The sequence below is a fragment of the Bifidobacterium aemilianum genome (assembly GCF_003315635.1).
Classification (GTDB): domain Bacteria; phylum Actinomycetota; class Actinomycetes; order Actinomycetales; family Bifidobacteriaceae; genus Bifidobacterium; species Bifidobacterium aemilianum.
Genome location: NZ_PDCG01000003.1, coordinates 173,015 through 288,357, shown reverse-complemented (window position 1 = coordinate 288,357; position 115,343 = coordinate 173,015). Strand labels below are relative to the sequence as shown.

General features: G+C 60.6%; 90 protein-coding genes, 3 tRNA genes and 4 pseudogenes. 40 read left to right on the top strand and 57 right to left on the bottom strand.

All coding sequences use genetic code 11. The features are described from left to right. Window positions 1–339: 339 nt before the first annotated feature. Window positions 340–1,155, bottom strand: a pseudogene (locus CRD60_RS04970) (glutamate--tRNA ligase family protein); the annotation flags it as partial. A gap of 104 nt (window positions 1,156–1,259) precedes the next feature. Then, entirely contained in the window at window positions 1,260–1,829 is a 570-nt protein-coding gene (locus tag CRD60_RS04965; protein WP_330848979.1) for a DUF3152 domain-containing protein, read from the bottom strand. A gap of 801 nt (window positions 1,830–2,630) precedes the next feature. On the opposite strand from CRD60_RS04965, the gene CRD60_RS04960 reads away from it, so the two are divergent. Then, a tRNA-Lys gene (locus CRD60_RS04960) sits at window positions 2,631–2,704 on the top strand. 447 nt (window positions 2,705–3,151) lie between these two features. Here the strand turns inward: CRD60_RS04960 and CRD60_RS04955 are convergent. The 21 genes and pseudogenes from CRD60_RS04955 to CRD60_RS04855 form a co-directional block, all read right to left on the bottom strand. After that, a complete protein-coding gene (locus tag CRD60_RS04955) occupies window positions 3,152–4,411 on the bottom strand; it encodes an SLC5/6 family protein (RefSeq protein WP_113860181.1) in 1,260 nt (419 codons plus the stop codon). A gap of 229 nt (window positions 4,412–4,640) precedes the next feature. Next, entirely contained in the window at window positions 4,641–5,087 is a 447-nt protein-coding gene (gene rplI / locus CRD60_RS04950) for a 50S ribosomal protein L9 (RefSeq protein ID WP_113860180.1), read from the bottom strand. Window positions 5,088–5,103: 16 nt separating this feature from the next. Continuing rightward, window positions 5,104–5,352, bottom strand: a complete 249-nt coding sequence (rpsR, locus tag CRD60_RS04945) for a 30S ribosomal protein S18 (protein WP_113860179.1) — start codon at window positions 5,350–5,352, stop codon at window positions 5,104–5,106. 79 nt (window positions 5,353–5,431) lie between these two features. After that, a complete protein-coding gene (locus CRD60_RS04940) occupies window positions 5,432–6,058 on the bottom strand; it encodes a single-stranded DNA-binding protein (RefSeq protein WP_113860178.1) in 627 nt (208 codons plus the stop codon). Window positions 6,059–6,188: 130 nt separating this feature from the next. Further along, window positions 6,189–6,485, bottom strand: a complete 297-nt coding sequence (rpsF, locus tag CRD60_RS04935; protein ID WP_113860177.1) for a 30S ribosomal protein S6 — start codon at window positions 6,483–6,485, stop codon at window positions 6,189–6,191. 188 nt (window positions 6,486–6,673) lie between these two features. Then, window positions 6,674–7,687, bottom strand: a complete 1,014-nt coding sequence (locus CRD60_RS04930) for a ribose-phosphate diphosphokinase (RefSeq protein WP_113860176.1) — start codon at window positions 7,685–7,687, stop codon at window positions 6,674–6,676. Window positions 7,688–8,440: 753 nt separating this feature from the next. Then, window positions 8,441–9,415, bottom strand: a complete 975-nt coding sequence (locus CRD60_RS04925; RefSeq protein WP_113860230.1) for a ribokinase — start codon at window positions 9,413–9,415, stop codon at window positions 8,441–8,443. A gap of 371 nt (window positions 9,416–9,786) precedes the next feature. Next, window positions 9,787–10,182, bottom strand: coding sequence for a D-ribose pyranase (rbsD, locus tag CRD60_RS04920; protein WP_113860175.1), 396 nt, complete (start codon window positions 10,180–10,182; stop codon window positions 9,787–9,789). Window positions 10,183–10,394: 212 nt separating this feature from the next. Further along, window positions 10,395–11,345: a substrate-binding domain-containing protein gene (locus CRD60_RS04915; protein ID WP_113860229.1), complete on the bottom strand. Its 951-nt coding sequence runs from the start codon at window positions 11,343–11,345 to the stop codon at window positions 10,395–10,397. Between the two features lie 149 nt (window positions 11,346–11,494). Beyond that, window positions 11,495–12,454, bottom strand: a complete 960-nt coding sequence (locus tag CRD60_RS04910; protein WP_236630852.1) for an ABC transporter permease — start codon at window positions 12,452–12,454, stop codon at window positions 11,495–11,497. A gap of 31 nt (window positions 12,455–12,485) precedes the next feature. Continuing rightward, on the bottom strand, window positions 12,486–14,000 hold the full coding sequence (locus CRD60_RS04905; RefSeq protein WP_113860173.1) for a sugar ABC transporter ATP-binding protein: 1,515 nt from the start codon (window positions 13,998–14,000) through the stop codon (window positions 12,486–12,488). Between the two features lie 176 nt (window positions 14,001–14,176). Further along, window positions 14,177–15,178 (bottom strand): LacI family DNA-binding transcriptional regulator, encoded by a 1,002-nt coding sequence (locus CRD60_RS04900; protein ID WP_113860172.1) that lies wholly within the window; start codon window positions 15,176–15,178, stop codon window positions 14,177–14,179. A 717-nt stretch (window positions 15,179–15,895) separates the two neighbouring features. Further along, window positions 15,896–17,308, bottom strand: coding sequence for an MFS transporter (locus CRD60_RS04895; RefSeq protein ID WP_113860171.1), 1,413 nt, complete (start codon window positions 17,306–17,308; stop codon window positions 15,896–15,898). A 127-nt stretch (window positions 17,309–17,435) separates the two neighbouring features. Next, complete coding sequence (locus CRD60_RS04890; RefSeq protein WP_113860170.1) at window positions 17,436–18,392, bottom strand: nucleoside hydrolase; 957 nt, start codon at window positions 18,390–18,392, stop codon at window positions 17,436–17,438. A gap of 193 nt (window positions 18,393–18,585) precedes the next feature. Next, window positions 18,586–20,034, bottom strand: a complete 1,449-nt coding sequence (locus CRD60_RS04885; RefSeq protein ID WP_113860169.1) for an MFS transporter — start codon at window positions 20,032–20,034, stop codon at window positions 18,586–18,588. Window positions 20,035–20,068: 34 nt separating this feature from the next. After that, window positions 20,069–20,992, bottom strand: a complete 924-nt coding sequence (locus CRD60_RS04880) for a nucleoside hydrolase (protein ID WP_113860168.1) — start codon at window positions 20,990–20,992, stop codon at window positions 20,069–20,071. 8 nt (window positions 20,993–21,000) lie between these two features. Then, the gene (locus CRD60_RS04875; RefSeq protein ID WP_113860167.1) at window positions 21,001–21,951 is read right to left on the bottom strand and encodes a ribokinase; all 951 of its coding nucleotides are present in this window, start codon (window positions 21,949–21,951) and stop codon (window positions 21,001–21,003) included. A gap of 125 nt (window positions 21,952–22,076) precedes the next feature. Further along, on the bottom strand, window positions 22,077–22,886 hold the full coding sequence (locus CRD60_RS04870) for an energy-coupling factor ABC transporter ATP-binding protein (protein WP_113860166.1): 810 nt from the start codon (window positions 22,884–22,886) through the stop codon (window positions 22,077–22,079). Further along, window positions 22,883–23,731, bottom strand: coding sequence for an energy-coupling factor ABC transporter ATP-binding protein (locus CRD60_RS04865; RefSeq protein ID WP_113860165.1), 849 nt, complete (start codon window positions 23,729–23,731; stop codon window positions 22,883–22,885). The genes CRD60_RS04870 and CRD60_RS04865 overlap by 4 nt, the downstream gene beginning before the upstream one ends. Further along, a complete protein-coding gene (locus CRD60_RS04860; RefSeq protein WP_113860164.1) occupies window positions 23,728–24,546 on the bottom strand; it encodes an energy-coupling factor transporter transmembrane component T in 819 nt (272 codons plus the stop codon). Before CRD60_RS04860 ends, CRD60_RS04865 begins: the two co-directional genes overlap by 4 nt. Before the next feature lie 120 nt (window positions 24,547–24,666). Beyond that, window positions 24,667–25,311: pseudogene (locus CRD60_RS04855) on the bottom strand (ECF transporter S component); the annotation flags it as partial. A 202-nt stretch (window positions 25,312–25,513) separates the two neighbouring features. Between CRD60_RS04855 and CRD60_RS04850 the strand changes: the two are divergent. Beyond that, window positions 25,514–27,403, top strand: coding sequence for a PfkB family carbohydrate kinase (locus CRD60_RS04850; protein WP_113860162.1), 1,890 nt, complete (start codon window positions 25,514–25,516; stop codon window positions 27,401–27,403). Window positions 27,404–28,391: 988 nt separating this feature from the next. After that, entirely contained in the window at window positions 28,392–28,601 is a 210-nt protein-coding gene (locus tag CRD60_RS08645; protein ID WP_127975644.1) for a hypothetical protein, read from the top strand. Window positions 28,602–28,678: 77 nt separating this feature from the next. Here the strand turns inward: CRD60_RS08645 and CRD60_RS04845 are convergent, their stop codons facing one another. From CRD60_RS04845 to mvk, 4 genes are all read right to left on the bottom strand, one after another. After that, window positions 28,679–29,266 carry a DNA-3-methyladenine glycosylase gene (locus CRD60_RS04845; RefSeq protein ID WP_113860161.1) on the bottom strand — a complete coding sequence of 196 codons (588 nt, stop codon included), beginning with the start codon at window positions 29,264–29,266 and terminating at the stop codon, window positions 28,679–28,681. Window positions 29,267–29,840: 574 nt separating this feature from the next. Then, window positions 29,841–32,321, bottom strand: a complete 2,481-nt coding sequence (fni, locus tag CRD60_RS04840) for a type 2 isopentenyl-diphosphate Delta-isomerase (RefSeq protein ID WP_113860160.1) — start codon at window positions 32,319–32,321, stop codon at window positions 29,841–29,843. An 86-nt stretch (window positions 32,322–32,407) separates the two neighbouring features. Next, window positions 32,408–33,589, bottom strand: a complete 1,182-nt coding sequence (gene mvaD, locus CRD60_RS04835) for a diphosphomevalonate decarboxylase (RefSeq protein WP_113860159.1) — start codon at window positions 33,587–33,589, stop codon at window positions 32,408–32,410. Window positions 33,590–33,733: 144 nt separating this feature from the next. Then, the gene (gene mvk, locus CRD60_RS04830; RefSeq protein ID WP_201737207.1) at window positions 33,734–34,744 is read right to left on the bottom strand and encodes a mevalonate kinase; all 1,011 of its coding nucleotides are present in this window, start codon (window positions 34,742–34,744) and stop codon (window positions 33,734–33,736) included. Window positions 34,745–35,189: 445 nt separating this feature from the next. Between mvk and CRD60_RS04825 the strand changes: the two genes are divergently transcribed. Further along, window positions 35,190–36,230 carry a glycosyltransferase family 2 protein gene (locus CRD60_RS04825; RefSeq protein WP_113860158.1) on the top strand — a complete coding sequence of 347 codons (1,041 nt, stop codon included), beginning with the start codon at window positions 35,190–35,192 and terminating at the stop codon, window positions 36,228–36,230. Between the two features lie 129 nt (window positions 36,231–36,359). Here CRD60_RS04825 and CRD60_RS04820 read toward each other — a convergent pair whose 3' ends face one another. From CRD60_RS04820 to CRD60_RS04775, 10 genes are all read right to left on the bottom strand, one after another. Further along, window positions 36,360–40,508 carry a glycosyltransferase gene (locus CRD60_RS04820; RefSeq protein WP_113860157.1) on the bottom strand — a complete coding sequence of 1,383 codons (4,149 nt, stop codon included), beginning with the start codon at window positions 40,506–40,508 and terminating at the stop codon, window positions 36,360–36,362. 89 nt (window positions 40,509–40,597) lie between these two features. Continuing rightward, entirely contained in the window at window positions 40,598–41,824 is a 1,227-nt protein-coding gene (locus CRD60_RS04815) for an ABC transporter ATP-binding protein (RefSeq protein ID WP_113860227.1), read from the bottom strand. A gap of 3 nt (window positions 41,825–41,827) precedes the next feature. Next, complete coding sequence (locus tag CRD60_RS04810; protein ID WP_113860156.1) at window positions 41,828–42,655, bottom strand: ABC transporter permease; 828 nt, start codon at window positions 42,653–42,655, stop codon at window positions 41,828–41,830. A 58-nt stretch (window positions 42,656–42,713) separates the two neighbouring features. Beyond that, entirely contained in the window at window positions 42,714–43,613 is a 900-nt protein-coding gene (gene rfbA / locus CRD60_RS04805; protein WP_113860155.1) for a glucose-1-phosphate thymidylyltransferase RfbA, read from the bottom strand. A 234-nt stretch (window positions 43,614–43,847) separates the two neighbouring features. Next, a complete protein-coding gene (locus tag CRD60_RS04800; protein ID WP_113860154.1) occupies window positions 43,848–45,308 on the bottom strand; it encodes a sugar nucleotide-binding protein in 1,461 nt (486 codons plus the stop codon). Between the two features lie 153 nt (window positions 45,309–45,461). Further along, on the bottom strand, window positions 45,462–46,481 hold the full coding sequence (gene rfbB, locus CRD60_RS04795) for a dTDP-glucose 4,6-dehydratase (RefSeq protein ID WP_113860226.1): 1,020 nt from the start codon (window positions 46,479–46,481) through the stop codon (window positions 45,462–45,464). Window positions 46,482–46,596: 115 nt separating this feature from the next. Further along, window positions 46,597–48,108, bottom strand: coding sequence for a DUF2142 domain-containing protein (locus CRD60_RS04790; protein WP_161522192.1), 1,512 nt, complete (start codon window positions 48,106–48,108; stop codon window positions 46,597–46,599). A gap of 150 nt (window positions 48,109–48,258) precedes the next feature. Next, window positions 48,259–49,950, bottom strand: a complete 1,692-nt coding sequence (locus CRD60_RS04785; RefSeq protein ID WP_113860152.1) for a glycoside hydrolase family 25 protein — start codon at window positions 49,948–49,950, stop codon at window positions 48,259–48,261. A 342-nt stretch (window positions 49,951–50,292) separates the two neighbouring features. Continuing rightward, window positions 50,293–51,633 carry an ATP-binding cassette domain-containing protein gene (locus tag CRD60_RS04780; RefSeq protein ID WP_113860151.1) on the bottom strand — a complete coding sequence of 447 codons (1,341 nt, stop codon included), beginning with the start codon at window positions 51,631–51,633 and terminating at the stop codon, window positions 50,293–50,295. Next, a complete protein-coding gene (locus CRD60_RS04775) occupies window positions 51,630–52,991 on the bottom strand; it encodes an FtsX-like permease family protein (RefSeq protein WP_113860150.1) in 1,362 nt (453 codons plus the stop codon). The genes CRD60_RS04780 and CRD60_RS04775 overlap by 4 nt, the downstream gene beginning before the upstream one ends. Window positions 52,992–53,361: 370 nt before the next feature. Between CRD60_RS04775 and CRD60_RS04770 the strand changes: the two genes are divergently transcribed. Both CRD60_RS04770 and CRD60_RS04765 read left to right on the top strand, forming a co-directional pair. Beyond that, window positions 53,362–55,353, top strand: coding sequence for a DUF6541 family protein (locus CRD60_RS04770; RefSeq protein ID WP_113860149.1), 1,992 nt, complete (start codon window positions 53,362–53,364; stop codon window positions 55,351–55,353). A 108-nt stretch (window positions 55,354–55,461) separates the two neighbouring features. Beyond that, complete coding sequence (locus tag CRD60_RS04765) at window positions 55,462–56,907, top strand: polysaccharide deacetylase family protein (RefSeq protein ID WP_113860148.1); 1,446 nt, start codon at window positions 55,462–55,464, stop codon at window positions 56,905–56,907. A gap of 250 nt (window positions 56,908–57,157) precedes the next feature. Here the strand turns inward: CRD60_RS04765 and CRD60_RS04760 are convergent, their stop codons facing one another. The 7 genes from CRD60_RS04760 to dnaB all read right to left on the bottom strand — a co-directional run bounded on the left by CRD60_RS04760 (window position 57,158) and on the right by dnaB (window position 65,229). Next, window positions 57,158–58,600 carry a catalase gene (locus CRD60_RS04760; protein ID WP_113860147.1) on the bottom strand — a complete coding sequence of 481 codons (1,443 nt, stop codon included), beginning with the start codon at window positions 58,598–58,600 and terminating at the stop codon, window positions 57,158–57,160. A gap of 276 nt (window positions 58,601–58,876) precedes the next feature. Further along, the gene (locus CRD60_RS04755; protein WP_161522191.1) at window positions 58,877–59,902 is read right to left on the bottom strand and encodes a DUF4190 domain-containing protein; all 1,026 of its coding nucleotides are present in this window, start codon (window positions 59,900–59,902) and stop codon (window positions 58,877–58,879) included. A 169-nt stretch (window positions 59,903–60,071) separates the two neighbouring features. Further along, window positions 60,072–60,156, bottom strand: a tRNA-Ser gene (locus CRD60_RS04750). A gap of 159 nt (window positions 60,157–60,315) precedes the next feature. After that, window positions 60,316–60,732 (bottom strand): glycerophosphodiester phosphodiesterase, encoded by a 417-nt coding sequence (locus tag CRD60_RS04745; protein ID WP_113860145.1) that lies wholly within the window; start codon window positions 60,730–60,732, stop codon window positions 60,316–60,318. Between the two features lie 366 nt (window positions 60,733–61,098). Continuing rightward, complete coding sequence (locus CRD60_RS04740; protein ID WP_113860144.1) at window positions 61,099–61,902, bottom strand: type 1 glutamine amidotransferase; 804 nt, start codon at window positions 61,900–61,902, stop codon at window positions 61,099–61,101. A 345-nt stretch (window positions 61,903–62,247) separates the two neighbouring features. Beyond that, window positions 62,248–63,582 carry a Mur ligase family protein gene (locus tag CRD60_RS04730; RefSeq protein WP_236630851.1) on the bottom strand — a complete coding sequence of 445 codons (1,335 nt, stop codon included), beginning with the start codon at window positions 63,580–63,582 and terminating at the stop codon, window positions 62,248–62,250. 195 nt (window positions 63,583–63,777) lie between these two features. Further along, window positions 63,778–65,229 (bottom strand): replicative DNA helicase, encoded by a 1,452-nt coding sequence (gene dnaB / locus CRD60_RS04725; RefSeq protein WP_113860225.1) that lies wholly within the window; start codon window positions 65,227–65,229, stop codon window positions 63,778–63,780. 554 nt (window positions 65,230–65,783) lie between these two features. Here dnaB and CRD60_RS04720 point away from each other — a divergent pair. Continuing rightward, window positions 65,784–67,217, top strand: coding sequence for an MATE family efflux transporter (locus CRD60_RS04720; RefSeq protein WP_113860141.1), 1,434 nt, complete (start codon window positions 65,784–65,786; stop codon window positions 67,215–67,217). A gap of 96 nt (window positions 67,218–67,313) precedes the next feature. Here CRD60_RS04720 and CRD60_RS04715 read toward each other — a convergent pair whose 3' ends face one another. From CRD60_RS04715 to ftsY, 3 genes and pseudogenes are all read right to left on the bottom strand, one after another. Then, window positions 67,314–67,652 (bottom strand): P-II family nitrogen regulator, encoded by a 339-nt coding sequence (locus tag CRD60_RS04715; protein ID WP_113860140.1) that lies wholly within the window; start codon window positions 67,650–67,652, stop codon window positions 67,314–67,316. Window positions 67,653–67,888: 236 nt separating this feature from the next. After that, window positions 67,889–69,154, bottom strand: a pseudogene (locus CRD60_RS04710) (ammonium transporter); the annotation flags it as partial. A 462-nt stretch (window positions 69,155–69,616) separates the two neighbouring features. Beyond that, window positions 69,617–70,807: a signal recognition particle-docking protein FtsY gene (gene ftsY, locus CRD60_RS04700; protein WP_113860137.1), complete on the bottom strand. Its 1,191-nt coding sequence runs from the start codon at window positions 70,805–70,807 to the stop codon at window positions 69,617–69,619. Window positions 70,808–70,929: 122 nt separating this feature from the next. On the opposite strand from ftsY, the gene CRD60_RS04695 reads away from it, so the two are divergent. The 4 genes from CRD60_RS04695 to CRD60_RS04680 all read left to right on the top strand — a co-directional run bounded on the left by CRD60_RS04695 (window position 70,930) and on the right by CRD60_RS04680 (window position 73,588). Further along, the gene (locus CRD60_RS04695) at window positions 70,930–71,676 is read left to right on the top strand and encodes a TetR/AcrR family transcriptional regulator (RefSeq protein ID WP_113860136.1); all 747 of its coding nucleotides are present in this window, start codon (window positions 70,930–70,932) and stop codon (window positions 71,674–71,676) included. Between the two features lie 217 nt (window positions 71,677–71,893). After that, the gene (locus CRD60_RS04690) at window positions 71,894–72,931 is read left to right on the top strand and encodes a glycosyltransferase family 2 protein (protein WP_113860135.1); all 1,038 of its coding nucleotides are present in this window, start codon (window positions 71,894–71,896) and stop codon (window positions 72,929–72,931) included. A 206-nt stretch (window positions 72,932–73,137) separates the two neighbouring features. Continuing rightward, window positions 73,138–73,410, top strand: a complete 273-nt coding sequence (locus CRD60_RS04685) for a mycoredoxin (protein ID WP_113860134.1) — start codon at window positions 73,138–73,140, stop codon at window positions 73,408–73,410. Between the two features lie 105 nt (window positions 73,411–73,515). Next, window positions 73,516–73,588 (top strand) — tRNA-Lys (locus tag CRD60_RS04680). Between the two features lie 104 nt (window positions 73,589–73,692). Here CRD60_RS04680 and CRD60_RS09440 read toward each other — a convergent pair. Further along, a pseudogene (locus CRD60_RS09440) lies at window positions 73,693–73,929 on the bottom strand (helix-turn-helix transcriptional regulator); the annotation flags it as partial. A 126-nt stretch (window positions 73,930–74,055) separates the two neighbouring features. Here CRD60_RS09440 and CRD60_RS04670 point away from each other — a divergent pair. The 24 genes from CRD60_RS04670 to CRD60_RS04555 all read left to right on the top strand — a co-directional run bounded on the left by CRD60_RS04670 (window position 74,056) and on the right by CRD60_RS04555 (window position 99,519). Further along, window positions 74,056–74,268, top strand: coding sequence for a helix-turn-helix domain-containing protein (locus CRD60_RS04670; RefSeq protein WP_113860133.1), 213 nt, complete (start codon window positions 74,056–74,058; stop codon window positions 74,266–74,268). Window positions 74,269–74,386: 118 nt separating this feature from the next. Next, entirely contained in the window at window positions 74,387–74,809 is a 423-nt protein-coding gene (locus CRD60_RS04665) for a hypothetical protein (protein ID WP_113860132.1), read from the top strand. Continuing rightward, the gene (locus tag CRD60_RS08805; protein WP_113860131.1) at window positions 74,806–75,135 is read left to right on the top strand and encodes a hypothetical protein; all 330 of its coding nucleotides are present in this window, start codon (window positions 74,806–74,808) and stop codon (window positions 75,133–75,135) included. Before CRD60_RS04665 ends, CRD60_RS08805 begins: the two co-directional genes overlap by 4 nt. After that, the gene (locus CRD60_RS04655) at window positions 75,125–75,871 is read left to right on the top strand and encodes a DUF2786 domain-containing protein (RefSeq protein ID WP_113860130.1); all 747 of its coding nucleotides are present in this window, start codon (window positions 75,125–75,127) and stop codon (window positions 75,869–75,871) included. Before CRD60_RS08805 ends, CRD60_RS04655 begins: the two co-directional genes overlap by 11 nt. Then, window positions 75,868–76,182 carry a hypothetical protein gene (locus tag CRD60_RS04650; protein ID WP_113860129.1) on the top strand — a complete coding sequence of 105 codons (315 nt, stop codon included), beginning with the start codon at window positions 75,868–75,870 and terminating at the stop codon, window positions 76,180–76,182. The genes CRD60_RS04655 and CRD60_RS04650 overlap by 4 nt, the downstream gene beginning before the upstream one ends. Further along, window positions 76,175–76,345, top strand: a complete 171-nt coding sequence (locus CRD60_RS08640) for a hypothetical protein (RefSeq protein ID WP_161522190.1) — start codon at window positions 76,175–76,177, stop codon at window positions 76,343–76,345. The genes CRD60_RS04650 and CRD60_RS08640 overlap by 8 nt, the downstream gene beginning before the upstream one ends. Beyond that, the gene (locus CRD60_RS04645) at window positions 76,338–77,774 is read left to right on the top strand and encodes a helix-turn-helix domain-containing protein (RefSeq protein WP_113860128.1); all 1,437 of its coding nucleotides are present in this window, start codon (window positions 76,338–76,340) and stop codon (window positions 77,772–77,774) included. Before CRD60_RS08640 ends, CRD60_RS04645 begins: the two co-directional genes overlap by 8 nt. Next, window positions 77,771–78,229, top strand: a complete 459-nt coding sequence (locus tag CRD60_RS04640; RefSeq protein WP_113860127.1) for a WhiB family transcriptional regulator — start codon at window positions 77,771–77,773, stop codon at window positions 78,227–78,229. Before CRD60_RS04645 ends, CRD60_RS04640 begins: the two co-directional genes overlap by 4 nt. Before the next feature lie 237 nt (window positions 78,230–78,466). Continuing rightward, window positions 78,467–79,072 (top strand): ParA family protein, encoded by a 606-nt coding sequence (locus CRD60_RS04635; RefSeq protein ID WP_113860126.1) that lies wholly within the window; start codon window positions 78,467–78,469, stop codon window positions 79,070–79,072. After that, entirely contained in the window at window positions 79,069–79,326 is a 258-nt protein-coding gene (locus CRD60_RS04630) for a hypothetical protein (RefSeq protein ID WP_127975642.1), read from the top strand. The genes CRD60_RS04635 and CRD60_RS04630 overlap by 4 nt, the downstream gene beginning before the upstream one ends. 203 nt (window positions 79,327–79,529) lie before the next feature. Then, window positions 79,530–80,501, top strand: coding sequence for a hypothetical protein (locus tag CRD60_RS04625; protein WP_113860124.1), 972 nt, complete (start codon window positions 79,530–79,532; stop codon window positions 80,499–80,501). 111 nt (window positions 80,502–80,612) lie between these two features. Next, window positions 80,613–84,857, top strand: coding sequence for an LPXTG cell wall anchor domain-containing protein (locus CRD60_RS04620; RefSeq protein ID WP_113860123.1), 4,245 nt, complete (start codon window positions 80,613–80,615; stop codon window positions 84,855–84,857). 519 nt (window positions 84,858–85,376) lie between these two features. Beyond that, window positions 85,377–85,982 carry a hypothetical protein gene (locus CRD60_RS04615; RefSeq protein WP_127975641.1) on the top strand — a complete coding sequence of 202 codons (606 nt, stop codon included), beginning with the start codon at window positions 85,377–85,379 and terminating at the stop codon, window positions 85,980–85,982. Window positions 85,983–87,362: 1,380 nt separating this feature from the next. Next, entirely contained in the window at window positions 87,363–87,659 is a 297-nt protein-coding gene (locus CRD60_RS09115; RefSeq protein ID WP_236630843.1) for a hypothetical protein, read from the top strand. 92 nt (window positions 87,660–87,751) lie between these two features. Then, a complete protein-coding gene (locus CRD60_RS04600) occupies window positions 87,752–88,111 on the top strand; it encodes a hypothetical protein (RefSeq protein ID WP_236630842.1) in 360 nt (119 codons plus the stop codon). A gap of 45 nt (window positions 88,112–88,156) precedes the next feature. After that, on the top strand, window positions 88,157–90,112 hold the full coding sequence (locus CRD60_RS04595) for a hypothetical protein (RefSeq protein ID WP_236630841.1): 1,956 nt from the start codon (window positions 88,157–88,159) through the stop codon (window positions 90,110–90,112). Between the two features lies 1 nt (window position 90,113). Next, entirely contained in the window at window positions 90,114–91,598 is a 1,485-nt protein-coding gene (locus CRD60_RS04590; RefSeq protein ID WP_113860119.1) for an SCO6880 family protein, read from the top strand. Between the two features lie 14 nt (window positions 91,599–91,612). Beyond that, a complete protein-coding gene (locus CRD60_RS04585) occupies window positions 91,613–93,190 on the top strand; it encodes an ATPase (RefSeq protein WP_236630840.1) in 1,578 nt (525 codons plus the stop codon). Window positions 93,191–93,348: 158 nt separating this feature from the next. Beyond that, a complete protein-coding gene (locus CRD60_RS04580; protein WP_113860118.1) occupies window positions 93,349–93,852 on the top strand; it encodes a hypothetical protein in 504 nt (167 codons plus the stop codon). Window positions 93,853–93,952: 100 nt separating this feature from the next. Continuing rightward, window positions 93,953–94,489 (top strand): single-stranded DNA-binding protein, encoded by a 537-nt coding sequence (locus CRD60_RS04575; protein WP_113860117.1) that lies wholly within the window; start codon window positions 93,953–93,955, stop codon window positions 94,487–94,489. Window positions 94,490–94,677: 188 nt separating this feature from the next. After that, window positions 94,678–96,453, top strand: a complete 1,776-nt coding sequence (locus CRD60_RS04570) for a type IV secretory system conjugative DNA transfer family protein (protein WP_113860116.1) — start codon at window positions 94,678–94,680, stop codon at window positions 96,451–96,453. 74 nt (window positions 96,454–96,527) lie between these two features. Beyond that, complete coding sequence (locus CRD60_RS04565) at window positions 96,528–97,229, top strand: DUF4913 domain-containing protein (RefSeq protein ID WP_161522189.1); 702 nt, start codon at window positions 96,528–96,530, stop codon at window positions 97,227–97,229. Further along, complete coding sequence (locus tag CRD60_RS04560) at window positions 97,226–98,293, top strand: hypothetical protein (RefSeq protein ID WP_127975640.1); 1,068 nt, start codon at window positions 97,226–97,228, stop codon at window positions 98,291–98,293. The genes CRD60_RS04565 and CRD60_RS04560 overlap by 4 nt, the downstream gene beginning before the upstream one ends. 209 nt (window positions 98,294–98,502) lie before the next feature. Beyond that, window positions 98,503–99,519, top strand: a complete 1,017-nt coding sequence (locus tag CRD60_RS04555) for an Abi family protein (RefSeq protein WP_161522188.1) — start codon at window positions 98,503–98,505, stop codon at window positions 99,517–99,519. 103 nt (window positions 99,520–99,622) lie between these two features. Here CRD60_RS04555 and CRD60_RS04550 read toward each other — a convergent pair whose 3' ends face one another. From CRD60_RS04550 to CRD60_RS04530, 5 genes are all read right to left on the bottom strand, one after another. Next, window positions 99,623–100,933, bottom strand: coding sequence for a relaxase/mobilization nuclease domain-containing protein (locus tag CRD60_RS04550; protein ID WP_236630839.1), 1,311 nt, complete (start codon window positions 100,931–100,933; stop codon window positions 99,623–99,625). After that, window positions 100,930–101,208 carry a plasmid mobilization relaxosome protein MobC gene (gene mobC, locus CRD60_RS08800; protein ID WP_161522187.1) on the bottom strand — a complete coding sequence of 93 codons (279 nt, stop codon included), beginning with the start codon at window positions 101,206–101,208 and terminating at the stop codon, window positions 100,930–100,932. Before mobC ends, CRD60_RS04550 begins: the two co-directional genes overlap by 4 nt. Before the next feature lie 339 nt (window positions 101,209–101,547). Continuing rightward, window positions 101,548–101,994, bottom strand: a complete 447-nt coding sequence (locus CRD60_RS08635; RefSeq protein WP_127975639.1) for a hypothetical protein — start codon at window positions 101,992–101,994, stop codon at window positions 101,548–101,550. A 9-nt stretch (window positions 101,995–102,003) separates the two neighbouring features. Beyond that, window positions 102,004–104,172: a type IA DNA topoisomerase gene (locus tag CRD60_RS04535; protein WP_113860110.1), complete on the bottom strand. Its 2,169-nt coding sequence runs from the start codon at window positions 104,170–104,172 to the stop codon at window positions 102,004–102,006. A 66-nt stretch (window positions 104,173–104,238) separates the two neighbouring features. Further along, window positions 104,239–104,508 carry a hypothetical protein gene (locus CRD60_RS04530; protein ID WP_113860109.1) on the bottom strand — a complete coding sequence of 90 codons (270 nt, stop codon included), beginning with the start codon at window positions 104,506–104,508 and terminating at the stop codon, window positions 104,239–104,241. 178 nt (window positions 104,509–104,686) lie between these two features. Here CRD60_RS04530 and CRD60_RS04525 point away from each other — a divergent pair, with 178 nt between their 5' ends. The 3 genes from CRD60_RS04525 to CRD60_RS04515 all read left to right on the top strand — a co-directional run bounded on the left by CRD60_RS04525 (window position 104,687) and on the right by CRD60_RS04515 (window position 106,861). Continuing rightward, window positions 104,687–105,031, top strand: coding sequence for a hypothetical protein (locus CRD60_RS04525; RefSeq protein WP_113860108.1), 345 nt, complete (start codon window positions 104,687–104,689; stop codon window positions 105,029–105,031). Between the two features lie 250 nt (window positions 105,032–105,281). Next, window positions 105,282–105,833 (top strand): hypothetical protein, encoded by a 552-nt coding sequence (locus CRD60_RS04520; protein ID WP_127975638.1) that lies wholly within the window; start codon window positions 105,282–105,284, stop codon window positions 105,831–105,833. After that, window positions 105,830–106,861, top strand: a complete 1,032-nt coding sequence (locus CRD60_RS04515) for an aggregation-promoting factor C-terminal-like domain-containing protein (RefSeq protein ID WP_113860106.1) — start codon at window positions 105,830–105,832, stop codon at window positions 106,859–106,861. The genes CRD60_RS04520 and CRD60_RS04515 overlap by 4 nt, the downstream gene beginning before the upstream one ends. 594 nt (window positions 106,862–107,455) lie before the next feature. On the opposite strand, the gene CRD60_RS04510 is transcribed toward CRD60_RS04515, so the two are convergent. Next, a complete protein-coding gene (locus CRD60_RS04510) occupies window positions 107,456–108,031 on the bottom strand; it encodes a hypothetical protein (RefSeq protein ID WP_113860105.1) in 576 nt (191 codons plus the stop codon). A 464-nt stretch (window positions 108,032–108,495) separates the two neighbouring features. Then, window positions 108,496–109,887 carry a ParB/RepB/Spo0J family partition protein gene (locus CRD60_RS04505; RefSeq protein WP_113860104.1) on the bottom strand — a complete coding sequence of 464 codons (1,392 nt, stop codon included), beginning with the start codon at window positions 109,885–109,887 and terminating at the stop codon, window positions 108,496–108,498. 384 nt (window positions 109,888–110,271) lie between these two features. Here CRD60_RS04505 and CRD60_RS04500 point away from each other — a divergent pair, with 384 nt between their 5' ends. Beyond that, complete coding sequence (locus CRD60_RS04500) at window positions 110,272–110,532, top strand: hypothetical protein (protein WP_113860103.1); 261 nt, start codon at window positions 110,272–110,274, stop codon at window positions 110,530–110,532. Window positions 110,533–110,598: 66 nt separating this feature from the next. On the opposite strand, the gene CRD60_RS04495 is transcribed toward CRD60_RS04500, so the two are convergent. Together CRD60_RS04495 and CRD60_RS04485 are read right to left on the bottom strand one after the other, a co-directional pair. Continuing rightward, window positions 110,599–110,937 carry a hypothetical protein gene (locus CRD60_RS04495; RefSeq protein ID WP_113860102.1) on the bottom strand — a complete coding sequence of 113 codons (339 nt, stop codon included), beginning with the start codon at window positions 110,935–110,937 and terminating at the stop codon, window positions 110,599–110,601. 679 nt (window positions 110,938–111,616) lie between these two features. After that, complete coding sequence (locus tag CRD60_RS04485) at window positions 111,617–112,600, bottom strand: tyrosine-type recombinase/integrase (RefSeq protein ID WP_236630837.1); 984 nt, start codon at window positions 112,598–112,600, stop codon at window positions 111,617–111,619. A 1,073-nt stretch (window positions 112,601–113,673) separates the two neighbouring features. Between CRD60_RS04485 and CRD60_RS04480 the strand changes: the two genes are divergently transcribed. After that, window positions 113,674–114,525, top strand: a complete 852-nt coding sequence (locus CRD60_RS04480) for a hypothetical protein (protein ID WP_113860099.1) — start codon at window positions 113,674–113,676, stop codon at window positions 114,523–114,525. Window positions 114,526–115,343 lie beyond the last annotated feature (818 nt).

Genomic DNA, 115,343 nt, shown 5'->3' with positions numbered 1-115,343 from the left:
GGAGGAAACGCCGCAGATAGCCGGACAAGCATCAGCGTTGCCACTGGAGCCAAGGTTGCCTTTGTTGTAGCAAATTTCACCAGCATTCCGGGGACCAGGGGTAGCTTTGGCAACGTTTGCATCGCTAGAATGGCTGACACCGCTGCCATCGCCGAAAGACCCATACGTCGCATCGACACCGTCAGGCATGGTCACCCCGTTAGACTTGACCTCACGAATAGGCACGGCCGCACCAGCAGACATGATTACATCGGCAACACCGGGCATGGTGGCAGCACCTGGCATGGTCTCACCAGCAGGCATGGCATCGCCATCGGGCGAAAGACCATATCCCGCCGCAAAGCCTGCATCAAGGAGGCACCGACGAATCCAGATCTGCAGGGCGGTCGACCGCAATAGGTCTCGACCACGGACAACGTCATCGACCCCCATGAGCAGGTCGTCAACCACAACGGCCAGTTGGTAGGACATTACCCCATCGGCCCGCCTGACCACGGAATCACCAATATCAGCAGCCAGGTTGAAGTTCTTCCGGCCGTAGATACGGTCGACGAAGACTGGGTCTGACAAGAACGAGTCCCCATCCGGGTTCGCCTCCGGCATGGCCAGGCGCAGGGAATGCTGGTCGCCAGCGGCGATGCGTGAGTTCATTAACTGCGGATTGGCCCGCCATAGTCGCCGGCAGGTACCCGGATAGACAACAAAACCGTCTCCCTCCTGCGGGGCCGCGGCCGCCCGGATGTCCGAACGGGAGCAGAAGCAGGGATACACGAGTCGCTCCCGGGCGCTCCCCACCCCGACATAACCGCTCTGGCCATCAGTCTGGCCCACGCCCTCACTCAGGCCTCCTGGCCCCAGCCGGTAGTGTCGCAGCAGTTCCAGGGCACGCTCGTATAGCTCACCCCGCTGAGATTGGTAAACGGGTTCGCCATCCCAATCCATACCCAGCCAGGCGATGTCATCCATGAACCAGCGGTCTGCATCCGGAACGACTCGGGGTCGGTCGATGTCTTCGATACGTAGGAGCAGGCGCCCCGCCCCAGTCTTCCCAACACCGGAGTCTTCGGACCGGGCGGACAGCCAAGCCGCCAGCATGGCGTAGACATTGCCTATGTGAATCCGCCCGGATGGGGTCGGCGCCAATCGTCCAGTCATAGCACCCTTATAGCAGGTGAACAGCCCAAGATGCAGCCGCGGCCGGGCCTCACCCCATCTCAAGCTCAAGCCGCCCGCCACAAGCCCAGCGGGGCCGGTGGCCGTCATTGGATCCATAGTTCCGAATCCAACGGCCATTCGTTGACCACGCAACCCCGCAGCCCTATGGATTGCTGCTGCATAAGGGGCGCCAGCTGGCCGGCCCCGGGGCACACGGGCTCGTTGTCGATATGCCCCAGGCGGTGGCCGACCTCGTGGTTGATGACCATGGTCCGGTAGCGTTGCATATCACCGCCAGTGTCCAGCCACTCCTGGGTCGCCTGATTCCAGCGGTCCTGGTTGATGATGACTTGGTTGCCCACCCGGCAGCTGTATTCGTTGGAGCAGCCTTGGAAGAAGCTGGTCATGTACTGGGCCTCGGAGAGGATGAGCGTCATGTCGCAGTCCCCGTTGGCCCCTTGGGTGAACGTTGCTCCGGCCCTGGGCCAGCCCCGGGCATCATTCAAGGCCCGGTAGACCAAGTTCTCAAATTCGTCGGTTTGCCCGACCTGCCCCTTGGTGGACACGCAGTAGGAGTAGTGCCGTTGCTCGTGGCCGGAAGCGGCTGCCGTCGCTTGGGCCTTAGCCAATATTCTGGACCGGTCCTCCTGGGACAAGGGATTGAATCCTGCCATCGGGGCAGGAGGCGCGGAATGCTTCACAAGCGCGGAATCATAGGATTTCTTGGAAGCGTCCGACCGCTTGGAGCCAGCCGGGCTTCCCGTAGTGGGCTGTTGCCCTGAAGAGTGCCCCGCCAGCGAATGCATCGTAGCGGCGAAGCCTGTCAATAGGGCTATCGCCAGCAGGACCAGCACGCCGAACACCACCAGCCGCCGGGTAAGGAAGATGCGTGAGGACGTGGGGCCAACGGCGCTATACGCAGCCCGGGGACACAGATCCGCAAGCATCTGATGCCAGGCCTGGCTGACCCAACGTCCCGGGGCCACCAACAGCAGCGTGACGAAACGCCAGAAGGACTGCACCGTCCGCATGAGTCGCCCGATCCACAGTGAGCCGGAAGACGTGTTATGACCAGCTTGCGAGCGCCGGCTGGAATTGGCGTCAGCGTGATTGCCGCTAGGGGGCCGGCTTGAAGGATTGCCGGCAGCATGCGACCTGGCATCGCGCCCTTTGGGGTCACGGCCAGGCTCGTGGACAGGATGTACCACGGCCCCTCCTCAAGGTTGTCGGATTGCCACAGCACCCAATATACCCACCGCCCCTACCGCGGGCATGGGTAGGGCCCAGTTGGACCGGTGTAGCTTGGTGACAGTCGGTAGGGCGAGGTTGGGGGATGAGTCGACCACCAATCCCACCACAGCCGCTTGCGGACCTGGCGAGCCGGCACGCCTCCACAGACCTCAGATTGACGACACTCCGACTTGAATCATTGGTCGATGAGAGTATAGTAGTCATCTGGCTCAAGAAGTGCCGACGCCCCTGTAGCTCAGTTGGCTAGAGCAGCTGACTCTTAATCAGCGTGTCCGGGGTTCGAGCCCCCGCGGGGGCACTTCCAGCTAGAACCGCAGTAACCACCAGGTTGCTGCGGTTTTTCCGTATACTGCCGGAACCCGGGCTATGGGATTAGGGGTTATAGGCCTATAACCCCTAAACGTGGTGTTTCTGTTGTGGATTTGAGCTTGTGGCAGTAGGCGTGTCTGGGGTTTATTAATAGGTCGGGCCATTAATGGGGGTTGCCTGGGCTGTGGTGTCCAGTTCGAGGCCTATAGGAACTGAGCACGTTTTTAAGCCAAACTGTGCCTTTAGGAACTGAACGTGGTGTTTAAGAATCAGTTTTGGAATGTGTTGTATTGCACGCGATCAGTCTGTCTCGTCTACGTATCTGAGGGATCCTTGGAATTCGCTCCGGAGATGGCGGCACCGTAGTTGCTGGGCCCTCCCGGCCCATGGGATCCCAAGCCAGTGCTTTGATTTGGGCTTTCAGTTGGCCCCTGAGTTAGAGGAAGGCCAGGAATGGCGAGATCACCAGGAGCAGGCCAACGAAGATTATCAACCATAGCCCAGGCCCCTTGTACTTATGCAAGCTGGGAACCTTGTAGACCAGGTAGGCCGGAATAAGGCAGCCAATCAGCCCGAAAATAGGTGAGCAAATGGAGGTGAAACTCAGCACCGGCGCGTTCAGCAGAATGGCACCCCAGGCCACCAGCACCGAAAAGACCAGAATCGATCCCTTCATGATCCTGGTGTTGATGCGCTCCTCCGGCATGAAGCGCTTGAGGATGTTGGTCGCAATGCCCTCGCAGGCCTCCCGAAAACCAAGGAAGACCCCAAAGAAGGCCGTCATCACGGCGAAGATGTTCAGGATGAGGCTGAGGATCTTGACCAGGCTCCCATCCATGTTCTGGGCGGCGATGGCCAGGGTGGAGATGTTCTTATTGTAGGCCTCCACCGCCTCGTCGTGCCCCAGGGCCAGATTGAAGGAAACGGCATAGAAGAAGACGACCACGAAGAGGGTCACGAAGGCTATGTTCATGGCCCGCAGGGATTTGTACCTAGCCACCTCGATGTTCTTGTTGTGGGCCCGGAAGGATATCACCATGGGCGAGAGCGACTGGAGAAAGAGGATGGAGGTCAGGGTGAAGGGCAGCAGCACTATGGTCTGCTTGACCAGGTAGCCCAGGTCGGGGAAGGAACCCACATTATGCAGGTCCCAGAGTCCAATCATGGACACCCCGAGTATGAAGACCACCACCAGTTTGGTCAGGACCATGAAGCTGGATATGTTGAAGAGGACCTTCTCGGCCCTGGAGGCGATGGCGACCAGGAGGCAGATGACCACCAGCCCATAGAAGGGGTTTGAGGACCAGACGGTTTTGGTCAGGTGGAAGGAGTGTAGGAAGGAGGCGCTGTCGTTGGTGATGGCCGTCGAGTAGACGAATATCCAGATCAGCAGCATCAGGAAATAGAGGATACCCAAGAGGAATCCCCAATTCTTGCCCAAATATCCGCTGATGACGCTGGGATAGTCCCCGCCCTCCTTGGATTCGGCCAGGGTGTTGATGAAGAGGCGTTGGAAGAGGTACATGGCCGGGTAGGCGATGATGGCTGAGACCAGAAAGACCCACAGTCCAACCAGGCCCACCTTGACTGGAAGAAAGACTATGCCGGCACCGATGGCCATGCCGATAGACATGATGACCCACCCCCAGTCGGTACTGTCGAACTTGGTCTCCCTGCGCCATTCCTCCAGACTCATGCCGGCCTGATCAGCATGACGTTGGGCGGCGGCCGAGGCTCTGCTCCCGGTCAGCGGTGTAGGTATCCGATCTGCTGGTGACTGTGCCAATGTCTTACTCTTTTCCTGTTCTCCCACCAATATAGTTGTCTGGACAGAGGCAGGTATGGGCAGCGCGCATAGCGAAAACCGGCCCCGCCCGATAAGAGCGGAACCGGTTTCAGCGGTATTCGCCTATTGACTGACGACCTTACTCAGCCATGACCTTGACGGTGAAGGAGGCGGAGATCTCGGGGTGCAGTTCCACGGTTGCGGGGAACTCGCCGGTGGTCTTGATGGGGTCGACGGTGATCAGCTTGGGGTTGACCGATGCCTTGTCGGACAGGGCGACGGCGATCTTGTCGGCGGTCACGCCACCGAAGAGCTTGCCGGACTCGGACACCTTGGCGGCGATCTCGACGGTGGCTCCCTCGATGGCGGCCTTGGCGGCGACGGCATCCTCGCGGGTGGCGACGGCCTTGGCCAGGCGGGCCCGCTTCATGGCCTCGATCTGGGAGGCGGCGTTCTTGGTCCAGGCGAAGCCCAGGCCCTGCGGAATCAGGTAGTTACGGGCGTAACCGGCCTTGACCTCGACCACATCTCCGGGCTGGCCCACATTGCTGACGGCCTTGGTGAGAATAACTTTCATGGTAGCCATTTGTCTCTCCTCCTAATCAGCGGCCGTTGGTGGAGTAAGGCAGCAGGGCCATCTCGCGGGCGTTCTTGACGGCCTGGGCGATCTTGCGCTGCTCCTGGACACTCACGCCGGTGATGCGGCGGGAACGAATCTTGCCGCGGTCGGACACGAACTTGCGCAGCAGGGCGACGTCCTTGTAATCAATCTCGGTGATCTTTGCAGCCTTGAGCGGATCGGCCTTCTTTTTGAAGGGCTTGACCGGCGGCTGTGGCCTCTTTCTTGACATCTGATGTTCTCCTTATGACAGTACTACTACTTGCTGGTGCCTTGACAGGCTGACCCTAAGGTCTTGATCGTCTTGGAATTTAGAATTCCGGCTCGTCTGAATCCCCACCGAATTCGGAGTTGCCTCCGAAGGAGGAGAATCCATCACTGGAGCCAGCCGAGGACCCCCAAGGATCCGCGGCGGGAGCCTGGGCGGCCGGAGCGGCATTGTTGTTGTAGGCAGCTCCACCGGAGTAACCGGCCCCACCCTGGTAACCACCAGAGGCATTGCCGGCATTACCGCCGTTCCCACCGTTGCCGTTGAACCCACCACGGGAGCCACCGGCGAACCCGGAGGAACCGGAGGACTGGCGGGTCACCTGGGCGGTCGCGTAGCGCAGGGAGGGACCGATCTCGTCGATGGTCATCTCGACCACGGTGCGGTTGGAACCGTCCTGGGCCTGGTAGGAACGCTGGGAGAGACGACCCTGGGCGATGACACGCATGCCCTTGGTCAGGCTCGAGGCCACATGGTCCGCCAACTCACGCCAGGCCGAGCACCGCATGAACAGCGCCTGACCATCCTCCCACTGGTTGGAGTTCCGGTTGAAGGTACGCGGTGTCGAAGCGATGGTGAAGCTGGCCACGGACGCCCCGCTGCCAACGGTGCGTAGCTCGGGGTCAGCGGTCAGATTACCCACGATAGTGATGGTCGTTTCACCAGCCATGACGATTCCTTACTTGCTTGATTCCTATTGATTCCCAAGGTCTTCTCTTCCCCCAAGCCGACGCACCGCCGGCGGGAGACAAGCTGTCAAGGTCCTAGGGATTCTTTATCTGCTCAAGGCAGACGAAAACCTACTTGGCGTCCTTACGCAGGATCTTGGTGCGGATTACGGACTCGTTCAGATTGAGGATACGGTCGAGCTCGGCGCTGACAGCAGGCTCGGCGCTGTAGTTGACCACAACGTAGTTGCCCTCGGTCTTGCCGTCAATCTCGTAGGCCAGCTTGCGACGGCCCCAGAAATCAGGTTCCTCGACGGCACCGCCTTCCTTGGTGACGGTTTCGAGATACTGTTCGGTCAGCTTCTTCAGAGCGCGCTCATCCAGGTCAGGATCAGCAATGAACATCAGTTCGTACTTATGTGCAGACATCACCCACCTCCTTCGGACTTATGGTCATGGCCTTTCCATGACAGGAGTGTGTATGCATGCCTGCGGCAATACACCGCAGACAATACATTGATGTTACTCGTCACCCGCGACCGAGGGAGGAAATCCTGCAGGGGAGGTTGCCCGGCCAGCGAGGTGCTCCAGCTCGCCAGTCCGCGAAGTACCCCTACTCAGGCGTAGATGCTTCTGGGCTTCATATCCTCTGGCAACCCGTTCATCAATCCGCTGACCGAGCCCGATTCAAAGACGGATCTAATGCCGGAGGCAAGGAGGGGGGCGATGGACAAGACGGTCATATTGGGCAGACGCTTCGACTTGGGCACGGGAACGGTATCCATGAGAATAATCTCCCGCACGACACAAGCCTGGAGCCGCTCAATTGCCGGCCCCGACAGGATTCCATGGGTGGCAACCAAAGTCACCGACTTGGCCCCCGCACCCTTCAAGGTATTGACCGCTTCACAGATAGTGCCTGCGGTGTCGATCATATCGTCAACCACGATGCAATCGCGGCCCTCGACCTGACCGATGATGCCGTGGGCCTCGGCGTGGTTGGGCCTCGTTACGTCTCGTGTCTTATGGATGAAGGCCAGGGGTAGACCACCCAACTTCGCCGCCCACTGCTCTGAAACCTTGATACGCCCAGCGTCCGGAGACACGATGGTGGCGTCGTCCAAGGGCATGGTTGAACGTACATAATTGAGCAGCACCGGCATGGCGGTCAGGTGATCGACCGGGGCATCAAAGAAACCCTGCTCCTGGGCCGCGTGCAGGTCAACCGTCATGATGCGGTCCGCACCGGCCGTGCGAAAAAGGTCAAAAATCAGGCGGGCGGTAATGGGCTCGCGCCCCAGGTGCTTCTTGTCCTGGCGCGAATACCCCAGGAAGGGCGCCACCACCGTGATGGAACGCGCCGAGGCACGCTTGAGTGCATCAATCATGATGAGCTGTTCCATGATGGCTGTATTGATGGGCTGGGTATGCGCCTGGAGCACAAAGACGTCAGCCCCGCGCACGGGCTGGGAGAAGCGTACATACATCTCGCTATTGGCAAAGTCATAGGCATCGGTCTTCAGGGGTTCAATTCCCAGACAGACCGCGGTTTCAATAGCTTGCTCGGGGTAGGACCGACCTGCCACCAAGGCCATCTTCTTATCAGATTTGCCTTCTAAAATCGCCGACATTGTCCGCCCTCTCCTGTGGAGTCTCACTGCTGCTATCTAATCATGCGAACAAGACCCATCGCAGGACTTGCCCACGACGAGCCCAAGCTGATTCGGGCCACGTCCAATATACAGTTCCCTGAAGAAATCCCGACTAGCGGATTGTCGCCCGGCACGCTTCCTCGCCTCCCTAACAGCCAAACCCACTCACTCCAATCAATCCCCAGAGCGTGTCTTTTCAAAGGCGTTTCTCCAATCAAGAATCGCCCTTATACCACCATGACTCACCCCTATCAGGCAAGACTCACCGCTATCGGAACAAAGATCTGGCATCGGAGACTCACCCTATGTCCAAGTATGGGGAAAGTTCAGCGCAACTGCTTGATGCCTTCCTCCGTATCCGCCTGTGGGGTGAGCCGGCTTGGCGATGGTGCGTCAAACCCTGCTGCAGTGAGCAACCAGTCCCTGTGGAGGGAGGATGTGGAGCGAAGACGCGGAAACACGGGGAACAAGACGGATTGCTCATTGATGAATACCAGGACCCGAAGCCTCCACTCACCCTAAGGACAGATAGGAGGAACGAAATGACGAAGTGGTGGAGAGGGTGGACACCTAACCCACCTTGGGGTGAGTCGGGGGCAAAAACGCCGGCTGCGAAAGGACGGCGGCAGCTGGTTGCCAAGGAGTTGACGGCAAACAGCAGGCAGGAAAACGGTCAAAAACGGCGGAAGCCGGGGGAATCTTGCTTCCCCCGGCTTCCGACTTGATGGAGCTTTACTCGTTGAAGAAGGCCTCGATCTGTTGAGTGCTGCCGTAGGAGGCCTGGGCACCCAGGCCAGTGGCCGCATAGGCTGAGACATAGGAGGCCACCTGGGCGCTCTCGGATAGGGAAAGGCCGGAGGCCAAACCCGCCAAGACGGTGCCCATGAAGGAATCACCGCAGCCAGTCGTATCCAAGGCCTTAACCCTGACCGGAGCGATCCTCTCCACCTGTCCATGATCAAGGACGACCGACCCTTCTCCGCCTAGGGTCACGATGGCCTGGTCAAAGCCAAATTCGCGCATGGCACCCGCGGTGGCTGACCAATCCAGGCCGTCCCACTCGCCATTCTCGGGCTCCTGAATGCCAAGCAGTTGGGCCATCTCATGCTCATTGACCAGGAGGATGTCGGAAGCGGCGATGAGTTCAGCAGACAATTGGGGGACGAATGGTGAGTCGTTAAGCAGGACCTTGAGCCCTGCGGCATGGCAGATCTGGGCGGCATGGGTCACGGTCTCCATGGGGCTCTCCAGACTCAGCCCAAGGACTCGGGATTGTGTGAGGGCCGAAGCGGACTCATCAATGTACTCGGTGGTGACGCTGGCATTGGAGCCGGCGGAATAGACGATGGTATTCTCCCCCTGACCATCCACGGTGATGACTGTGGTGCCGCTGGGACCAGGCACATGCCGTACCTGGGAGACATCCACGCCAGCCTGGCCCAGGTGATCAAGTAGAAAATCGGCGTTGGCGTCCTGCCCCAGGGCCCCGAATAACTGAACCTGGGCACCGATCCGTGCGGCGGCGGCGGCCTGGTTGGCCGATTTGCCGCCCGGCAGCAACTGGAGAGGGCCGCCATTGATGGTTTCCCCTGGTTCAGGCAAACGGTCGGCCACGACCGTGTAGTCCACATTCATGGAACCGACCACGGCCACCTTCGCCTCGCTTGAACTGATTCGACCAAGCCTGTCGAGTGCTTCCTTGTTCATATTCATCCCGTTCATTGAAGGCGCTAGGGCCTTGTTCCCATAGTGTTTCAATTATTCTCGTAGTACAGCGGACCGCAAACCCCGGACCAGTGCTGCTGGGCACCCATTCCCTGGTCTCCAATCCGCCTTTCAGTTGCACCGGCAGGTACCCAAGTCCTGCCCACAGAGCAGGACGGACATGGGTACAAGAGGGCATATACCACAGCCAGCTTATCCATAGATCTCAACGGGCACCAGCCACGCGGGCCCTCGTCGAGCAGGCAGACCCTCCATAGGCCAGCGCCCAAGCCTGCTGGTGGACACCCTCAGCTGGCAGGGGCGACCCCAGACACGCCGCAAATTATGCCACCAGCAAGCCAGCATGAGACACCTCAGAAGGGCACACCACAGCGAAAGATGACATTGGCGAAAGAAGTGGTTTCACCAGAGCGAATCACGAATTTCACATCCTTGACCCGGTCCTTGAACCCATCCGGCCCATCGTGGGGCGTGTAGTCCATGGGCAGATCAAATCTGTCACTCACCCACTGCTCGGCCAGGGTCCCCTTGGCCTCCTGGGCCATGGTGGCTGTTTCAAGAACCAGATTGCCCTTAAGGGCATCAAGCACGTCCTCAAAGCGGGGCAGGCCAAAAACCAGAGCCAAATCGATGACCTCCACACCCTCCGGAACCGGCAAACCGCAATCTGAGACCACGAAGAGATCCTTGTGCCGCAGACCGGCCATAGCAGCCGCCAATTGGGCATTGAGAATTCCATGTGTTAGCATTTTTCACCTTTTCGGCAAGGAGCGCCCTCCCCACAGACCAGGCAGGGCACTTCCATTGACATAGTCGGCCTTCCACAAGCGTCGTATCGGGCCATTCGATTCCAGCAACATCCTAATATAGGCGTCCGCCGGATTGGTGGTCCGATCGGGCCAGATGCCTGAGCGAACCACCAATCCAACCGCCTAGTGGGCATTACGCCCGTTTCGGCATGTCACTGGAAGGAGGAGATGTTCTCCTTGTTGACGGTTTTGACGGGGATGGACTCCGTCTTGGAGACCTTCTCGCCCTTGATGGCCTTGGCCGCCGCCTGGACAGCCTTCTGGCCAAGGACCTTGGGTTGCTGGGCGATGGTACCGACCATGGCGCCACTCTTGACGGACTTGATGCCATCAGCCGTGCCGTCGAAGCCGAAGATCTTCACGTCCTTGCCGGCGCGGTCACCGAGCGCCTGCACGGCACCCAGAGCCATCTCGTCATTCTCGGCATACACGCCGACCACCTTGCCGTTGGACTGCATGAGGTTGGTGGTCACGTCCAAGGCGTTGGCGCGGTCGAAGTTGGCGGTCTGCTCGGCCACGACCTTGATGCCTGAGTACTTCTTGATCTGGTCCTTGAAGCCCTTGCCGCGGTCACGGGTCGAAGCGGCGCCGGGAGTGCCCTGGAGGATGATGATGTCGCCCTTCTCGTCCAAGGACTTGGCCAGCTCATCGGCCGCCTGGGCGCCACCCGCGACATTGTTGGAGGCGATGTGGGAGGTGACGCTAGCGCCAGTGACGGCACGATCCACCGAGATGACCGGCAGGTTGGAGGAGACGAGCGGTGCCACTGCCGAGCCGGCGGCGTCGGAATCAACCGGGTTGATGATGACGGCCTTGGCTCCTTGTGACTGGGCATTCTGAGCCTGGTTCTGCTGGGTTGCGGAGTCGTTCTGGGCGTCCGAGACCTGCAGGTCGATGCCCAGCTTCTTGGCTTCGGCCTGAGCGCCATCACGCAGATCGACGAAGAAGGGGTTGTTGAGGGTGGAGACCAGCAGGGCGACCTTCTCATTGCCCGAACCGGAGGAAGATCCGCCGCCGCAGGCACTGAAGCCGACCATCATGGCTCCGGCGCAGACCAGGGCCAGGCCCGCCTTCACGCCCTTCTTTACTGATATGTTCATCATGGTATTCCTCATTTCTTTCTATTCTTCATTACTCTCGGTGGTGTCAGAGCCAATCTGTGGAAGCTTCATCCGGGGATCGGCCCCTGCTTGGTGCGTGGATGATTGCATCCATCCGGTCGGACTGAAAGCCCGCCGGGACCGGATGGGGATCAGTGGGCGTCTTCCTGGCGGCGCAGGGTATCGAAGCTCACGGCGAAGGCAATGACCAGGCCGATGACGACCTGCTGCCAGAAGGAGGAGACGTTGAGAATGTTCAGACCGTTACGGATGACGGCCAGGAGGATGGCTCCAACGAAGGTGCCGGAAATTCTGCCCTTGCCGCCCGACAGGGAGGCACCGCCGATGACCACGGAGGCGATGGCGTCCATCTCATAGCCGGTGGCGGCCTGGGGCTGGGCGGAGTGGAGACGGCCGGCGATGACCAGGCCGGCCACAGCAGCGAAGACACCGGAAAGGACGAAGACCATGATCTGGGTCTTGTGGACCGAGATGCCGGAGAGGCGGGAGGCCTCCATGTTGCCGCCAACGGCGTACATGGAACGGCCGGCACTGGTCAGGTTGAGGATGACGGCGGCGATAATGCCCATGATGACCATCATCATGATGGGGACAGGAATGCCGGCAAGGTTGGAGCCGAAGAAGTTGACCAGACCGGACGTGGTGATGGGCCGGCCGTCGGAGATGACAAGGGTCAGGCCTCGGGCCACGGACATCATAGCCAGCGTGGCTATGAAGGAGGGCAGCTTCAGATAGGCGTTGGCCAAGCCGGAAAGTCCGCCGAAGACGGCACCAGCCAGGATGCCGACGATGATGGTCATCCAGGCGGGCAATCCCATGGAGGCGCCGGTATAGGCCACGATCATGCTGGAGACCGCGGCCACCGAACCCACCGACAGGTCGATGCCAGCGGCAACGATGACGAAGGTCTGGCCGAATGCCAGAATGGCCACTGTCGCGGCCTGGATGCCAACGTTCAGAATGTTATTGGCCGTCAGGAAGGCCGGGGTGGCGAAGGCCAGGACCAAGCAGAGGATGACCAGTCCAATCAGGGCGCCGTTACGGCTGGCGAATTTCTTAACCTTGTCAAGAGCGCTGGACGGGGATTCCATCTGCGTTGCTTTCACTTGAGTTGACGACATCTTACTTCTCTCCTTCATTGTTTGCGCTGCCATCCGCATCCATGTGGGACACAGCCAAAGACATGACTTTCTCCTGCGTGGCCTCGCTGGCCGGCATCTCACCGCTCAGGGACCCATTGCTCATGACCAGGACCCGGTCGGACATACCGAGCACCTCAGGCAGGTCCGATGAGGCCATCAGCACCGCTCCACCATTGGCGGTGATTGAGTTGATCAGTTCATAGATCTCGACACGAGCGCCGACATCGACGCCACGGGTTGGCTCATCAAGCAGGAGGACCTTGACATTGGCCATTGACCACTTGCCGAAGACTATCTTCTGCTGGTTGCCGCCGGACAGGGATCCGGCAGACTGATCAATGCCGGCCATGCGGATACGGAGCTTCTGCGCGGTCTCCTCCTCATGGTCCTTCTGGCCCTTGCGATCCACTAAGCCGAACTTGGAGGTCGGAATCATGGTCGCCAGACCCAGGTTGTCGGCTACTGAGGCCTCCAGAATCAGCCCCTGGTCACGCCTGTCTTCGGGAACCAGGCCAAGACCCGCGGCAATGGAACTGGCGATGGACTGCTTGCCCAGAGTCTGCCCGTCCACCACGATGGTTCCAGAATCGTAACTGTCCGCGCCAAAGATGGCCCGGAGGACTTCGGTGCGGCCAGCGCCCACCAGTCCGGCGAGACCGACCACTTCTCCGGCCTTGACGCAGAAGGAGACATCGTTGATCCTCCCCTCGCTCTTCAGATTCCTGACCTCCAGCAAGGTCTTGCCCAGGACGGAGGCCTTGCGGGGGTACTGGTCCTCGATGTTCCTGCCGACCATCAGCTTGACCAGCTCCGATTCGGGTGAGGAGGCCGGCAGGGTGTCGATATACTTGCCGTCACGCAGGACGGAGACCACGTCACCGACACGGGCGATCTCGTCCAGATGGTGGGAGATGAAGACCATGCCCACACCCTTGCTCTTGAGCCTGTCCATAATCTGGAAGAGCTGCCGGCATTCCTTGCCGGTCAGGGCGGCTGTGGGCTCATCGAGAATCAGCAGGGACGCATCCTGCATCAGGGCCTTGGCAATCTCCACCATCTGTTGGCGGGCCACGCCCAGGTCACTCATGGGAGTGGACACGTCCTCGTCGAGCCCAATCAGCTTGAGCGCCGCCTCAGCCTTCCGACGCATGGTCTTGCGGTCCAGGAAGCCCCCCTTGGTGGGCAGGTGCCCCAGGAAGAGGTTCTCCATGATGGACAGCTGGGAGACCATGTTCAGTTCCTGATGGATGACCGCTATCCCAAACTTTCGGGCCGCATCCACGTTGGGAATCTTGACTTCCTTGCCATCAATCTCGATATGGCCCTTGTCTGGTTGGTAGATGCCACTCATCATCTTGATGATGGTCGATTTGCCGGCGCCATTCTCACCGAGCAGCACGTGCACCTTCCCCGGCTCGACGGTTAGGGAGACATTGTCGACCACTGTGGAGTTGCCGAATATCTTCGAGACCCCGATTAGCGATAACTGAGTCATTCCATTTCACTTCCTTTATGAAACCGGCATCACCGACGGTTTCTGCTTCTATATGTCAAAGCTTCAAGCAACAGCATGAAGCGGCGAGGAACCCCACTGTTCCCACAGGACGGCAGGATGGACGAACCGCTCACCTACCCGCCAGCTCCTCCCCTAAGAGAGGAATCGGCTTGTCCCTATCTGGCCTGACCGACCGAGGCACGCGGAATATAGATGGTCTCCACGCGCTGGGACTGAGACTGCCGCTTTCCATCCACCATGTCGAGGAAGAGCTCCGCCCCCCTCCGGCCGATCTCCTGCACCTGTTGGGATATGACGGAAATCTGCGGGCTGATCAGCCTGAAGATCTCCAGGTCGTCGAAGGACACAATCGACACGTCCTTGCCCACCTGCTCACCCGCATAGGTCAGCAAGGAGATGGCCCTGATGGCATCCGGTGAATAGCCGAAGATCAAGGCGTCGACCCCGGATTGCCTCATTCGCTTGAGCACCGATGCGCATGAGGCCTGGTTGAAGCTCGTCGATTCGACGAAGACATGCTCCTCGCCGAAAATCCTGGCCGCCAGGTCGCGGAAGGCATATTCGCGGCCCTGGAGGGAAGGGGAATCCAGAATGGGACCTGACACATACCCCACCTTGGCAAAGCCATGGTCCTTGATATCATTCAGGGCTTCCCTGATACCCGGCATGGGGTCGGAGTCCACCAGAGGGACCCCTTCCACACCCTGGGCGGTGCGGTCGACGAAGACAACCGGCAGTTTCCTGGTATTCAACAGGTGCAGGGCATCGGAATACTCACCCTGCGGCACGATGATGGCCCCATCTATGTGTTGGGACAGGATGCTGGTGATAAAGGAATCCTGTAGCGAAACACTTTCCGATGAGGTTCCGATAAAGGTGCAGTATCCAGCTTTGAATAAGGTGTCTTGAATGGCATAGGCGAGATCAGCGAAATATCCGTTGCGGATGTCCGGAACCAGAAGACCGACGGTCTTCGTCTTCGACGAGCGCATGGCCTGGGCCCGCGAATCGGGGATATAGTTCAGTTCCTCGACCGCACGCTCGACACTCTTTTTGGTCTCGGGCGAGATCCGCCCCCTGCCATTGAGGGCACGGGAGACCGTGGAGACCGATATGCCAGCCCTTTGGGCCACATCGCGAATGGTGACATATGCCATTGTTCACACCTCCCCTCATTGCTGAAACTTATCATCTGGAACAGATAGGGTCTTGACCCCTTGCTCGGATTCGGCGCTATGACCGACTTCTGGTTTCTATGTCTCTTCTGCTGGCATGGTTTGGAATCTCCCTTGTTTCCACTTGATGCAGCGGCCTGACGACCACCGCCTTCAGCTTCCTTGTTGGCGATGTGAACATGCGCGCTCATATTCACATCTTGGTATGTCATAACGTTCTCACAAATAGGGAATAATGAATGCTGCCCCATTGCGGTAACGTTTCCGCAATCTTATACCCTCATCTTCATATTCCGCAAATCCGACATGCTTTAATCCTGCGGGGAAACCGCAGCAAGCCTATAGCCACAGCCGGAAGGTAGGCCTTGCCTGAATGGCGTTGGGAGCAAGACAATGAGGGCTTCCTGGCCACAGGCGCACACCCGCAGCAACATGCCCAAACCGCAACAATGGCTCGTCATTGAGCCAGTAGCCATGCAGGCAATATGGGCAAAACCCGAACCAGTTCTCGTCGGTAGACCCGACCTCCCCACGCCGGACCCGACTGATGGACCCTCACACCAATGAGCAGGGTCTGGAGCTGGTCACCCGCGACCAACTACAGCGAATGGCTCTACAACCCAGGCCGGCCGCCACAAACAAATGTGGCTGGCAGGGGAAGCTCACCCTTGCCAGCCACATAGGTCAGTGTGGTATCGACTAATTCTCCGCGTAGATCCTCTTGCGGAAGGCCAAGTAGATGACCAGGCCAAGCAGGGCAATGGCCGCAGCGATCAGCAGCAGGTTGCTGTACACCGCCTGGTGACCGGTCACGCCCACCAGGCTGCCCCCGGCCAGGGCGTCGCTGGACATGAGACCACCGAAGATGGCGATGCCGATGGAACCGGTCACGTTCATGACCAGGTCGTTCATGCCCACGCCACGGCCGGACTGCTCCTTGGGGAGGGTGTCCAGCACGGTGGAGACCACCGGGGAGTACATGAGACCGACACCGGCGTAGAAGACGCAGGCCATGAGGGTCAGCGCAATGATGCCGGTGGAGATCACGAAGGCGGAACCGGCGAATCCGACGATCATGAGGCAGGCTGCGATGATAAGTGTGGTCTGCCGACCGATCTTGTCGACGATGGCGCCGGAGGTGGTGCCGAAGAAGGCGGCAACCAGGAAGGCCCAGACGATATGCATGGAGACCGTGGCCGAGTTGGTGATGCCGAAGACGTCACGGCAGATGGCGTTGAAGATGGGCGACATGCAGTAGTTGTTGAAGTAGAAGACCAGAATCAGGCAGATAGCCATGATCCAGCGGATGTTCTTAAAGAAGGCTGGAGTGACGAAGGGGTTCTGGGCCTTGTTGATGTACACGGCGAAACCGGCGAAGAGCACCACCGCAACCAGCAGCAGCCACCACTTGGAATAGGAGAAGAAAAGGGTCAGGAAGGCGGTGGCCAGACCGAAGATGGTGAAGCCCAGCCAATCCACCTTCTCGCCGTTGCCGCTCTTGGAGGGCAGGCAGCGCAGGAGGACCGGCATGAAGAAGATGGTCACCGCGGGAATCAGGAAGAGGTACTGCCAGGCTATGGAGCTTAGGAGGCCGGCAGCGAAGACGCCGATGGCCGCGGAAAGTTGGTAGCCGGCGGTGAACAGGCCGAAGAAGACCACCTTGAGGGAGGGCTTGAGGTACTTGGTCGTGATGACCAGGTAAACCGAGCCGGCCACCTGCTCGCCCGCCGTCTGCAGGATACGGGCGATGATGACGGTCCAGAGGTTGGCGTCGAAGAAGAAGTTGGCTACGAACCCGAAGATGGAGCCGACGAAGAGGACGGCCAGACCGCCGACCACCAGCTTCTTCAAGGAGACGAAGTCTCCCAGCGACCCGTAGATGAAGCAGACGATGCCCAAGACGATGCTCGGCAAGGCCGTGATCAGTGAGGCCTGCTGGACGGCACCCACATCCTTGCCGACCTGCTGGAAGACCAGGTTGAAGCCCTGGAGGCACAAGGTGCCAAGAATAAAGGTGATCAGCAGGAAAATCAGGGCCCTGACGGCCATCTTGTTGCTGGTCTCCGGGTCGTCGAAGGGATCGACGGCCGCTGTGGTTATGGACTCAGTCATGTTCTCTCTTGTCCTTTGCTGTGACGCTTAGGGAAACTACTCCATCTCGTTGCCCGCAGGCCCGGCATGCTGCTGACCGCCCTGCGGTTATGTCTGGGGCTCAAGGCGTGCCTCTGCCCCGGCTGCCCTACTTGGCCTGGGCAGCCAGTCCACCGATACGGTCCATGAACTCCTTGAGGAAGCGCGGCACATCCACCTGCACGGCGACCTCCATGGTCTTGACCGGGTCGTTGAGGCGGGTGTTGTCACCGATGGTGCGGCCACGGGTGGCACCCTCCACGTCGACCTGCATGTTGATGGGCAGGGTGGTGACCAGGCTGGGGTCAACAGCCACACCGACGGCCAGCGGATCGTGCAGACCGCAGCCGCCCAGGTGGGGCGAGGTGGTCTCGTAGGCTTTGATGTAGAAGTCGGTCATGTCGGCGAGAAACTTGGCCGCCGGAGTGCCCAGATCGCGCCAGCGCTGGGTTTCCTTGTAGGTCAGCAGGGTCTGCAGGGTGACGTCCAGGCCAATCATGGTGGTCGGGGCCCCTGAGCGGAAGAGCTCGTTGGCGGCGTCTGGATCCTGGGAGATATTGGCTTCTGCCCAGGGAGACACATTGCCGCAGACGGTCAGGGCACCGCCCATCAGCACGATCTTGCCGATCTGGTCCTTGATCTCCGGGGCCGTCCTAAGGGCGGCCGCGATGTTGGTCATGGGGCCGGTGGGCACGTAGATCAGGTCCTTGCCATAGGTCTTGGCCGCGTCGATGATGAAGTCGATGGCCGACTCGGTCTCCGGCTCACGGTTGGAATCAGGAATCCGCACATCGCCGATGCCGTTCTTGCCGTGGATGAACTCCGAGATGGGAAGCACCTGGAAGGAATCGCTGGTGCTGGCATGGGGCAGCCCCTTGTAGACCTTGACCTCAGGGTGACCCAGAAGGTCGGTGATGGCCAGATCGTTGCGGATCCCCTGCTCCAGGAGGACATTGCCGTAGGTGCCCGTAATACCGATGAGCTCGACTTCGGGACTGCCCAGGGCATATGAAATGGCCAGCGTGTCATCGACGCCAGTGTCTAGATCCAGGATTAGTTTTCTCATTGTCTCACCTCAGTTTCTTGTAGGTGTCCAGAGACCCAACCAGAACCAATGGCCTCCATGCATCACTCTATCTTTAGGTCTACCGAAGAGCCACGCCCGGCCAAGGCGGAGGGCATTCTGCTGGCGGAAGACAGCGGAGGGGCCCCTGACCATAGCGTCAGGGGCCCCTCCGGACTCAGCCTATGAGGACTGTTTACTGCTCTTCCTCCGCCACGCGGGAATGACCGTAGATCATCTTCATGGAGCAGATGAAGATGACCATGGCCACCAGGATGATGACGCCACCGATCATGAAGACGTTGGCATAGGTGGAGGCCAGGCCGGTGGAGGTACCCGCCAGGCTGCCGCCGCCCATGGAACCCTTGGCCATGAGCTGGCCGAAGAGGGCCACACCAATGGAACCGGTGATGGCCTGAATCAGATCATTGAAGCCCAGGGCACGACCGGATTCCTCCGCCTCCACGGTCAGGGTGGCCGTGTCGACGATTGGCTGGTAGAAGAAGGAGGTGCCGAAGTAGTAGATGCAGGGTGCCACTGCCAGAGCCCAGAACTTGCCGGCGGGAATCAGGAAGGCGATGACAATCAGGCCGCCGCCCATGCAGGCCAGGGCCAGGATGACCGAGGCCTTGCGGCCGATCTTCTGGATGATGGGACCAGCGGCGAAGCCCATGATGCCCGCCAGGATGATGGACCAGACCAGTAGGTTGGAGACCTTGGAGGAGTCGATGCCATAGACATTCAGACCAATGGCGTTGACACCGGCATTCAGGGTGTAGCTGAAGAAGTAGCCGATGAAAATGACGGTCATGGTCATGGCGAAGGCCGGGTTGGTCAGCATCTTGGGTGTGATGAAGGGGGCCTTCGCCTTGTTGATGTAGACGATGAAGGCGACCAGGGTCACGATGCAGGCGATGCCCCAGCCCCAGTTCATATCGGTGAAGAACATGGTGACCGCTGCGGCGAAGAGGCCGATCAGGGTAAAGCCGATGCCGTCGATGTGGGCACCCTTGGCGTGCTGGTCGGGCAGGTTCTTGGCCAGGACGGGGATGAAGAAGACCGCAATGACACCGATGCCGAAGAGCCAGCGCCAATCAAGCAGGGTCATGTAGCCGGCCAGGAAAACGCCCAGGGCAGCGGAGAAACGGAAGACAGCCACGAAGACGCCGTACCAGATCACGCGCTTCTTCTTCTCGACATACTTGGAGACCAGGACCAGGAAGATGGACCCGGAGACCTGCCAACCGGCCGACTGCAGGACGCGGGCGGCGATGACGATCCAGATGTTGAAGGTGCCGAAGCAGCCGAGAATGGAGCCAAGCACGAAGACTATGGTGCCAAGGATCATCATCTTCTTCAGGGAGACGAAGTCACCCAGGGAACCGTAGATTACACAGACGATACCCAGAACAATGCCGGGCAGGGAGGTGATCAGGGGGGCCAGGCCACTTTGGCCAAGCTGCTTGCCGATGTTGACGTAGATCATGCCGAAGGCCTGCTGTTGCAGCACACCCAGGGTGAAAATGATCAGAACAATGGGGATGGCCACCCGCGTCATCTTGTTCATCTCGGCGAATTCGGGCGTCCCCTCCTCGGGGACGGGAATCCCGTTGCTCGCCTCCACGGTTGCGGCGGTGTCAGTCATTACCTTTTTTCCTTTCCAATGGTATGTATTGGTCTTACTTGCGCCGTACGGCGCAAACACGGTCCACGAAGGTCTTACGGAACCGGTCCACGTTCACATCGACGCAAACATCTGTGTTCTTGGCATCGTTGATGATGCCGTCATAATCGACCACGGTCGCCCCCATGGTCAGCGGGCTGGAGATCTCCACGTCCACGAAGGCCGGCCTGAGCTCGAAGAGGTCGGGCTCGACCAGGGCCAGGGCGGCGGAGGGGTCGTACATCTTGATGCCCTCCTCGATGTGGCCGCCGTCATAGGAGCGGAAGAGGGCGCCGATCATGCCGCCGACCTCGCCGGAGGCCTCCAGGGCGTCAAGGTCCTCAACGACCAGGTGGGCCTTGCGGCCAATATCCAAGCCGACCATGGTGATGGGCAGACCCGAACGAAAGACCATCTTGGCCGCCTCTGGGTCCACGGAGATGTTGAACTCCCCATAGACGCCGATGTTGCCGCGCCCGGTGGAGCCGCCCATCATAACGATCCGGTCGATGTGCTCCTTGACCTCCGGGAAGGTGGCCAGCAACAGGGCAATGTTGGTCAGAGGACCCAGGGTCAGGATGCTGACCGGCTCCTCGCTGTCCATCAGGACCCGACGTTCCTCCATGATGGCGTTGCTCTCGGTCAGGAGACTCTGGTCCGGCTCAGGGAAGACGAAGGCGCCCATGCCTGATTTGCCGTGAGCCTCAGTGGCGAAACGGTTGGCCCTCATCAGAGGGGCCGCGGCGCCACGGGCCACGGGAATGCGGCGGCCGAGGAAGGTCAGGAGCTTCAGGGCGTTATTGGTCGTATGGCCCACGCCCACGTTTCCGGACACCGAGGCGATCAGCTTGATGTCCACGCTGGGGTCATCCACCAGCAGGGCTATGGCGGCGGCGTCGTCTATGCCGGGATCGGTGTCGATGATAAGTGGTCTGGTCATGTGCTTCCTTACTCCTTGCTTGTCGTTGCGGCCATCTGCATGGTCATCTTCGGGTCACTGCCAGGCTCTGGGACTTCAAAGCGCCTGACGTCCTCGATCAGGGGAATCGAGGGGGCAGCCCCCGACTTGGAGACAGCCATGGCCGAGGCCCTTGCGGCCAGGTCCAGAGCCTCCTCGGCCGGGCCGCCCTGCATGAGTCCAGCCAGCAGGTAGCCAGTGAAGGTGTCGCCGGCAGCGGTCGTATCAACAGTGGGGACCCGGTAGGCTTCCTGGCTGATCAACCGACCCTCCTGGATCATGATCGAGCCCTTCTCCCCCAGGGTCAGCACGATGCGGGCCCTGGGGAAACGCTTGTGCATGGCCTGGGCCAATTCCTGCCCATCACCGTCCGAACCCACCAAAATGGCAGCCTCACCCCCGTTGAGCACGAAGCAGTCGATGGCATCAAGATCAACATCCAGGAGCTTGTCATCCGCCGGTGAGGGGTTGAGGATGATGGTCATGCCCCGTTCTTTGGCCTTGGTGATCATGGTGGAGAGTTGGCTGGTCTCGTTCTGCAGGAGCAGCCAGTCGCCGGGGCCGTAATGGTCCAGGACCTGGTCGACATAGTCCTTCCCGATGGCCCGGTTGGCACCGCTGTAGAGAATGATGCAGTTGTCGCCCTTGGCGTTCTTCTGGATGATGGCATTGCCTGAACGCACATGGTCACTGCTCCTGACCCAAGTCACATCCACGCCGGATTCCTCCAGTAGGCTGCGAAGAAAGAAGCCGTCAGGGCCGATCAGGCCCGCATGGCATACCTGTGCACCAGCCCGGCTCAAGGCCAGGGACTGGTTGAGGCCCTTGCCGCCCGGGAAGACCTCCAGGTCCCTTGAGGTGATGGTCTGCCCCGCACGAACGAATTCCTCAACACCATATACATAGTCGATATTGAGCGAACCGAAATTGAGAATGCTCACCTTGCTCCTATCTGTCAGTCTCGGCCTTGTGCCGAAGGCCCTGGAAGGCCATGTGGTAGATGTCTCCACAGTCCGCCCTATTCAGGCGAACCACGGCTCCGATGGACTGGTCTGGTCCATAGAAATCAATGTTGTCCAGCATCTTTGACCGCCTCAATGAAGGCCGGCACGGTGAAGACCGGCCGGTCAAGCCCCGATTCCTGGGCCACGCGAGTCAGGGGCGGCGGAGTCACGTATGCTTGCTTGAGCACGGATTCCTGCGAGAAGACCTGGTCCTTGGGACCGTCGAGCAGGACCTTGCCCTGGCACATGAGGACGACCCGGGAAAAGTTAGTGCTGACGAACTTCATGTCGTGCGATATGGCGATGCAGAGCCTGCCCTGTCGCCCCAGTTCGGCGATGATACGTCCCAGGCGCTCATTGCCCGCCTTGTCCTGCCCACAGGTGGGCTCGTCGAAGATGACCACCTGGGTGTTCATCATCAGCACGGCACCAATCGTGCAGAACTTCTTGTCAGTGGGTCCAAGATCGAAGGGGTGGGTATCCAGCTTGCCCGTAAGGCCAACCAGATCGGCCACCCTCTCCATCCGCCGGTCAATCTCCTCCTGGCCCATACCGATCTGCCGGGGTCCGAACTCGAATTCCTTACGGACGCTTTCCAGAAAGAGCTGGTCATCGGGATTCTGGAAAATATAGCCAAGCTTCGCCGACCACTTGGCCGTACTGGCCGTCTCTATGTCAGTGCCATCAATGAGCACATGGCCCGAACTGGGGCGCAGGATACCATTCAAATGCTTGACCAGCGTGGTCTTGCCGGCACCGTTCTGACCGATGATGGCCACCGGTTCCTGGCCTTCGAAGGTCAGGTTGACCCCATCCAGGGCACGGTCACCGGATGGGTAGCTATGGACCAGTTCCTGAAGTTCGATCTTCATGAGAGCAGCTCCTTGACCATGGAGACGGTGGGCTCTTCCGTTGTATGGATGCGGTCCACCGGGTACCCCTCCGCCTGCAGAGCCAGGGACAGCTTGGCAAAGTCCGGCAGGTCGACACCGTGGTCCATGGTGCGGGGATCCGAGAGAACCTCCTGCGGACTGCCGATGGCCACCAGCCTGCCTCCATCGAGCACCATGACCTGGTCGGCGCAGCGGGCGACCCTCTCCATATCATGGTCAACCATGACCACCGTGATGCCACGGTCGTTGAGGCGCTTGACGATGTCGAAGATCTCCTCACTGCCCAAGGGGTCGAGCTGGGCCGTGCACTCATCGAGCACCAAAATATCAGGCTCCATGATGAAGGTGGACCCGAAGGCGACCCGCTGCACCTGCCCGCCCGACAACTCCAGGGGGTTCTTGTCGATGACCGATTCCAAGTGCATGAGGGCAGCCACCTGGCGGACCTTCTCCTCCATGAGCTCACGGGGAACACCATGGTTGCCCAAGCCGTAGGCAAGCTCCTCGGCAACAGTCCCGGCCGTATAGGACAACTGGTTGAAGGGATTTTGAAAAACCAAGCCGATATGCTTGGAGAGCTCAGGGATACTGGTGTCGGCCACCTGGTTGCCCTTGACCCTGATTCCACCACCGCTGCGGCCCACAAAGTAATGGGGTATCAAGCCGACCAAGGCGTTGCAGAGGGTCGATTTCCCCGAACCGTTGGCCCCAACGATGCAGAAGAAGCTCCCCCTCTCCACCTCGAAGCTCAGATGGCGCAGGGCGGCGCTGCTGGCATTGCGGTAGCGGAAGGAGAAATCCTCAACTTCGATGATGGATGTCATCGTCCACCTCCCCAATCATAGGTGAATGGGTATATGCCCGTACGAGACAGGATGGAGGCCAGCAGCACGAGCAGGAAGAAGACCAGCAGCAACCAGCAGGCCAGTTGATCGCTCTTGCGCCAATCCACCTTCACATAGGAGCTTTGGCGGACCCCCTTGATGCCAAAACCCCGAGTCTCCAGGGTCATGCCACGTTCCTGGGAATCAGTCAGAGAGGAGAGGACCACGGGCCCCAGAAGAGGCAGATAGGCCTTGATCCTGGAGATGAGGCCACCACCAGTCTCCAGACCGCGGGCGCTCTGGGCCTGCCGGATGACCTTGATTCGGTGCTCCATCTGAGGAACGACATTGAGACTGGCCAGCACCAGATAGCCAATCTTGGCCGGCAGACCAATGCCACTGAGGGCGGCCACCAGCCGACCGGTGTAGGTGGTCTTGTTGACGATGTAGAAGGCCCCCAGGAAAACCAGCAGGGTGCTGACGATCTTGGCCGCATACAGGGTGCCCTCAAGCCCCAGGTGAAGGAAACCCCAGCTGGCGATGATGACCCTGTTCTTGGGGCTGTAGCAGCCCTGGATGAAGAGCAGCATGATGCTCACCGGCAGGCCGAAGCCAAGGATGAGCTTGGAGAAGGATGGCAGTATGCCGGCCACGGCAGCCAGAAGAAACAGAACCAGCAGCAGGACCAGACCCAAGCTGAAATCAGGCCAGATCAAGGCCCCCAATCCGAATGAGAAGATTCCCAGAATCTTGACGAGGGGATTCATACGATCCAGGAAGTTCCCCGACCCGTCGGCAACACAAAGCTTGGCCATGCCTCAGGCCTCATCCTTGCTCGTACCAGATTCCTTCCGACCAACCCCCTGCGACTCCTGGTCACCCAGCTTCGCCCGGGATCCAGCGGCAGCACCGTCGAACGGAGCCTCCTTGTCCAAGTCGTCGTCGAAATCGTCCTCCTGCGAATCCTCAGTAGCATCGCCGGCAGAGTCCAGGGCGTATTGGCTCAGGAAGCGCTGGGGAATCTTCTTGACCATCAGGTAGGCAATGAAGACGGTGATTCCCTTATCGACGAGATTCTCCAGCATGGATGACGACAGGACCGATATGGCGATGTTCTTCATGGCCACCACCAGAGCGGCCGTCAAGACGGAGGTGCCATTGACACCAGTGGCGCCCCCGTAGACGAAGACGGTGATCAGCGATGCGGTGACGGTATTGACCACCGCGCAGGCAAGCCAGATCAGCACCACGCCCCAGATCTTCTTGAAAAGTCCCGCCTTGACCATGTAACCGACCACCAAGCCACACAGGACGCTGGACAAGGCATAGGGCAAGTAGACCGGATTGGCGACCAGGGCCAGGAAGAGATTGGTCAGCAGACCGCATAAGGCAGCGACCCAGGGGCCGGACAGGCAAGCGATGACGATGGTGCCGATCATGTCCAGAAAGAGCGGCAGCTTCAGGGTTGAGCAGAGGGTGCCACCAATCAGGTTGATACCCACGGCAATGGGAATCAACACTAGTGATTTCGTCGAAAATTGCGCTAGGACACCATTCCAGAATGGTTCTTTCTTAGCCATGTCCGCCACCTTTGGTCTTGTCTGTATTCATCAATGGAGTTTCCGAAGCCAGCACCTCATGACTGTTTGCCTGTCCTTGGAAAATATTTTCCTAAAATGTTTTCACCGGTAGAGTAGATTAGCAAGCCGATTAGCCCAATGTCAAATGGACGCAATTCCTTAGGTAGACTGAACCTGATGAGCTAGGGATAAGGATGCAGGGATGAAGATTACAGACATCGCGAACATGGCGGGAGTCTCCACTTCAACGGTGTCGAAAATCGTCAACGGCAAAGATTCGGGCATCAGCGAGGAAACGCGCAACAAGGTCCTGACCATAGTCAGGCAGTACCACTACACTCCTTACGCAAGTTCCTCGAAAAGCATGCGAACATGGACCATCGCGGTGCTGCTCCGCTCTCCAATATCCTTTGACAGCACCCTGGATGGAATCGTTCAAAAGGCCCAGGCCAACGGATACAGTATCCTGACCTTCAACAGTTACTCCTCAAGCGAACAGGAGAAACAGAACATCGCGGCCATCAACCGCCACAATGTCGACGGCATCATCTGGGAACCGGTGAGCAACGAGAGCCACGCGCGGGGGCTGGAGCTGGACGGGAAGGAACCACCGATCCTGATCATCGGACCTCATGGCGGCGATCAATCGCTCCTACTGCCCTACAAGGACGCGGCCTACCGACTCACCGAGGAGCTCATCAACCAAGGCCACAAGCGAATCGGCTGCCTGATAACCCAGGGGCGGCGCACCGAAGAGTTCCTGCATGGCTTCAAATCCTGCCTGTTCGACCATTCCGTGCCTTATCAGGATGATCTCACCTACTACGAACTCAACGACGACCTCATAGACCGAATCAGAAGAGGCGAGCTGACCGGTTTCATTGCCTCGCACTATCGCAAGGCCCTGGCCTTCTCCCAACTCGCGAAAAGCCTGCATTACCGGATTCCCTCGGACCTGTCATTGGTGTCATTGAAGAACGACGACAAGGAGGCCCTGACTTACCCCGGCGGCATCGAAATATCGACCTACACCATGCGCAACTCTGATTTCGGTTCCTACCTGTGCGGCAAGCTGATAGCTGCCATCGAACACAAGGAAGAGTCCCAAGCCTCCTTCGTCCAGGATTTCATGCTTGACAACCTAACGACCCTCGGCCGCCCGGCACCGCCCCATCTGCAAAGCATGGTGGTGGTGGGCAGCATCAATATCGACACCTATATGAAGGTGCCGGAGCTGCCCCACGAGGGAGCCACCGTCACCACCAACTCGGCCATCCGCTCCCCCGGCGGCAAGGGCATCAACCAGGCGGTGGGAGCAGCCAAACTCGGTCATCAGGTCAGCCTGATAGGCAATGTGGGAGCCGACGAGGGGGCGGATTTGGTCTTCAAGGAGCTGGTGCGCTGGGGCATTGATTCCAGCGGCATCACCCGATGCCCCCAACAGGCCACCGGCAAGGCACTGATCTTCGTTGACCCCAACGGCGAATCCATGATTTCCATACTGTCCGAAGCCAACGCCACGCTCGACACCGACAGCATCCTTCGCCAAGAGCACCTCTTTGAGCACTGCGGCTACTGTCTCATCCAATCCGAGATACCCTTGGAAGTGGTCGGGGCCGCCGCGAGAACCGCCCACCACCACCAAGCCAAGACCATTCTCAAACCCTCCTCCATCAACCATATCCCCAATGCCATCCTCAAAGACATCGACATTCTGGTGCCCAATCTCAACGAACTGGACATTATCCAGCCCGGAGACGACAGCATGGAGGAGAAAGCCAGAAAGCTGCTTGAACGCGGCGCCGGCTGCATGGTAGTGACCATGGGAGAAGAGGGTGCATACCTGCGGACCCCCAGTTGCGAGCGCTACTACCCGGCGGAGAATTTCAGCGCGGTGGACAATACCGGGGCTGGAGACGCCTTCATCAGCGCTCTGGCCTCCTATCTGATGAGGGGGTATGACATCGAGGAGGCCGTCAGCATCGCCAACTACGCCGCAGGTTCCTCCATCTCGCATCGCGGCGTGATAGGCTCCCTCATCGACCGGCTCACCCTGGACACCCACACAAACCGCATGAACCTCAACGAGTAACACCCCTCATTGCACCCACAAGAACTCCACACCGACCAAAACCCAGCAAGGGCTAAGAACTTCATACTGACAGGGAACAACCCAAGGCCCCAAAACCCATGAAGGCAGAAACATCACAAGGCCCATACACCACAGACTGACCGCAACCCCCTCAAGGCCTAGCAACCTTCAAGATCCGGAAACACTACAAGGGCAAGAAACTCAACGAGTACCAGAAAGCCTACGAGAGACAGAAACATCACACTGACAGAAAACCCGATGGTTTCTCTCCCCTCCCAACCCATCTGTTCCCAGACTCACCCCAAGGCCAAGTATCACGAGCACAAGGCCGGCACCACGTCACGTTTCGTCCCTATTTGCCCTAAGGGTGAGTCCTGATCATCACCCCGCCACCCGCGAACCGAGATTACGACCCGGCTTTCGTGTGCCCCAAGGTCACCAACCATGTTCAATCCGAGTAAAAACCATCAACCGCTCCCTTGTCCGACCACTCTCAGCGGCTCCTGCCTCTCTTTGCCGTTCATGACCCAAGCGACTCACCCCAAGGACAGATACCAGCAAGCCCCTATTGCCCTTGCGATAAGACTCCGCAACAACTGCCTCTGGGGTGAGCCATCTCCGCGGCAAGTCCACAACGACCTGATCACCAGCGCATAATCACATAACCCACTAATAACCTCTCCAAAAACACCGGGGCCACAGTCCCAGACAGGACGATTGGGGGAAGAGACAGGCCCGACTCACCCCAAGGACAGATATACAGGGAATACCCAAGGAATCAGGATGGAACTTCGCCATATACACCTCTGGGGTGAGCCGCCGGCACGACGAGTACGCGATGGCTGGATCAAAGGCGTGCAATCCCATAACCCACAAGAACCCTCACCAATAACACTGGGGCCCACAGTCCAAGGAGGGGTGAGTAGGAGAGAGGACAAGCGGGACTCACCCCAAGGCCGGGTGAGAAAGCGACTTCCAGGGAATCAGGATGAGGCTTAGCCGTAAACGCATCTGGGGTGAGCCGAAGAATCGTCCAGGAACGAAATCAATCGGGATGAACTGGTTCGGAGAAGATGAACAGAACCCCATGGGCGAAAAGAAAATGGAAAAACTAATGACGAGAAGGAAGCGAGGAAAGCCTTTTGACGAGAAGGAAAGCGAAAACGTGTTGCTGAACGAGAAAGGGGTAGGTCGATGAGCACTGGACGCTCGTGATTTTTGGGGAAGAGGGGGATGGTATGGACTATTAAGGGGGCGGGTACTAGTGGTGGGAGGCTAGCGACGTCTGGGGGGCTTGGAGACGTAGGGGTTGCCGGCGATGATGAAGCGGCGGAGGCGATGGACCGCCTTGCTGATGCCGATGCGTTCGGTCTGGGCAACGGACTCACCCCCTGCGAGTTGACCCCCGACCAGCTGCAGGGGCGGTTCGCAAAGGTCATGGCCATAGAGGCGCTTATCGACATCGAGGGCGCGGCAGAGCTTGGCTGGGCCGTTGGTGCAATTGATACCCGTCATGCCCCGTCTGGCCTCGATCCATGCCAGGCCCTCCATGGGTTCTGCGGCACGGATCAGCACGCCGGAGCCGAATCCGTCGGCGCCGGCGGTGACATTGAGACAGTAGTGCATACCGTAGGTGAAATAGACATAGGCATGGCCGGCGGGTCCGAACATGGCCCGGTTTCGCTCACTTTCGCCATGGAAGGTATGGCTTGCCGGGTCCTCTTGGTCGTAGGCCTCGGTCTCGACGATACGCACGACCATGCGCTCCTGACCGATGGTGCGGATGAACCTGCAGCCCAGGAGCCTGCGTGCCACATCGTCCGCCGATTGCTCCAGAAAATCAGGGAAGTCACCCGTGGCCATAGGCGGTCCTCCCGGGCCCGTGTCACTTGCCTCACCACAGATGGCGGTCTCAGTTGAAACAGCATCACCATGACTGGGCCCGGGGGCAGGGGCAGCATCCAAGGCGCGCTTCCCCACGTGGCCGGCAGGCGGTAGATCTCCTCGTCGCTCACCTGTAGCTGGTTGGCTAGGAGCTGGGAGAGGAATGGGCTGGGTCTCAGCCTCACCTGCAGCATGAATGCCGGAGGGGGTGGTGGCTTGGGCTGATTGGCACACGGACCCTACCTTACCCATAGCCTTAGCTTCTATATCAGTAGAGGTATTGGCCCTGTGCGCATTCATGCGTAGCCTCCCACGTTCCTTTGCCGTTCGGACCCAGCCCCTGTCGGTCCACGAGTGACTGGCCCTGTTCTTGATCGCAAGTCTGACACACATCCGCCATCACGTCAGCGGCAAGCTGGCTACACGACCCGTCACTGTCCTGTTTCTTCCCCGTCTCAGTCTTGCCTTCCTTGCCATCTCCTCTTTCTGGCGCGGACTCACCCCAGCTCCAACCCCTTGATCAAGAAAAAGCAGGGCAATTGGTGCTACTGCCTTACGCCCGCCTGGCCAGGGCCTCCAGGTCGACACCCAGGAGACGTGCCTCCTGCCCCGTCTGCCCCAAGACCAGCAAATCGGTACGGCTTAAATTGGTCACCGCCGAAGCGCCCAGGAGCGCCATGAGGGCACGAATCTGGTCAATCCAGTTACGTATTTCCACGACCAAGCCCCCCTCACCCTCCTGGGTAAAGGTGCGGAGGAAATGCCCGGACACTCCCACAGCCTGCGCCCCCAAAGCAAGGGCCTTGACCACATCCAGGGGGCTGCGAACCCCGCCCGATGCCAGGATGGCAGGCCCTGCCGGGGTTGGATAGCCGGCATCCAGCAGACACAGGGCTGTCGATTGCCCCCAGCCTCCCATATACCAATAGTCACGTCGTTCGCGCCGCTGGTTCTCGATCTGCGCAAAATCGGTGCCACCCCGCCCGCTCAGATCCACGGTGTGGATGCCGACCGAAGCCAGGAGTTCCAGCGTCTTGCGGCTGAGTCCGAAGCCGACTTCCTTGACGACCACTGGCACCGGCGATTCCTGGGCGATCTGCCCTATCCGATCAATCCAGGAGTTGAATTCCCGGTCGCCTTCGGGCATGACCATCTCCTGAACCGGGTTGACATGAATCTGCAGGGCATCCGCATCAAGCATCTCGACGGCCTGCCGGGCCTGAGCCGGTGTGACCGTTGGCCCCACGTTGGCAAAGATGAACCCGGTCAGCTCCTGCCGGATAGGCGTGAAGGTGGAGGTCAGCTGGGGGTGGCGGATGGCCGCATGTTGGGAACCTGTGGCCATGGCGATGCCCGTCGCCTGGGCCGCCCTGGCCAGACCAACGTTGATGCGGGCGGCCTGGGCCGAACCCCCAGTCATGGCGTTGATATAGATGGGAACGTGCCAGTCCGCACCACACACACTGGTCGACAAGTCGACTTGTGAGGGGTCCACGGCCGCCAGACTGTGATGGACGAAGCGAAGGTCATCGAATCCGTTGGGTTTGTAGTGGGCCTGCTGGTCCAGGGCCAGGCGGATGTGGTCATTTTTCCTACGGGAATCCGGGTTGTCGTCGGCAGACCCCGGCGCAAGCAGGGAGTCAGCCACGGCCTCGCTGACCACATGACCCTCCGTTTGCCCCGCACCGCTGGTGTCCGCTTGGGGGGACCCCGAAGAATCGGCCGTCCCATCATCAACCCCATTCACCAAAGGCCACACTTCCACCTCGGCCAAGGGCATGACCACGTTCAGCCCCAGCGGCTTTATCCCCTGCCTGGTCCAGCTCTGCCCAATCGCCTGGGCCTGGGCTTCCAAGGAGGCCTGCGGACCAGAGGATTGCCAACCCCTGCGATCCGACGCCTCCGGCCCAATGATGGCGATGCCGCAGTCACCCCCGCCGGCACCGGACGACTTGGCCGCAGCTCCAGCCACCAAGGCCGACTCGACCAGAACCTGCAGGGCCGGGGTCTCGATTGGAGTGTCGGTGAGGGTGGAGAGGCTTCGCAGCAGACTCCTGGCCTGGGCCATGGCCTCTGTGACCAGGATCATATCGGCTTGTGAAAGGGCCTGGGCTAGGCTATCCACAGCCGCATCACTCTGGGCTAGGAACTCCTGGTAGGTCGTCTCATTGCCTTGGCCACTCCCCTCCCTGACCTGAGCCACCAAGGAGGGTGTGGAGGCTGGGCTGCCGGTCCAACCGACCAGCAGACGCAGGGGGCTGAAGACATCAAAGGCCTTGATTCGGCTGATGCTCAAGCCCGGCCAGGGCTTGGAGATCAGTTGGGAGATGGGCACCCCCCCCTCAAGTGCCTCCCTGACCCATGCCCGGTCCGGAGAGCAGAAGCGTATGCAGCCGCCATAGAAGCTGGCCGCCAGGTCACCGCCAGAGCCGAGATTCTGGGCACGACCGCTCGCCAGGTAGACCAGTTTATAGGTCTCGAGCGGCTCTAGGACCAGACCGTAGAAGTCCAGCAGCGCCGAGACCGTGGCCACACAGACGGCGGCCGACGAACCCAGGCCGTATTTATGGCCGGACTGCGCATCCAGATCGCTGGAAACCTCCAGGTCGAAACACCTCATGGCCATACCCTGCTGGGCGGCCAAGGCCTCGACAGTGGTGATGGCGGCCAGCAGGTAGGCCGATTCCGAGGAGGGTGTGTCTGCAGTCAGGACACCCCTCTCCCTATGCCAGCCGGTGGAGGCCTGGGGGTGCTGGAGGGATTCGATGCGCCCGGTCTGCCAGTCGCTGCCCGTATCGCTGGTGGCCGTCACCGAGGCCGAGGCCGGGGTCCGAGCGCTCTCAGCATCAAAAACCCGAACGGTCAGGAACCGGTCCACAGCCACCAGCAGAGCTGGATGACCGGTCTCAACGACCGCGTATTCACCGGCCAGATAGAGCTTTCCCGGTGCCTGGGCCTGGCTGACCAGCCGCCGGCCACCCTTCCCTCCGTTCGGACGGAAGGAGTCTCGGCTCTCATACGATCTTGTGCTCATACGACCTTCCACCAATCACCCTTAGCTGTCAGCCAGTGACCCATAACCAAGCCCTTGCCCAGATCCATCCTCGACGCCACTTTCGGCTACCTGCTGAGGAGGGGTGCAAGAGAGCCAGCCTGACCAACGAGCTCAGCCTCACGGACCCCAGATTCGTCGAATACCCGCAAGCCGGCACCTGGCCTATGCACCTGGACCCGGCAGGCAGGCAGCATGGAACGAAGCTCATCAGCCAGCCGCTCGGCATCGCGCCCGGAGGTGAGCACCTTGACGTTCGGACCCGCATCCATGGTGGACCAAGCCGGCAGGCCCTGGCCCCGTAGCTCCTCCACGGCTCCGAGGGCTCGGATCGTCTCGGGGAGCCAATAGAGGGTCGGTGGACGCGAGGCGATCATGGCCGCATGCATCCCCATGGCATTGGCTTCCACCACGGCACCCAGCCGTTCGAGATCGCCGGTGGAGATGGCGGCCAAGGCCTCGTCAAGATCCTTGCCGCTCTGCTGGACCCAAGACTCGTAGAGAGGCGAGGTAGCTATGGTCCGCACCATGGCATCTCGACTGGAGACATGCTTCTCACGGTTGGAAATCAGGATGACCACTATGGCCAGATCCATGGAGTTGTCGACGGGCTCGGCATAGGAGCTGGCGTCGTCGTGGCCAGCGTTCCACTTGACCAGGCCACCGTATACAGACCGGCAGGCAGATCCCGAACCCCGACGGGCCAGACGGGAGAGTTCACGCCTGGATGGCCTCAGACCCGCAGCCTGGGCGGCGGCTCCCGCCAGCGCGGCGAAGGCCGAAGACGAGGAGGCAAGGCCGGCACCATAGGGCACGGTATTGGTGGAGGAGACATGCGCCGGGGCGTTGATACCAGCCTGGGCCCGCACCAGATCGAGGACCTTCGAGACACGATCAAGGACCTTGCCTGACTGTTGGACCCCGTCAATGGTCAGGCTGTCGCGACCAGAGGAAGCCGATGCCGCCACCCGGGGCCCGGACGTCCGGTCAGGCACGCCTGGCAGGTCCCGCTGCGCAGGAGGCATGGCTCCTCTGCCATTGCCGACAAACTCCACCGTGGTTTCAGTCGACAGACCGTCAAGGGTCAGGGACAGGCTTGATGTCCGTGGGATGATCAGGGCCTCATCCGCCTTGCCCCAGTACTTGATCAAAGCGATGTTGGCGTTGGCGAGCGCACTGGCGCGCCCCCGCCCCAGGCCGGACTCCTCATGTTTCCCGACCTCGTCCTGTCTGCTTGTTCTTGAATCCATACCTCAACTCTAAACATGGGAAGCTCCCGGTCGACCGCCAACCGGCAAGCGTCCCCACTATCCCCACTATCGGGAATGTGGGACGGCCTGCAAGCAGGCAACCAGACAAAGCAGGTGCCGCTGAGGGCCCGAACCAGCAGGGCCTTAGGCCGCCATCTGGTGAATCCAGACCTCTGTGGCCCCCTGGTCGGTCAGACCGGCGCGGATCCGATCGGCGCAAGCGGCATCCGGAGCCAGGGCCAGCATGCAGCCACCGAGGCCGCCGCCGGTCAGCTTGGCGCCCAGGGCACCGCAGGAGCGGGCGACGCCTACCAACCGGTCGAGGGTGGGATGGCCCACATTGAGGGAGTCAAGAAGAATTTGGGCCTGGTCCATACGCCCGCCCAGTCGGCTCATGGCGCCGGATTCCAGGTCCTTGATGGCGGCCGAGGCCTGGTCCCCCAGCGAGGAGAGAATCCCCCCGATCCTTGCCGGATCCTTCTCGTAGGAGCTACGCACCCCCTCGACGGCCTCTTTGGTGCTCCCGGCCACGCCGGTGTCTGCGATGACCAGGTAGCCGGACCCATGCAGGCTGATCTCCTCCATGTTCCCATGGTCGAACAGGACCGGATCCTGGCCCGAAGTGGTGGCCGCATCCAAACCCGAAGGATGGCCGTGCGTAACGATTTCCGCCTGGTTGGTCAGGCTCAGCAGCTGTTCACGACTGACACGCACCATGGCATCGTAGGCATCCAGGATGGCATGGATCACCGCCCCAGCGGCAGCGGCGGAGGACCCCAGGCCCCGGCCGGCGGGAAAGTCGGAGACGGTGCGGATGGAGAAGCCATGCTCAGCCCTGGGGCCGTAGCCCTTCTGCTCCACGAAATCCAAGGTCACCTCAAGGGCACGGCGCAGACCGGCGAAGCGGTCCCCCGACGCTTCCAGCGGCCCCTCATAATCCAGGGCCTTGAGCATGGGCTCGCTCCCCTGCGATACTGGCGTGACCCAGGCCTGCATCTTCAGGTCGCGCAGGGGTAGGGCCAGGGCCGGGTGTCCGTAGACCACGGAGTGCTCACCCATCAGGATCGTCTTGGCCCAGGTCTGGCCATATCCGGAGTGGGGTAGGTCACCTTCGTGCCGCAGTTCCCCTGCGGGACCAGCCTCATGCATCGCCATATGTCCCTCCTGGTTATCCAAGGCAGTCGCCCCCCTATTCTCTACACTCATGTTCCACCTCACTGTTTGCCTAATCGTTGGCTAGGTTGATGTTCCCGTCAGTTCGGCAGTCCGACAAGCGCTTAGTCACTATCCCTTTGATTGTAGGTATAAGTTTGTGTCCATCCGGCGGATATAGGTAGAGATAATGGAAATCTTGTCGCACAAGCCCTCTGGGACCAGCAGGCGAACCTACGTGCCTGGCGGCCATGCTCCCAGGTGGACCCGCGTCCCCTGTGCGAACCGGGCATCGAACACAGACCAGCCCCGGCTCCCTGACCCCTTGTACCGGCCACAGCGGGTGCGGGGTTCCTACCGGCCCGCAGTGAGATTTGTGCTGGCGCAAATCCCGCTGGCCGCAGGGGCCCCGCTTTGCCGAACGGGTATTATTCCCTAGACTGGGGCTATGACTACAGCCTCTCCACAGGGACAGCCCCTGGTCTCCATCATCGTTCCCATCTACAACGCCGAGGACTACCTCCCCTTCTGCCTGGATTCGATTCTGGGCCAGTCCTATGGGAATCTTCAGGTCCTCTTGGTCGATGACGGTTCCAAGGACTCCTCCGCCCAGATCTGCGACCAGTATGCTGCCGAGGACCCCCGCATCGAGGTGATCCATCAAAGCAACGGAGGCATCGGCATGGCCCAGAATGCCGGATTGGATGCAGCCCGGGGCCAGTACATAGCCTTCGCCGACAACGACGACATCCTTGACCGCAGGAATATAGAGCTTCTGGCTGTCGCCTTGCAGACCACCGGCGCGGACATGAGCAAGGCCCGCTGGCGGCAGTTCGGCCTGTCACAACTGACACAAGTGACACAGGAAGCGGCCACTGGGGCCCCTGACCCCAGCAGTATCACCGTCTTTGAGAACCCGCTGCGGGCCTATCAATCCGTCTTCTGTAAATCGTTCAGACTCCTTGGCGACTTCCTTGGCCGCAAGACCGAAGCCCGCTATTTCAACGAGGCCAACTGGTGCCGGCTCTACAGGGCGGGAGTCTGGCAGGGCGTGCGTTTCCCCGAGGGCATGTACGCCCAGGATGTGATGGTCGCCGGCAGGCTCTACGAACGTATGAAAAAAGTGGCCGACCTTGACGTCAATCTCTACAACTGGCTGCAATCCCCCGGGTCGGTCACCCACGCCGAACGTGGCTTTGGCTTCCACCACGACAACTTCGCCGCAGGGGCCGCCAACTTCCGCCTGGCCCATGTCCATGGGATCACCCCCATGCGCAGCTATTACACCATGGCCAGCGCTTTGGATGCCCAAGCCCAACTGGCGGCGCAGGATCAGGGCTTGGCCCAAGCCTACGGCAGGGACCGCAGGCAAGCCCATGAACTGTTGGCCTCCCTAGGCCCTGTGCGGCGGGCCAACTGCCTGCTGCACCGATGCGTGCGCTCCGCGGAGAAACGCGTATATGACAGGAAGATCAAGAACATGAGCTAGCCGGCGGCAGGGAAGGCCCAGCTTCCAGCGGCTCACTAGGATCGCCGTTGGCCGTTGGCGGCCAGCTGGCGGCCGGCATTATGACCGAGGGCCCGACCTTGGGAAAGCCGGACCCCCAACCTGCACAACTCAGACCTTACGGACCCAGAAGTTTCCGGACGTCCTGGAAAGGTTGGGATTGTAATAGGGATCATCGTCGATGATGTCGGCATAGCGCGCCATGAACTTCTTGCCCTCAGCCTTCAGCCGCTCCATCTTGGCCTTGCTCTTGACGTCGTAGCCCCTGGTCACCGACTCATAGTGGTAGAGCTCCACTTCGTGGGCCCAGACGATGTCACGCCCAAGCCTCTGACTGATACGCAGGCACAGGTCAACATCGTTATAGGCCACAGCCAGATCCTCGTCAAACCCTCCGACGGCGGCGAAGTCCTCGGCCTTGACCATGCAGCAAGCCGCGGTCACCGCCGAATAGTTGACGTTCTCCACCAATCGGCCGAAATAGCCCAGGTAGGTCCGGGGAGATCCAACCAGAATATGACCGGCAGGGCCTCCGAGCCCCAAGACGATGCCCGCATGCTGAATGGTCTCGATGAGATAGTAGAGCTTGGCGCCTACCACTCCAACCCGCTTCAACTGGGCGAAAGAGACCATGCGGGTCATCCAGCAATCACTGATGACCTCCGTATCGTCGTTGAGGAAGAGCAGGTACTTGCCCTTGGCATGCTGTGCTGCGCGGTTGTTGATCGTCGAGAAGTTGAAGGGCATGTCGATCTTCTCCGCCCTGAACCGCTCGCCCAACTCCTCCTGGTATTGCCGGTACAGGTCCCACATGTGGGGGTTGGTGCTGCCGTTATCCGCCACGATGATCTCATAGTTGGGGTAATCGGTCCGCTCGATAAGCGAATCCACGCACCGTTTGATGTTGTCGTAACCGTTCTTGGTCGGTATGATCACCGAGACCAGAGCGGGATCGTCGATCTGATAGTGAACATCGTAGATTCCGGCAGGACCCTCAGCAAGGACCTCGGCCTTGATGCCCCGCCTGTCCATGGCAGATTGGAGCGCTTTGAGCCCGGCGTCGGAAGCATAGCTCTTGGCGCCTCCGGATGAGGCCGTGGAGGTCGGCAGTGTCCGCCAGTGGTAGAGCACCTTGGCGATATGACGGATCCGTGAGGGCTGGGTCCGCTCAGTGAAACGCAGGACCAGATCGTAATCCTGGGATCCTTCAAAACCTGGACGGAAGCCGCCGATCTGCCGGACTATGGAGGTCCGGTAGAGGCCGAAGTGGCTGATGTAGTTGGTGCTCAAGAGCAGGTCAGGAGCATAGTCGGGCTTGAAATGGGGGTCGAAGCGATGCCCCTTCTCATCAATCTTATCCTCATCACTATAGATCATGTCGGTCTCAGGATGCTGGTTCAGGCACTTGACCATCTCATAGAGGGCCTGGGGGGCCAACTCATCATCGTTGTCCAAGAGCCCGACGAATTCCCCCTCGGCAATCTCCAGGGCGGAATTCGTGGCACGGGAGATGTGCCCGTTCTCCTGGCGGAAGACGACCTTGATGCGGCAGTCACTGGCCGCCATCTCCTCCAGCAGTGGCTTGACATGGGGTTGCGTGGAGCAGTCATCGGCCAGGCAGAGCTGCCAGTTGTCGTAGTACTGGTTCCTGATGGAGTCGACACAGGCCTTAAGCCAGGTGGCGTCCACGTTGTACACGGGGACCAGCAAGGAGATGAGCGGACGATGGCTGAATGCCTTGATCTCCTCCTCCACGACATTGGGCTGGTAACGCTCCTGGGAACGAATCAGCTTCTTGTAGTCATACTTCTGCAGGTGGGGGGAGACATACTTGTCGATCAACCGCTTGACCATGGTGCGCGGATGGCGCAGCAGCGCCAACTTGCGCAAGAGCGATCCCAGTACCGTCTTGAAGCGCGACTGCCGCTCGGGGAAGACCAGCTCCTCCCGGTCCTGCGACGTGGATACCGTCAGCACCGGCTTGACCTGATGGAGATCGGCCTGATCGCCCACAACAGCTACCTTGGCCTCGAACCCAAGCTTGGCATCTGCGGGAACAGGGTAGAGGCTGTTCACGTCAGGCCGTGACAGTTGCTTAACCTGCCGCAGTGTGGCCCAGGGCACCTCCTCCATGCCGAGGGTGACCTGCTCCCCGGCCATCTGGTCCACAGCCCAGCCGGAGACCAGGATACTGAGCCCATCGGGAGCCACCTCGATGCTGTCGATGGAACTCTCGATGCAGACCTCCTCGTCCATATCAGGCGGGAAGCAGACCGTGCCGAAGGGGTCCTCAAGCCCCTTGTGCTGCCGGAGGTACTGGAAAATCAGGGGCCTGAGTATGCCCATGTGCTTAGGTTTGCTGTCGACAAAGACCGAGTAGGGTTCCCACAGGGCGCGCAGGCCAGCCTGCCGGTACATTCTCTGGGAGAAGTCAATGCCCTGTATGCCGGGGGCCAACTCCTCGTTGAAGCCCCCCAAGGACACGAAGTCCTCCCTACCGACCAACATGCAGTCCTCCGTCACGGCGAACATATCGTGGGGCAGCAAGTCCCGGAAATAATAGCCTATGCCGTGATCCAGCTGACCGCGCATCTCGAAGGGTTGCCTTCCCTTGAGGGCACGCAGGGTCATACCCACGTTGAGGACACGCTGGCGGGAATCCATGATCTTGCCACCCACGAGACCGATTCCCTCTCCACGGCTGGCATTGACCATCTCCTGGAGCCACAGGGGATCGCGCGGCACCAGGCCGTCAAGAAAGACCAGAAGGTCCTCGCTGCGCTCCTGGGCCAGCTGGTTGGGTTTGGCATCCCCAACCGGCACGATGGTGACCTTGGAGTACTTGGTGTTCTCCTTCAAGGCACGCAGGGCGGCCTTACCGTAGGAGGATGCCAGAACGGCCACACTGGGGGCTTCGCCCTCATAATCAATCCTGTATGTGCCCAGGTTGTCGAGCATACGGACCGAACCGGTCAGTCCGCGGCGTTTCAGGGCCTCTTCCAGGACCTTGCCACCGGCCTCGTAGGCGTACATCTTGCTATAGGGGTCCCCCGCCACGGAGGATGCCAGGGTGCGCCAGTGGTAGAGGATCCTGCCGATATGATGGATGCGCTGGGCCGATTCGGTGGCCCTGAGCACGAAGTCATAGTCCTGGCTGCCGTCGAACTCGGAACGCAGGGGGCCCACATGGTCAAGAAGGCCCTTGGAGACCACCACGAAGTGCGTGATGTAGTTGTGGGACAGCAGCAGGTCGGGAGAGAAGCCGGGCTTGAAGAAGGGATCGAAGCGGGTTCCGTCCTCGGTCATCTTGTCCTCATCGGTATAGATGAAGTCGATGGTCGGGTCCTGGTTCAGGGCCTGGACGACAAAGAACAGGGCCTGGGGGGCCAGCTCATCATCATTGTCCATAAAACCGATGTACTCGCCGGTGGCCAGGTCCAGGGCTGAGTTGGTTGCAGCCGAGATGCCGCCGTTCTCCTGCCGAAAGGCGAGCTTGATACGCTCATCGCTGGCAGCCAATTCCTCCAGCAGGGGCCTCACGTGGCCGGAGGGGGAATGGTCATCGGCCAGGCATAGCTCCCAGTTGGTATACCACTGCCGCTGCATGGAGTCCACGCACTTGCGCAGCCATTCCTCTTCCACGTTGTAGACCGGCACGACGATGGAGATGAGCGGATTGCGGTCAAAGGCCCGCATCTGCCCCTCAGCCACAGCCTGGCTCATCACCTCGTGCTGCCGTATCCAGTCCTGGTAGCTATCCTGTTCCGGAGTCCGGCGACGTTTCAGCACCGAGGTGAGCACTGCGAAACCCTCGGGAGTCCAAGCCCTTAGGATTGTTCTGGAGATGCGCTTGAACCTCTTGGTTCTGGCCTCCTTCTTCAGGCTTCCCGCGATCTCCTCGACCGTGACGGTCTTGGTGACGTGCCTGCCCTGCAGGTTGATGGTGAAGGTCAAGGCCTCTACCCCGGCTGGAAGTTCGATGACAAAGCCAGCCTTGGCCCGCTTGTCCAGGTCGAACATGGCGATGAGGTCGGTCCTCAGCACTCTGGTGACCAGCAGCCCACTGGCCTGGGGCCGCTGGGCTGCCTGCGATGCCGGTGGGGTCGTTGGGCCTGCGGCTTCAACGGCAAAATCCAGGGCCTGCCTGCCGGAAAGGTCAACAGCCCAGCCGGAGATGGTTCCTGCCTTATCAGCGGCCTCCAGCCCTTCCACGGCACTGTCGATTTCGATATGACAGTCCTCGGTATTGAAGAAATTCACTGTCCAACCTCACTCGCGCGACTCACAACAACCCAAATGCTCTCAGGCGCCGACCCGGCCATGAACCCGCCGACCAGCGCCTTTCCCTTTTACTGCAACGTCATGGAGACCCTAGGATGGGTCATGCTCTCATTGAACCTCAGGGCGTTCTTGATCTGGAACTGGTAGATGCCAATCTGCCGGAAGAGCGTCGTCTCCCCCGACGCAATGGCCACGTCAACCCTATAGTCGCTGGAGGCGAAGATATTCTCGATGTCGAAGGTCATCCGATGCTCACCGGTGGTGAAGACCCTATCCTTGCCGTCCAGGGAACTGGCCATTGACAGACTGAGCCTGCCCTGACTGTCGATGAGGCTGAAGGAGAGCACGGCGTCCTCAATGTCCCGGTCGCACTTGAAGGAGAAGACCAGCGAGAAGTCCTGGTTGATGTCCAACTGATGGTTTTTCTCACCGTCCGCCGTGGTCACCACGTCGGTCATCCTGACCCCATCGCCCACTTCCAGGCGGATGGCCTCGTTCTCCTTCTCCAGCTGCTTGCCCTCCTGCTCGAGGAAGGAGCTGGAGTATGCATCGGCGACCTCGTTGGGGGAACCGAACTTCTTGACGATGCCATCCTGGATGAGCATGGCCTTGTTGCAGAAGCGCCGCACATCCGCCATGGAGTGCGTGACCAGGATGATGGTCTTCTTCTCGCGTTTGGCCTGGAAGAAGTAATCCTGGCACTTCTTTTGGAAGGCCTCATCACCCACGGCCAGCACCTCATCCAAGACCAGGATGTCGCCCTGGGACTTGATGGCCACGGAGAAGGCCAGTCGAACCTGCATACCGGAGGAGTAGTTCTTGAGCTTCTGCTCCATGAAGTCGCCGAGTTCGGCAAAGTCGACGATATCGTCGTACATGTCGTCGATCTCGGTTTTGGTGAAGCCCAGCATGGCTCCGTTCAGGTATACATTCTCCCGCCCGGTCAGTTCCGGGTTGAAGCCAACGCCGAGCTCGATGAAGGGAACCAGCTTACCGTTGACCTGAACACTTCCCTTATTGGGCGTATATATCTGGGAGATGATCTTCAGCAGGGTCGATTTGCCTGAACCGTTCTTGCCGACGATGCCGAAGAAGTCACCCTTCTCAATCTCAAAACTCACGTCCTTGAGCACATGCTGAGTGGTGAATCCCGACTTCTTATGCCGCACGATATTGAAGAGGGCGCCCTTGAGGCTGCTGACCCGCTCGGTGGGCAGTTGGAAGTCCTTGGAGACATGGCTGACGCGCAGGGCCACATGGTTGGGCAGTGCCTGCTTGGCTGCGATATTCTTCATCACTTATATCAGCTCCGCGAAATACTGTGACTTGGCGGTGAAGTATGAGATACCGCCGACGAAAATGATCAGGGTGAACAGCACCGGCCAGCAGGCGAGGAAAAAGTTGCTTTCCCACTGCCACAGGGTTGGGTTCGCCGGGGAGATCAACACATGCCTGGCGTCCTGGATGATCTGGGCCATGGGGTTGAGCATCAGATCGAGCTTGGCCATCAACGGCCCGTATGAACCGGCTCGGCTGGAGATCATGCTGATGGGGTAGATGATGGGGGTGGCGTAGAAACCGGCCTGCATCACCACCTCCCAAATAGGATTGAGGTCACGCAGGTTGACATAGATGGCGGCCAGGAAAAAGGCGATGCCAAGACCCAGAATGTACAGTTCGATGACGATGGGGATGATGAGCAGGTTGGACCAGGAGGGCCTGACACCATTGACCAAAGCGAAGATGATGACCACGACGAAGTTGAAGCCGAAGTTGATCAGGGCGCTCATGGAGGAGGCGACGACGACCACATACTTGGAGAAGTGGATCTTGCGCAGCAAGTCTCCATGGCCAACGATCGACATCATGCCGCCAGTGGTGGTCTCATTGAAGAAATTCCACAGAATGGTTCCCAAGAGCAGGGACACGGCGAAATGAGGGACATCGGCTCCGAAGCGCAGGAAGCGGATGAACACCACATACATGACCGAGAAGAGAAGCAGGGGCTTGAGGACCGACCATAGATGCCCCAGAACCGATTGCTGGTAGCGCAGTTTGAAATCAGTGCTGACCATGGCGCTTAATAACAGACGATTCTTTTTAGTAAAGATCTCTGTGATTTCCAAGGACGACTCCTACTGTAGAGAATAACCCACACATACTATCAGGACCCTCAGCGAAAGGTTAATTGCCCGATGCGTAGGTCTTGAGCATGATCTTGTTGTCGGCCACATCCCGCAGGTGCTTGCCGTAGGGGGACTTGCCATACTTGCTGGCCGCCTCCAGGAGCTGGTCCCGGCTGATCCAGCCGTTCTCGAAGGCGATCTCCTCCGCCACGGCGATGGGCAGGCCCTGGGCCTTTTGCACCGTGCGGACGAACTCACCGGCCTCAAAGAGGGAATCCATGGTGCCGGTATCCAGCCAGGCATAGCCACGGCCCAGGGTCTGGACGTTGAGGCTGCCATCCTCCAGGTACATCCTGTTGAGGTCGGTGATCTCCAACTCCCCACGCGCCGAGGGCTTGACTTGCTTGGCGAACTCGGTGACCCTGGCATCGTAGAAATACAGACCGGTCACGGCATAGTTGCTGGCAGGGTGCTCGGGCTTCTCCTCGATGGAGACGGCCTTCTTGTCCTTGTCGAATTCAACGACCCCATAACGCTCGGGGTCATCGACGTAATAGCCGAAGACGGTGGCGCCGGTCTGCACGCCGGCGGCATTGCGCAGGGTGTGCCCCAGGCCATTGCCGAAGAAGATGTTGTCGCCCAGCACCAGGGCGCAGGGCTCGCCGTCGATGAAGTCCTCACCCAGGATGAAGGCCTGGGCCAGGCCATCGGGGCTGGGCTGGACCTTGTAGGAGAGCCGCAGCCCGTACCTGGAGCCGTCCCCCAGCAGGCGCTGGAAGTTGGGCAGGTCGTTGGGGGTGGAGATGATGAGGATGTCACGGATGCCCGCCATCATCAGCACGCTGAGTGGGTAGAAGATCATCGGCTTGTCGTAGACCGGCAGCAGCTGCTTGGACGTGACAGTGGTCAGTGGGTAGAGCCTGGTCCCCGAACCACCTGCAAGAATGATGCCCTTCATACTATGAGCCACCTATCTTTCTGTCTTCTCTTCTTCTCTATACCAACGTTCACACAAAGTCTGCGCACAGTGCCCATGCACCATGCCCGAACCCTGACTGCTCACAGCCAAGGCACGGGCCTACACCCGATTGGGTGTAAGGCCCTATCAGCTTATGGGACATGCCTGGGCCAGGAGGGCGGGCTGGCAGTTTCTCTGCGGTTTCATCGCAAATGCCCGCCGCCCCTGGGCCACTCAGCCCCGCTGGGCCAGGAGTGTGTCGACATAGGTCTTCATGCTCTGCTCCCAATCGGCGGGCCGGTAGCCGGTCTCCTCGATCTTGCCCAGGGACAGGGCGCTGTTGGTGGGCCTGGGTGAGATGGGGCCTGCGGCCGACTGGTAGTAATCCTGGGTGGAGACCGGCTTGACCTTGTCGCCATTGCCATTGGTCTGCTCGAAGACGGCTGCGGCGATGTCCGCCCAGGACCTGACAGCCCCGGAACCGGTCAGGTTGTAGGTGCCGTAGGGTGCCTGGCCATCAAGCAGGTGGAAAATGGCCCCGGCCATATCCTCGGTGAAGGTGAGCCGACCGTACTGGTCGTCCACCACAGTCACCTCTTCGAGCTTGTCGGCTGGGTCGGCCACACGGTCGGACAGGCCCATCATGGTCTTGACGAAGTTGTTGCCCTGGCCGATGACCCAGCTGGAACGCAGGATATAGTGGCGGGGGGCGTTGGCCACGGCGATGTCTCCAGCCGCCTTGGATTGCCCATAGACACCCAGGGGTGCGAAGGGTTCCTCCTCACTGTGCTCGGGCAGGCTGCCGTCGAAGACGTAGTCGCTGGAAATATGGACCAGGGTCAGATGGTGTTCGGCAGCCACCTTGGCCAGGAGGGCCGGCCCCTGGGCGTTGGCCTTCCAGGCCGCTTGCCTGCCCTCCGTGGTCTCGGCCTTGTCGACGGCGGTGAAGGCTCCGGCGTTGATGATGGTCCCATAGAGGCTCCAGTCGTAGGACTCATAGGCCTTGGGGTCGGAGAAGTCGAAGCTGTCGATGTCGCTGAACTCGAAGCCCTCCAGACCATGGTCCTCTACATAGGCCCTGATGGCCCGGCCCAGCTGGCCACGGGAGCCGGTCACCAGGGTGCGCCGGGGGGCCATGGGCTTGGCGTCCTTGAGCATGGGGTGGTGCAGGTCCGCCTCGGAACGCTCGCTCTGCTCCAGGGCGATGGGCCATTCGATATTGAGTTCGGGGTCGGCCAGGTTCACGAAGGTGTAGGTCTTCTTCTGCTCCAGGGACCAGTGGGCGTTGACCAGGTAGGTGTAGACCGTCCCGTCGGCCAGGGCCTGGAAGCTGTTGCCCACGCCGCGGGGCACATAGATGGCCTTGGAGGGATCCAGCCTGGTCGTGTAGACCTGGCCGAAGCTCTCGCCGGGCCGCAGGTCCACCCAGGCTCCGAATATCTCACCTGAGGCGATGGAGATGTACTTGTCCCAGGGCTCCGCGTGGATGCCTCGGGTCACGCCCTTGCTGGCATTGAAGGAGATGTTGTTCTGGACCGGGCCGAAATCCGGCAGGCCCAGGGCCGTCATCTTGGCCCGCTGCCAGTTCTCCTTGAACCAGCCGCGATTATCGCCGTGGACCGGCAGCTGGAAGACCAGGAGGCCGGGGATATTGGTCTCCTCGACCTGTAGTTCCTTCTCGAATTCAACAGACATGTTCATTACCTTCTCTTATGCACGCACCGAAACGAAAACCTCATCCCATTGCGCGCCTAGTCTCCAAGACCCACTGGTCTCCAAGACACCAAGGGGAGGGACACGGCCCCAGTCGCCTGGACTGTCGGCACGAACGCCCTCCCCGCCTTCAGATCACTGCCCCTGACGCTGGTACTTGGCTTCAGTGGCGGCCTTGGCCGGCTCCCACCAGTCCCGGTGGTCCTGGTACCAGTCGATGGTCTGGCGCAGGCCCGACTCGAAATCGGTGTGCTTGGGCCTCCAGCCCAGCTCGGTCTGCAGCTTGGTCGAGTCGATGGCGTAGCGACGGTCATGGCCCGGACGGTCCTTAACGTGGTCGAAGGCGTCCTCATCCTGGCCCATGACCCGCAGGATGTCGTGCAGAACGGTGATGTTGTCGCGCTCGCCGTTGGCGCCGATCAAATAGGTCTCACCCAGGCGACCCTTGGTCAGAATGGTCCAGACCGCCGAGGAATGGTCCTCGGTGTAGATCCAGTCACGCACGTTGAGGCCGTCCCCGTAAAGCTTGGGCCTTATGCCCTCGAGGATGTTGGTGATCTGCCGGGGAATGAACTTCTCCACATGCTGGTAGGGGCCATAGTTGTTGGAGCAGTTGGAGATGGTCATCCGCACCCCGAAGGTCCTGAACCAGGCACGGACCAGGAGGTCGGAGGCGGCCTTGGTCGAGGAATAGGGCGAGGAGGGATGGTAGGGGGTCTCCTCGGTGAACTTGGCCGGATCGTCCAGGGCCAGGTCCCCGTAGACCTCATCGGTGCTCACGTGGTGGTAGCGCAGGTCGTACTTGCGGGCCGCCTCCAACAGGCGGAAGGTGCCTTCCACGTTGGTCTTGACGAAGGGCTCGGGGTTCTCGATGGAGTTGTCGTTATGGGATTCGGCCGCATAGTGGACGATGGCGTCGTGGCCCGGAACAATCCGATCCAGGAGCTGGGCATCGCAGATGTCGCCATGCACGAATTCGACGCGGTCCTCGGGCAGTCCCTTGATGTTCTCGATGTTGCCCGCATAGGTCAGGGCGTCGAGGACGGTGACATGGACCTCGGGGTGGTTGTCGACCACGTAATGGACAAAGTTCGAGCCGATGAAACCACAGCCACCGGTGACGATGATGTTCTTGGGTGTGAATTGTTCTGCCATGCAGCCCATACTACTTCACCGAGATGATTTTGGCCCGCCCATGGGGGTGACCACACACTGCCTCCAGACAAGCGGGCAACTTGCCTCCAGCCAACGGCGCCATAGGCCGGCGCCCTCACCATCCGAGGATATGGGAGCCGAAGATGACTTCCGACCCATTCGCCAGAGTGAAGATCAGGGAGACGACCAGGGTGATGGTCATCAGGGCGGTACGCAGGTCCTGTCTGCGACTTGCTACGGCTGGCGCCTCCCCGGTTCCCGCATTCGCCAATCCGGCGGGTAGGTCCTCTCCACCCAGCAGCTTGATGCCCATGAGCAGGAGGGGAAGGATGGGAATGAAATACCTGTTTTGCACACCGGTTATCACGCCTTGGGCATAGGGGTCGAACTGCACGTAAACGGCTGTACCGATCAACACCACAATCATCATGAACTCAATGGCGAATGCCACTGGGAACAGGTAGCTGCCGCGCCTGCCCGCTTCCAGCCGCACTTCCCGGGGGTCGTGCTGCCCAACAGCCAGTATGAAGAGCACGATAAGAATCCAGCCGGAGTTATGCAAGGGGCCCCGCATGGATAGGACCCCGAAATCAGAGATCTGGAAGAGGTCCGATGCCACCACCATGCCAACCAGCCTGCGCGCGAAAAACAGCGGATGCGTCAGAATGAACAGCACCTGGTCCTTGGGCCTGGCATCGGGAGAGAACATGGCTCCGGTATTGATGGCATGAATCTGGGCATACCACAGGAGGAACAACAGCACAGCGAGCGCGAACAGGGAGGCCAGACCAAGCAGTTGCCGCTTTCGCCGTAGCTCCGGCCTCACGGCGGGAAGCAGTAGGATCAAGAGCGTCAAAGGCAGATAGGTGACCTTGACCAATCCCAGGCAGAGGGTGGATACAGCCAACAACAACCAGCTTGCGCGCGATACGGCCCCAGGGCTCAGCCATATGGTCAGGAGCACCGTGAGAAAAGCGAAGCAGCAGACCGTGCTCATGACATCGGCGGTGACCATGGAATTCGAGACCACGGCATTGGGCAGGAGCGCCACTGTAGCCAGGATCCACTTGCCTGTCGGGCAATACCGTATGCAAAGAAACCCTGTAAGCACATAGACAAGCAGTCCGGTCAGCCTCATGGCGAACATGATCCACCAGACATTGCTGACCAGGGATCGGACCAGCTTGAATACGAGCACTTGCGGCAGGTATGCCAGGGGGCTGTTAATCGACGTATTGGAAAAGACGAATCCCACACGACCCTCGCCGTATCTTCCCCAGGTCACCAGCTTGTCGGACGTCCAGGTAGGGAAGGTGTAGGGCTCCCGGGTGGTCTGGTAACTCACCATATTGCTGGAAGTCATCTGCACCATGGCACGATCCTGGAAGCCTCCATACAGCTGATCAGTCCCCCGGTAGACCTCGGTAAAAGCCCTGTCCACTGAATCCCTATCTATGGGCTGGGGCAGGATCTTCCCATCGGCCAACTGCTCGATCCGGGCCATATGGGCCGGTTCATCAAGCCCGGCCCCCATAGGGACCATGGCCGCGGCGGCAATCGCCAACATCAATGCCAGAATCAGGAACACCCACTCCGGTTTGAGGCCGGGTATCCCTTTCCTGGACATGCTAGGCGCTCCTTTTGTCATCAGCCTTCCCTGGCCTCCTCTTGGCACACAGTCCCATGCCGCCAACTTGGGAGTCATTCCACACTCAGGCCCTTTGGGAAGAAGGGCCGTTCGCAGGCATGAAAGCCATGATGGTGCGCGGAATCCCGATCAGGCTCTCATCGCGCTCCAGGCGACGCCCTCGTAGCGCCAGCCCATGCGACTGAGATAATCTTTTTCGTATGAATTGACAGTGAACAAGTGCTGCCCGGAGTTGGGGTTGTACATGCGGTAGATGAGCACCGGCCCACCGGATTGCCAGCTGATCCCCTCCTGCCTCCACCGGTATCGGGTCAGCATGTTGTATTCGTTGCTGTTGACGGTGAACAGGTGCCATCCCTGGTTGAGGCTGTACAGCCGGTAGACAGGAGCGCCCGCGAAAGGCGCGACCCAAGCTACACCTTCGGCCCGCCAGCCCGCCTGGGCCAGGAGGCGGTACTCGTACTCATTGGGCGTGAGGAAATGCTCACCGCTGTTGGGGTTATAGACCCGGTAGAGGGTCACACCGTCGGCTGCAACGGCATCGCGATTGCCGAAGGCATTGAGGTCGACGTTCCCGTTGATGCCGTTTATCCGGCCATTATCAGCGTATTGCCAACCACGGTCGTTGGGTGAGAAGCCGAAGCCGGTTCGGGCGCCGTAACTGGCCACCCAACGGGTCCTGGAGCGGATGGTGGCTGAGTTCAGCGCGGTATTGAGATAGGACGTGTAGGAATAGATGGACAGGTTGTTGTACCCTGCAGCCTGAAGTTGGCCCCACCAGGAATTCACGATGCCGTCATAGACTGCGGGACTGGTCGGCGGCGCATGCCCGGCCCATTCCCAGCGCTCCAGATCGTAGTAGACCGGATAGGACAGATCGCCCGGATTGACACCGGCCCGCCGCAGTAGGTTCACCAACCCAGCTCCCTCAGCAGCTCCGGTGCCCGCATCGTAGGCGTAGGAGTAGAGGTAGACTCCAAAGGGGATTCCCAGACGCTTGCACTCATTGATGTTGCGCTGAGCCTGGTAGTCCAAGCCGTTGTCCCAGCCGTACCCGATGCGGATGATGGCACCCTCGACCCCGCTGCGCATGGCGGTCTGCCAATCAATGTTGCCCTGCCACTGCGATACATCCACCACTCCCTTGGCCTGCTGGACGAAGAGCTGGCCACTGGCCTCGAAGAAGGCTTGGGTCCCGTTGTAGGAACCCCAATAGGCGCCGTAGTCGTTGTTCTGCAGGGAAGCCTGACGCACGCTGCCCCTGGATGACCTGGTGCTTCCACCCCTGTGCGCGCTCGGGTCCGCCAGGTGCCCGTCGCTGCCACCACTGGCGTCTACCTGACCACCCGCCGCCTCCACGGCCCGCTTGACCTGGCCGGCCTGAACCGGGATGAAGGACCCACCCTGGGTTTTGGCCAAGGGATCGGCAGGCTTATCAGGAGAACCCACGAGCTTGGGGTCCGTGACGACCTCGCCGGTGGCGATGTTCCTGACCTTCTTGTCGGGGGAGGCAACCAGATCCTTGGACAGGACGACAGCATCATCGGGAATGGCCGCGCTGACCTTGTCCGGCAAGGGTTGTGAGGGGTTGTCCGGCATTGCCCGATCCGGGCCGGAAGCCGGTTGATCACCGATGGTGACCTGGGTGCTCCTGGACTGGTCGTTCAGGAAGGGCTCCCGGGCCTCCACCACCCCATCATGGCTGTCATGGCTGAGACCCGTGGCACTTGCGGGCACAGCGCCAAGCCCGGCCACTGTCAAGCTGATCAATGTTACCAGCGAAACGGCATTGCTCACTGTTTTACCTAATTTCCAAGCCATAACATCCTTCAAGCTTCTCACTGGTTGAACCGTCGAGCCGACCTCCGACCCGTTACGAAAATCCATTATGTAGTATACGCAGCACGGCACGGGCCTGAAGAGCCTGCAGCAAACCAACGCAGAATCCTGACAACCCTGTGCCGATTCATGTCAGCGAAAAAGCATACTGACCAGGCTGAGCCGCTTGCCCCAGGGCCCTCGAGACCTTACAGCCAATATCAGCAAACAGATAGGAGTATGGAAGACGGTCCACGCACCAGTCGCGGCCTATTGCCACACGAGTTCCGGTTACGGGCAGTCGGCAGACAGATGAGACCGGTCTGCCGCCCGGTCGGATGGGGCCTATAGTTCCAGGGTTTCATCGGCGGCGGCGGTGATGGCCTCGCGGCTGGCGGACCGGTCCTGGCCGTCGCTGTCGGCTTGTGGGGGTGTGAGCATGATGATGCAACGCTTGCTGGCGCCCTGGTGGGACAGGCGGGCCAGGAGATCCAGGATCCTGCCGGACTCCTCGCTGTCCAGGCCGGCGGTGGGCTGGTCGATGACCAGGACCTCCGCCTCGCAGGAGATGGCTCGTGCGACGGCCACCAGCCGGCGCTCCATCACGGTCAGCTCCCTGACGGGCACACCCGAGGAGACGGCGGTGAAGCCGACCTTTGCCAGCAGATCCCTGGCCAGCTCGGGCATGGGTTTGAGGAAGGTGCGTCCAGAGGCGTCCATGGCGTAGACCAGGTTGCCGGTGGCGTCCAGGTCGGGGCGTAGGGCGTACTCCTGGGGGACCAGGCCGATGCGGTGGCCTCGGATCTGCGAGGGCAGCAGGTCGGCCAGGTTGGAGCTCCTGACCAGGACCTGCCCGCTGGAGGGCCTGAGAAAACCACCCATCACAGCCATAAGAGCCTTGCGCTGCTCGTCGTCGAACCCAGTGATGGCATAGGTGCGCCCAGGGTAACCCTCCCAAGACAAGTCCACGAGCACATCCCGACCGGATTTGCGGTCATGAACCGTCACGTGGTCCAGGCAGAAGGCGGGGTGGGACTTGAGCAATACTTCGTCCTCATTGCCGCTGGCGAGTGATGTGTCAATATGACGAGCAAGCGTTACCGGCGACTGGTCCCTATCAGTCCCCAGCTTGCCCTGGTCGCCAGCCTTGCCTGCGGCCAAGGCTGGCGAAGCGGCAGATGGGCCGGCTTCGTCCGGTTGCCTGCCTGCGGGCTCCTTCATGTGCTCGCCGGCAACCGATGAGGAGGAATCATGGGCGCTTCGCCACGACTCAGGCCCAGTATCAGCAGCAGCTTGGGTCGGGTTCCCGGCCTCTGCGGATTCCAGGTTCTCATTGTCGGAAGCAATTGCGGCACGGTCAGCATCGGCAGCAGCAGCAGCCTCAAGGGCCGTGTCCCCGGAATCATCGTCCTCAAATACGATGTTTACCTCAATGGGCACGTCGGCAAAAGCATCAGCGGCGGTCCCATCCTGCTCGCTGACCTCGGTTCCCGCCAACTTGTCTCCATCGTGCTTCTGACCCTCAGGCTCGGTCTTGCCCTGCTGGTCTGCCTGCTCGCTGGGCTGCTTGGCCGGCTCTTCCCCGGCTAGGGCCTGCGCCCGGGTCTGTACCTGAGCCTCATCCTTCCGGTCCATGTGCTCGCCTTCCTGCCTGTGCTGCTGGTGCTGGGAATTCTTTCGGCTCATCGTGCGTCCTCCTGAATCTCACGATTGGCGAAGATGCTGCCGGTGGGTGTGAACGCCACTGGCAGCATGGCTATCAGGGCCAGGACCAGGCTTGCGGCCAGACCCCAGAGCAGCACCTTCCAGATGGTGCCACCGGTCATCGCAGTCGCATAGCCGCTGGCCAGCGCCGTACCCAGCGGTTTGGCTCCAAAGCTTCCGGCAAGGGTCCCGAGCGCCAGCCCCAGCAGGGTCGGTAGCAGGGTCTCCAGTATGAATTGCCAGCCCAACCGTCCTTTGGATACGCCAATGACCAGGGCGTTGCCTATCTCCTCGCGCCTATTGAGCACGCCGGCAGCCACCAAAGCCAGCAGCAGTGCCCCACCCAGTGCCCACATGGCGAGGGCCGCCGGCTTACTTTTGGCGAAGAGTGACTTGATGGGGCTGATGGAGGCCTCATAGGCCTCGAGGGAGGGAGAGACCACATGATACTTGGCGGGCAGCTTTTCCTGCTTGACTCCCTTGACGAACTTGTCGAAGTCTCCAGGGGAGGCAAGGGTGAACAGGAAGTCGATCTTGGGCTTTGACCACCCTTTGGCGTCGGTCCGCTCAGGGTTGATGTTGCTGGTGAAGGCGGGCCAGGTGACGTAGATGGCGTTCTGCCGGTTGTCCTTGGCGAGTGCGGCATCGGCACCTAGGCCCTTGCCTGCGGGATCCTTGTAGCGGTATATGCCCTTGACCGTGAAATCGTAGGTTTTGCTGGAGTCCTCGGGGTCACCCAGCTTGAAGCTGGAGCCCAGCTTGAGTTTGTTCTTGTCCGCCAGCTCCTGGGAGACTAGGGCGCCCTTGGTGTCTGAACCTTGGTAGTCCAGGTCCTTGCCGGAGATCAGTGTGAACTTTCCGGCCTCGTTTGCCGCTGCAGCATCTGCCGTATAGAAGCCCTGGAGGGTCAGCTCACCGCCGGTCTTATCGGCGGGTTGGTCGGCCTTGCCGGCGATGGCCTTGATGCTGTCACTCTGCCGGGTGGGCATGGAGATGCCGAGCGTTGAGGCGGTGACCTGGGGCAATGATGACGCTGCACTCTGGTTGGGATCCTGCTGATTGAGGAAGCTCAGGTAGGTACTGTACTGGTCGGTGGTCAGGTAATTGTCGGTCCAGCTGCTATCGGCCCCATTGCGCTTGGCCAGGGCCTGATCAGTCAGACGAAAGGCGACAGTGGGCGTCTGCGCCTGGTAGTCACTGACCGTTGCCTTGTTGTAGGCCTGTTCGATGCACAGGGCCAGGATGCTGCCGAAGCTGACCGCCAGGGCGACAATGACGGTCAGAACCGTGCGCCACTTGTGTCGCATCAGGGCGGCCCAGGCATTCTTGAGAACGAACATTCATTGCCTCCACAGTAGTTGGCTTCCAGGTCTATGACTGGATTCCATTCTCGGCCATAGCGTTGACAGGGGTCCCTGCGCAATCTCACCGGCTATGGCCGCCGTGGCCGAAGCTGTTGCCGCGCGCCACCGCATACATTATGGGTGCTAAAGTCTGGTGCCATGCTGTCGTTTTTCTTGAAGTTGGCTGGGAGTCAGATGAGTGCCAGCGGTCCGTCGCCGATGAGCTTCCCTGACTGTGCAGCGCCCGATCTTGTGCATAGTGCCTGACAGCGCGAAGCTTGCGGTCTTGTGAACATCGAGCGGTTGATTGCGAACTGACTGTTTGCTGCGGCAATCGCCGTTATATTCTTGTCGCATGAGGCACGACATGGAAACCCACACACGGCAGCTCAGCAGCACCAGCAGCGGCCAGACCCAAGCCTGGACCTGGCTACGAAAGGCCTCCCTCCCGTTCTGCTCGGTGGTTGGTGTGCTGCTTGCCCTGGCCTGCGTGCTGGCCTGGTTCCCCAAGGGGAGCGAGGTATGGACCCTGCCCATTCACCAGATCGACGCCCCCGCCCACTACTACTTCATCCGCAGGATTCTCGATGATGGTCTGGGGGCCGCAACCCACCTGTGGCCCAATGATGCCTACTACCCGCCCATGTTCCACATCATGGCCGCCGGATTGATCAAACTTGCCGGCGTTCTCGGCATCAGCATGAACGTCTACACAGCCTTCAATCTGGTGTGGCTGGCGACATCCGGGCTGCTCTGGCCTGCAGGGATCCTGCTGTTGTCCACATATTGGACACGTCAGGTGGACGGTCATGGTTCCTTCGCCTCTCAAAGCTTGGATGCGGAGGAGCAGGATTCCACCCACCTCCACAGTCTGACAGCCCCATCTTTTCCGGCCCGGCAATGGCGACCGTTCTCCTGTGCCATGGCCATCATCGTACCGGTCCTGGCCGTATCCTCGGCCGCGCATCCTTACTCCATGCTGTCTTCCGGCCCCCTGGTCGCCTTCGGTCTGGCCACCAGTCTGCTGCCCTTCTGGCTCTATACCTCCCTCCGTCTGCTCGACTCCGTGGAGGACTTCCGTCAGACCGGCACAAGACCAGCCCTCTTCTGGATTCTGATGACCGCTCTGCTGGGTGCCCTGTGCCTCTTCGCCCATCCCCGCATCGTCTTCACCTGGCTGCTGCTCATGGCCCCCTTCCTCCTGCTGCGCCTGCCCTGGAAGTGGATCGCCGGATTGGCGGCGCTGGTCCTGGCGGGTGCCGTGGCCTTTTTCTTCTATATGAAGGCGACCTACAAGTCCAACCGCTATCTGAACCCAGGCGAATGGTTCCACACCTATACCCCCAACCGCACCGTAGCTGAGGCCTTGGGTCGCTTTGTCAACGACGACATTACCGGGCCCCTGGGGGTCTGCATGGCGGCGCTGGTCCTGGTATCCATATTCCTCTGCCTGGGCCTGGCCATCCGCCCCCAACTCACCGGTCTGAGGCGGGCCCGGAAGGATGCAATCTCCATACTGCTGGCAGCGGCACTGGTGGCCCTGGTCTATGTCTGTTCGACCTCACTGACCGGTTGGTTCCCCAACATCATCACCGCCGCCTGGTACCGTGCCGAGACCCGGCCCCTGACCATGATTCCCTTCGCGGTCCTGCTTCTGATTGTCTTCGCCCTGTCGGCTCTGGCGGCCAGTCCCGGCGCCGGCCGGTCGGAGCCAATCGTGGACGCCGAAACGGTGGCGCAGTCCACCAGCCCGCGCAAGCTGGCAGTTGAACGACTGACTACGGCGATCTCCCTGGTCCTTGTAGCCCTGCTGGCCCTGGGTTGCCAGCTGGACAACCCCCAACGCCAGGAGCTTTCAGACCGCATTGACACCAATATCGTCCTCGACGACTCCGATCCCTATGAGCAACTGACCCAGGCCAAGTTGGAGGTGCTGGCCGAAGTCATCAAGCAGACCGGCACCGACGCCACCATCATCTCCGACCCCCTCAATGGTTCCATGTACGGCGCCACCGTGTTCGGCGGCCGCATGCTCTACCCCATTTACAATCCCATGATCGAGAAGAACGGAGCCATCTTTGGGCAAGTCGAGCGGGCCTTCGGTTCCGGCGATAAGCCGACCCTCTTGGGTACCGTCTGCCCAATCGGCCCAACAACACCTGAATACTTCCTCAGCATGGGCCCGCAGGCTCCCAGCCTTCAGATGTTCACCTTCAAGGAGCAGTATTACCCCTTCCAGAACCAGAGCCAGATCGACCAGTATGTGTCCGAGGGCGTACTGACCAAGGTGGAGGATTTCAGTAGCAAGGGCGCCTTCGCCAAGGACTGGGCCCTCTACCGTTTCGCCTGCGCCCACTGAGGGAGGCAGGCAGCCGGGCACGATGGGCCTGGGTTGTGATTGATTGGCCGGCGGAACGTCTGTATGATGGCAGGGCGAAGGTAGGGAGAAGGATGCGAGACAATCACGATGGATGACGCGACTGCCTATAGGAGTGATAGTAAGCGGGGGGCTCCACATGGTGATTCCGGTGACCGGTCAGGCCGTCGGAAGTACCGTAGGGGTCATAGTGGAAAGGTCTTGGTCAGCCTCCTGGTCATGGCCTCCTTCGTTCTTCTGGCAGGAGCCGTAGCCTATAGGCCCGTCTATCGGTACTATCGGCAGGCCATCGCCGACTGCATGGAGTGGGGCAACTCCTTGCAGATCAACAAGCAGCATCTTTCCAGCCTCGTGAACAGGAACGCCGGGCTTCTTGATCAGGCCAAGCGGATGGGTTCAGGGGGAGCGAACCTCGGCCCCCAGGAGATCGAGCGGGCTGCAGACAGCCTGAAGAAGGTCGAAGCCTTCCAAGCTGCGCAGGACCAGAGTGGGAGCATTCCCAGCTGCCAAGCCAAACAGTTGATCTGGGATCTGCGGACCAATGCCTCAAGCTCCAAGGACAAGGCCCTGGCTTTCGGCCAGCGCATTGCCTCTCTCCAGTCCGCCTTCGACCCCTTGGACCGTGTGGTGCTTGATCGGGATGCCGAAGCGACATCCGCATCCCGTCAAAGCCTGGAAGCCCTGGTGCCGGGCATGGCGAGCCTGATTAAGGATTCCCAAGGCCAAGTAGATAAGGCCAGCGTGCGAGATGACCTATCAGATGGGGTCAGGCAGGTCAGACGATTATTGGACCAGCAGCCCGCGGTTCCACGGCATGAGCTGGAAGATGCCAGACAACGTCTATACCGTTCGGCAGACAGGGTCATTCAGGCCCAGAATCGCAAGGCAGGCATTGATTGCGGCCGGCAGCATTGCCTGGCTCTCACCTTCGATGACGGCCCCTCCCCCATGGCCGATGAGGTGCTCAAGACCTTGAAGGTCAAGGGTGTCACCGCAAGCTTCTTCGCCATTGGGCAACGGGTTAATGCGACGACCGGCGCAAAGCTCAAAATCGCTGCCGACCGCGGTTACCCAGTGGGCAGCCATACCTGGAGCCATGAGAATCTTCCTGACATCCTCTCCCAGCACCATGAGACTCAGCAGCTGGATGAGACCTCGTCGGTTATCGCCTCCGCGACCGGTCGGCCGGTCAACTTGGTTCGGCCTCCCCATGGGGTTGTGGATGAGGCCAGCCGGGCCTACATAGGCAATCATTTGGCAGCCGGAATCGCCCTCTATAACGCTGAAGGCTATGACTGGGCCAAGGGGGCCAGCGTCTCCTCAGTCAAGCAGAAGGTATTGAGTCAGGCTCGTCCAGGCGACATCATACTCATGCACGACACCTTCACCCATACCGTCAAGGCACTGCCAGATATTATTGATGGTCTGCGAAAGCAGGGTCAGGACTATCGCCTGGTGACTATCGAGCAGCTTACCGGCGAGTACCCGAGGCCGGGTGCCGTCTACTATTCCCGGACCAACATCTTGCGCATGTGAGCTGCCGTGAACGCTGCCCAGGCTGGACCAATCTCTGGCCTGGGCAGCGTTCACGGCCACACTCGTCTGTGCTGTTGGCTGTGTTCAATTTTCCGCTCAGCTCATCGCTGAGCCAGCTGGTTTGTGACATGCCTGCGATGACGCCGATAACAATGACCTGGCCAGTCATTCCCGCTTGCCGCTTGTGAGCGGGCATATAGGCGGCAGGAATGGCTGGCCAGATTATGTAGCTTTTGCAGCCGAATGTTAATTATCGAATGAGATCCATGGTCAGTCCCAGGGCCTGTGCCACACGCTCGCCATACTCAGGGTCCGCCTGGTAGAACTGCTTGGTCTCCAGGACCTTGATCTCCTGGTCGGACACGGAGCCGAGGTTGGTTGCGATTGTCTTGATCAGACGCTGGCGCTCCTCCTCCGACATGACCCGGTAGAGGCTGCCGGCGGCCGAGTAGTGGTCCTGCTCGTAAGGGCGCGAGTTCTCCGTGACACCCTCAACCCGGTCACCGTGGTTGCGGGCACTCAGGTCCTCGACAGGGCCACCCTTGCTGTTGGGCTCGTAATTCACCGAACCATCCTGACCCTGGGCCATGAAGCCGTCGCGTTCATAGCTATGGACGGGATTGACCGGCTTGTTGATGGGCAGGTCCTCATAGTTGACTCCCAGCCGGTAACGCTCGGCATCCTTGTAGCCGAAGAGACGGCCCTGGAGGAGCTTGTCGGGGGAGGGCTCGATGCCGGGCACGAAGTTGGCCGGCGAGAAGGCAGCCTCCTCAACATCGTCGAAGTAGTTGGTCGGGTTCTCATTGAGAGTGAACGTGCCGATCTCAATACGGGGGTAGTCATGGTGGGAGACCACCTTGGTGACGTCGAAGATGTCATGCCTGTAGTTGAGACCCTCCTCGTAAGGGATGAGCTGCACGCAGACCTGCCAGCTGGGGAAGTCACCCTGCTCGATGGCGTCATAGAGGTCATGCAGGAGGAAGTCGGTGTCCTCACTGGCGGTCTTCGCGGCCTGCTCATCGGTCATGTTCTTGACGCCCTGGGCGGAGATGAAATGGTACTTGACCCAGAACTGCTCGTCGTTGGCGTTGACCCACTTGAAGGTGTGGCTGCCATAGCCGTTCATGGTCCGATAGGAGGCCGGGTTGCCACGGTCACCCATCAGGTAGGTGACCTGGTGGACCGATTCGGGCGAGTGGGACCAGAAGTCCCATTGCATGTCGTTGGTCCGCAGGTGGGTGGAAGGGTCACGCTTCTGGGAATGGATGAAATCAGGGAACTTAAGCGGGTCGTTGACGAAGAAGACAGGGGTGTTGTTGCCAACCACATCGTAGTTGCCTTGTTGGGTGTAGAAACGCAAGGCGAAACCCCTCACATCCCGGAGGGTATCGGGGTATCCAGACTCGCCGGCCACCTGTGAGAAACGGATAAGCACCGGGGTGGTTTTGCCTTCACCATTGAAGACATCAGCCTTGGTGTAGGCGCTCATATCCTTGGTCAGGGTGAAGCTGCCCTTGGCTCCGGCACCCTTGGCGTGGACCACACGCTCCGGGATCCGCTCGCGGTTGAAGTGGGCCAGCTTCTCCAGCAGTTGATAGTCCTGAAGCAGGATTGGGCCGCGGCTACCGGCGGTTTGGCTATGGTTGTTGTCAGCCCAAGGCTGGCCTTCGCGAGTGGTTATGGTTTCGGTCATGGATAATTCCTTTTACTCCAATATGAAGCTCGCCGTCGAAAGGCGGTGTGCTGATGGTCGGCTGGCCTCATGAACGATGAAAGCGATCCTCTCCGATACCCACGATCCGTCAGTCTCCCGAGCCTAAGCATAAATCATTTCCCACCTGTTCAGCCCTGAAGTTGAATGCTGAAAAAGGCTGGCGCCAAGCACGATTTGATGATATGAAAACCGGCTGCCAGCACTGGTATGGCTGGCAGCCGGCCACTGCTTCCCCACGCAAAGCGTGAGACGGGATTAGTCCTGCGCAGAGAAGGTCTTGTCGTACAGAGACTTCCCATCGGTGGAATGCATGTTGATATGTATCTTGGCGCCCTCGATGCCTTCGTCTTCCAAGGTCTTTACTGCCTGCGGCATAATGGTCTTATAGGCCTCGTCCATGCTGGCGGTCAGCTCGTCACTGCCGTTGACGTCATCAGACAACACGGTGAAGTCAAGCAGCATGGTTGTCTTATCTTCGGCCTTAATGTCTACCTTGATGTCATCATCCTGGTACTGCTCAAGACCTTGCTTGATGCTGGCTGCGTTGTCTGGGTCCTGCAGATAGCTCTGCATATCGGTGAACTTGCCGTCTGACTGGTGGGAATCGGTGTCATCCATGTCCGTATCAGAATCGGCATCATCATCACTTGATTTGCCGCTGTCCCTGTTCTGGCTGTATGAGTATGAATCCGCCTCATCATTGGCAGCCGCCCCAATGATGCCGATGAATGCCAGAAAAAGCAACATCGAGACGACCATGGAGACGATGGAGATGACCACACCGGCGATGGCCAATCCCTTGCCCTTTTCCCTGGACTTCTTGATTTGGACAAGGGAGATGATGCCGGTGATGAGACCGACGATGGCAATGAAGAAGGAGGTGACCAACGAGACGATGGCCAGGGTGTTGGTGTGGTCATTCTGTTGTGGAAGCAGATATGCCGGCACAGTTTGAGGCATCGGGGCGCCGGGCTGGTAGGGCTGCTGCCCATAGGTCTGGTAAGGGCTTCCAGCTTGTTGGGTCATATCCGGGGCACCAGGTTGGTTGTAGGCAGGCTCTGGCTGCGCGGCCGGCTGGCCTGCGGTGGGAACCTGCGGACCCTTGTAGGGATCAGCCCCCAAGGGTGCGGTGGCATCATACTGAGTCTGTGAGGTCTGCCCATAGCCGAAGACGTCTTGCGCGGACTGATTGAGGGGGGCTTGGGCGTAGTTGCCTTGATCGTCACGAGGAGCGGAGCCATACTCATCGGTAGGCTGGTTCGGCGTATTTGCATTGTCCATAAGGGTGACTCTAGCGGAAAGGGTGGGCTTCCGTCGGATTTGCGTCCAGCCGTCCGACGTGTCTCGGCCGTGCCGCATAGAGCCATATATGGTCTTCGCCATCATTGCTCCACCGTAGCAAGACGAAAAACCCGAAACCGCTGCTTCCAACGGTTCCGGGTCCCATTCGCGGAGGATGCGAGATTCGAACTCGCGAGGCTGTTACACCAACACGCTTTCCAAGCGTGCGCCATAGGCCACTAGGCGAATCCTCCACTGTCTGCCGAACTTCCTCAATTGACCAGGAAGATCTGCATACAACGTATAAGAGGATACCACACCTTGACGACCAGGCAAAGGTCCGCGTGCCGAAAATCACGCTCGTCGGGTGCCTTCAAGGCTTGTAGGTTGAGGACACCCCGGATGCTGGCAGATCAGTAGTTGTTGGAGCCGGGGCCCTCGAACCGCACGGTGATACCACGGTCATAGTGAAGGAACATGTTGGCGCCGTACCGGTCAACGTCACGGTGGGTGAAGAGCATGCGGATGGCGAAGGCGGTCTGCACATTGTCTGGCAGGTCCTTGAAGGCCTTATGGGCATCCCAATTGGGCGGCGCGATGGCCTGATCGGGAACGTAGGCGTACCCGTAGCCATCCTCATTCACATAGCCCATGAAGGGCAGGTCCCAGGCGTTGTGCTTGGTCAGCTCGGCCTTGTAACCCTCGACCTGTGCCAGTTCAGCCTCGCTGATGCCCATTTCCTTGGCCACCTTGTTGGCGGCTGCGGTCTTGGCTGCTGCGTCCTCCTTGAAAATCGACGTATCGACGACGATGACCTTGTCTGCTCCCATTGCAGTTCCTTTCTGCCGTTCCCGCTAGCGGGATGCAATACCGAGTGGATAGTTCTCAATCACCCTTCAATCAATACCCAACACATGCGCAACCTTGCGGATGATCAGAAACTACTACCCATCACATCACTCTAACATCAAACATCCTGCAGTGAGGCCTTTCAGCCTGATATCGACGCTATTCCAACCGGCAAGAACACGGAATTATTCTAATGGCTGACAGGTAACCAGCATTAACGAATCAATCTGTTTGGAAGACTGAGGCTCTTGTTCACGGCAGGGCAACTGATGGGTTTCATCAACACGTGCTCTGATATGTAATTCAGCGCATCCAAAGCACCGGAAGAAAGCTGCCGCATGCTCTACTCACCGCGGGCGGGTGGCAGCGATCTTGCGGGCTTGCTGGGCCAGCTCGGCGAGATGGGCCAGCTCGGCGCGCTGGGCGTCGGTTTGGAGGGGGGAGAAGGAACCGTGGCGGTGTTCGGCGGCGGTGCGGATGAGAAAGTCGGCGACGGCAGGATTCTTGGGGAGCACGGAGCCGTGCATGTAGGAGCCGATAACGTTCTGGGTACGGGCACCTTCGGTCAGGTCCTTGCCGTTGTTGCCGGTGCCTTCGTGGACTACTCGGCCCAAGGGCTGGGTTCCGGTACCCAGGTGGGTCTGACCAGAGTGGTTCTCGTAGCCGATGATGGAGCCGAACTGGTCGGATTCCTCGACCAGGTTGCCGATCATGCGTTCATCCTGCCCCACGGTGTAGGCGTCGAAGATGCCGATGCCCTCCATGCGGGTGCCGTCAGTGGCCTGGAAATAGCGACCGAACAGCTGGTAGAGGCCACAGATTACTAGCATGGGAACACCCTGGTCGGCCAGGGAGCGCAGTCCTTCCGCCCGGTCCTGCAGGTCGTCGATTATTTTTTTCTGCCCCTCGTCCTGGCCGCCACCTCCCAGGACCATGTCAACCTGCCCGGGCCAGGGGTCGCCCTGGTTGCAGTAGTGGACAAGGGGCTCATATCCGTACAGGGAAAGCCTGCGGGTAATGGTCAGTAGGTTGCCGAAGTCACCGTAGATGTTCATATCCTTGGGATAGAGGAAAAGGATGTCGATGGCCCGACCGGCCCCTCCTCGCACTTCGTCGGCGGTCGCCTTGCCTGACTGGTCCTGCTGACTCATATCAACCTCCAACCCTATTGCCATTGATCCATCACATTACTAAAGCCTTGTCCGCCGCCACGAATGAAAGTGGACAGCGAGCGTCAAGAGATCACACCTCAGCCATCCAAGCCAATCACTCAAGTCGCACGTGTTCAAGTCTTGGCACGACCAAGCTCAGCGTCTCTTCCGACCTGCCTTCTCGTAACGTCTCCATCGGGTCCGCACCCATGGTTTCGGATCTCGTTTCAGGCCGAGGTCTGCTCCCCCACTGATGCTTATCCAACTGCTGTATCCCCAATCTCAAAACCTCTGCCTGTATTCCAGGCATTCCAGGCTCCAGCCCAATCCTTGCCAACACTCGCATCAGTGGCCGAGACCGGCATCCGCCACCTGGGTAAGGTGCGAGAGCTTGGATCTGACACGGAGCATGGCAGTATAGGTGCAATAGATCCGCTTGGGCGTTCCCGGGTCGGCCTTCACGAACTCTTCCACCGCCGTCTCCAGGTCGGTGTCGGTCTTGGCGACCGGGACCTCCTCGTAGTCCAGGCGCAGGGCCATATCCCAGGCACGGGTGCCGGAGACCATGGCCACACCGGTTGGACGTAGGGAGCTGAAGTCCACGTCCCAGAGCCAGCTCATGTCCCGTCCGTCGGCGTATTCGTCACAGATGGCGATCATGGTCTGGTGACCGACGGGCGGGAAGGATGCCAGGGACAGCCTGAAACCCATGGGGTTCTTGACCAGGAGCAGTTCGACCGGAACACCGTTCACGTCAATGGCCTCGCCACGACCGAAGGCCGGGGTGACGGTAGAGAGGGCATCCATGAGCCGTTGGTCGCTGAAGTCCTCGGCCGGCCGCCCGCTCCCCTGCATCACAGCCCGGACCAGGGCCAGGGCTGCGGCGGCGTTGTAGAGGTTGTAGACACCTTCGAGCTTGACCGATGTGGTTGAGCTGCGGCCGTCGATCAGGAAGCTGGCCTGGTGGTCACCGACTGCGCTCAGCACAACATCGGCAGGCAGGGCATCGGCGAACTCTTGGTCAACCTTTTTCATGCTGTCATCAGTACCACTGGCGGCCGCACCCTCCAGGCCCGCCCCACTGCTTTCGGCATGCATGTCATCGTCGGAGGGGAAGAAGGAACGCAGGTCGTCGGCCAGTCCGAAATAGCGGACCTCGGCCCCGGCCTGGGCCAGGTCGGCCAGCCGGGCGATACGCCTGTCCTCACGGTTAAGGACCAAGGTTCCGGTGGTCGCCTTGGCCGCCTTGCCCAGCAGACGCGCGGTGTTGTCGATCTCACCGAAGCGGTCGAGCTGGTCGCGCATGACATTCAGCAGCAGGCTGTAGCGGGGGTTGACCTGGCGCACGAAGTGGACGGCGTAGGCCTCGTCCAGTTCCAGAACGGCGATGTCAGCATCCAGGCGCCCATCGAGGCCAATCTCGCGGATAAGAGATGAGACCACGCCCCGGGTGAAGTTGGAGCCGGTCGGATTGGTGAAGACCTTGAGTCCCAGACTGGTGAGCATGGAGGCCACCATGCGGGTGGTGGTGGTCTTGCCGTTGGTACCGGAGACCAGTACCACGCCGTAGGGCAACTTGCCCAGGGTACGGGCCAGGAAACCAGGGTCAATCCGCTCGACGACTCTGCCCGGAAAGGCGCTGCCTCCATGTTTGGTCAGCCTGGCCAGGGCACGGACCATCTTGCCCAAGGCCGGGGTGGCGAAGGCATTCCAGGGGGCACGCAGGCCTGCGCCGGTGTTCCCAAAGCCTGGCGCCAGGTCCTTGCCCTGCGGTTCGGTCTGCCCGGCTTGCCCTGACTGACCGACCGGCCCGGCATGGTCGGCTTGCCCAGCCCTTGTCAGCCCTTGCTTACCGTCGATTTTCTTGGTCATGTATCACACCCCCTGCTGGAAATCCTGGGGCATGTCCTTGAACTTGGAGTTGGCACCCAGGAAGCCTAGGACGAAGGTGTCGGTGGGGCCGTTACGGTGCTTGGCCATGATGATGTCGGCCTCGCCCGGGCGGTCCTCCTTGTCGTAGGCATCAGGCCGGTTGACCAGAAAGACCACGTCGGCATCCTGCTCGATCGAGCCGGACTCACGCAGGTCGGATAGCTGTGGCTTGCGGTCGCCACGCTGTTCGACACCACGGTTGAGCTGGCTCAGGGCCACGACCGGCACCTCAAGTTCCTTGGCCAGAAGCTTGAGGGCACGGGAGAATTCGGAGACCTCCTGCTGGCGGGACTCGACGCGCTTGCCTGAGCTCATGAGCTGGAGGTAGTCGATGACGACCAACTTCAGGTCATTGGTCTGCTTGAGCCGGCGGCATTTGGCGCGAATCTCCATCAGGCTCATGTTGGGGCTGTCGTCAATGAAAAGAGGGGCATCCTGGAGTTGGCCCCAGAAACTGTTGAGCTGGCTCCACCGGTCCGGGGTGATCTCGTCGGCCCGACGCAGGGCGGCCAGGGGAATGTTGGTCTCGGCCGAGATGATGCGCTGGGCCAGCTCGACCCTGCTCATCTCCAGGGAGAAGATGACGGCGGTCTGGTGGTGATGCAGGGCTGCGGACCGGGCGAAGTCGACACCCAAGGTGGACTTACCCATAGCGGGCCGGCCTGCCACGATGATCATCTGGCCGGGCTGCAGCCCCTGGGTGGCGTCGTCGATCTCACGGAAGCCTGTGGGCACGCCTCGTTCCAGCTCATGGTTCTGCAGCTTGTCCAGCTGGTCCAGGGTCTCTTGGACAACCGGACCGATGGCCGTATAGTCCTGCCGGACCTTGCCCACGCTCATCTCATAAATCTCGGACTGGGCCATGTTGACCACGTCTTCAGCCTGGGATCCTTCGGCGGAGTAGCCCAGCTGGGCGATCTTGGTGCCTGCGGCAATGACATTGCGCAGGATGGCCCGCTGGTGGACGATCTCGGCATAGTAGGTGGCGTTGGCGGCCGTGGGCACGGAGGCGACCAGACTGTGCAGGTAGTCGGCCCCGCCCACCTTGTCCAGCTCGCCGGCCTTGAGGAGCTCATTGGCCACCAGGACCACGTCCACCGGCTGCGAGGTGGAGAAGAGAGCGATGATGGCATCGTAGATGGTCTGGTGCTTGGGCTGGTAGAAGTCGGTAACGCTGATCATCTGCGAGACCTCGCCGATGGCGTCCTTGCTCATGAGCATGCCACCCAGGACGGCCATCTCGGCGTCGTCGTCGTGGGGCGGAATCCGGTCGAAGAAACCGTCACTTGATGGTGTGCCGGACGCTCCCGACCGGTAGGAGGAACCGCCGGAGTACCCTCCCTCTGACCCGCCAGCGCGAGGCCCTTCTTCATTCCAAGTTTTTCCGTCAGCCATATCCACGAGTATAGGGAGACGGCAAGAGGAGATAGGCCTGCTTGAGCCGGCGGAAAAAGGGGCTGTGAACCTCCGCTGGCGACCTCGTGACCTGCCGACCCATCGTCAGGAGGGTCAACACCCACGGATTACGGTCTGTGGATAAAAATAATCACTTATCCACATTCTAGGCGTGTTACTGGGGATAATCCACATACTTATCCACATCATGGGGATAAGTATGTGTATAGCCTGGGGATAAGCCTCGCGGCTCCAAAGGCCGATTTGCCCAATGGTCGCAGTCATGATAGTGCCTGATTCCAGCAAAAACCATTCACAAAAGTCCAGCGATGAAGTCGCGACACGCCTCATATTAAGCCATTATTTCTAATAATTCCCCATCGGTGCAGCCCAACTCAGCAATTGCTTCGTCGTCTGCCCCTGTCCCATCAGGCATCCCAGGCAACCCTGTCTTCAAGAGCCCACGCCCATGATTACTTATCCACAGCCACAGCATGCTCCACTTGCTGACCTGGTCAAGCACGAACACTTGGCCAGGGCTAAGGTTGAAGGCTATGAGTTTTCCCAAGGATCAGCAACCCGATCAGGCCGATGCGACCACTCCCGACCGAGCGCAGAAGGCACAGCCGAATGAGGCAGAGCCTGGCACGAACATTAACCGCCAGCTTCTCGCCCTCGCCGTACCCACCTTTGGGCAGCTGATCGCCGAACCGGCCTTTGTACTGATTGATACGGCCATCGTCGGGCACATCGGCGACACAGCCCTGGCGGGGCTTTCCGTCGGCTCAACCATCGTGCTGACCACCGTGGGCCTATGTGTCTTTCTGGCCTACGGCACCACCTCCAAGGTGGCCCAGCTGATTGGAGCCGGCCGCCGCAAGGAGGGCATGGAGACCGGGGTCGATGGCCTTTGGTTGGCCCTGATCATCGGCATCGTCGTCTCCCTGGCCCTCTTCCTCTTCGCTCGCCCACTCTGCTGGGCCATGGGCGCACGGGGGGCTATGCTGGACCAGGCCATACGGTATTTGCAGGCCATCGTCTTCGGAGTACCTGGCATGCTGCTGGTCTACGCGGCCAACGGCATCTTCCGTGGTTTGGAAAAGGTACGCATCACCCTAGCCGGAGCCGTGTTCGGCGCCGTGGTCAATACGGTCCTGGACTTCCTCTTCGTCTTCGGCTTCCACTGGGGCGTGGCCGGTTCGGGCTGGGCCACCTTCGCGGCCCAGTGGGCCATGGGGCTCTTCCTGGTCATTCCAGCCCTGCGCTGGGCCCGGGCGGAGGGAGCCAGCTGGCGCCCGCACCTGGCCGGCATCCTCAACACCGCCGGCGACGGGGTGCCGCTCTTTGTGCGCTCCCTGGCCCTGCGGCTCTCCCTCCTGGCAACGGTCGTGCTGGCCACCCACATGGGAACCCAGGTGCTGGCCGCCTATCAGGCTGTCAACTCCAGCTGGAATTTCGTCCTCAACATGTTGGATGCCATCGGCATCGCCGGCCAGGCCCTAGTGGCCACCGAACTTGGCGCCGGCCACCGGGCCCAGGCCCGCACCATCACCAGCACCTCAGCCAAGGCCGGCCTCTATAGCGGCCTCGTGATTGGTCTGGGACTCATAGTCGCCGGCTTCCTGACGGCACCAATCTTCAGCGGCACCCCTGCCGTGCAAACCCTGATCATCGCCGGCATGGTGGTTCAAGGCCTCTTCCTGCCCCTGGCCGGTTGGATGTGGGCCCTGGACGGCATCCTGATCGGCGCCGGCGACTTCAACTACCTGGCCGTCACCTGCTCCCTGACCGCCCTGGCCTACCTGGGCGCCCTGGCAGGCCTCGGAGCTTGTAACCAGGCCGGACTGATCCCCTCGGACATCACCCGCATGGTGACCCTCTGGGCCGTCTTCAACATCATATTCATCGGTGGCCGCGCCCTCTTCAACGGCCTGCGCGCCCGCACCGACAAGTGGATGCCCAAAACAATGCAGCCAACACTCTATTGATCATGCTGGATGCTGCAGCAATAGGACCGCAGTACGCACGAAGGGCCACAAGCGACAATTTACCTGGCTTGCAGCCCTTCGAAACCCTCAAGACACTCAGATGGCGTCGGTGTCTGTCTCTCCGGTACGCACGCGAATGACGGAGTCGACGGGCATGACCCAAATCTTACCGTCGCCAATGGTTCCGGTAGATGCTGCCTCGACAATGGCCTGGGTCAGGGTGTCAGCATCGGCATCCGCAGCGATGACCTCGATGCGAATCTTGGGCACGAAATCGACCTGATAACGGGCACCACGGTAGACCTCCGTGTGGCCACCCTGCCGGCCGTAGCCGTTGGCCTCAGAGACTGTCAGACCATGAACATCAGCGGCAAGCAGAGCGGCCTTGACCATCTCCAACTTATCTGGCTGGATAATGGCGGTAATCAGTTTCATTGCTGGTCCTCCTTGGGGTTCTCATCGTCCTTGACGGACTGGGTATCAGACTGTTGGGCAGACTTGGAATCCTCCTGAGCTTCGCCCGACCAGGACTCCACGGAATCAACCGTCTGTGCCGACTCATCGGCCTGCTTAGAGTCATCGCTCAGAGACGGGGAGGCGAGCCGGAAATCATCAAGCTCAACCTGAAGGGATGCCGCTTCTCCAGGGACAGAATCATCCCTATTCCCGGCAAGCAGGAGGCTTGGCAGACGGGCGAAATCATAGGCTTGCTCTCCCTGGTCGATCAGATCCATGCCACGCAGCTCATCAGCATCACTGACCCGCCAGCCGATGGTCTTCTCCAAAACGAAGGCGATCAGTGCGGTCAGGGCACCCGAATACAAGAGCGTAACCACTGCCAGACATACCTGGGCAAGGAGCTGCCGCCAGCCGCCAAAGACCAATCCAGTACCCTCGGCAAAGACACCAACCAGCACGATGCCCAGCAGGGCGCTCACACCCTGAACGGCCACCACGTCCAAGGAATCGTCATAGCCGAACCTGTTTTTCATACCACAGGCGAGGCAAGCCAGGAGACCGGCAATGGCACCAATAACCAAGGCCCAGAGAGGTGAGACCACATTGGCACCAGGAGTGATGGCCGCCAGCCCGGAGATGATGCCAGAAGCGGCACCCACAGCTGTGTAATGGCCTGAGCGTATCTTCTCGGTGAAGCCCCAGGCTAGCATGCCGGCGGCACCCGAGATGGCGGTGCTCATCCAGACATAGCCTGCAGTGCCGTTGGCGGCCAGGGCCGAGCCTCCGGTGAAGCCGAACCAGCCGAACCAGAGAAGAAAGGCACCAATCAGGACCAGGGGCACATTGTGGGGACGGGGCAGCTGCTTGCCAAAGTCCTTGCGCGTACCGATGACCAGGACGATAACAAGGGCTGCGATGGCGGCGTTGACCTGGATGACCGAACCACCCGCAAAGTCACGAATGGGAGCACCGATGGCCTGGGAAATGGCACCGGTTGCGGAGAGCAGGCCGCCATTCCAGGTCATATGGGCCAAGGGCGCATAGACGAAGGTGATCCAGAGGACCACGAAGAGCATCCAGCTGCTGTACCTGATCCGCTCGGCCAAAGCCCCGGAGATCAGGGCCACAGCAAACATGGCAAGGGCCGCCTGGAAGGCGATGTTAATGTTGGCCGGGTAATTACCGGAGCTGTCGGCAGCGGTGAAGACACCGTTGTTCGATACGATGGCGTCCTTCAGCAGGAAGCCCTTGGCCGGGTCGCCAAAGATACCGCCAATGTCGTCCCCCGCGAAGGCGATGGACCAACCCCACAGGGTCCAGACGATAGCGGTAACCGCCAGCGCCCCAGCAGACAGCATGAGCATGTTGAGGACCGACTTGGCCCTAACCATACCGCCGTAGAAGAGGGCGATACCCGGTGTCATCACAAAAACCAGAGTGGCTGCCATCAGCATCCACGCCGCGTTACCTGTATCCATTCCACATCACCTTTCACCAACTGGCGAGCGCGCGCTGGGCGCCAGACCAATCTCGCCACCCGCGGCCCCGATCGGTGGCCACCCTTGGCCGAACCACCAGCCCAAGGGGTCAGGCCACATGCCTGGTCACCCGATCTAAACCTGTGTTCCTTCTAATTATGGAACATCATTCCTATCTATCACTCATGCACTAGGGAACAATACTGCTGTAGCTACAATATCGCCTGTCACTTCCGTGAAATACCTAGACAGCCTAGCGGGAGGTAGGGGCATCACGCCCAAAGCGAGCCTTATCAGGGCCCCAGCCAGCGGATCGGCCAAGAGCACATCGCCCGACCATGCCGCGCTGGACTGGGGCAGGCCCAGCCAGGCGAGGCTGAGCATGGTCAGGCACAGGCAGCCCCATCAAGCCTCCTTGCGCCCCGCCGGGCCAGGTCACGTCCGGTCACGCAACCATGGCGCTCAGGCAAGGATCCCGTCGACGAACCCTTCGGGCTCGAAGGGGGCCAGGTCGTCGGGTCCTTCTCCCAAGCCGACCAGCTTGACGGGCACGCCCAGTTCCCTTTGTACGCAGATGATGATGCCACCCTTGGCCGAACCGTCCAGCTTGGTCAGGACCACGCCGGTGATGCCGATGGCCTCGGCGAAGACCTTGGCCTGGGCCATGCCATTCTGCCCGGTGGTGGCGTCCAGGACCAGCAGCACCTCGTCCACGGGCAGAATCTTCTCGGTCACCCGCCGGATCTTGCCCAGCTCATCCATCAGATTGGCCTTGTTCTGCAGACGGCCGGCCGTGTCTACGATGAGTACATCAGCCTGGTCGGCCTGGGCCCGTTCGGCACCCTCAAAGGCCACAGCGGCCGGGTCCGCCCCGTCTTTATCGGACCGGACGACGGGCACGTTGACCTTGGCCCCCCAGGTCTCCAGCTGGTCGGCGGCTGCGGCGCGGAAGGTGTCGGCGGCGGCCATGACCACTGTCTTATCCTCGGAGACGAAGAGCCGGGCCAGTTTGCCGGCGGTGGTGGTCTTGCCGGTGCCATTGACCCCCACCATGATGATGACCCCAGGCTTGCTGGCGTCTGGCTTGCTGGCCTCCAGCCGCCGGTCCATGTCGGTGCCGACCAGATTCAGCAGCTCGGAGCGCAGGGCCTGGCGGACCTGGACCGGATCGGAGGTGCCGGTGATGCGGGCGTCCTTGCGGAGCTTGTCAACCAGCTGGGCGCTGGCCTCGGCACCCACGTCGGCCAGTAAGAGCGTATCCTCCACATCCTCCCAGTCGGATTCGCCAATCTGGTCCTTGGCGAGAATGTTGAAGAGGGCCTTGCCGAAGGGGTTGGCGCTCTTGCTGAGCTTGGCCTTGAGCCGGGCCATGCGCGAGGTCGCCGATTCCGGGGTCTCGAAGGCCGGGGCCACGGATTCACTGGGTTGGGTTGCCATGCCGGTCGGGCCACGTGGGCTGGCCGACCCTTCCTCTGTTGACTGGTCGCCGGACTGCTGGTCGGAGGACGCGGTCGGAGCATTCGCGGCAATGGAGGCATTATAGCCGGCCTGCGAGCGCTTATTGCGGGCACGCAGGGCGACCAGACCGCCGATAAGGGCCGCCAGAACGACGACAGCCACGACAATCAGCGCAATTATCACATTGGTGTTCATAGCTACAGACTATGGTTTTCAAGGGACAGACAGGGCCCTGCAGCTTCCGGCGCAGCTGGTCGACACGACTCCAGCCAGGCCGATTGCCGGCCATCATCCCGCGCCCGTGGGAGACTGGAGCCATGGCAAACGCTTCGAGAATGACTTCCTTCCAACGCCGCGAACAGCTCCTGGACGTGGGGCGCTCGCTCTTCGCCTCCAAGGGCTTCGAGGCCGTGTCCGTCGAGGAGATCGCGGCCAGCGCCAAGGTGAGCAAGCCCATAGTCTACGAGCATTTCGGCGGCAAGGAGGGGCTGTACGCCGTCGTGGTCGACCGGGAGATGCGCTCTTTGAACAACGCCTTGACCTCGGCCCTGGCCGACCTGGATGCCCACCCCCGCCAGCTGGTGGAACGCACGGCCCTGGCCCTCCTGACCTACATCGAGGAGAACGCCGACGGTTTTCAGGTGCTGGTGCGGGACTCCCCCTCCACCGACCCGGCCGGTTCCTTCAGTTCCCTCTTGGGCGATGTGAGCTCCCGGGTCGAGACCATCCTCAACGACTCCTTCAAACGTCTCCACATGCCCTCCAAGGGCGTGCCCTACTACGCGCAGATGCTGGTGGGCATGACCGTCTTCACCGGCCAGTATTGGGCAAACCGCCGCAAGATCAGCAAGGAGCAGCTGGCGGCCCACATCGTCAACCTGGCCTGGTACGGCCTCTCCAGATTGGAGGCCAAGCCGACGCTGAGGTATGAGGGAGCCAAGGCCCGCAAGGCCCTGAAAGGCAAGCCGGCACAAGACCAATCCGGCGAGGGGCAGAATCAGCCGGCAGCCAGCGACCTATACGATGCCGAAGGCACGTCAGAAGCCGGGTCTGATCAGGCATAGGATGCGGCACGGGCTGGAGAATAGGAGCCGCCTTCGACTTCATGCGCAACTGCCGGCAAGGAATCATAGAATGGAAGGGACGACCGGAACCATTGCACCCCAAGGTCGGTGAGTGTAACCTTGAGGGGTCAATGGCAGACGGCCACTGACATGGCCGACGGGCCGACCGGCTGGTGGGTCGACGGTGTGCATGCCATAAGCGAACAATGAGGAGACCATGCAAGCGGACACAAGTAAGACCCTTACCTTTGTTGTACCGGCCTTCAACATGGAGCTCTACCTGGGTCGCTGTGTAAACTCCCTGGTTGCCGCCCGGCGCACCGATGACATCGAGGTCATCATCGTCGATGATGGGTCGTCCGACGGCACGGCCGACCTGGCGGATTCCCTCCAGCGGCGGCTGCCCGGCGTTGTCCGGGTCATCCACCAGACCAACAAAGGGCATGGTGGTGCCGTCAATGCTGGCGTGGCCGAGGCCAGGGGCACCTATATCAAGGTGGTGGACGCCGACGACTGGGTCGGATCCGATTCGCTGGAACGGGTGCTGAAGGTCATGAGACGGCAGGTGTCAGGGCCCAGCCCGGTGGACCTGCTGGTCACTGATTACGTATACGACAAAGTGGGCAAGCACCGCAAGCATGTGGTCAGGTTCGCCAATGTCATGAAACCCAACCGAGTGCTGGGCTGGGACGACCTCAGGCACTTCGGCATAGCCCAGTACATGATCATGCACACGCTGATCTTCCGCACGGATGTGCTGCGCGAATCCAAGCTGGAACTGCCCGAGCACACCTTCTATGTGGATTTCATCTACTCCTACCAGCCCTTCCCCTGGGTCAAGACCCTCATGTACCTGGATACGCCCCTCTACCACTACTTCATAGGGCGCGATGGGCAATCGGTCCAGACCGACGTGATGATCCGACGGGTCAACCAGCTGCGGAAGGTCAACCGGCTCATGGCCGAGGCGACCCCTGAGCGCGGAACCGTGCCCCAGGGGCTCTACCGCTACATGATCCACTTCCTTTCCATCAACAGTGTGGTGACCAGCGTCTTTCTGATCCTCTCGCGAGACCCGAAGAACTACCAGGCCAAGGCCGAACTGTGGAAGTCCATGGACCGCATGTCGCCGCAAATCGCGCGTGACGTCCGGCGCAAGCTACCCTCCCGGGCCATCAACCTACACGGGCCGATCGGACGGGCCATCATCCGTTGGGGCTACGGGGTTGCCGAACGCTTCATAGGCTTCAACTAAGCTTGCGGTCCCGGGGCCCACGGCAGCAAGGCGGCAACTGCGCCAAGGGCTAAGCTTGGGAATAGCAAGCAATCCCTCATGTTTTACCAGGGTGACAGCTCGGTGGCCTGCCTGACTCAGCATCCCACTTGCAGCCACCAGGCCAGTCACCCAAGACGTCAGGGTCTCGCCTTCGAAGGGCTGACCACCAACCGAAAGGAAGTCAGATGGCAGACGCAGCAGAGCAGAGCACAGTCCAGGTCTACGGTGCGGATTGGTGCGGTGATTGCACCCGCGCCAAGGCCGCCCTGAAGCGTTTCGGCATCAGCTACGACTGGCACGACATCGAGCACGAGGAGGGCGCGTCCGCCCGGGCCCAGGAGATCAGTGGCCAGCAGCACATTCCAGTGGTTCTTTACAGCGACGGTTCCTTCATGGTTGAGCCCTCCGCCACCGACATCCAGCAGAAGCTTGTTGAGCTTGGCGAGCTGAGCCGATAAGGCAGTCTGCCCGCGCCGTTTGTAGGCGGTCGACTTCATGGACAGACGCTGACCGCCGAACCATCTTTCGATGGGTCGAAGCCTGTTGTATAATGGCTTGCTGTTGCCCCTCTGGCTCAATGGTTAGAGCAGCGTCCTTTTAAGTCGTGGGTTGTGGGTTCGAATCCCACGGGGGGCACCGGCTGGAAGAAAGTACCTCGGACCGAAAGCTGCCGAGGTACCTCTTGCCTCTGAACGATCAGGGCGCGTCCGCGTCATTTGCTGCATCAAGGAATCATCCATCAACTTCTCTGGGGTTGTACCTAGATAATTGGCAGCCCTCACCAGATCGGGAACAGACCATGCGCTTTTCCCGCTCAGTTTGACCGACACCGTCGATCTTTGCAATCCCAGGTAATCAGCCAAGTTGACCTGATTCAACCCCTTCGCAGCTAGCAGTATTTTTACATTGAAGGAAATTACCGCTTCAACATGCGATACGTCTGATTCGACTTGTGGAGATATATCTGTAGCAGTCATGCACACCCGATTTCAACATAAATATTATTATTTCAACACCATCATATTATACCGATTTGCGTTGAAGCAAATTCAACAGTATAGTGTTCAATGTAATTGAACATCAGTTGATTGATTGGACATCTTATGAAAACCTGGCTCAAGGATATGGGAATCTCCTATAGAGCCTTGGCCGCAGCCATGGGGCAATCCGCTTCTTCTGTCAGTAAGAAGATAAACGGTCTGGTTCCGTGGCAGCAGAGCGACTTACTCTTCCTTCATAACACTTATGGCCTTTCTTCCGATTTCGTTTTGGGCCTCAAAAATGCGGAGGAGGCGACCACACCACTTTTGGTTTAGAAAAGCCGGCCCTGGATTGCAGTCCAGGAACCGGCTGTGCAACAACAATTGAATAGTGGATGTCTGATACTTGGCGGTTTCGACACATCCACTATTCCCCGTTTAAGGAGTCATTGCAATGACAGATTACAACAGGTCCGCATCGAAGTCTCCCTCGATGACTGCAACCAACTATAACCTATTCCCGGCAGAGGTGCGTGGGCGCAATACAGCGGAGCCGGAGCATCCGGCCGCGGTTCCCCGATCACTCATGAAGAGTGAGGCTGATTACTGGTACGGCAAGGCCGACCATTACTTCACCGCCACCGTCGCCGCCACTATCCCCCTATTGATCTCACTGATCGGCATCGTACTCTTTCAGCCAACGGCAATTCTGTTGGTGTTGGTGATCACCGTTCTGTCAGCCTCGGCCACCGCCGGTCTATGGACATACAAAAATGGTTGTGACGCCGTGGCTTTGGCACGGGAGAGCGAACTCGGCCACACGGTAGCACTGACCTCTCTGGGATCCCGTACGACCCAGGTGGGAGGGCAACGATGACCAGCTTCGACCGACTCCGTACCCTACATAGCCTGGCGACCAACGCCGCTTCTACCCTATCGGCTTCTACCACCTGGGATATGACGTTGGAAGAGGTCTGCTATCAGGCGTTCCTGGCCGGCATGGGCACTGGTGCCGATGTGTTACTCGCCCAATGTGATAGTCGGTTGGACGATGCCCTTCATGGTGTGGATGACCCACTCTCCGCGGTTTTGGCATTCAGCGTAGTGACCAAGACGCACGGGGACGTGAAACTCAACATCGCAAGGCTGCAGCATCCATCCCTCGCTGGATTCGAACCCCTGGAGGAAACTCATGAGCGATGAGATAGATCGCATACTGGTGAAGATCAATCGCCTGCTCGCCATCGCCGAGGATCCGGCGGCAAGCCAGAATGAGGCCGACATGGCCTTCGCACGGGCGCAGAAGCTGAAGAACGAGTACGCCATCATGGACTGGCAGTTGCATGCCCAGGACCGGCGCAACGATCCCATGGTCATGCTGAGGGTGGACCTGGACAGCGGTCCGGTCGACCAGTACAAGACCATCTTGGCTGAAGTAGTGGGTCAGGGCAACCGGTGCAGGACATTCACCTACTCACATAAGGCAACCAATGGCCGTCGGGTCTACGATGCCATCACTTTCTGTGGCACGAGGCAGGATTGCGAGACGTCACGGATGGTGTGGCTCTCGATGGAGGTCTACCGGGCCATGGCATGGCGCAAGGCGGCGGCCTCGAACCGTAGGTGCAAGGCCAACGCCGCATACCGCAACGGCTTCTACAAGGCGTTCGCCGAACGGATAAATGAGCGGTATCAGGATCTCGACCGTGAGTTGATCGAGGAGCCCTCCGGGTCCGGCCGTGACCTGGTCCTGGTGCGCGACCGCCAGCTTGATGCCTACATGGGGTCCCTGCACCTCTCCGCCCCGCTCAGGACTCGCAGGATGCCTATGTCCAAGGCCGCCATGCGTGCCGGCTATGCGGCCGGCGGCCGGGTCGGTCTGGGACTGAAGGAGACCGATGGCGGCCGCGGCCATTACCTGGAAGGATGTCTCGGATGAAAAACAGGAACAGCATGTTCGACTGGCTGGAATCCCACCCTTCGGTGGGCCTGTGGGTATGGCGTGTGTATTTCGCCACCGTGCCCGTCACCACTTTGGGCCTGTATTCGCTGGCGGGGGCCGGCCTGCGTGGGCTATTGCGGCTCTTTGGCCTGGAGGTCTCGCTCTTGATGGCCTGGACCGTGTCGGCCCTGGTCCTCACCGGCGCCACCTGCGTTTTTATGACGTTCGAGATCCGGCGTGGCAGTCCTCAAGGGACAAGCACAGACCATGACGCTCAAGGCGATGAAAGGATCCATCATCATGATTGACCGCCACCGTTTGACCGTTGCCCAGCGCAGGATGGTGGCCCAGGCCGCCCCCGATGGGAGTGAGGACTTTTGGCTGAGCACGATGCTGGGCCGGCCACAGGCCCTGGTGTGTGATCTGCGCGAGCAGCTCCAGAGACACGACAGCGAGGGACGGCATGAGTAACCAGTGCGTGGCGTGGGCGCAACGCTGTCATGTGGGGAGCGCGCCCGCGAAGGCTATCCTGTGCTATCTGGCTGATCGCGCCTCGGACGACGGGACGGGAGCCTATCCCAAGGTACGCACGATCAGCGAGGTCACCGAGTATAAGGAACGTGCTGTGAGGCAGGCCTTGGGCTATCTCGAGGAGCGTGGGTTCATCCGGCCCGGCGACCAACGGCATGCGGCCCTGGCCAAGGGCGGCAGGACCAGGCCCAAGCAGTACAGGGCGAGGGTGTGGGACCTGTGTGTGGACCAGGACCCCGGGCTGCTGTCCTATCTGGCCCGCACCCACCAGTCCGAGAGCGGCGAATCAGAGGAGGCGCAACCCTCCCCCATCCCCACCGACGGCAATGGCCCGGTACCGGATTCCAGGGGTGCATCTCATGCACCCCTGGCTCAATCGCCGGCATCAGGCCAGGGGTGCACCACATGCACCCCTAGGGGTGCATCTCATGCACCTCTTTATAAACCGTCAGGTACTAACCACCAAACCAATCCCCCTGTCCCTGCGGGACATCCCCCCACGGGGGGCACGCCCCAAAGGGATTCCCACGAGCCACAGGACCAACGGCAGGTCCCCCAGTCCCAGCATTTGTGCGACGTGATGGCCGAGTGCATGAGCCAGGGGACCCCTGGCATCCAGCCCGTGCCCGTGCCCAAGGCCCTGGCCGGCGACCCGGTTCGCGGGAGCGACCCCCGTGAGCTTCGGGCGGCCACCAAGCTGATCGACGAGTATGGGCTCGATCCGGTGCTCCGGGTGGCCCGCTGGGCCCTGCTGCCCCCACAGGCGGCGGAGGACGGCCACTGCGCGATGGCCTGCGGGGACGGATACTGGCGCGGGGTCATCAAGGGCCCCCGGTCCCTGGCAAGGCACTGGGACTCGATCGTGGCCCAGATGATCCGGGACCGCAACAGTCCGCCCTCGTGGCCACGCCATGATGCCAGGGCAGGCCAGGGCAGGCCGATGCCCACCCCTGCCAGGATCCGTACCCCCGAGGAGGAGAGGGCCGACAAGCTCCTGGAGCCTATGGATGCGGCGCAGGGCCAGGACGGGCTGTGCAACACGGAACTCGCGGCTTTGCTCACGGCAGGCATGAATGAGCAGGAGGCACTTGAGCAGGCATTGGCAGCCGGCCGTGAACGGATCAGGCTCGCCGCCAAGGCCGACCGTGAGCGGCAGGAGCGCGAACGTGAGGAAAAGGCCAAATGGGATCGGGTGAGGAATCTGCTCGATGGGTACGGCAGGGAACAGGGCAACATCCCCGGCACCAGTGCCCGGCTCGCGGCCCTGCTCGACTCAGGCACCCCCGAGCAGGAGGCCCTGAAGCTGGCGCTTGAAGCCGGCAGGACGCTGATGAGCAAGCAAGGCGACGGAAAGGAGAACGGATCATGACATGTGGAAACACCAACAGTGCAGGTTTGTGCGGACGATTTCCTGCCGACTGGTCCGACAAGTTGTGGGGGCTGGATGAGACCGATGACTCCCGGGAGCAGGCCGACCTTCGCAGGGCCGGCAAGGCAATCTGCCGGCATTGCCCGATCCGGGGCGCATGCCTGGCCATGGCGATCGTCACGGGTGACCAGCACGGCATCTATGGCGGACTCTCTATACATGAGAGGCACCAGGTCAGGATTCGGGCGTTAGCTGCAGGAATTCCTGTCAACCGACGCGATTCGGTTACCTTGCGAAAGTTGACCGTATGGCTGCGGGCGCATCCCGATGTGTTCGACGAGGCCCAGAAGCAGGAGAGCCAGGCCAGGCAACTCAGAGACAACCGCAAAGCTCAGGCATTACATCGTGTTGGCCGTCAGGCCTCCCCGGATCTGCAGGACGCTTTGTTCAACTAATCATCACCGAGAAAGGAGTGATCATGTTCATGGTGATACTCGCAGTGGCTTTCCCTGTGTTCATGGCCGTGTCCGTCCTGGCCGGTTTCATCCAGGGCTTCATCGAGGGACTGCTGGACTGATGCCGGGCAACGGGATGGTTCCATCCATCCCCCTCATCCGGTTGCAAACAATCAGACATGCCAACATTCTTACTGGCCGACAAACAGACATTCATACATATATAAGGAGTGACACATGCGTATTGGATTGGTTAATTTCAAAGGCGGGGTGGCGAAGACCACATCCTCCATATACCTGGCCGCAGCAGCCTGCGTGAGGGACTTGGAGGTCACGGTCCATGATCTGGACCCCCATGCCGAGGCCACGAAGTGGGCCAGAATCTCTCGCCAGCTAGGCCATCCACTTCCCTTCCCGGTCCTGGCCGCGAACGGGGAGACCCTGGAGGACCTGGCGGATGACCGAAAACTCCATATCCTGGATGCGGCGCCCTCCGGGCCAGGCCTGGAGTCAGCCATCGCCCATGCCGACCTGGTCATCGTGCCCACCTCGGAATCGGCCGCCGATGTTCAACAGACCTGGATGGCCCTTGACACTCTCAAAAGCCGAGGCGTCCCTGCCTGGGTCCTAATGTGCAGGGCCGAGCCACGTACCAGGTCATTCAGGGAGGCCATCGGTGCTCTGGACAGTCGGGGTGTACCCAGATTCGATACGGTCATCGGCAAGAGCCAGGCCCTCAAACATGGTCCTGCAGTCGACCTGGGTATTGGTGCATCACGCTCTCCCAGGCTGGCAGGCTATGGGCAGGTTTTGGCCGAACTGGGCGAGGAGGGACTGTTATGAGGGGAAACATGTCCGCATACACCCCACAGACCTCATCCCCTGAAGAGGCTCAGGCGATTCTGCAGAACACCTCACCCACAGCTCCCGCTGCCAGAGGGAAGATCAAGCGCTGCAAGGGAGGTAAGGCCATGGTCTCGGCCAGGATCCCCCCCGACCTGCGGGTCGAGTTCAAAGCAGCCTGTGTCCGTATGGACCGGCCCATGGAGGAATGCATGGCCGAGGCGATGGCCCAATGGCTGCAAACCGCGGAGTGAACAAACAGGCAGGCTTGCCTGCAAACAAGCCGACAGGTCTGATTGTATACATGATGACAAGCCTGATTGTCATCATGTATACAAGTCAGATTTCTAGAAAGAAAACAAGGATTTGTGTCCGTCTCCGCGGCAAACACGTTGAATCTGTGTTTTGATTGAATGAGTCACGGCCATGTGCCGGACCTGAATAAGAAGGAAGAAAAATGGAAGCAGAAGAGACTACGGCCACGACCGGCGAAGTCGACGCCCAGGGCCCTCGTCCAAACCGGCGCAGAAGCATCGCTTTGGGTCTGGGTGCCGCCGTTGTCGTCGTCGCACTGGCCGGCACGGGACTGGCATGGCGGTCCCACAACGAGCACGGCAACGCACTATCGGAGTGCCAATCGGCCCGGTCGGCCTATGGCAAGGCGGTGAAGTCGTCGGAGGATGCCAGCGAAAGTGCAGGGCAGGTCAAGGGCGTTGGGGCCGATCAGGTCAAGGACCCCAAAACCATCTCGGCCCTCCAGGAGGCCGTCAAGGACAAGAGTAAGAGTAAGAGTAAGAGCGCTCCCGCGGCCTGTGACCCTTCCCTGCCCACCAAGGACCTGAAGGCGAACCGCAGCGTACTGGACCGGTCCACATCCCAGATGACAGCCCAGGCAACCAGGATCTCCAAGGCCGCTGAAGCGGTCATCGCCTCGCGTGATGCCAAAAGCATGGATGATGCCAGGGCGGCCTTGCAGGGCAAACGCGACGAGGCCGGCGCGCTCCTGGTCACATCGGAAGGCAATGTCGCCGATGGGGCCACCCGCGAGACCCTGACCGCAGCCATCCAGACCGCGGACGGCCTCCTGGCCGATGGCAAGACCCAGCTCCAGGCCCTGCGCGACGGGGCCGGACCCTTGCAGGCGGCGATGGACCAGGTCAACGCCAGCATCCAAGCCAAGACCGACGCCGACAACCAGGCAGCAGCAGCCCAGGCCCAGGCGCAGCAACAGGCCGTAGCACCCTCGTATCAGGGCGGCGGCGGTTACGCAGGTGGCGGTTACCGTGGCGGTGGTAGCTCCGCGCTCACTCCTACGCCAGCTGCTCCTTCACCAGCACCCTCGAGTGGAACTAGTGAAGACTGGAAGGATTTCCTAAACCATCACACACCCAGTAAATGTGTTAAGGGTGGTGCCTGCCCGATTGGGTGATTGATTTACACACGTGCCGGCGGGGTTTTGCGAATTGGAACCTCGATTGACCCCGCCGGCGGCATATGTGGACGGACACAAGGCCCGTCCCCTTCATAGTAAGGGATAGCAATGAGCAAGTGGAGCGATAGGCTCCAGCGTGGCGTCGCGGCTTTGGCCGCCGCCGCCACGCTGGTGGTGCCAGTGGGAGCGGCCTGGGCCGGTGGAGGCGGCGGGTCCGCCGGCGGCGGAGCCGCGGCCGGCAGCGCCTTCCAGTTGAAGTGGGCGTATCGGGATTCGGACAACGGGGCCTTCGGCGGCGCCTCGATCTCCAGCGTGCAGGCGGCGATGGGCGAGATGGGCTTTACAATGACCGCCCAGGGCCAGGCCACCGCCCAACAGGCCTTGGACGAGGCCAACCACAACTGCCTGGCACGTTTCGACCAGGCACACCCCGACCAGGCCGGCCAAGGCAACTGCCGCGTGGTGTCCGTGGGAGCCGTTGCCGGCGGCACCGGCAACTTTGGAGGCACCGGCAACGCCTCCCACAGCATCTGGATGCAAAACTGGTTTAGCACTGTCAATGGGCAAACGTACAGCAATAATGGCGCTTCTTACCAGACATCAGATGATTTTGCTGACCAGCCAGGCACGAACGTCAACACCATCGCTGATCAGTATGCGGGTGATGTGGGTCGTGTGTCGGTGGTGGTGATCATGCTGAACCAGTATGAGCCGCGTCCGGCGAATTACCATCTGACGATCACGACTGATCAGCAGGCTCCCGCCAATATGCAGGTGGGGTCCACCGATGCGGTGGGTGACGTGATCCATGCTACGGCGTCGACCGGCATCCGTGAGCAGGTCACGGCTCATGTGGTCATGCATTACGATGGCCAGCCCGACGGGTATGTGGGTGCCAAGGAGGCCTCCAAGGACATCGGCATCGCCAACCAGGGCGACACCCCCATAAGCTTCGCACCCGCTGATTTCGGCCTGTCCCATTGGCAGGAGGGCAATCACTGGTTTGATGTGCAGGTGCCCAAGCAGGGCATGATGGACGCGGCGGTGGACACCCCCGACCGTGACCCCCGTGAGTCCTTCCGTGTCAGCTCGGTGCCCCCGCCGGCTCCCGTCAAGCAGGTCCAGCAGGGCACCTCGGCGGACCGGATGGTCAACACGACCCGCATCAGCTCCGGCACGGGCCGTGGCGGCTACGAGATGCATTTCACCGATTTCATTAATCCGGCGGGCAAGTCCTACAGTGTGGACAAGCTCAAGGTCGCCGACACCACCGATGGGCGTGATGTGTCCGGCGAGTTCGCCATGGTCTGGGACCAGCCCGGCAACAAGGTGACCGCCGACCGTGATGCCGGCAAGGGCGAGATGCCCCTGGAGCACACCTATGAGCTCAGCTTCGATGTGACCATGGCCAAGCCCGATTTCGGCGAGGTCACCGACCATGCCACGGTCGGCTGGAACCAGCGTCCGGCCGTGGACACAGGATCCAAGAAGTTCCCCACCTGGCGTCCGGCCCCGGACAAGTCGTGGATCAAGCTGGATCCGGCCACGGGCAAGTGGGCGGCGGTCATCGACCCCGACCACACCAATGCGACCGGCGGTGACGACAACACTTTCTTGGATGGTGATAGGGTCGCCAGCGTGGTCAACGGCACCATGGCCGCCGATCTGGTCCAGGCTCCCAAGTCCTTCGTCCTCAAGGATGACTGGGCACGTGCCTCATACATCTTCAAGGCCGATGACGCCTCCAAGGTGCGTGTCTACCAGGCCGAGGCCGGATCCGAGACCAAGAGCTCGGTGTCCGACATCGCCAACAAGGGCAAGGACGTGACCGGCCAGTTCGACATCACCATGTCGGGAACCACGGCCACCGCGACCGCCAAGCCGGCCTACCTGGCCACACTCAAGGGCATGGCCAAGCCCCTGCAGATCACCCTGCTGGTCCCGGGCACGATCGCCATGGCCAAGGGCCAGGGAGCCGCCCAGGTCCGCAAGGACTTCGGCAAGGCCCCGGGCGATGAGGTCGAGTTCTGCACGGCCCCCGGCCCGGCCCCCGGTGGTGCCGGCGCCTCCCTGACCAATTCGGCCTCCGAGACCGTCAACACGCATGAGATCGCGACCAACGAGCCCAGGATCTGCGGCTATGTGCCGCCCGTGCACAAGGACGTGATCGGCGAGTCCTCACAGGGCGGCGACCAGTCCAGTGTGGACGGCAAGGTCGTCTACCCGGGCCAGAAGGTCGAGTACCAGCTGGACACCCAGCCCAAGCTGCCCGCCTCCATGGCCTACCCCGTCAAGTCCCTGAGCTTCACCGACCAGTTCGACCAGTGGCTCAAGGCCGACAAGCAGACCCTGGAGATCATGGATCTGAACACCGGCCGGGTCATCCCCAAGAGCAAGTACGCCACCAAGTGGGACGACGCCGCGCACCTGGTCCAGGTCAAGGTCACCGACCCCGGTGTGATCGGCCAGTGGGCCGCATCCGCCAAGCCCCGTGTGCAGCTGCGCTTCGAGGGCACGGTCGACGCCAAGGCCCCCACGGACCACAAGGTCAACAACCAGTGGGTCCTCACGCTCAACAACTCCCTGACCCCGTCCAACGAGGTCTTCAACCTGCCCCCGGACTTCAAGCCCTCGAAGGCGGATGTGAGTGCCAAGGACCGGACGGTCAGCATTGATGGCAAGGTCCTGATGCTGGGCGACACCGGCGCCTACCGGGTCACCCTGGACGCCCATCAGACCGGCCACGCCTACAAGGTGTGGCGCATGGGCCTGATCGACGACTTCGACGAGGAGTACCTTCAGATAGACCCCTCCAGGATCGAGGTCCAGGGCTCCGACGGCAAGGACTACACCAAGTCCTTCAACATCCAGATCAAGGACGGCGTCGCCTATGCCTTCGCCAGGACCGTGGACACCGAGGTGCCCGCCACCGGCGAGACCCTCAAGGGCGACCCCCAACCGGCCGACCTCAAGGCCTACGCCGCCTCCCAGGCGCACGACCCCTTGAAGGACCCGGCCATAGACCAGACCCTCCTGGGCCGTACCTACGACCTGGTGCTGCCCTACAAGGTCATCAAGGTCACCGACGGCAAGGTGGTCACCAACCAGGCCACCCAGGTCACCAACGGGTCCAGCAAGGCCACCAACACCGTGTCCAACCCCCTCAAGCCCATCAACCCCAGCAAGGACGTGGTGGTCAAGGTCAACGGCCAGAGCGTGGACGGCAGGAGCGTCTACAAGGACTCGCTCTTCCTCTACCAGCTCGACAGCTCGATCCTGCCCGCAGGCCGCGCCTACCCGCAGGCCGACCAGTGGCGCATCGAGGACCAGCTGGACCCCACCGTGGACCAGTACACGGGCCAGTGGGCCGTGTACGCCACCCGCGACCTCCACGAGGGCGGCAAGGTCATCGCGGCCAAGGGCGAGAGGATCGCGGGCTCCGGCTTCGACCCCTCCAAACTGGGCGGCGACCTGTTCACCCCGGCCCAGGACGATGCGGGCAAGGTCACCATACAGGCCACGGCCCGCTACCTGGCCCTGGTGTCCGCCTCAGGCGACAGGGAGGCCGGATGGAGGGCCTACATCCAGTGCAGGCGCCTCAAGGTCGTGGACCACCACGAGAACACCTTCACCGAGCACTACAACGACAAGACGCTGCCCTCCAACACGGTGTGGACCCGCACCCCGGACCTGGAGCCGAGACTGCACCTCGAGAAGTGGGACGCCAGGAGCGGCTGGCCCGCAGGCGACCGTGACGACCCCAAGGACGCCCTGCACATGGACGGCGACACCGAGATTGTCTTCACGATCAGCAATCAATCCGGGACCGACCCCGAGACCGGCAAGGGTCCGGTGTTCCTGGGCAAGGACATCAGGCTGGAGGACTCCACCGTGGCCGGCGACGGCACCGTGGTCGACCTCAAGTACCCCGACGGGTGGGACAAGCTGGTGCTCAAGCCCGGCCAGAGCGTGGACGTGCACGGCACCCTCAAGGGCGTCACCGGACACCACACCGACCGCGCCAAGGTCACCGGCAAGCCCCTGATGCCCTGCCCGGTCGATATGGGCAAGGACCCCTTCGACCCCACCAAGCCCGGCGGCGCCACGTCCCCCAAGGACGCGGTCACCATCGACGGCGAGGCCATGTGCGCGGACACCGACGTGGAGTCCGACCCCGACGACTGGTCCGGCATGGTCCCGGCCCCCCTGGCGGGGACCGGCGCGGCGGTCCTGACGATCGGCATACTGGCCATCCTGTCCGGTGCGGCCGGCCTGACGCTCCTGCTCCAGCGCCACCGCCACCGCCACACCGATGAGGACCAGGAGCCCGAACAGACCACCTTGGCCCTTTAAAGGGCCAAGGCTTCCCCAGGCGGGGACCCCACCCCCCATAGGGGTCCCCGCCACCCCCCCCCTCATGCCCAGACCAAGAGAAGACTGTCTACCATGCGGACTGTCACCCGCCTGCCAGTCGACATAACATGGTCACCACTGATCGTATTCTGGGCGAGGTCACCACCAAGACCGCGAGTAATGCCATGGCGTCGGCCGTGCGTACGCATTGTGCCGACGCTGACGATGACGCGGCAAATCAATGAGTCTTGGGGACCAGGGCCATGAACCATCCCTTACGGTCTGTGTTCCTGGCTCCCCACTTAACACTTCCCGAAGCGTTTACTTCCATTTCCGTTTCGGGACGGGGCGGATCTTATGGCCGGGCCTTCTTCTCCCGGCCTTCCGTCACTTGCTCCGTCGCGCCCGAGTCCGTGTGGTGTGACGCTGGTTGTCGTAGGTTTCCATTTATCCATAGGAGGTTCGGTTGGTATGGCTGATGATGTTATGGCAGATGATGTGTCGGCCCCAAATGTTGTGATGTTCGATTTTTTGGAGCGAATGCGCCGGCAGAGGTGCATGCCCTCCCATGAGGACCAGACCCTGATCGACTCGATGGCATGTGTAAGCGGCGATGCCGCCCTGCGTGACGCGGTCATCGTCAAGTGCATAGATCCAGGCCTCGCCCGTGACACTTTCGATCTCATCGCATCGGATAGTTCCCAAAGGGCCGCTCTTGTCCACGATCAGGTGGTGAGGGTCCTGGACCAGGCCTCCTACAATGTGCGAGATGTGATGGACAGGGAATTCCATCAGGACGTTCCTGCTGCCTTCGATGCTTACGCCGCGTTGATCGACCATGAATCAGAGCGTGTGGGTGCCTATGGTGTAGCCGCCTATCTGTCCTGGCTGCAGGGCGATGACGATGACACGTTGAAGGCTCATTGTGATCGCGTGCTCGCCTTGGACCCGGATTTCAAGCTCGTCAGCAAGGTGGTTGGTCCCGCCCATGCCCGGGGCAATGATCCAGCCTGGCAACTGGAGGCTCGTGGCCTTGGTGATGCCGTTTCGCTTGGGGGATCTGGAGCAATGGATTATCCGTCCGCTTCCAGTCGTGATTCACGTGGACGCGGCCAGGCTTTGTGATGTCGTCTTCCCGGATTCCTGCCCTGCTTCCCTCCCAACAATGGTGGGATGACGATGGGTCCGTCCTTCCTGGTGCGGGCCCGATCGGAGAGCATGTCGAAGCCGAAACGACACCTGTCCAGCATGTTCTGGCTCCCGTCCAAGAGTGGTGGTCCGAAGATGCCTCTTCGGCCTCTGACCGAACTGGCGAGCAGATCGAAGTCCAAGGGAATGAGTCTCAGCCTGCTGTGGAGGGTTTGGCCGCTCCTGACGATTTCGATCTCTTGGAATCAATGCATGCGGGAACCGGTTTGGCTGAGACGGCTGCTGTGTCGGACAGGCCGAGATTCCGTTGGATGATAGTGGTGTGCCTCGTGTCCGTTCTGGTGGGACTGGCCGGAGCTTGGGCTTTTGCAGCCCACCGTGCCTGGTCCGGGAGGGAGCATGTTACAGCCCTTGAATCCTGCAATGAGGCAAGGGCGTCGGCGCAATCCGGATGGGTCGCCCTCAAGCAGGCAGTCAAGGGCATTGAAGGGGCCTTATCCGTGTCCTCCGATCAGGTCGAGGACAGTCAGACCGTGAGCACCCTGCATAAGCTTGCGTCCTCACTGCCATCTGGACCATCCGCCTCCTGTACTCAGGAGGCATCCGTCGATCAACTGCGTTCGTCCGCCACCGCGTCGGAGAAACAGATGCGAGCATATCGTTCCCTGGCTGACAGGCTTTCACGGGCCGCCAGGCGGGTAGGAGACTCCAGGGAGGCCAAGGAGCTTTCAATCTCGCTTGCCGATCTGGATTCATCATTGGAGCGCGCCCGCACACTCCTCACCGCATCCGCTGGAAATGTGACCGACGATCAGACCCGGGTGGTGTTGCAGCAAGCCATTGATGATGCCGTTCATGCCCGCAATGCCGGGAAGCCGGCACGAAACGCCATTGAGGATGCACGCTCCAGCGTCGAAAAGGCTATGCAGGGGGTCTCCGAGAGCCAAGCAGCCAAGGAGGACCAACAGGCCTCCGCGGCAGAGGCAGCCGGTGGTGCCCCACCTCCGGCTCCTGTTCCGGCACCGTCCCCCACACCCCGCGCACCCCAGAGGGTCCCATCACCACCTGCCCCACCTTCGGGCGACGGTGGGTCCCCCGGTTGGAGTGTGCCGGCTCCGAACAATGGTTTCCCGGGCATGATTCCCGGCTTATGAAAAGGAGGTCGGCGTGACTGTCAAATCCGATTTGCTTCCGGTTTTCGATGCTCCAGCCACTGATCGCGTTTGGCTGGTGGCAGCTCATGGAGGTGCGGGTTGCACGACCATATATCGGTCCGCTCCTGGCTTGTACGCGGATGCGGGACGTGCCTTGCCTGCCTGCGCCACGCCAACGGGGGCCGCCATGGTGTTATGCGCCATGGGGACAAGCCGGGGGTTGGAGTCCTTGCGGGCCCTCCTGTCCGAGTGGTCATCCGGCCAGTATGGTCCCACCCGTCTGCTGGGCGTGGCGGTAACCACTCCGGTCAGGCGTGTGCCACGAGCCCTGCACCGGTCACGGCTGCTGGTGTGCTCGGCGGCCCCGGCCTCTTGGCGGCTGCCGTGGATCGCGGGCCTGGAGCTCGACGGCCTACCGGAACGGTATCCACATGCGTATGCCCGTCTGGCACAAGACCTGGAGAAGTTGCGGGTCGAGGGCCAGGGGGTCCGCCGATGAAGTGGCGCATGGATTGTCAGAAAGTCCGCGGGAGCCCGACCGTAACCGCGTGACCATAGTTCTGTCCATCAATCAAACACAAGGAGTAACACATGAATCCTATCGCAACCCTCGTGGCCCTACCCGTTAATGCCTGGGCGCACATCCAAATATCGGCCGTGGGGTCGGTGATATTGGCTGAATCTCTGTCGAACCCGACCGCCTGCCTGCCCCCGGGTTTTGCGGGTCCGGTCAGTGTGGCTTTGGGCTGGATCAAGGCCATTGGCCTGGCTATCGCCATCGTTGCCTTGACCAGGATCGGCACGCACATCGTCCGCCAGCAGGGCGATGGCGTACCGGACCGTGATGATACTTTCGACAAGCTCATGAACTGGGTAATAGCCGTTTTCATCATCTCGGGCGCCTTGTCATTCATGACTGCGCTGGGCCTGGATGTAGCCACAAGCTGCTGAAAGGCGGGAACCATGCGTGTTATGCCCATTGGAAGGCACCGTCTTATGGCCGTGCTGTTGGGTCTGGTTATGCTGGTCTCTCTGGCTGGTTGCGGTGCCCCCGACTTTGGCGCGAAATCGTTCGGTGACGAGCTGAAGTTCGGGGACTCCGAGGTTTCCGACACGCAGACCGTGGATACGATGCGCGTTCCCCCAGGCGGTCTAGGAAAACTGATCGGCAAGGATCAGTTGGAATGGCTAGCCAGCAAAATGACATCTCTGGGCGCCGCCGCCTCTCCCGGCATGGTTCACGTCACCATTGAGGATGCCAAGAAAAGCGCTTCTTCCAACCCCACCCTGCAATGTGAGGCGCTTTCCAACACCGAGCAGGCGGATTCACCCACCAAGGGAGAATGGCAGCTGCAGGGGTCTGCTTGCGTGAAATCCCGCAAGCTCAGCTGGTTGGAGAAGACGCTGTGGTCGACCTATGAGAAGCAGTCGAAGGAAGGCCTGTCCTGGTTGTCGACGACACGCAACACACTGGTGCCTTCCGACACCTCGGTTAACACGCTCAAGGCCAATGCCGTACCTGACTACGATACCTGGGAGACACTCGCCAACCCCTATTTGCGGGTCGCCCAAGCTTTGCTGGTCATCACCGCTGCCATCAGCCTGACTGTTCTGGGCACCAGATTGACCACGAACTATAGAAACGAGATGCAGGGGCCGATCTTCGACAAGATGGGTTGGGTGATGTTGGGTGTGTTGATGGGCTCCTCGAGCGTTTCGATTGCCCTGTCCTTCTTTGCCAGATCAGGTGCCGGTTCGCCACACTATGAAAGCTGGACACCTGGGCAGGGGACACGGTTTATGGTCTCGGATTGGATCCGGCTCCAAGTCGACCCGTTCCTGCTGCTCGCTGCGGTTGCGGGGGTGATGGCTGCCGGATTCAAGCTGGTCACCAACCAGGAGGCCCGTCAGGGCCTGATCCCATTGGGCAAGGCCTTCACCTGGGCGATTGCTACAAGCGTGATGCTTGCTGGAGGAGTCAACCTGTGCCAGAGCAATGTGGATACTTGGACGGCCAACATTCTCAAGGCATCCTCCAGCATGGTCAATGATGCCTGGAACACCAACACCCTTGCGGCCAGTGAGTTCTTCAATCTTGATGGCATATTGGCCATCATCCTGACCGTCATCATCTATCTGGCCGGTCTGGTCAGCAGGATATTCGCCTATTTCAGGGCAGGCATCCTGCCCGTCCTGGTTGGCATTGCCCCTGTGTGGGCGGCCATGAGCTGGACCGAAAGTGGCCGTCAGTCGTTCGGCAAGATTATGGGGTGGCTTCTGGCCTTCCTGAGCTATAAGCCGGTGGCTGCCCTATTGCTGGCCGGAGGTAGTGCGGTCATGGTGTCCGCCACCCAAGGCGACGATTCGCAGGCCATCACCTTGACCCTGACAATCATGGTCATTGCCACATTGCCGGCCCTGATCCGTCTGGTCGTTCCCGCAGTGCAGAACCAGATTGGCGGAGGCAGTGGCATCATGCCCACCATGTTCGGGATGGGAGCGGGAGCCGTCGTAGGTGCCGGAGGGTCCGCAGCACGGGCGGCCGGCCGTGGCGCCGGAGGCATACTCAACAAGCTGTCAGGCGGAAAATCCCATGGACCGGACGGATCCCAACGGCCTGGATCGGGTCCTGCCGGTGGGGGTGCCGGCAGGAGTCGCGGCTTTGGACCCGGTGGAGTGGGCAACAGTCAGCAAGGAAGCGGAAATCAAAACGATGGCGGGCCTGATGGGACCACGGGCAAGGGACCCGCGGGAACCATGAACAGCATGGGCGGATCAGAAGGAGAAGGCCCTTCTGGGGCTTCTCAGACGACTCTTTCGCCGACAACCAGAACAGGCCCCTCACCGATGGAGAGCATGACACCGACAGGTCCTACCTCATTCGATGCAACTTCAAGCTCTCCCGATGGCGCAAGTAGAACATCCACGAGACGCTCGAGGAAGGAGTTCTGACATGGCTTCCAGCACCACATACGGCGATTGGATGCGTCGCATCCCTGGAGGAATCAAGAACATCGGCAAGCCCCTGACCTTTGCAGGTTTTGCCGTGCTAGTTGCAGCTCTGGTATTGAGCATGGTCAATGTCCTCGCCGCCGGTGGCGTGCTCGTGCTCGGCATCGGCACCATCACCATTCTGTCGGTGCGAGATAGGGAACACCGCAATGTCGTCGACAGGAAGATTGAGCAGCTGGCATACCGAACGTCGATGAGAAAGGGAAGGAATCTATATCGGTCCGGCATGCTGGCCCCCATCGACGGCGGCATGGCGGCATTACCTGGGATCCTGTCCCGTATCGGTCTGGTCGAGGCCCTTGACGGGTTCGGCCGCCCCTTCTGCCTGCTCCATCACGCACACAGCGGCGAATACTCGCTGCCGTTGACCTGCCACCCGCAAGGGGCCGCCCTGGTGGATGATGATGTGGAAGATTCCTACGTGGCTTCCTGGGCCGCCTTCCTTGATTTCCTCTCCACCGAAGTCGGCGTCAGACAGTTGTCGGTGACGGTCGACACCTCACCTGATTCGGGTATCAGATTCCGTAAAACCCTTGCCCGGAATGTGGTGGCCGATGCCCCTGAGCTCGCCGCCAAGGCCATGGCACAGGTAATGGGCCTGTATTCCACTGGTGGCGCGCGGAGCGAGGCGACCCTGACCCTGACTTTCTGCTTCAAGGATGTTCGTGGCAGGTTCCTGGAGCCCGAGGAGGCGGCACGTAGGATCGGCCAGATGATTCCCGACATTGAGGAGCATGTGGCCGATGCTGGCGGCGGGTCCCCGACCATGCTGGGACTCGATCAGATGGCACGCATGGTACGCATCTGCTTCGACCCCGCCGCCCAGGACAAGTTCGAGGACATGGACGAGCAGCACCCCACGTTCTGGGAGGATGCCGGACCCATGGCGCACGAGGCAATGTGGGATTGGTATAGGCACGACTCCGGCGTGAGCAGGAGCTGGGAGATGTGCGATCCTCCCCGCAGCTCGGTGACTGCGGACACCATCAGCCGGCTGCTCAAACCACTGGAGGATTGCGACCGCAAGAGAGTGACCCTGCAGTTCCGTCTGGCCTCGCCCGAGAGGACGGCTTTCATGGCTGAGCAGAACCGGCAGCTGGCCACCAGCCAGGTCAGTCAGGAGAAGCGGGCCACCGTCAAGAGCATGACCCAGATAGCCAAGGCGAACCGTCAGGCCCAGGAGGCCGAACAGGGTGCCATGATCGTGTTTTTCGGTTTGGTGGTTACCGTGACCGTCATGGCTGGCGAGGGTGAGCAGGACCGGCTGGAGATGGCCTCACGCGCTGTGGAATCGGCAGCGGGCTCCGCCAAGGACGATCTGCGTATCTGCTATGGGGCGCAGGACACCGCGTTTGCGGCTTCCCTGCCTTTGGGATTGACTCTGGCATCCTATGCCCCTCCGGGTCTGCTCGGACACCTGAGGTAAGGAAGGAGCCCCTCATGTCATTTTCTGATCTGCTGCATCTGCCAGGATCGCGAGCGAGCCGCGACCAGGCCGAGGACGAAGCTCCACCCATACCGGTCAGACAGCCGTCCGCACCGGAGGCGACCTGGCGCGGATACCCACGAAGGGGCGGAGGCTGGGCCAGTCTGCTTCCCACGGTGGACGAGTTCTTCGCCACATCCTCCCAGGTATCCGGTGGCTACTGGCCTTTCGGCACCGGAATGGCCCTGCCTGTGGTCGGGGTGCCCGTGGGGCGTCTTCTCTCGACCGGCGCAGGGGTGTGCTGCGATCCCATCAGTTGGTTTCGAGAGGGCATCATCGAACAGCCGTCAATGTTTGTGATGGGTTTGCCGGCCATCGGCAAATCCACGTTCGTGCGGAGGCTGCAATGGGGCCTGGCCGCGCTGGGCGTCAACTGCATCATTCCCGGAGACCTAAAACCCGATTACCTGGATCTGACCAGGCTCCTCAACGGGCAGGTCATCAGACTGGGTTCCGGCATCGGCTCGATCAACCCTCTGGACCCCGGCGATGTGCATTTCGCCCTGCAGCGACTTGATGGCGATAGAAGGGAGGACCTGCTTGCGGACTACCACGATAGGCGCAGGGCAGGCATCGAGGTCCTGCTTTCCGTGGCTCGATCTGGCCGTAGCGAAGGTCGGCAGGCTGTGAGCGACGTGGAGGCCAACGTGGTCGCCACCGCGCTTAATCTGCTGTACGACAAGACCAAGGACTCCCCACAGCCCCCGCTTATCTCCGATCTGATTACGTTGATACTGGAGGGTCCAACACCGGTCCGGGCGGCGGCGGTGTTCGATGACCCCGACAACGAAGAGGCATACAGGAGCGCGGTGTCCGATCTGGTCGCCAGTCTGCATGGCCTGTCGAATCCCATCGGCAAGTTCGGCAAGCTGTTCTGCCGTCAGACCACCGAGCGGATAGACCTGTCCAAATCCGTCGATTTCGATATCAGCGCCTTGGCCCATGCCGGAGATGACGTGGTGGCCGCCGTGCTCGCGGTCACCTGGTCGGGGGCCTTCGCCGCGAAGAACGCCGCCGACCTGTTGTCCGAGGCCGGTCTGCAGCCGGCGAGGAACCATGTGATCATCATGGACGAGCTGCACCGCGCCCTCCGGGCGAGCCCACTGATGGTGGACAGGCTGGATCTGGTCACCAGGCTCAACCGACAGTGGGGTGTGGGGCAGATCATGATTACACACACCTTCGCCGATCTGATGTGCCTGGATACCGAGGCGCAGAACCAGAAAGCGCGCGGATTCGTGGAGCGCAGCAAGATCAAGGTCCTGGGCGCCTTGCCCAGCACGGAGATCAACCGCTACCTGCGAGGGGAGTCGGGCCTGCCCATCTCCCAACGGGAGGAGGACATGCTCTCGGATTGGGCGACACCCCTTGGGTACGAGGCACAAGCCAGTTTCAAGGGCCAGGGCAAGTTCCTCATTAAGACGGGTGGCCTTCCTGGGTTGCCCATCCAGCTGCAGATGTGCGACCTGGAGCGCAGCGGCTTCAACGACACCAACCTCAAATGGCACGCCCCCATGGAAGCCAGACCCTAGGCCCGGGCGTGAAGGCCTGCGGAACCTCTATGCCGGCAGACCGCCAGCGGATGGCTGTCATGCACTCCGCAGCTGACGCGCGGATCCCGCCTCATGATTGAGTCACCGATACGGAGCTTTTGTGGTTCCACAGATATTGAGAATAGGAGCAGTGAGACATGTTCAGAGGTTACGAGAGGGACATATTCGACCAGGTGCAGGATGTGCCTCTTGGAAGCGCTTCCAGGCTTGTTGGGCAGCTGGCATCACAGCAGGCTGCCGCCGACCTTCAGGACGCCGGCGGCGAGTACACACCCGAGGAGGTGTCCCAGGCTGTCGGGGAGGCAAGAAGCGGCATCGTGGCCGTATCCAGGGTCGATAAGTCGTCCGACCTGTACGCGGCTTTGACGGGGCATTGGTATCAGGGTCATGACGATATGGTCTCCCATATCGGTCAGCCTTTGGTCGAGGCGGATGATGCGCTCTACTTCTCCCATGGAGCCAACTATGACTGGATCAGCCAGGACCTGCTTGGAGGCAAGGCCGACGGTCAGGCCAAGAGACAGTTCCTGGAGGGCGACACCTGGACCGGCTGGAAGGCCGCCGCCGATATGGCCCAGGCCATGGAGGCAAGCATCGCCTTGGGACAGACAACGAACCATGCGTCCTCTCATACCTTGTGAGGGCGCTCATGCCCCTGTCACACGGTCCGCCGCATAAGCGTCCGGGACAAGGGACGATTGAGTTTGCCACGATGGTCGTGGCGGAAAGAAGGTAACTATCATGCCCAACACACAACAGGTCATGCGAGGCAATCTCGGAGCCGACCCGAAGTACTTCCCCCCGAAGACCAGGGGGGACGGAAGCGTGCAGAAGGCCTATCTGGAGGCCATGGTCTACCGCAACCGTAGAATCCAGCAGCCGGATGGCTCGTGGGCGGATTCTCCTGCGGGACCGGAGAGGGTGACCGTCAAGTTCTTCGGCCAGAACGCCGAGCTGCTTAATGCCGCCGCCTTCAAGAAGGGTGATGCGGTGGTCGCCACCGGAACGTTGGGAGAGCCTGACGCCTACATCAGCCAGAAGGACAACATGGCCCACGCCCGCACCGTGATCATCGGCGACACTTTGTCCAGCGACGAGATCCGATACCAGCAAAAGGCCCGGTTCGAGGCGCAGAAGTCCCAGCAGCAGACGGCAGACCACTCCGAGGGGGCCTCCGTCGCGCAGTCCTCCGAGATGGCTGCAGGGCCGGACCCCTGGGATGTCGATGGCATGGGGAACATGCCCCAGCAGGACCAGGCCGCCGGCAGGACCAGGTGAACGCCTGAACCAGTCGATGTGTGAGAATTCGGACCACGGAGGGGGCGCTGGGCGCCCCCTCCTCATAGGAGGAGATGAGAGATGAGGGATGAGTTCGTCGAGATTGCCACTGGAATCATGTTCAAGGTACTTGCCGCTCGACGCGCCAGGGCCATGGCCGACAAACCGGAACTGAGGGGGGATGGGCGATGAGCTCGCACAACCTGGAATCGAACCGTGTGAGGGACCTGGGCCAGACGGTGCGTCCCAGCAGCAAGTTCGGCCTGTTGTCTGCGGGGGTCATCTTCCTTGTGCTGCTGGTGTTCGCCGTGGTGTGCCAGGGGTTCGGCCTGGGGGCCAGGTTCGAGCTGTTCGCCTTGCTGTATGTGCTTTCAGGCCAGTGGGAGTTGCCCATGTGGGGCTGGCTGGCCGCCTTGGTCCTGCTTGTCCTGTCAGCCGGTGTCCTGGTTGCCTGCCGTATCGGGGTCAAGGCCCTCGTTGATGGCCGGTCCCTGCGCAGTGGGTCTGCGGTGACCAGGGTGGATTCATATGCCAAGGCTATGGGTCATGGGGCTGCGGTGAGCAAGGTGAGCCGGGAGCGCGCCGAGGACATGGCCGCCAAACTGGTCAAGGGTTATGACCCCAAACAGATGCAGCCCGGCCTGCCCCTGGGGACCAACATTGTGGACCGAACCGCTTGTTTCACGTCCTGGGAGGACATGTCCATAGTTCTCGCGGGCCCTCGTTCGGGCAAGTCGCTCTGCTATGCCATTCCTGCGGTGCTATCCGCTCCCGGACCAGTGGTCGCCACCTCCAACAAGGGCGACATCCTGGACACCACCCGTCCGGTGAGGGAACGCAACCATGGTCATAGTTGGGTGTTCGACCCCGAAAGGATAGCAGAGCCGACCCGGGTGCGGACCCCATGGGTCTGGCCCCTCATAGATTCAGTGAAGACCATGTCGGAGGCCAAGAGAATCGCGGACTGCTGGAGGTACGCCTCGGGACAGGCCGAAAGCGGCGGGGACGACTACTTCCCGGGGACAGCTGCCCGCCAGGTGACCGACTATCTGTTCGCGGCGCACCTGGGTGGATGCGATATAACGGAGTTCTATAAATGGGTTTCCGACGCCACATGCACCACTCCGGCCGATATTCTCGGCCGAGATGAACGCTACAAGGGCATTGCCGAGAGGGTCAATGGAGTGCTGGGACTCGTCGAGGAGACGAGAAGTGGCGTCTTCGGATCCATGCAGACCATGTGCGCATTCCTGGGCGATCCCGAGATCGTCGAGTGGGTGCAGCCACTGGAGGGCGACGGCAAGCCTGGTGGCCGGCCCATATTCGACCCGTATGACTTCGCCACAAGCGATGACACCCTGTACCTGTTGTCGGCGCAAGGCAGACCCTCGACCGCGCTGACGGCCTCCCTGACAGCCGTGGTGGCGTTCACGGCATTCCAGCGGGCCCAGGCCGAGTGCCAGGACAACAACCGGCGTCTACCCATACCGTTAACCCTGGTGCTCGATGAGGCCTACAACATCTGCCGGTGGCCTGAGCTACCCGACGTCTATTCCTATTTCGGGTCGGCCGGCATCGTCATCATGACCATCTGGCAGAACCCCGCACAGGGTGAGGAGGCATTCGGCAAGACCCATTTCGACACACTGTTCAACAACGCGAACATACTGGTCTACCTGGGCGGCATCAAGGACGCGAAGTTCCTCTCCGACCTCAGCCAGCTGGTGGGACAACGAGAACTGGTCAGAGGCAACGTCACAATCGACGGCAAAGGCCACCGATCGGTCAACAACACCATACAATCCGAGGACATTCTGCCGGTAAGCCGTCTGGCTGAGTGGCCCGTGGGCCGCGCCCTGGTCCTGGGCTCCCAGGCCAGGGCACAGATCGTATCCACCATCCCCTGGACCGCGAACAAGGAGTGGGTGGCAATCATCGACGAATGGAACGGGAGGGCATCATGACCAGGGAACCGGATGATGCCGGGTTCTCAAGGGCGTTGGAGGCAGCCAGGGTCCTTATGGACAGCGGTCTAGGCATGGTCGAGGTCTTCTCGCTCGCCGTCCTGGAGGACCGCAAGGGCATTCGACGCATCGACCCCGATGCCACAACCCAGGCGTTACCGTTGGCTGGCATCAGCCATGAAGAACCATCTTCCCTATCACCGGAGGCGACCGAGGACTACTCCGTCCATCCGGTAGAGCCAATTGAGCCTCCGGACCAGCCGGAGGCATACGTGGGCGCGTGGGTGCCTGGACCCGAGGACGTGGAGACCCAGGCCGATCCCGGGACGGAGGAGCAGCTGGCTGGACAGCTGGGACAGAGGCTCGACAGCGAGGAGTGCTACTACCCTAACCTGGTGGCGTTCGTCGAGTGCTTCCTGGCCCACGTGTTCCCTTACTATCAGGCTGCCTCCGGCCGGATTCGTTGGGTTCCAGATTGGTGGCGCCATCCAGCGCTTGTCATGCCGCTCGATGCGATGTGGCGCTCCTATGAGGTTTCACGCAAGAGCCCTGGCCAGATGATGCTCTGGTACCTGCAGGCCAGCAATGCGCTGAACACGGTATTTGACAAGAACTCCGGCATAGTCGGCTCATTGGGGGTGGAACCTGTCGCCACATCGAAGGGTGAGCCCTTGCCGTGCATCCGGCCACCCAAGGCATGGCGTGCCGAGATCATCACCCAACTGGCGGTGCCTCGAGCAGATCGGTCGCAGGACCATGAGGAAAGGAATGAATGATGTCACAGATGGATCCCGAGGACAGTATGGACCAGATGATGGTCCAGACCTGGCAGAACGTGGCCCAATCGCTGAGGATGCTTCATGGAGCCCTACGTTCGGACTTTCAGTCAGGAGCACGGGCGAGGAGGATGACCAGGAACGAACATGCCAGGGAGAGGCAGATGCTCCAGCGGCGCCTGGAGGAATGGGAGGCCGCCAACCGCATTAAGCTCAATGACGGCTTCGAGCAGACCATCAAGGCGACGGTCCTCAACCCGGCCGTCAAAGCGCAGCCGGACTTGCTGGGCGATGCGGAACTGCTGAAATCATGGTGCATCACCGACCATCTCGAGGAGTATGATCCAGCGTTCACCAGGGACAATCGACGGGCCAGGCAGTGGCTCAAGGAGGAATGGGCCCGAAGGGGCCACCGCACCAACATCGACGCCGAGGCCGACCAGATCGTCAACCATGTCACGGTGACGGTCGCTGCCCAGTCGCCCGAACTGGATCAGACACTAGCCACGTTCAGGAAGGCTGGTGTACCGGTCACCGTCCAGGAAGCCCCGGACCCCGAGGAGTTTCGCAGGAAGCACCATGGAGAAGATTTCCAGGTACAGACCCGCAGGAACGGAGACTGGGACGGATACAACCGGGAGAAGCTCACCGAAGCGGTACTTACCAGCCCGATCGACAGCGTCGATGCGGCGGCCGGCCGGATCAGCTTCCTGAAGGAGGAAGGTCTGCCTGAGTCCTCGGGCGCCGGCAACCGCTCCGTGGGTGACGAGCCCAGCACCATCAGCGAGGTGGAGCGCCCCGAGATCGGGTCGGCGCCGGTTCCCGACCAAGCTACTGACGCCGAGCAGGATCGTGGTGGCGGGGACCTGAAGACCGCCGGCGACCCTCTGCCCAATCAGGACGACCTATTCGAGCTGGAGGCGCAGGAGTCCTGGGCCGGTCCGGACATGTTCGGCCAATACAGCGCAGGTGAGGAACTCGCTTTGAGTTCGGTCACCGACCTGCAGAAGGCTGATATGGGCCTGACGCAGGACCCGGGAAGACGGATTGGAAGGAGAGAATGAGGACTGCAAGGTTGTACCATGGCCCTTCATATTGTCAACACTACATCTAGTGGTGTGTTGCTACTTCGGGCCTAAATGTTCAGTGCCGTCAAATCATCACTCAGTGTAATATTGGTACTACCAAGTAAGGCGTCTGTGGTCCGCTTCGGATGCCTGGCAGGCGACAATCTTGATTGTCGCCTGTTTTCATTTGTGCACAGGGAAAATTGGTGGACGGCAAATTATTCACTATCCAGGAGCAGCTCGACTGCCTGGAAAGTCACGGAATCACTTTCGGCCTGGTCTCCAAGCGGGAGGCAACCCGCTTCCTAACCGACCATACGTATTTCTTCAAGCTCAAGTCATACGAGAACAACTACAATCGAATCCCTGCCACACAGTCCGACTCCTACCGGTATGAGAATCTTGATTTCGCCTATCTCCAGGAGCTGTCCCTGCTTGATACCGTCCTGAAGCATCATGTGGCGTCGCTGTGCCTTGATATCGAATATGGCATGAAGATCAAGCTCAACAAACTGCTCATCGACAATGAGAACCGTAACCTGGGCGATCAGTGCATTAGCCATTACTTCTTCGGCCGAAACCTCAGCGCTATCGTCAACAAGCATCAGAACCCATACACCGATGACCTAGTAGCGGCATGCAATGGGAACTACAAGGTCTGGCACTTGTGGGAGCTGTTGGACTTCAACGCCCAGATAGGCCTGCACCACGCCTACTACGAAGTGACGAAGCAAAAGGACACCATGAACAACTGGCTGTTCATAACCCACAAGCTCCGCAATGCCGTGGTCCACGGCAACTGCCTCCTGACGAATGTGTCCTGCCCTTCCGAATCCATGAGAAGCAGAAGGAAAGCGGACTGGGAGGTCTCCAAACCAGCCCTGAAGATGTGCGGGAAGAAATGGCAGTCAAGCACCCACGCCACTGCCCTGCAGAAGTCATTGGACTATCTGGTGGTCAACAACTATGCGGCCGCGCTGCTGTGCCACCTGAAGCTGGTCAACAGCCCTGAGGTTATCGAGCGCACTTGTGAGCGCATGAACGAGTTCATCGAGCGCATCTGTCTGCATAAGGATGACTACTTCGGTGACAAGGATACGGTCGAACCCCGCAATCCAGCAATCCATTCGGTGCTGAACGCCCTATGCGAGCTCTCTACAGGTTACGCGACCAACGCGCAGGAGAAAGCGGAGCGCTTGAGGCAGCAGGACCAGGCGGCATAAGCGCCCGTCGATTACATAAAAACAGAATCCCAAATTAGGGGTGGCTGGAAACACACACTGGTCATGTCCCCCTCTCGCCGTTGCGGGGAGGGGGACGTCTTGTTTATCGGTTCTTGCCTGGTTCGCCCTTCTGCTGGGTGGGGTTCCATTGTTCCGTCATCTGCAGCTGTGGGTTGATGCCATCGAGTCCGTAGTCCCTTCTGAGCCTGTGGAAGGTCTGCAGGCCCTGGCGCATGGCCTGGTCCCTATCCGCTCCGCCGGCGTAGTCGATACTGGTCTGGATGCGGAAGGCCTCGTCGATGAGTCGGCTCATGTCGTGGGCGCTGAGGTTCTCGATGTGTCGTTCGGCGCCCTGGCGCATGGCGGTTGGCCTGTTGTTCATGGCCGATTGCCATTCGGCGACGGTCAGGGATTGAGCCTGTGGCGTGTGGGACCAGTTGGCCCTGAGCTGTTTGAGGGTCATGTCCAGGCCAAGGTCGGTGGCCGGTATGCGTTCGGTCCATCCGTCCTTTGAGCGCCATGTGATGGTGTATCCGATGACCTGGCTGGGGTCGTTGAATGTTCCCTTGGAGACTCCCTTGCGCATTCTGGGGTCGATGTTCAGCCCTTCCCTCCTGACCCGGCGTATGAACTCGTCTTCGCTATGTGAGGCGACGGCGCAGGCTTCGACCAGCCGTCCGATGGAGAGTTTGGGCATGGTGTTGGCCGCCACCTGGTTGATGAGGCGTTGCCGTGTGTCTGGGTCGAGCCTGGACCAGGGTGGTGTGCCGGTCCATTCGTGCTCGCTTTTCCATTCGGCCCATTGACGCCATTGCTGGTACGTGAACCTGGTGTGGCCGGCGGCAAGGCCGATGGGGCGCAGCTCAGGCATCTGCCGTTCCATCCTCCTGCAGGTGGCCTGCGCGTTGACCCGGTCATGCCAGGGGTTGATCCATTGGTCGGCGGCGAGTTGGACTGCGATGTGGATGTGGTCGTTGCCAGCCTTGGACAGGCCGTGTCTGACGGCCATCCAAGTGGCTCCCTTGCCGTCCTTGTCAATGAGGTTCATCCCGACCAGGTAGCGTGTGATGATTCGTTCCCATTGCTGGTCGGTGAGGATGCCGTCGCCGGCCTTGATGGCTAGAGAGCAGTGCCAGACCCGGTCCTTGCCTGGTTCGCGCTCTGGGTTCTTTTTCCCGCGCCGGTCGGGCGGGTAGGGGTCGTTCCTCTCCCGCAGGAGCTGGTAGCGACGGTCGAAGCGACGTCCGATTTCAGCGAAGGTATCCTTGGGCTGGCCATCGAGGTCGAAGAGGTCGCCCAGGTCGTTGCTGGAGCATATGAGGTGTTGGTCGCGGTGCTCGTTGGCCCTGCCTTTGCCGAAGAGGTAACGGAACAGGCCGGCCGGGTTTGACCCTCTGCTGATGTTGGGTATCATCGTCCCTCCCCGAACTCGGCCAGGATCCGGTCCTGCCGGTCAAGCAGATGTTCGACCAGCCTGGCTGCCTGGGCGGCCGTCTTCTGGTCCTGGCCGTCGGTCTCCCCGTTCGCGTTGGCCACGTGGGCTATCTGGTTGACGTTGTGTCCTATGCGCCAGATCTGGGTGCGGATTTCCGTGAGTTCGCCGATGAGGCGTTCCATGTCCTCGTCGGGTTCCCTGCTTTGGCCGTTGTCTCTTCGGAAGAGCTCGACGGCGGCGTGTGCCATGCTCATGCCATATCGCTCGGCCGTGTTTCGCATGAGCTCGTGGTCCTGGTCGCTGACCCTGAATTGGATTCTGCGCGTGAGTGGCTGGCCAGTCCTTCCGCTTTGGTTATGGCCGGCCATGGCCGTCCCCGCCAGCCCATATGTCACGCCTTTGGCGTGTCGTCCAAGCCTTCGGCACTCGGGTCCTTCCTCCTGCAGGGTGCCCGCAGGGCCCCGCAGGGGGGTCGAGCTTGATTTGTATGGACAAATCATCTAGCTTGCTCCTACCGGATGGTATGGCTATTCCTATTCCCATGGCTATTCCTATTCCCATTTCTATGGCTATGCCTGTTCCTATGCCTATGCCTATGCCCTCGCGTTCTTGTACGGTTCGTTTTTCTGGTCCCCTGGTGCCGGTATTTCGGTCAGCAGGTCACTGGCCATCTTCTGCAGGTCAAGGTCGGTTGCGCGCATGACTTCGGACTCCAGGTCAGGGGATTCTATGAGTTCGGCGATGCTGTGTCGGATGTATTGTGCGCGGCTCAGGCCCGCGTTGAACGCCGCTCGGTCCACGACTTCCAGTTCTTCCTTTGTGAGCAGGAAGCTGAGGGTAGCGTTCTTTTGTTCGGGGGTCAGTGGGGGCAGGACCTGCACCGGCCCCAGGTCTCCTTGGTAGAGGTGTTCTGATTCCTTCGGAATCAGCGCGCGCCGAATGATGTGGGAGCGGCTGACCCCAAGGTCCCTGGCCGACTGTATGAGGCCCATGCGCAGTGACTGATTGCAATGGACACGTATGTATTTGTCGTAGAACATGTTCACCTGCTACTTTCTGAACTTGAAGGCGATGCCTCGCTGTGGGTCGGATACCAAGTTGGCCGTGAAGCTCTTGTTTTTCTCCTTGCTGTGGAATCCTGAAAGCTTGACCGTCTTGCCTTGCAGGACCTGGCGGATCACACTGTCGGTGAGGGTCTTGCCGCTTAGGGTGCCGAATATCTTGTACCCGCAGCCTTCCGTCTGTTTCCATGAGCCGTCCTGTTGCCGTTGTGACTTGTTGGTTGAGCATTGCCATAGGCTTCCGGTCTTGACCACAGGCGCGCCGCACCTGGGGCACGGACCGAACGACTCCCTGGTCCTCTCCCGGTTCAGATACTCGGGCCTGAAGCTGCTGTTGACCTGGTCCGGCAAGCGTCGGCACATGTCCTCTATGCCGGCCAGGAATGCGGTCTCACTCACCTTGTTGTGTTCTATATCGCTGAGCTGTTGCTCCCATTTCGCTGTCAGGACCACTTCCTTGAGTGCGGGGACCGCCACCTCCACGAGGATCTCTCCGTCCTGTGTGCTCTTGATTTGCCGGCCGGTTCTCAGCAGGTATCCGCCCTTCACCAGCGTCTCGATGATGTCGGCACGTGTGGCGGGGGTGCCGATGCCACCTGAGTGGGAGCTGTCATCATCGAGGGCTTGTTTGAGGTTCCTGTCGTCCACGAATCGGCTGGCATGCTCCATGGCCGCCAGGAGGGTGGATTCGGTAAACCGCTTGGGGGGATCCGTCTTCCCTTGCCGTATTTCAGCGCCTTTGTCTCCATGGATTGTGAGGAGGGTCAGACCGGATCGCAGGTCGTCCGGAATCCTTCCTGTGGCGGTTTGCTTTCCATCCTGTTCATCGTTGTCGTCTGTCTGGGCTGCTGCCGTGGGGTTGATGGACTTCCATCCCAGGCTCACTGGAGTGTCCGTTGATGCGGTGAACTTTGGGGAGTCCACACCGTTGATGTGTGCGGTGACCTTGACGCTGTCGTGTATGTACGGCGCGCCGATTGCCTCCCAGAGTCTGAGCACGACCGCCTTGGCCACGAGGATCTGCTCCTGGGGCAGGTCTGCAAGGATTCGGGCGTTTAGGAGCCGTGTGGGCAGGATGGCGGTGTGGCCGGCCACCTTTGCATCGTTGACCAGGCGCTCGATGCTGTCGACGGTTGGCGTTCCGGGGAGTATCCCGTCGACGAGGCGCATGTCGGCGACCAAGGCCTTGACGGCGCCCAGGTCGTTGTGGGTGATGTATGTGCTGTCGGTGCGGGGATAGGTCACCAGCTTGGCTTCGTAGAGCTTTTGCATTGCGGCCAGTGTCTGGGCTGCGCTGAGGCCGTACGGTGGACGGTTCATGGCTTTCTGCAGTCCGGTCAGGTCGTATAGGGTTGGCGGTTTGGTGCTCACCTGTGTGCGGTCCACCTTGTCTATCACCATGCCTGATGCCCGGACCTGGTCGAGGATCCGTTGTGCCTGGTCTGGGGTTGGGAGGTGTTCGCTGGTCAGGGTCCATTGCCCCATGTGTGCCACGACCGTGTAGTAGGGGGTCGATACGTGGTTCCTGATCTGCCGGTCCCGCTCGACGACCAGGGCGAGTGTGGGTGTCTGGACACGTCCGATGCTGATACGACGCCGGTAGGCGATGGTGTGGGCGCGAGAGGCGTTCATGCCTATCAGCCAGTCGGCTTTGGCTCGGGCGTCCGCCGAGTCCGCCAGTCCCTGGTATTCGGTCAGGGGCTTCATTCGTGTCCAGGCCTCACGGATGGCTTCTTCATCAAGGGACGCGACCCAGAGTCGCAGGGTCGGTTTGTGTATGCCGGCGTGTGTGATGATTCGAGCGAAGATGGCCTCTCCCTCACGGTCGGGGTCGCAGGCGTTGACCAGGTCGGTCACGTCATGGCGACGCATGAGAGCGACCAGGTCACTGTAGCGTTGGTCAGCTCCCTTGTCGCCGGAGATCTCCCATTGCCATCGTTGGGGGATGATGGGCAGCTGGTCCATGCTCCATTTCTTATCGCTCCAGGGTTGGTCCTTGTACCGGTCGGGGGTGGCGAGGTCGACCAGGTGTCCCTGCGCCCAGGAGATCAGGGTGTCGCCCGCGCGGAGGCATCCATCTTGTTCCCGGGGGTTCGGATCGAGGGCCTTGGCGATCGCGGTGGCCACTGAATGCTTCTCGGCTATGACAAGTCTCATGGTTGTTCCTTTCCATAGGGGTGGCCAGGTTGGCCACCCCTGTTTATGCGCTCTGCCGGTTTGCTTCTATGCCAGGCCCAGGAGGGGCGCGAAGACGGCCGCAACGATGAAGATGGCTATGAGCGCCAGCACACCGGCCACGAACCATAGGGCCCAGATGCTCACCGATCCCGCCGGCTTGGTCTTGCCGTTGTATGCGTCCTTGCCTGCCAGCTCTATCCGCTTGATGAGGATTTCACAGCCGAAGGCCAGAGCGATCAGGACCATTGTCAGCACTACCTGGACGCCCCCGTTCATGTGGACCGCTAGGTGCCATAGTTGCTTGAGTATGTTCATTTGTCCTTGTTCCTTTCCTGTTTGATGGACATACCCATGGTCACGCCGTTCTGAACCACCAGCCGCGGACTGTGTGACAGGTCCGGCGGCGCGGAAACCAGTCATGGTGTCCGCTGCGGGGCGCCCGATTATGCCTCATGCTTGATAGTGTGTTCCGACATCAAGGAAAGGAAGGGACATGAGTCCTGAAAGCAGGCAGACGAGATCAAGTATCAGGAAACTGTTGCGGCAGGAACGGCAGAAGAAGGAGGAGGCATTGGATTCGTATGCCTCCGCAAGGCTGGCGTTGAGATCCATGGAACGACGGCTGGCGGATGCCAAGACAGCGCTGAAGCGCAAGCGCGATCAGGCACGGGATTTGGGGGTGACGATCGAGGAGCTGAATACAGCTGACGCGATCGTTGACGGACAGGTCATGGCAAGCGGCGAGGACGGCGCGAGGACGTCGTCCTCGCCGGCGCCGGCCAGGCAACCTGTCGACAAGGGGAGTCATCTGGAGGTGAATGATGCGGAGGAAGCGTAAGGAACCGAGGGCCGTATCCTTTAAACGCGTCGCGCTGATGGGGCTTATGGGCTTGCTGGTGTGCGCTTTGGGGGCTGTGATAGTTCACAGCATGGAGAGTCCGGTCGATTCTCCCGTGAGACCTGTCGGGCCTGTAGTGAAACCGTCCGGGAAGCCGTCGAAGTCGAGGGGATTGGATCATGCCGGCATCCCCCATGTTGCTTCGGTGCCGGATCATGGGGCGCCCGGCTCGGCACCTGGCACAGGTCCGGTGGATGCGGCGTTATCGACTTTGGATGCCTTGCTCGATCCCGACCCGGAGGACACGGTGTGGTCCCAGGGCCGGCTTGGTCTGTTGGGATCTGATGGTGCCGGGATGGAGCATCCGGTGCCGGACGCACCAAGGTACTGGTGGCTGCAACGCCAGTACAAACCGGACATGGCCTGTGACGCTTCAGCTTATCGTGGTATCGGCAAACTACCTGATGGAGCATGTGAGAAGGGGAAGTGGAACGCGGACCGGTCAGGAGCCATCACCGTCGCCGGCTATTGGCAGCCGGGCATGACCCGTTTCCCTGTCCCGGAGGGTTTGAGGTTGGATGGGCGCCAGGATCCGCAGAACACCGTCTCGCGTCCCTATGATGTGGTGTCGGTGCCCATGGATGATGGGGTGTGGCATGTGACGGTGTATTGCCCGGCCACACTCGAACAATCCAAGGGCAGTTCGTTCGCCTCGACCGGAATCGGAACCAGGGAGAGTCCCTGTAGGACCGTGGAGGTCACGGTTGGGGGGCAGAATCCGTTTTGGTTGGATGCACAATGAGGCGCATCCATCACTGCTTGAAGCCGGCGGTCGCGCTGTCCTGCATGTTGTCGGTGCTCCTACTTTCTGCCTGCACGCCGGCCGGGGTGCTGGCATTTCTCGGAGGCTGCAAGGACTCCGACTCGGGGTCATCGTCATCGGTCTCCGCGACCGGACCGGCTTCGGCAGCGAGCGGTGAATGGACCGGGCTGATCGGACAGAACATGAGCCAGATCAGTGCGAAATGGCCTCAGTACACGTCCTATTGCAGCACCTACAGCGCTGGTTTCCAATGCACCTGGTGGGCGTGCATGCGGCAGAAGAGCATGGGACATGAGATCACCCAATACATGGGCAACGGCAACATGTGGGGCGCGTCCGCACAGGCGTTGGGCTGGCAGCAGGGTGCGGCCGTGGGCGGCATCATCAGCTTCGCCGCCGGCGCAGTGTTCAATGGGGCGATCGCTGACCCGACCTATGGGCATGTGGCCGTGATCGAGCAGATAGACGGTGACACGTTGCATCTGACTGAAGGTGGCACCAACTTCGGCAAGGTTCATACCACCACGCTGAGCGTGTCCCATCCTCCCGCAGGTGTGAGCTATTGGCATCCAGGGGCTGGGGGCTCGACACCTCCGGCTCCAGGTTCGGATGGCGGTGTCCAGCCCGCCATGTGGGAGTGTGCGGTCTCGGGTTCGACCACGGCCGATGTGTCCTATGACGGGGATGGCACCCACGCCTCACCCGACCAGGCCAAGGCCATTGCCAGGGAGATGATGAAGTCATACAAGGAGTGGAACGATGGAGATTACGATGACCTGATCTGGATTTGGAACCACGAGTCTGGGTGGCGCTGGAATGCGGAGAACCCGAGCTCAGGCGCCTATGGCATCCCCCAATCCCTGCCAGGCTCCAAAATGGCTTCCGCCGGTCCTGATTGGCATGAGAACGCGGGCACGCAGATTAAATGGGGATTGAACTACATCCAAAGCCGCTATGGTTCCCCAAGCAAGGCCAAGGCCTTTTGGCTATCACACAATTGGTATTGAGCCACGAAGGAAAGCAAGACGTTCAGCATTCGGGGCAAATGGTCCAAGGGTGTTTTACCCTCGGGCCATGCGGCAGCCGCCGGAGGTATCAATGGTCAAGCTGATTCAGCTTGACGGGGTTTGGGGCGGTAGCCCCTATATGAACTATTCCGGGATTTCCGGTTTCGCGCTTTTTGAGAGACCATGATCCGCTCTCTTCGGTAAGGGCATGATCCCGCTTGCCGGGTCTGCAGGTTTGACCAAGTGGAGCGATGGCGAGCAGCACACGGAGGGCAACCCGAGTGCGTCGTGTGGTGCGACGCTCCGGGTTGCCCGTAGGAGCAGCGCAGTTATCGTCGGAACGGCTCAAACCTTCAGACCCGGCAAAGGGGCCCTCTCCCATATTCCAGGCGGCGGTCGGTGTCATAAAGGAAGATGGAATGGTTTTCCGGGGGTGGTCTTCGAACCCCATAAGGGGTTCGAAGACGGCGATTCCACCCCGTTTAGGGGTGGCGCGAGCCGTCGATCACAGAATCCATACAGCCCGAATCAAGGGTCCGGGGTGGATGTGCCGGTTTGCCGCCGGTCGGCTTGGTGTCGGCCGGCGGCTGGCGTTCATGCCTGGGCGAGGTGGATGTGCCGTTCCAGGGCGTGGGTGACGAGGGTGGCCAGGGTGCAGTTGGGGTCGAGGTTGATTGCCTTGGTGGCTGTCTGTTCGGCTTGCCTGTCCTGGCCCATGAGCCATTGGATGTATGCGGTGGCGCCGTACAGGGAGGGTCCTCCTTCCACTTGGCCGGCCATGGCGGCGAGCAGGTCCAGGACTCTGCGGGCTCGTGTCTGGTCGAGTTTTTGGGTGCCTTCCTGGAGGCCGTGAAGCACGGTCCAGAGGTGGTCCACGGTGTCCTGCCGGTGGGGGTGGAAGGCCATGCGTTCCAGGACGGTTTTGTCGGCGGTGGGGTCGGCGGCGCTGAGGATGATGGTGTCCCGGTAGCTCAGGTGGGAGTCGATGAGGGCGGCCATGCGGGTGAGTGTGGCGGGGTCTGTGTCTTGGGTGTTGTGGCCGTCGATGGCGACTCTGGCCAGGACGGTGATGTAGTCCTGTCCGTCGGTCTGGTCGAGCCAGGGGTCGGTCATGAATGAGGTGACCAGGGTGTTGTAGTCGGTGTCCTTGATGGTGCTCGTGGTGGTCATGTGCGTTCCTTTCCTTGGGGCCGGTACTGTTTGCGCCGGCGCCCGTAATGGCGCCCCGGGAGCAAGCGGAGAGTCAAGCCCCCGCGTGGATCGCGGACATTCCCCTGGAGGGGCAAGGGGTAGTCTGTTGTACCCCTTGCCGTGGAAGGGGTGTGGCCGTGAGACGCTCGGGGCTTTACTCGCAGCGGCCCGGGGCAGAGTGGAGGGTGTCGGCGCAAACACACATGTTCAAGTCCCTCTGTCAGCAGCACGCCGGAGGCGTGCGGCGGCGGTGGGTTGCCGTCACGGCGCAGCCGTGATGTCCGTTTCCTTCGGTCCGATCGGATAGGTGGTGTGCCTGGTTGTGGGGGTCGAACCCCGGCAGGGGTTCGATGACGACGATTCCGCCCCCCCTGTGGGGGGGGTGGCGCGAGTCGTCACAGTGGCCGCCCCCTTCCTGCGGCTCGGCAGGGGGGGGGGTGGTGTCAGTGGGTGTCGGTGTCCTCGTCCGGGTCGTGGTCGGCCAGCAGGGAGCCGTTGAGCGCGGCCCGTTCCTCGTCGCTGGGCTTGTAGCCGGTGGCTTCCAGGGCTTGGTAGAGGGGTTCGAGCAGGGTGTCGATTTCGTCCGCTGACCGCCATGCGGTGTCGCTTATGGCTTCCTCGACCCATGCGTGGCAGAGCGCGAAGGCGGACAGGCTTGGGGTGGGGTCCCCGAACGGCTGGGGCATGGGGGTGTCCTTACCGGCCATGTCGCGCCATGTCCGCTCCAGCCGGTCGTCGATGACCCACTGATGCTGGTCCTGGGTGATTCGCAGGACGGTCATGGTGCCCAGCGCGTCGGCCATGGTTTTGGGGGGTCGTTTCAGGCCCAGCAGGTGGCGGGTGTGCTCGATGCGTAGTTGGCGGCTGGTCCGGCCGAGGTCTTTGGCCGGGGCCATCAGTGCATCCAGTTCGGCTTGTCTGCGGGCGCGTGCGTCTTCCCACTCCTGGTGGGCGCGCTGGGCCTCCTCCTTCTCCTGGGGGGTGATGGCCCGCATGAGGATTGCCCTGAGCACCCAGCTGCGGTCGGATTCGATGATGCCCACGGCGTCGGGCCGTTGGCCGGGATGCTGGTCCAGCCATGCGCTGAGGGCTTCCTGCGGGTCGGGGTGCAGGTCTGGGGTGAGCTTCTCGATGTAGCGCCAATCATCGGGTGCGGCCCAGAGGTTCCCTTTTTCCAGCTCGACGATGTCCAGGCCCGCCTCGTCGGCGGCCTGCCGGATGGTGTGGCTCCATTGGGCCGCTTCACGGGTCGTGCGCGCCTTGGTCAGCGCCATGTTCCAGTTGTCGGTGCCGGCGGCGGCGATGAGCTCGTCCTGGGTGTGAGGGTCGTCGGCGAAGTCGGCGATGGCTTCGAGCTGGTCGAAGCTCAGTTGGGGTGGCAGGTCCTTGCGGGCTTCGGGGCTGATGGCGGCTATCTTGAGCCGGCGACGTACGGTGGTGGCGCTCCTGCCGGTGGTGCGGGCCATGGTGTCGGTGTCCTCGCCGAGGTCGAGCAGACGGGCATAGCCCTGGGCCTCGTCCATGGCGGTCAGGTTCTCCCGGTGCACGTTCTCGACAATCATGAGTTCGGCCTGTCGGGTGTCGTCCATGGCTTTGATGGTGCAGGGGACTTTGTCGAGTCCGGTCTGTTTGGCTGCCGCGAGCCGTCGGTGGCCTATGACGAGGGTGTGGGTGCCGTCGGGGCCCGCGGGTGTTACGAGGAGGGGCTGCTGTATGCCTTGGGCGGCGATGCTCAGGGCCAGCTCGGTGATGTCCCCCACCTGCGTGCGGGGGTTGGCCGGGTTGGGGGTGATGGCCTCGATGGGGAGCATCTCGATGGTGGTAGTGGTGGTCATGTCCGTTCCTTTCCTAGGGCCGGCACCGGTCGTGCCGACGCCTGGAATGGAGGCGCAGGGGCAAGCGGAGCGTCAAGCCCTCGCGTGGGCCGGACACTTCCCCGCCAGCCCTCCTGGGGCATGGTTTTGGGCCCCAGGGGGCGCAAGGGGGTGTGGATCGGAACGCTCGGGGCTTGATGGGGAGCGGCCTGTGCCATAGTGGAAGGCTTCGGCACCCACCGATTTATCTTCCGCCAGCAGCACGCCGGAGGCGTGCGACAGCGGCGGCCAGACATCGGGGTCCGTGGGCCCCGATGTCCGTTTCGGGCCCAGGACGCCAAATTCGCCCTAAATCAGCCTTAGAACGAGCCCGTCTCGATTCCCGCGGTAAGAAACTGCCCGGGAATGGTTAAAACGGCATTGCGCAAATTTGCGCAGGACAAGAAAACATCTTGCTGTGCGGATATGAACACTGGACAAATTATCGTATTAATGCTGAAGCTCGGATCTTTCGCCCTTAAACTTTTTTTGGAGGTCTCGATACGCCCGGAGCCGAAGGCGAAGCACGCGAAGAGCCGAAAAGGCCTCAGGCCGTGGATCCAGTGGCTCGTGGGCCTGGTGAGTCTCATCCTTGATCTCATCGGGGAGATTCTGACCTGGTTGTGAGTCCGGCAGACGTGAAATCAAGGGCACCACCCCTGAACAGGGGCGGCACCCTTGGATCATTGGCACCTACACAGCGGGGAACAGACTGGCATGGTGGGTGGCGAGATACTCCTGCACCGCCTTGCGGATGAGCGCGGATCTGCCCACATGCTCCTCTTCCGCTCCGGCCTCGGCCCACTCATCGAGCAGATCCGTCGTCCTCACCCTCCATGTCTTCTTCGCCGGCTGTGGTGTCTCACCACGCGGCCTGCCCTCGAAGATCGCCATGAGATCGGCCCTGGTGAGTGCCGGATCACTCTGCTTACGGTAGGTCGGTCTGCTACCTGGGACAGGCTCCCACTCGCCCCGTTCCGCCTCCAAAGCCATCCGCTCGTCGAGCAGATCCTGCTCATCCTTCACACCCATCCGTTTGCTCCTTTCCATGGCGTCTAGTCCCTCGGGATCAAATGCGAATACATGTCGCTCACATGCATCGCGTGGAAACACCGAAAGTCCCCGTTCTGACCCAGACGCACCATGACCTCTATCCAGTCGTTTTTCAGAGCCCCCTCATGCGGAGGACCCACAAAGACCTGGGCCGGACGCCCATACCTATCCACAATCGGCTCCATCCCGCCGTAGTGCATCACGGCGAAGCTGATCTCCTGCCCTGTATAGCCGTGCTTCCGCGCTGATTCGCCGATTTCAAACATACTATAATGATACCACAAACTACTACCACAATATAGTGCTACGACTGGATACTTATCCCGCCTGCTACATACCCAATCCTCTATGACTCATGCTGTCACACCCCCACAAAGCACTTCACATCATCAAGAGGCAAGTGGCCCTTCGGCGCGTCTTCTGCGCCGAAGGGCCACGCGGCAGCCGCCGGAGGCATTAATGATCGAGCTGATTCAGCTCGGCGGGGTTTGGGGCGGCAGCCCCATCCAAAGTTAGCGAATCAAGCGACCCGCACAGAGTCCAAGAGCCAGCATCAACCAGGTATTCCAATGCCGAACAAGACAAGGGGGTGATGCCCTGAAAGCATCTCATGGCTACAGCATGGCCGTCAATCTGTAAAAGGTTGTCCACTATAAACCTAGAACAATTTGGGATTTGAGCGGTCCTGCGTTTTAACCGACTCCACAACGGCGCTGACGATTGAATCCGGTATCCCATATGCGGCCAGCAACTGCTCGGGATGCGCGATGCCAATCCCCTCGTGTTGGCGGTATGACCTCATGCTTTTGACCGCTTGTCGCAGATCGTCCGCCGTCTGATAGATGTATGCCTGTGTGGTCGCCAGGCTTTCGTGCCCCAGCAGGGACTGGACTTTGACCGCATCCCCTGTCGCCCGCCACACGTCGGTGGCAAACCTGCGCCGGAAGGCGTGGGGCGGCCACCCGGTGGCATCCTTTACCAGGGCATAGGCGGTGTCATTGCAGATATGGCCACGCTGCCCGGGAAAGACCCATCCCGGTCCCGCGGACATGAGCTCACGGGCCAGGGGCTCATCCAGTGGTACCACCCTGTCCTTGGCGCCCTTGCCATGGACGATGAGGCTTTTGCCGGTCAGGTCATCAATGACGTCGTCGGTCCGGCATTGCACGGCTTCGGCCCGACGCAAGCCGGCATCAGCGAAAAGCATGACCAAAAGCCTCACTCTCGGGTCGGGATGGTTCATGCCCTTCTCCACTGCCTCACGTGGCGCAGGCTTCTGCTTTTGCTTCCGCCGCTTCACCTTCGGGACGCACTCCATGGGGTCATCCGTCCGTCGCCCGTCCCGCAATGACCACTGGAAAAACGAGTTCAGCGCGATGACTTCCGACCGCATGGTATTTACTCCCACGCCCCGGCCAAGCCACGCCAGCACATCGTTGGTCTCTACCAGGTCGGGAGGCATGCTGGCCTCGCGCGCGAATTGACTGACCACGTACCACCAATGCTCGATCGTGGCCGGTGTCGCACCATGGACCCGCAATGATGCCACCCACCCATCAAGCCACTCGACCCATTCCGCCGGTGGCTGTCGATGACTCTCGAACTGCATAAAGACTCCTTTAGACACAAAAAAAGCCGGCACAATGCCGGCTACTGGCTATCTCACCCAGTCGAGTATGCGTCATAACATGGATTGATGGTCACTATCGCGACAACTAGGCCAGCAAATGACACTAAGCATCAGCATATTGACAATTGTCTTCATGCTGTATATATTCTGTGGATACTCCCAGGCACCATCTCTTAGCTCTTTCCTCCTTTTAAGTCGTGGGTTGTGGGTTCGAATCCCACGGGGGGCACTTCGTCTTCTGGTTGCCTTGCGGCATTCCAGTCTCCGACAGTCACCTTGAGCGAACACTGGAGTCATCCGCAATTGCCCCGGCCCCAGGCATTGAATCAAAACAGGATTGTTCGACGACTGACACATACCGCCGGTATTTGCTCCGAGGCACTAAGTCCTTCAGTCATACATTCAAGAGACCCAACGACCCATTCTTGGTCTGCCGCAGAAGGATCGGGCTCATCCGAAACACTGTAGAAGCGGACCGTGAACGAGCCCTGGCGATTAGGGAATCCCACTGGCCGGCATCCTCGCCCTCATCCCGCCTGGACAACAACGGTCGTTCTCCTTGCGCGCGTCGTACAACAGCAGCTAGCCTAACTGGAGCTAGCATGGCGGTTTCCGCTTGAGAGCCGACTGGGACATCATCCCTTCGACCATCCTTGAATCTTTCGAATAATTGATAGTTTTACTAAACAAAATCCAGTTTTACTGAACAAAATCCAATTTTACTGGACTAAATTTTAGAAGTTTTTGAGAAATTTTGAAAGATTCTATGAATTTTGTGGGTTGTGGATTCGAGTCCCGCGGAAGGCATCGGTTGAACGAGGCAACTCGGACCTTACACGCATAGGAACCAACAGCATTTAACAGAACATTGCTCAGCGGTGAATCGACTTTGTCTCTGGAAGACTTTGCTTTAGGCCCTGTCAGACTTGCTGTCCTCCTTGTAGTTACGGCATTTTGCTTGGCCGCACACAGCGTGCGGGGCTTCACCCATCGTGGCCCCTGAGGACTGGATGGGCTTACCCTGACAGTGACACCACCTTGCCCAAGGCCGTGCCCACCTGGCCACGATGAAGAGAGGTCGAGAAATGAGCGACAACGCGACACCCTCCGACAGGCATAGCGCCCAAGAGGACCACGCCAGACCACGACACCGGCCGCTGATCATCGGGACCGCGCTGCTGGCCCTGGCCCTGGCCGCAGCGGGCAGCGCCTGGCACCTCCACACCAGCCACGAGACGGCCCTGGCCACCTGCCAGTCACACATGGCAGCGCTGGCCAGGTCCGCCCGCGACCCGGACACCGCGCTATCGCGATACAAGGACACGGCAGCCACACCAGCCGACCAGGTCAAGGACGCCACAACCGTCACGGACATGCGCAAGGCCTATACGACCGCCGCAGCCACCAGGCAGACCCCCATCAGCTGCGACGCCTCCCCGACAAAGGACCTGCAAGACACGGCCACCAAGGCCGCCGAAGCGGTCATCGCCTCGCGTGACGCCAAAAGCATCGATGACGCCAGGGCCGCCCTGCAAGGCAAACGCGACGAGGCCGGCACGCTCCTGACCACATCGGAGGGCAAGGTCGCCGACGGGACCACCCGCGAGACCCTGACCACAGCCATCCAAACCACGGACAACCTCCTGGCCAATAGTAAGACCCAACTCCAGACCCTACGCGACGGGACCGGACCCCTCCAGGCGGCAATCGACCAGGTCAACACCAGCATCCAAACCAAGAGCGACACCGACGCCGCGGCAGCAGCAGCCGCCCAGGCACAGCAATGGAACGCGGCACCCTCATACAAGGGCGGGTATCAGGGCGGCCTACGGGCGGCGGATATACCAGCGGCAGCCAGATTCCATCAGCACCAAGCACTCCAACAACAGGATCGAGCGGCAGCAATTGGAGAGACAGATTGCAACAAGGGACAGTAACGAATAATGGGAACCCGGTCTGTCAGCCTGGTGCTGCTTGTGGCATTGGCTGATTGACCGCATCCTGCAATTGTTGAGGACCTGGTCTGGGTGAAGTCTGGTTACTTCAGACACATCAGTAGCCGTTTCAGGACCTGACTCCGTGCCATTCTTTTGAAGTGGGTGCCGGGAATACGGGTTGGTCAGCACTCACTCCTTCCATGGCCTAGGCAGAGTCACTAAAACTCGGCAACGGCGTCCAATGTATGGGCAAGGCTTATCTATTTTCAACCGAGCTCAGCTTTCACCCTGTGGTTGCGGCAGTCGGTATGGCCGATATGAAACCAGAAGAGGGCAATCGCTGAAGACTTACTGCTTTGGAATAGCGACGAGGGTCGAGACCTCCACTCCCGCCGCCCCGCAGAGAGATAGGACCTATTGCAGATATCAGGTTGCCTACTGCTAAGTCGGCCCGGCAGAGCAGCCGCGACTTTGGCAATATGCCTTCAAGAAAGCTGCAGATATTAAGAGTATGATTAGAAGAATCAGCCCAAATCGCACGATTGCAATGTGCGCGAGGCCATAGACTCCAATTCTGCGCCACGGCCAAAGCCGGCAAAACCCTTCGCATACGTCCATTGTGCCAGCCTCTATTATAGGGTGCCGACCCTGTAGCACGAAGGTCTCCGCCATCGCAGCCCAGCCTCCAGCAATCTTGACAAATCCAACAAAAGTGTTGAAAAATGGCCCTTTTGCCAGGGGAATTTCCCGCCAAGCCAAATCGAATCTTTTGATTTTCTGTCCTAGCGTGGAAGCAGAAAACAGTAGATAGGGGAAGA

Coding starts and splice junctions, on each gene's coding strand:
- mvaD (WP_113860159.1), bottom strand. CDS start 33,589: ATGGATTCAAGAACAAGCAGACAGGACGAGGTCGGGAAACATGAGGAG.
- rplI (WP_113860180.1), bottom strand. CDS start 5,087: ATGGCTACCATGAAAGTTATTCTCACCAAGGCCGTCAGCAATGTGGGC.
- CRD60_RS04655 (WP_113860130.1), top strand. CDS start 75,125: ATGAGCGATGAGATAGATCGCATACTGGTGAAGATCAATCGCCTGCTC.
- CRD60_RS04635 (WP_113860126.1), top strand. CDS start 78,467: ATGCGTATTGGATTGGTTAATTTCAAAGGCGGGGTGGCGAAGACCACA.
- CRD60_RS04825 (WP_113860158.1), top strand. CDS start 35,190: ATGACTACAGCCTCTCCACAGGGACAGCCCCTGGTCTCCATCATCGTT.
- rpsR (WP_113860179.1), bottom strand. CDS start 5,352: ATGTCAAGAAAGAGGCCACAGCCGCCGGTCAAGCCCTTCAAAAAGAAG.
- CRD60_RS04885 (WP_113860169.1), bottom strand. CDS start 20,034: ATGACTGACACCGCCGCAACCGTGGAGGCGAGCAACGGGATTCCCGTC.
- CRD60_RS08805 (WP_113860131.1), top strand. CDS start 74,806: ATGACCAGCTTCGACCGACTCCGTACCCTACATAGCCTGGCGACCAAC.
- CRD60_RS04530 (WP_113860109.1), bottom strand. CDS start 104,508: ATGAACATACTCAAGCAACTATGGCACCTAGCGGTCCACATGAACGGG.
- CRD60_RS04720 (WP_113860141.1), top strand. CDS start 65,784: ATGAGTTTTCCCAAGGATCAGCAACCCGATCAGGCCGATGCGACCACT.
- CRD60_RS04940 (WP_113860178.1), bottom strand. CDS start 6,058: ATGGCTGGTGAAACGACCATCACTATCGTGGGTAATCTGACCGCTGAC.
- CRD60_RS04550 (WP_236630839.1), bottom strand. CDS start 100,933: ATGATACCCAACATCAGCAGAGGGTCAAACCCGGCCGGCCTGTTCCGT.
- CRD60_RS04880 (WP_113860168.1), bottom strand. CDS start 20,992: ATGACCAGACCACTTATCATCGACACCGATCCCGGCATAGACGACGCC.
- CRD60_RS08640 (WP_161522190.1), top strand. CDS start 76,175: ATGATTGACCGCCACCGTTTGACCGTTGCCCAGCGCAGGATGGTGGCC.
- CRD60_RS04890 (WP_113860170.1), bottom strand. CDS start 18,392: ATGAGAAAACTAATCCTGGATCTAGACACTGGCGTCGATGACACGCTG.
- CRD60_RS04500 (WP_113860103.1), top strand. CDS start 110,272: ATGGTTAAAACGGCATTGCGCAAATTTGCGCAGGACAAGAAAACATCT.
- CRD60_RS04760 (WP_113860147.1), bottom strand. CDS start 58,600: ATGACCGAAACCATAACCACTCGCGAAGGCCAGCCTTGGGCTGACAAC.
- CRD60_RS04670 (WP_113860133.1), top strand. CDS start 74,056: ATGAAAACCTGGCTCAAGGATATGGGAATCTCCTATAGAGCCTTGGCC.
- CRD60_RS04630 (WP_127975642.1), top strand. CDS start 79,069: ATGAGGGGAAACATGTCCGCATACACCCCACAGACCTCATCCCCTGAA.
- CRD60_RS04860 (WP_113860164.1), bottom strand. CDS start 24,546: ATGGCCAAGCTTTGTGTTGCCGACGGGTCGGGGAACTTCCTGGATCGT.
- CRD60_RS04765 (WP_113860148.1), top strand. CDS start 55,462: ATGGATGACGCGACTGCCTATAGGAGTGATAGTAAGCGGGGGGCTCCA.
- CRD60_RS04715 (WP_113860140.1), bottom strand. CDS start 67,652: ATGAAACTGATTACCGCCATTATCCAGCCAGATAAGTTGGAGATGGTC.
- CRD60_RS04595 (WP_236630841.1), top strand. CDS start 88,157: ATGGCCGTGCTGTTGGGTCTGGTTATGCTGGTCTCTCTGGCTGGTTGC.
- CRD60_RS04560 (WP_127975640.1), top strand. CDS start 97,226: ATGATGTCACAGATGGATCCCGAGGACAGTATGGACCAGATGATGGTC.
- dnaB (WP_113860225.1), bottom strand. CDS start 65,229: ATGGCTGACGGAAAAACTTGGAATGAAGAAGGGCCTCGCGCTGGCGGG.
- CRD60_RS04590 (WP_113860119.1), top strand. CDS start 90,114: ATGGCTTCCAGCACCACATACGGCGATTGGATGCGTCGCATCCCTGGA.
- rbsD (WP_113860175.1), bottom strand. CDS start 10,182: ATGCTAACACATGGAATTCTCAATGCCCAATTGGCGGCTGCTATGGCC.
- CRD60_RS04965 (WP_330848979.1), bottom strand. CDS start 1,829: ATGGCAGGATTCAATCCCTTGTCCCAGGAGGACCGGTCCAGAATATTG.
- CRD60_RS04650 (WP_113860129.1), top strand. CDS start 75,868: ATGAAAAACAGGAACAGCATGTTCGACTGGCTGGAATCCCACCCTTCG.
- CRD60_RS04535 (WP_113860110.1), bottom strand. CDS start 104,172: ATGAGACTTGTCATAGCCGAGAAGCATTCAGTGGCCACCGCGATCGCC.
- CRD60_RS04790 (WP_161522192.1), bottom strand. CDS start 48,108: ATGTCCAGGAAAGGGATACCCGGCCTCAAACCGGAGTGGGTGTTCCTG.
- CRD60_RS04495 (WP_113860102.1), bottom strand. CDS start 110,937: ATGGGTGTGAAGGATGAGCAGGATCTGCTCGACGAGCGGATGGCTTTG.
- CRD60_RS04775 (WP_113860150.1), bottom strand. CDS start 52,991: ATGTTCGTTCTCAAGAATGCCTGGGCCGCCCTGATGCGACACAAGTGG.
- CRD60_RS04930 (WP_113860176.1), bottom strand. CDS start 7,687: ATGTCGGCGATTTTAGAAGGCAAATCTGATAAGAAGATGGCCTTGGTG.
- CRD60_RS04910 (WP_236630852.1), bottom strand. CDS start 12,454: ATGGAATCCCCGTCCAGCGCTCTTGACAAGGTTAAGAAATTCGCCAGC.
- CRD60_RS04570 (WP_113860116.1), top strand. CDS start 94,678: ATGAGCTCGCACAACCTGGAATCGAACCGTGTGAGGGACCTGGGCCAG.
- CRD60_RS04745 (WP_113860145.1), bottom strand. CDS start 60,732: ATGGGAGCAGACAAGGTCATCGTCGTCGATACGTCGATTTTCAAGGAG.
- CRD60_RS04800 (WP_113860154.1), bottom strand. CDS start 45,308: ATGTCTGTTGAATTCGAGAAGGAACTACAGGTCGAGGAGACCAATATC.
- CRD60_RS08645 (WP_127975644.1), top strand. CDS start 28,392: ATGAGGCTTAGCCGTAAACGCATCTGGGGTGAGCCGAAGAATCGTCCA.
- CRD60_RS04615 (WP_127975641.1), top strand. CDS start 85,377: ATGTTCGATTTTTTGGAGCGAATGCGCCGGCAGAGGTGCATGCCCTCC.
- CRD60_RS04580 (WP_113860118.1), top strand. CDS start 93,349: ATGTTCAGAGGTTACGAGAGGGACATATTCGACCAGGTGCAGGATGTG.
- rpsF (WP_113860177.1), bottom strand. CDS start 6,485: ATGTCTGCACATAAGTACGAACTGATGTTCATTGCTGATCCTGACCTG.
- CRD60_RS04815 (WP_113860227.1), bottom strand. CDS start 41,824: ATGAAGAATATCGCAGCCAAGCAGGCACTGCCCAACCATGTGGCCCTG.
- rfbA (WP_113860155.1), bottom strand. CDS start 43,613: ATGAAGGGCATCATTCTTGCAGGTGGTTCGGGGACCAGGCTCTACCCA.
- CRD60_RS04665 (WP_113860132.1), top strand. CDS start 74,387: ATGACAGATTACAACAGGTCCGCATCGAAGTCTCCCTCGATGACTGCA.
- CRD60_RS04480 (WP_113860099.1), top strand. CDS start 113,674: ATGAGCGACAACGCGACACCCTCCGACAGGCATAGCGCCCAAGAGGAC.
- CRD60_RS09115 (WP_236630843.1), top strand. CDS start 87,363: ATGGGGACAAGCCGGGGGTTGGAGTCCTTGCGGGCCCTCCTGTCCGAG.
- CRD60_RS04515 (WP_113860106.1), top strand. CDS start 105,830: ATGAGGCGCATCCATCACTGCTTGAAGCCGGCGGTCGCGCTGTCCTGC.
- CRD60_RS04565 (WP_161522189.1), top strand. CDS start 96,528: ATGGTCGAGGTCTTCTCGCTCGCCGTCCTGGAGGACCGCAAGGGCATT.
- CRD60_RS04645 (WP_113860128.1), top strand. CDS start 76,338: ATGAGTAACCAGTGCGTGGCGTGGGCGCAACGCTGTCATGTGGGGAGC.
- CRD60_RS04695 (WP_113860136.1), top strand. CDS start 70,930: ATGGCAAACGCTTCGAGAATGACTTCCTTCCAACGCCGCGAACAGCTC.
- CRD60_RS04585 (WP_236630840.1), top strand. CDS start 91,613: ATGTCATTTTCTGATCTGCTGCATCTGCCAGGATCGCGAGCGAGCCGC.
- CRD60_RS04640 (WP_113860127.1), top strand. CDS start 77,771: ATGACATGTGGAAACACCAACAGTGCAGGTTTGTGCGGACGATTTCCT.
- CRD60_RS04845 (WP_113860161.1), bottom strand. CDS start 29,266: ATGGCCACGGGTGACTTCCCTGATTTTCTGGAGCAATCGGCGGACGAT.
- CRD60_RS04770 (WP_113860149.1), top strand. CDS start 53,362: ATGGAAACCCACACACGGCAGCTCAGCAGCACCAGCAGCGGCCAGACC.
- CRD60_RS04780 (WP_113860151.1), bottom strand. CDS start 51,633: ATGAGCCGAAAGAATTCCCAGCACCAGCAGCACAGGCAGGAAGGCGAG.
- mvk (WP_201737207.1), bottom strand. CDS start 34,744: ATGGCGATGCATGAGGCTGGTCCCGCAGGGGAACTGCGGCACGAAGGT.
- CRD60_RS08635 (WP_127975639.1), bottom strand. CDS start 101,994: ATGTTCTACGACAAATACATACGTGTCCATTGCAATCAGTCACTGCGC.
- CRD60_RS04755 (WP_161522191.1), bottom strand. CDS start 59,902: ATGGACAATGCAAATACGCCGAACCAGCCTACCGATGAGTATGGCTCC.
- ftsY (WP_113860137.1), bottom strand. CDS start 70,807: ATGAACACCAATGTGATAATTGCGCTGATTGTCGTGGCTGTCGTCGTT.
- CRD60_RS04900 (WP_113860172.1), bottom strand. CDS start 15,178: ATGGCATATGTCACCATTCGCGATGTGGCCCAAAGGGCTGGCATATCG.
- CRD60_RS04905 (WP_113860173.1), bottom strand. CDS start 14,000: ATGACTCAGTTATCGCTAATCGGGGTCTCGAAGATATTCGGCAACTCC.
- CRD60_RS04865 (WP_113860165.1), bottom strand. CDS start 23,731: ATGACATCCATCATCGAAGTTGAGGATTTCTCCTTCCGCTACCGCAAT.
- CRD60_RS04915 (WP_113860229.1), bottom strand. CDS start 11,345: ATGATGAACATATCAGTAAAGAAGGGCGTGAAGGCGGGCCTGGCCCTG.
- CRD60_RS04785 (WP_113860152.1), bottom strand. CDS start 49,950: ATGGCTTGGAAATTAGGTAAAACAGTGAGCAATGCCGTTTCGCTGGTA.
- CRD60_RS04685 (WP_113860134.1), top strand. CDS start 73,138: ATGGCAGACGCAGCAGAGCAGAGCACAGTCCAGGTCTACGGTGCGGAT.
- CRD60_RS04505 (WP_113860104.1), bottom strand. CDS start 109,887: ATGACCACCACTACCACCATCGAGATGCTCCCCATCGAGGCCATCACC.
- CRD60_RS04575 (WP_113860117.1), top strand. CDS start 93,953: ATGCCCAACACACAACAGGTCATGCGAGGCAATCTCGGAGCCGACCCG.
- CRD60_RS04850 (WP_113860162.1), top strand. CDS start 25,514: ATGAAGATTACAGACATCGCGAACATGGCGGGAGTCTCCACTTCAACG.
- CRD60_RS04955 (WP_113860181.1), bottom strand. CDS start 4,411: ATGAGTCTGGAGGAATGGCGCAGGGAGACCAAGTTCGACAGTACCGAC.
- mobC (WP_161522187.1), bottom strand. CDS start 101,208: ATGAGCATGGCACACGCCGCCGTCGAGCTCTTCCGAAGAGACAACGGC.
- CRD60_RS04870 (WP_113860166.1), bottom strand. CDS start 22,886: ATGAAGATCGAACTTCAGGAACTGGTCCATAGCTACCCATCCGGTGAC.
- CRD60_RS04690 (WP_113860135.1), top strand. CDS start 71,894: ATGCAAGCGGACACAAGTAAGACCCTTACCTTTGTTGTACCGGCCTTC.
- CRD60_RS04510 (WP_113860105.1), bottom strand. CDS start 108,031: ATGACCACCACGAGCACCATCAAGGACACCGACTACAACACCCTGGTC.
- CRD60_RS04525 (WP_113860108.1), top strand. CDS start 104,687: ATGAGTCCTGAAAGCAGGCAGACGAGATCAAGTATCAGGAAACTGTTG.
- CRD60_RS04625 (WP_113860124.1), top strand. CDS start 79,530: ATGGAAGCAGAAGAGACTACGGCCACGACCGGCGAAGTCGACGCCCAG.
- CRD60_RS04600 (WP_236630842.1), top strand. CDS start 87,752: ATGAATCCTATCGCAACCCTCGTGGCCCTACCCGTTAATGCCTGGGCG.
- CRD60_RS04620 (WP_113860123.1), top strand. CDS start 80,613: ATGAGCAAGTGGAGCGATAGGCTCCAGCGTGGCGTCGCGGCTTTGGCC.
- CRD60_RS04730 (WP_236630851.1), bottom strand. CDS start 63,582: ATGGTCCGTGCCCTGGCCAGGCTGACCAAACATGGAGGCAGCGCCTTT.
- CRD60_RS04925 (WP_113860230.1), bottom strand. CDS start 9,415: ATGAACAAGGAAGCACTCGACAGGCTTGGTCGAATCAGTTCAAGCGAG.
- CRD60_RS04740 (WP_113860144.1), bottom strand. CDS start 61,902: ATGAGTCAGCAGGACCAGTCAGGCAAGGCGACCGCCGACGAAGTGCGA.
- fni (WP_113860160.1), bottom strand. CDS start 32,321: ATGAGCACAAGATCGTATGAGAGCCGAGACTCCTTCCGTCCGAACGGA.
- CRD60_RS04895 (WP_113860171.1), bottom strand. CDS start 17,308: ATGACTGAGTCCATAACCACAGCGGCCGTCGATCCCTTCGACGACCCG.
- rfbB (WP_113860226.1), bottom strand. CDS start 46,481: ATGGCAGAACAATTCACACCCAAGAACATCATCGTCACCGGTGGCTGT.